Genomic DNA, 107,257 nt, shown 5'->3' with positions numbered 1-107,257 from the left:
GTTTGTATCGGTCGCGGACCGAATCACCCCCTTGCTCCTATAGTGCCGCAGGCACGACCCGACGCGCTTCGCGACCGTCTTCAGCAGCGGCTTGTCTGACGTGTTCAGGTCGCGTGTGGCCATGACGTGCATCGTCGGTTCGTCCGTCGTCATCGGGCGCCGAGCGTCACGCAACGTCTCGAAGATGATCCGGGCCACCTCACCACGGTAAGCGGACGTTCCAGTTGCGGCGCTCGGCGTGAAGGGCGAACGTCCAGTCCGCGGCGAGCTCCAGTTGGTCGCCGATCGTGGGGATGAACAGGCGCATCAAGCTGCCTCCTCGAGCTCGGGCTCGGCGTCGGGCACCTCGTCGGCCTTGTCGTCGCGGAACCGCACGAAGCGGGGGTGGCGCAGCGAGCCGTCGGGCGTCTTCTCGTGATAGTTGACCTCGACCATGCGGCCGACCAGCTCCAGCTCACCCGGGAGGTCGGCCAGCTCCGGCTCGTTCTCCATCTTGAGCTTGTCGCGGAGCCAGGCGTCCCAGAACTCGCGGCGCTGCTCGTCGGAGATCCCGCCGCCAACCCCGACCTCGACCCCGTCGACATCGACCAGCACGCCGCCCAGCATGCCCTCGTATTTGCCCTCGCCCTCGTAGGCGCCGGTGATCCTGGCGTCGACGGTCTCCTCCGCCTTGATCTTGAGCCAGTGGTAGGACTTCTTCTTCTCGTAGGGCGCGTCCAGATCCTTGACGATCAGCCCTTCCAGGCCACGGGCGCGCACCTTCCCGTAGAGCTCCTCGATCTCCTCGAGGCTGTTGACCAGGTAGCGCGGGACCAGCTTGACCCGATCGCTGCCGACGGCGGTCACGAGGCGCTCCAGCATCGGCCGGCGCTTGCAGTAGACCGGGGTCTCCGTCTTCGTCCCGTCGATGAAATAGGCCGCCGACACCAGGTCGAACGCATGGAAGACGGCGTCCTCGGCCTGCTCGTTCTTCCGGCGGACCACGCTGCTGGTCTCGTTGAACGCGCCGGACATGACCTCGCCGTCCATCACGAAGCGGCCGGGGCCACCCATCTTGATCAGTTCGGCCCGCAGCTTACCGAATTCCGGCTTCAGGGATTCGAGCGTCGTGATCTCGTTCCCGCCGCGCGTGTAGAAGACGACCTTCTCGTCCACGAACGCGATCACGCGCCAGCCGTCGAGCTTGGGCTCGGCGGCGACCGGCCACGACTTGATGCGCTTCGGCTCGAAACTGTGGGCCCGCATCATGGCGAAGACCGGGATCAGGTCCGGGATCGCCTTGTTGATCGAGTTCGCTGTGAAGCCGGCACGCACATCATGGGCGAGGATCGCGGTGAAGATCCGGCCGCTCTCCGGCGTCATGTCGAGCAGGAGCTCGAGCACCGTCTCCCTGGCCGCGTTGCCGGTGAGCTTCCGCTCGGCCAGCATGTCGAGCACGACCCACGCCTTGCTCTCGGGCGTCAACTGCATCTTGCCGGCCGACTCCACCTTCGGGGGCGTGACGCCATAGGTGATGTAGGGGTTGTAGGTCCGGACGAGGAACTGCTTGAACGCCTCGTTGTCCTTGAACCTGGAGAGGATCTCGACCTTCTCCTTCGGGCTCGAGGAGGCGGCGATATCGTCGAGGACGGCGGTGATCTGGAAGTCGCGCATCAGGCGGACACAGCTCCCTTCTTACGCTTCATTTCGAGGGCGAGCGCGAGGAGCGACTTGCCGCTCGTCGGCGTCGGGTTGGTCTTCGGCTGCGCGGGCGCGGCCGGTGTGACGGGTGCCGCGGCGGCCGCCGGCGGCTTGGGTGCGGGCTTCGGCGCGCTGGGCGCCGTCTCCTTTGCCGCCATCCGGGTGATGACGTCCGCGTAGCTCGTCGTGTCGGCCGCAGGGGCGGCGTCGGCGACCCCGCGCGCCGTCGTGCGGGGCGCAGGGGCCTTGCCCGCCCGGCGGCCCTTAGAGCGCGTCGGAGCGTCGCTGGAGGCGCCGGCGGGCACCGCGGCCTCGTTGCAGGCGTTGATGGCCGCGAGGTCGGGGTCGGGGACCGGGAAGCGCTTCAGGATGAATTCCGGGATCAGCACCGACTTGATCCGATCCCAGACGCGGGCGCTCAGCCTGGCCTGGCGCGGCTCGGCGCTGAAATAGATCGTGCGGCGCTCGATCCATTCCTCCTGCAGCATGTGCCGGACCGGGCACTTGTTCGCGGCCATGCAGGCGGCGCAGCCAGGCTCGACCTGGTCGCGCTTGCCGCACATGTTCGCTTCATGCTGCCGGGCGCAGTCGCGGAACTCGACCTCGCGCTCGAAGATCGGGCAGACGAAGGTCAGCTCGTTCGCGGGCGACAGGGAGCGCATCACCTCGTAGCCGTGCGGCGTGCTCATCACCAGGTTCCCCACAGAGGATTGGATTTCGTGGCGGCGTCGACGTTCTCGGGCACCGGGTCGGTCTCGGCCCCCGGGCTTGCGGTGGCGGCGTCGGACGCGCCGCCATAGAGCCAAGCCATCGCTTCCGGAATTTTCCGCTCATAGCCCATGAGCGACTTCCGCAGTGCCTCGTCGCCGAGGCTGGCGTATGACAGCTCCTCGACGCCTCGAGGCGGCCGCTTGTAGCCGCGAGTCTCCTTGTCACGCATGCGCTGGGAGAAGTAATCGTCGACAATGCTTCCGAGTGTGAAGCCGTCGTCGTTCTCAAAGTTCTTGGCTTCGCACTGTCCCCAGGCGCCGGCCTTGCCCCAGCGCGTGATGACGACGCCTCGACCGGCGGTCTCGTCTACAACGCTGAGAATGTGGTATTCCTTCGTGCCGCCATTATGCGGCATCGATATTTTCTTGACGGTTGTCATTACATCTTCCGCCCCTCGTCGCTGTCTTCTTGATTATAGCGACGACGCGACAGGGTCACACACTCATTGCTGACTTATCGATATGGATTCTTGAGCCGCAGCCGCGTGGCCGAGTGACGGTCGATCAGGATCGCCTTGTAGATCGCCTCGCGGCTGATCGCCGGCGCGACCTCGTTCGGGTCCTTGTCCTTGGGCAAGAGCGCCACCCGGGCCAGCAGACCGACATTGCCGATGCGGAGGGCGGCCTCGATCGCCGCCTCGAGCGCCTCGACCTCGCCGTCCCAGCAGATGATGACCTCCTCGAGGCCCCCGCGCTTGAGGGCGAGCAACTGGCCGAGCTGGTCGACGCCATCGGCGCTGCCGTAACTCAGATGCTTGCCGAAGGAGCCGATCGGCACGATGTCCCGCAGCGCCTCGTCCTCGTCGACCGCGGCCTTGAGCGCGATCACGTCGAAGGCGCCTTCGCCCATCACCGCGCGCTTGGCGCGCCGGGCGTTCTGGCCGTTGTAGAGGAAGCGGCCGGTCGCCGGCAGCTTCATCGGGAAGAGGTATTTGCGGTCGCTGGTGCCGAGGATGTCGCGGCCCTGGAAGGTCACCAGCTCGCCGTCGAGGTTGTAGACCGGGATGATCACCCGGTTGCCGAAGTTCTGGCCGCCGGGCTTGCCGTCGTCCCGGATGTAGCGCCACCAGTCATCGGCGCAGAAGCGCAGCCGGAAATAGCCCGCGAGCTCCGCGGTGATGCCGCGGCGCTCCAGGTAGACGAGGTTCTGGCCATCCTCGGTCGGCAGCGGGAAGGAGAGCGGCAGCTTGATCGTGGTCTCGTCGACCGCAACCGCGATGCGGCGCTTCGGCCGCCAGCCCTGCGCCCGCACGACCTGGCGCACGAAATCGCGCACGCCGGCCACGGTCGGGTCGCCGAGATGCGCCCGGATGAACGACCACTTGTTGAAGCCGGTGCTGCACACGAAGCAGTTGCCGCGACCCGTCTCCAGGTTCGCGTAGGTCTTCCACTTCGAGTTGCCGCAGAACGGGCACTCCTTCAGGTGCAGCTGCTGCCCGCTGGAGCCGTGGGTGATCTTGTAATCGATGCCCTCATGGTCGCACAGGAACTCCATGTCGAGGGCATCCAGTGCCTCGTCGAACTCAGCGCTCATTCGCGCACTCTCCCTTTCCCGCAAGCGCGGGATCGCTATTCCTTGGCCAGCACGCGGATCAGGAACTGCGCCTTCTCCAGATCCTGCTTGATCCGAAGCGTGAAGTTGCCCGCCTGGTTGCGCGAGGCGGCGAAGAACAGCCGGGCCTCGTTCATGGCGCGCTCGTCGTCGGTCGCGTTGATCGAGACCAGGAGATCGGCGATGCGGACCTTGTTGAAGTCCTCGGCCGCGTGCTCCATCTTCGCCGTGGCGGCCTTGGCGCCCTCGCGATTGGTTTGGGTCGCGGTGACGACGGCGATGTTTTCGGCGACGGCGATGCCGCGCAGGTCGACGTAGATGGACTTGCTGTTCTCGATCGGGTTGTCGGTCCGGAACTCCGGGGCCATGATGTCCCCGTAGTCCACGAACACGATGTCGAACATCAGTCCGCGAGCCTGGTAGAACGAGATCAGCCGGCGGAGGTCCGATGGCTTCATCGAGCCCGTCGGGAACTCGTGGATCTTGAGCGCGCCGGCCCGCTTCTGCAGGTCGAGGATCTTGCTCTCGACGTCGCGGATCTTGTCCTTCAGGCCCTTGAGCGCGACCTCGGAGAAGCTGGCGTCGAGACGCTCGCCGATGATCCGGGCCGCCACCTCGAGGGTGACGTAGAGGACGTTGTAGCCCTGCAGCGACGCCGCTTTGGCGAAGTTGACCAGCGCCATGGTCTTGCCCGACTTCGGGCCGCCCATGAACACCGTCAGCTCCTTGCGGCCGAAGCCCTCGTGCATCAGCTCGCAGTCGAGCGCCCTGACGCCGGTCGGGATGCCGCGCGGCGGGGCCTTGCCGGCGAGCTTGTCGAGACGCTCCTCGGTCCGGCTCGCGATCTCCTCGAAATAGTCGTAGGCGCCGAAATCGCCCATCGACCCGGTGTCGAGGGCGACCCGCATGGACTTCTCGATCTTGGTGAAGTCACGCTTCTCCAGCAGGTCGACCGAGTTGTAGATCGCTTCGGCGACGGCCTGGTGCTTGGCGAAGGTCGCGACCTCGTCCACGATGTAGTCGCGGTCGGAGACGTCGGTCTTGAAGAGCGCCACGACCTTGTCGCGGGCCTCCGGCGCGATCGACGCCGGGATCCGCTTGTCCGTGAGCGCGTCCTTGAACAGCTTCACGAAGACGGTGCGATCCGGCGCCTTCCGGTAGCGCTCGTAGTAGCTCAGGCCGATGTTGACCAGGCAGGCCTCTGCCTGGTTCAGGAAGAACTCCGGCTTCACCAGCCCTTCGGAGCGCTGGCAGAAGACCGTGTCCCGCACCACAAGGGCGGCAATCTTGCTCTGGAAGGTCTCGTCGAACTCGTAGACCTTGCTGACCGCAGCGGTCGACATGGTCAGTCCTCGAGGATACGGAAGCCCACAATGGCGTGCTTGAAGAAGACGGTCGGGCCGCTGATCTCGTCGGCCGGGTCCACATAGTCGATCTTGACGGTGAACTGGTCGGCAGCCAGCAGACGCCCGTCGACGATGAGATTGCCGGTCGCGAACGCACTCACCTTCTTGCCGATGGCGGCCGTCAGGTCGTCCTGGTGGCTCCAGCGCTTCTCGCGGTGCGGGCGCGGCGGCCGAGGACGACGATCGCGGAACTCAACGGTGCGCGTCGGGGCCGAGCGGTCTTGGAGATGCAGGGTGGGACGGGACATCAGAACCTCGTTCGTTGCGTCGCTGTTATAGTCAGTTCTGACTTACTACACGCGATGAATTTCGGCCGCCTTGGCGACCAGTTCGGGGCCGAACTCGGCGCGGGCGGTCTCCTCGCGCAGGGTCCGGTCGACATGGATCAGGCGGGCCAGCAGGAACTCGGGCCGGGCACGCTTGCGCAGCTGCGCCACCAGCCAGGCCTCGTGAGCGACCTGGTGCGGATTGCCCTGGAACGCCTCGAGCCCGTAGCGCGCGTCGGCGGCGGCGATCAGGCGGGAGCTCGTCTCCTCCGACCAGGCCTCGCAGACCGCCGGCACCGCCACATCGCCGTAGAGGTTCTGCGGCATCGGCACCTGCATCCACTTCGGGCGGCCGGGCCAGGAGAACCAGCCGGCCTGGTAGATCGCGCCGAGGGCCTTTCGGCACCAGAACCGATAGGGCACGCCGTAGAGGTCCGCGTGCTGCCGCGCCCGCCAGATGCCGGTGATGCCGCGCGACCCCAGCTCGAACATATCGTCCTTCTGGAGCCCTTTGCGGTCCTCAGCCGTTCCCGCGTCGACGAAGGTCCGGTAGGCGTCCCGCACCGCGCTCTTGTAGCAGTCCGCGAAGAAGTAGGTGGCCGTGGTCGGGTGCATGAAGCGGTAGTCGAACCACTTCCGGCCGAACAACTCGCGCTCCACCGACGAGAACTTCTGGGAAATGTGCCGCGCCTGGAGTTCATCGAGCGTGTCCCGGTCGAGATCATCGCCAATGAAACGGCCAAGCGCGGCTTCGGTGTGAGCGTCGTGTGCCATGGATCCCCGCGTCAGGCGACGCGGAGATACCTCTTCACGCCGTCGCTATCGTCTGCATCGTCGTTGTTATAGCGATACCGCTCGACGATGCGCTGCACGATGCCAGACCGCACGATGTCCGCGTCGCTGAATTCGACGATCGCCATGTCCTCGAGCCCGGCGAGCCGCTCGATCGCATCCAGGAGACCGCTGCAGCCCGGGATATCCTTCTGCGACAGGTCGCCGTTGATGATGACCTTGGCGTTCTGGCCGATGCGGGTCAGGAACAGCTTCATCTGCGCCGGGGTCGTGTTCTGGGCCTCGTCGAGGATCACCCAGGCGTGCTTGAAGGTGTGGCCGCGCATATGCGCCAGGGGCAGCGCCTCGATGCGGCCGGCGGCGATCATGCCCTGCACATGGCCGGCGCCGAGCGCCTCCTCGAGCACGTCGCGGAACGGCGCGAAGAACGGCTCGAACTTCTCATCCAGCTCGCCGGGCAGAAAGCCCAGGCTCTCGCCGGCTTCGACCGCCGGACGAGTGATGATCAGCTTGTCGGTGTCGCAGTTCTGAAGGGCCTTGGCAGCAAGGCGACCGCAGACATAGGTCTTGCCGGTGCCGGCCGGCCCGAGGCCGAAGGTGAGCGTCCGGCCGAGGATCTCGGCCATGTATTCGCTCTGTGCCATGGTCAGGGCCTTGAGCGGCTCCTGGGCGGCCCGGCGGATACGGGGCTGGTTCTGGTCGACGAGGGGAAGGATGTTCTTGGAACGGTCGCTGGAACGGTCGCGCCTGGCGCGGATGTCGAATTTCTTGGCCATGTGTCTCACGAAAGAGGAGGGCTGCCGGAAGGTGGAAGCAAGGGACTGGGCTACCTCCATATCTCGTGATCATCCTTCATTATAGTCAGTAATGACTGATCCATCCTATCCCATTTTTGGTTCCGCGAATTCGCTTGGAGCCTTCACGCGAATCGGACTCGCCGCGTAACCGGCCTTGCCGATACGATTGGGCGAGTCGGCGGCAAGCTGACCGGGAGGATTTTCACGACATGAGCCAATTTTATGACGGTATTCATCTCGGCGCGAAGGGCGCCTGGGTGGTGCATCACGGCAAGAAAACATCAGCGACGATTAATGGTTCGTCCGAATTTCCAGCATTGGACGCGGCTGGCAAGGCGGCCTCTCTTCTATCCCAGCTTGCGGCCTCCGACGAAGTGGCGATCGGCACAAAAAAGGTTGCCGCTTTGGCCAGAGCCGCGGGACTCAATCCGCGCACAGAATTGCCCGAACTCCTGCGAGTGCTGGAGCGCAGACGCGTCATAGACGTGTCAACGGCTGGCGACGTGAGCGTTGTGGGACTTTCGAGCGCAGCAACAGTCCAGCACGCTGCCTATATTTTTGAGGAGCAGGAACCTACCCAGGAGGAACGAGCCGCGATTGCGATTGCAGAGCTTGCTTCGGCTGCTCCTGTTCCCCATAGCCGGACTGGGGAATTTATCTCGGACGAATTCAAATTGCCTAAACAAGTGGTCAATGACTTTCTGATCAGGTCCGAGATGGTTGGATTTGTCGATGCAGAAGGAAAGAACAGCGACAAGCTGTATTTTAATGGAAACGTATTTCGCCGAGACAATATAAATAAAGTCAACCGAGTGCTTCAATCATTATCTACCGCTGACCAACTAAAGGTGACCGATCTTGATAGCCGCCTTGCCGCCGTCGGGTGTATAGGTTTCGAAGAATCGGAGAGAATTCTTGGCGTTCAGCTTTTTGAGAAGCTGCGATCGGCGGGGATGTATGACGTTAATTTGGTGGCGAATCCCTCGGGCGAGTTTGGATTCGTTACGCGGCCGGCTGCGTTCCACAAGTTCAACGATCCGATGGCGGATGACGCGTTCGATCTGGCAAAGGCCCTCGTGGCCGCGCTGTCCTATGGCATGTCACAGAGCACTGCGGGACGAGGTAGGATTCAGGATATTGGAGCGCTGCTGCGAAGGCTTACCCTGGGCGACGAAATCGGTCCAGCTACGGCGATCGGTGAGGACTACAGAGTGTTGGAGACGAAGGGTGTGATCCAGGTGACCAAGGGAGAGCGATACGGATATAGGATGAGGTTGCTGAAGCGCGACATAGGTGAGATGGCGCTCCAGGTGCTCACCAGGGGAGAGGCCGCGTCGACCAATGCGATCGATCGACCTTTGCCTGGGCGGATGACTGACTACACCGGTCCGGAAAAGACCCGGGCAGACCTGCGCCAGAAGCAGGTGCCAGCCAGCAAGCGGATGACCGAAGATGTTCTGCAAGCCCTGCGAACGACGGGGACATTCTGATGACGCCCTCACGGCCGGGAGCGAAGGGTTTGGATCTGGAAGACACCCTAAAGGCCTACTTTTGGCGGGCCGGATATTTCGTGGTGCGAGGGGTTCCGTTCCGGGTGGATGGAGACGACGTCACCGACATCGATCTCTGGCTCTACGAGCGGCCGGGCGCTTCCACGCGCCGTCGATTGATAGTCGACGTCAAGAACCGCAAATCACCAAGGGCTTCGGAGCGCCTGATCTGGACGAAGGGGCTTCAGTCCGCACTGGGCGTGGATGGCGCTATTGTCGCAACTACCGACAAGCGTATTGGCTCGCGCAGACTGGCACGGGCCTTGAATGTCATGCTTCTGGACGGTGATGGAATCGGCGAACTGATCCGGGACGAGCAGCTGAAGGCATCTAATCAGCTAAGCTCGACAGAGTTCGATGAGGCGGTGAAAGCCGTTGATGAGCAACGTAGATCGAGTGAGTGGCGGCAAGCTCTTTATGAGGCGCGAACGGCCCTTTTATCTGGAATGGGTGTGCATTCAACCAATAGATGCCTTGCGGCCAACCTCTTTTTTGCTGAGCAGGCAGTTTTATCGCAACCAGGTTCCGTTCAATCCAACATCGCGGTTAGGCTTTGCTTCTTCACCGCTGCTCTTGTGACGATAAGCCTGGATTATATGTTGGCGGAACAAATCTTTCGTCCAATTGAGGAACGGAGAGAATCTGTCACCAATAGCATCCGGTTTGGTCAAACTGATGCAGGAGGAACAATACCCACGATTCGAGGCGCGTTGGGGCTTGTCCGAAAGTATGCGGAAAATGGCTCCGCGGTTGCCAAGCAAGTTGAGTATGGTTTCTATAGCGAAGCGGAGCGGATACCAGCGGAAATCATTGCCGAATATGTTACAAGAGGCGCCGTCTCCGACGGCTTATTCGACGTTGCTCGTCAGCTAGCGGAGGCATCGTATGCGGTAGAATTACCATCGTTCGATCAGTTACTCCTTGGGGCGAAATCAATATTGGGAGTATTTCTCGACTTCAACGGAGTATCGAGAGAAAAACTTGCGTTGGCGTGGCCACAGAATGTGCGAGCCCAACCCTATGCTGCTCCAGCGCCCGCCGCCGAAGCCGGTCCGCTCTTCAGAGAACGCGGACGGTCCGCCGTTTCTCCCTCCACAGAATCCAAGAAAAGTAGGTGAGCGCTGGCAACGGCCGGTGATGCCCATGGGCCGAAGAGGCCGGCGCCGTGAATGCGACCGCGTTACTGATCGCCGCGGTAGAAGCGGATCAGATTGCTCACGCCGGCGGCCCAGCGCGCCAGCTCGGCGCGGTTCTTCATCAGGGCCTCGGCGTCGGCTGCAGTGATGCAGAGCCGCGGACCCTTGGGCGTCTGGCAGGCTTCCCAGGTCTCGTCGGTGAGCTGCACTGGCGCCGGCGGCTCAGGGTGCAGCATCTCCAGCTGGTGCGGCACCACCTGCAATGACGGTGGAGCGCTCGAGCAGGCGGTTAGAGCGGCTAGCAAGGGCATTGAGAGCATCAGCGCTCTGATCCGGATCCTCATTGAGGCCCCTTTCGAGCTGGAGGTTGGTGATGTCGCGGGTCAGTTGGGCGATCTCGGCGCCGGCGAGCTGGTTGCGGTGAACCAGGGCCGTCTGCCGGGCGATCATCTGCCGATGCTGGGCCTCGAGATCCGCGATCGTCTGCTCAGCGACGATGCGAGCGCCCTGCTCGATCTGCAGCGCATGCTGGGACGCGCTCAGAGCGTCGTCTAGCGAGTCCACGCGAAAGACGTGATACGCGACAGCCCCAGCGACGAGGAGCGCCCCAGCGCCCGCGAGAACGAGTTTCCAGTTGTCCCGGACCCAGGTGATGGTGGAGAGAAGCTCGATCACGACGCCCTCCCTTCCTCCGGGTCCGGCTTCAGCCCCGGGCAGCCGGTCTGCCACGCCACGAAGCGGCGCCAGGCGTAGGCGACCGTGGTCAGGAAGAAGGTGCCGACGGCGGCGATGATCGGCACGATGTCGAGCGGCTCGCTACCCAGCAGGTAGCCGAGGACGTAGGTCACGACCAGGCCCTCGACCGTCAGGAGCGAGAGCCACATCGAGACCTTGGTGATGCTGATGACCGGCTTGCCCGGCTCCAGCAGGTTCAGGAGGCGCAGCAGGCGCATCAGAAGGCTCCCGGCAGGATTTTCTTGAGGAGGCTGGCCATGACCGCCCCGGCGACGAAGAGCGCGGCGCCGGCGATCAGCTGCAGCCTGGTCAGGGACCGATCGCGCTCGCTGTCGGCCTTGGCGCCATCTTCCAGAAGCTTGCGGATCGCCGCCTGCTCCGAGCGGATATGCGAGAGTTCGACCTCGAAGCGGGTCTCGAGGACGAGGATGCGTTCGCGGTTGTCAGAAAGGCGCTCGACAGCCGTGGTCAGGCGGCCGAGGCAGTCCTCAACAGCCGCCATGCGGGCCGAAAACTCGGCACGCATGACGGAGAGGCGGTCATCAGAGGCCTCGGTCATGGCGTCACCACTCAGTCAGTGATGACTTATTCTAACATTCGCGCCTGGCCGGTCGCTAGCGCTCTTTGGAGCAAGCGCGCTTCACGGCCAGGAGACATTGCTGGCAGCTTCGATCTCGGCCGGCGTTCCGCCGGCCGCGACGGCATTCTTTGCCGTAAGCCGCAGCGCCTCGATCGCGGCGGCGATTCCGGCCCACATGGCGCGCATGTTCAGCACTACCTGGGCCGCCGCCCGAAGATCCGCATCCTCGTTCTCCGTCGGCGGCACCGTCGGCCCGATCTCGGCCGCCAGGACCGGGAAGTCGGTCTTGGCTGCCTCGCCGATCGGCAGCGACACGACGACCTCAGCCTCGGCCGCCTTCTGCTGGTAGACCATGGCCTGGCCCTCGCCCGGCGTGATGTAGCGCAGCCGCAGGGCCTCGGCCTCGGCGTCGATCTTGGCCCGCGCCGCGGTGCGCAGCGGCTCGAGGTCCTTAGCGAGCGACAATCTCATAGCGCGCCTCCTTGTAGGGCCAGTGCTTGATCTCGACGACGTAGGTGGCCGGCATGGGGCTCGAGAGCGCCAGCGAGCCGCCCTCAATGGCATGCGCGACCCCGTCGACGATGACGGTGCAGGGGTCCGGCAGGCCGGAGATCGTGGCGACATCGGTGTCGTCGGCCGCGATCTCGGTCTGGTCGAACTCGGGCAGGCTCGGCCGGGCCTCGACGGCGCCCTCCACGATACACATCGTCTCCGGGTCGGCCTGGTCGTCCACGATCAGGACTGCTCGATCCTCGAGATAGAGCGCCTGCTTCTCGGCGACGCCGCGCGCGGCCGCTCCATTGGCCACGATCCGTCCGTCGGACGGAGCGTAGACCAGGAACAGCACGGGCTCATTCGGATCGGACGTGCTCACTTCTTCAGCTCCGTGATGGAGGCCACGATGTTGCGGCAGACGACTTTGTCGCCGCCGTTATCGGCGATGCAGTCGACGTGATAGGACACCCACTGCCCGCCCCATCCACTCTCGATGATCTGCGGGCAAATGAAGTTGCCCTGGTCGAAGCACTGGATCTTGAACCGGCGGATCTCCGAGGCGGCGCCGTTGACGGCCCGGTAGATGACGAAGTTCGCCTGGTTGCTGTTCTCCACATTGCAGATGAAGGACATGGAGAAGAGCCAGCGGCTGCTGTTGCTGTAGGGCCCGAACGCGATGTCGGCGATCCGCCGCGCGTTCAGGTCGATCCCGCTCTGGTCACCAGGGGCTACGCTGGTGGTCGACGAGAGCGAGCCGTCCTGGACGTGGATCGACCCCACAGTAAGGTTGCCGATCTGGGCCGAGTTGGTGATCAGGTTCTCGGTCTGGACGAGCTGCGAGGCGCGAACAGAGCCCGTCCGGATCTCCGACCCGTCGATGATCGTCCGGCCCCAGTTCGTCGTCAGGTTGGTGCCGCCGACATACCGCGCCAGGATGACGTGGTTGCTGAGCTGCATCGCGTTGGCTTCGTCCGTCGCCACGATGTAGTCCGCACCCTCGGGCCAGACCATGATCAGGGCATTGGCCCCGGTGAACTGCGCCTGACCGCCGTTCACCCATTTCGAGGACGCTTGACCGCTGGCGTTCGTCCAGATGACCCAGCCGCCGGACCAGAAGACGCGGTTGGAGCCGGGGTCGGTCGAGAACTGCACCTCAGTCGTGACGCCGCGCAGGCCAACGTCGATCTTGTTGGCCTTGATGGTGTTGGCCGCGATGTTGCCGCCGTCGATCAGGGTCGCGTCCGGCCCGTAGCGCCAGTCGGCCAGCGTCTTCTGGCCGGCGGCGACCCAGATCTTGCCCGGATCGATGAGCGTGCCGGCGCCATTGATGCGAGCCGCCGGATCGGACGCCCCCAGAGCGGCCTCGCCGCTGATGGTGGTCAGAGCCTTGCCGCTGACCGTGATCGAGCCCGCGAGGGCGGTTCCGGCGGTCAGCTTGGCGGCGTCGAGCGACGCGATCTTGGCCGAGGTGATGACCGCGTCCTGGATCTGCGCCGTCGCCGTGATCACCGCGTTGGCCACGGTGAGCTGGGCCGCGGTGATCGTGCCGGTCCGGATCGAGTCGCCGTCGATCATCGTCTTGCCGAAGCTCGACACGATGTTCGACCCGCCCCGGTAGGCGCAAAGCACGACGCGATCCGACTGGAAGGCGGTGGCCGGCGTCGTGGTGAAATTGATGCTCGACGCGCCCTTGATCCAGAACACGTAGATCACCGTGCCGGCTGTCCAGGTCGCCCCCGTGGAGTTGGCGGGAATCGTCGAGGTCGCGCGCACTCCCGTGTCGTCGACATAGGCGATGAACCCGCCCGTCCAGGTCAGGGTCCAGTTCGAGCTGCTCGGCACCGGCGCGTAGTTGAACTGGATGTTCTCGACGGACACGCCGCGGACGCCGATCTCCACCTTGTTGGCCGTGATCGTGTTGGCCGCGACGGCGCCGCCATTGATCTGGGTGGTGTCGCCGCCGAAGCGCCAGTCCGACAGCTTGGTCGCACCCGAAATAGTGACCTTGCCGGGGTCGATCTGGGTGGTGCCCGCATTGATGCGGCCGACCGGGTCCTGGGCGCCGGTGGCAGCATCCGAGGAGATCGCGGTCAGAGCCTTGCCGCCGACGGTGATGGAACCGGCCAGCGCCGTCCCGGCGGTCAGCTGCGCCGCGGAGAGGGACTCGATATGCGCCGACTTGATGAAGGCGTTGCCCTCGACCGCGACGATCTTGGCGTAGAGCTGGTCGGCCGTGATCTTCGACGCCGTCACTGCGCCGTCCTCGATCAGCACGCTGGACGACTTCCGCGAGCAATAGAAGCGCGAGACATACCAAGACCCGGCCGGCGATGACTGCGCCTGCGCATAGGGCCGGATCCACATCAGGCGCGCGTTCGCGGGCACCGTGACGGACACGCGGATATACTGCCAGGTCGTCGACGGCGAGAGCTGGCTGGTGCCGGTTCCGGCGACGGCAGTGAGCTGAGTCCCGTCCTTGTCGTAGAAGATGATGTAGGAGAAGAGGCCGCCATTGGCGTCCGAAGACGCGCGCGCCATGATCTCGACGAAATACTGCTCGTTGGGCGCGACCTCGATCGAGGCAGGCCCGAGGTGCCGGTTGGTGGTGCCGGTGGCAGTGCTCGCGACCTTCGTGCTCGCCGAGTCGGTGAACGGCGAGTTGATGATCGACCAAACGCCGGCCAGGCTCCACCCCGCGCCGCCATTCAAGAAGACGGGATCCACGACCAAGTTGTCGAAGGTGCCGACCGCCAGCTCGCGCGTCGTGATGGCGCCCGCGGCGATCTTGTCCGCGCTGACGGCGCCGGCGGCGAGCTGCGAGGTGGACACCGCGCCGGCGGCGATAGTCCCCGCGGTCACGGCATTGGCCGCCAGCTTGCCGGCGGTCACGGCGTTCGCCGCGATGGTCTCGGCGGTGACGGCCCCGGTCGCGATCTTCCCGGCGATGACGCTGTTCGCGGCCAGCTTGTCGGCGAGGACCGATCCCGCCGCCAGTTCGGTCGCCGTGACGGCGCCGGCGTTGATCTTGGCGGTCGTCACCGAGTTCGCGGCGAGCTGGTCGGCCGTGATCGTCTGGGCGACGATGGAGGAGCCGATGATCGAGCCGTCCTGGATCAGCACGGCCGGCTGGTCTGCCCGCACATCGACGTTGTCGAAGGCGAGGTTCGTCGGGCCATTGATCCAGTTGTAGATCGCGAAGGTCGCCCACTTCACGTCGGCCGGCGCCGTCACCGTGGTGTCGAAGTGCTGGACGGCCGTGCTCCAGACGCCGTTCTCCGGACCAATCAGCGCGGCCACGCCGTTGCTCGTATCCGGGATGCGGCCGGTGGCCGGAAGGTCGCTCTTCCACCAAATCAGGCGGGCATAGCGGCCAGCGGTCGAGCCTGCCGAGGTGGCCGCCGCGTCGAACTGCACCCTGTATTTCGCACCCGGTTTCACCGGGAACGGGCGGCAGGCGGCGGCAACCTGCGGTCCGGCCAGGTCGAAGCGCCGAGTGCCCATGTCGGCGAGCGACGTCGCGATCGTGGTCAGGGTTCCCGCACCGGCGAAGACATACCAGCCGGCCGTGTCGGTCGGCTCGATCTCGGTGCCGCCGTTCTGTGTCAGGTTCTGGCTGACCGTCCCCACCGCCAGCTTGTCGGCGACGACGGCACCGGCTGCGATCTTGTCGGTGGTGATGGCTCCGGCGGCGAGCTGGGTTGCGCTCACCGCGCCCGCGGCGATGGCGCCAGCGGTGACGCTGTTCGCCTGCAGCTTCCCAGAGGTGATCGAGTTGGCCGCCAGCTCGTTGGTGGAGACCGCGCCAGCCGCGATCTTGCCAGCGATCACGCTGTTGGCCGACAGCTTGTCGGCGGTGACGGCGCCGACAGCCAACTCGTTGGCGGTCACCGCCCCGGCGTTGATCTTCGCGGTGGTGACCGAGTTCGTCGCCAGCTCGTTGGCGGTGATGGCACCCGCAACGACCTTGTCGGTCGTGATCGCGCCATCTTCGATCAGGGTCGAGCCGGCGATCTTCCGGGCGTAGACCCGGCCGATATACCAGGTGCCGGCACCCGAAGCGTTGGCCACGACGTAGGGAGCGGCTCGCATCCGGCGCACGTCGGCCGGGATCGTGACCGTGACGGAGAGCTTCCGCCATGCGCCCGCGGACGCCGAGGCCAGGCTGACCGTCCCGGTCCCGGTCGTGGCAGCGGCAGTGGACCCGTCACCCTTCCAGAGCTGAATGTAGCTGGTGAGCGGCGCATTGATGTCGACGGTGGAGACCGCCTCAACCTCGACCAGGTATTTCTCGCCCGGGGCGACGTCCCACGTCGGCGTCATCAGGTGCCGGTTGCTCGCCATCGGCGTGCCGCGGGCGATCTTGGAGCTGATGGGGATGACGCCCAGGTCAGCGGCAGCCGGCGTGTCAACGACAACCCAGCCGTTGAGGGTGTAGCCTGCACCGCCCTCCGCGAACACCGGGTCCGGCACCAGGTTGTCGAACGTGCCGATGGCCAGCTTCGAGGCCGTGATCGCGTTGGCGGCCAGCTTGTCGGTCGTGATCGCGTTCGCCGCGAGCTGGTCGGTCGAGACGGCAGCTGCAGCGATCTTCCCAGCGACGACGCTGTTGGCAGCCAGCTCGTTGGCCGTGACGGCGCCGGTGGCGATCTTCACCGTCGTGATCGCATTGGCGGCGATCGTGTCGGCGGTCACTGCCCCCGTGGCGAGCTTGGCCGTCGTGATCGAGCCGGCCGTGATCTTGTCGGCGGTCACCGCGTTGGTGGCGATCTTGTCGGCCGTGATGGCGCTCGCGGCGATCTTGTCCGAGATCACGGCCAGGGCGGAGATGTTGGCCGCGGTGACAGAGCCGGCGGCCAGCTCTCGCGTGGTGATGGCGTCGGCCGCGACCTTGCCGGCGGTGACCGCGTTCGCGACCAGCTTGTCCGCGGTGATCGCGCCATCCTCGATCAGGACGGTGCCGGTCAGCTTGCGGACGTAGAGCTTCGACAGACGCCACGACCCCGCCGGGCTGGCGATGCCGTAGACCAAGGGCGCGACCCGCATCGAGCGGACGTTCGCCGGCATCGTGAACACGCCCTTGCGCTTGACCCACGCGGTCTGCGGCCCGAACAGCGCGGCGTCACCGCTGTAGGTGGGGGCCAGCCCGAGGTTGGTTCCGTTCTTGTCGTAGAAGAAGGCGTAGAGCGCGAACGCGCCGTTGGCGTCCGACGTCGAAATCGCGTCCGCCTCGACGTAATACTGATCGCCCGGCGACACCTCGATCATGGCCGAGGCGATGTGCTGGTTCGCCGTGCTGCCCGCGACAGTCGCCACCTTCGAGCTGGCCGACCCCGAGTAGGGCGTGTCGATGATCGACCAGTTGCCGAGGTTCCAGTCCGCGCCGCCGAAGGTGAACTCGGGGTCGTTGACCAGGTTGTCCCAGGACCCGATCGAGAGCTTGGTCGCACTGACCGCGCCGGCCGCGATCTCGCGAGCGGAAATGGCCGCGGCGGCGATGGTGCCGGCGGTCACCGCGTCGGCGGCGATCTTGCCAGCGGTCACGGCATTGGCAGCCAGGATCCCGGCCGTGACGGCGCCGGCCGCCAGCTTCGGCGTGCTGATGGCGTTGTCGGTGATCTGGGTCGAGGTGATCTGGCCGGTGAGGTCCGTCGACGGCACGGCCGTCGTCCAGGCGGCGCCGTCCCAGCGGTAGAGCTTGCCATTGCTCTGGGAGAAGATGATCTGCGGACGCACGCCGGGCTGCGGTGCGGCGACCGGCGGGCTCGCCTGGATCAGGACGGGCTCGATGCCGGAGGCGAACTTCGCGGTCGAGACAGCCCCGTCCGCGAGCTTGGAGGCGTCCACAGCGCCCGCGGCGATCTTGCCAGCTGCGATGGCACCGTCGGCGATCTTGGCCGTGCTGACGGCGTTGGCGGCGAGGGCGGCGGTGTCGATCGCGCCGGTGGCGACCTTGACCGCGGTGATGGCGTCGTCGGCGATCTGGGTGCTGACGATCTGGCCGCTGACATCGGCAGCCGGCACGGCGGTGCTCCAGGCGCCGGCCGAGTAGCGGTAGAGCTTGCCGCCGAACAGGACGACCTTGGGCCCGGTGTAGCCGGCCGGGTTCGGCAGCGCCGCGACGATGGAGACCGGCTCGATGCCGGCGGCGAACTTGGTCGCGTCGACCGCGGCCTGGGCCAGCTTCGCCCCGGTGACGGCGCCGTCCTGCAGCTTGCTTCCGATCACGGCGCCGTCGGCGATCTTGCCCACGGTCACCGCATTGTCGGCCAGCTTCGAGGCCAGAACCGCGGCGTCGGCCAGCTGCGTCCCGGTGACCTGGCCTGTCAGGTCGACGGTCGGGACGGACGTAGTCCAGGCCGTGCCGGTCCAGCGGTAGAGCTTGCCGTCCGTCGTGTTGAAGACGACCTTCGGGCCCGTGCCGGGGTTGGCGGTCGGGGCGGTCGAGACAACGGAAATGGGCGAGATGCCGGCGGCGAACTTGGTCGCGTCGACGACACCGGCAGCAATCTTGGCTGCCGTAACCGCGGCGTCCTGGATCTTCGAGCCGATGATGGCGCCGTCGATGATCTTCGCGACCGTCACGGCGTTGTCGGCCAGCTTGGATGCCAGGATCGCGGCATCGGCGATCTGGGTGCCGGTGACCTGACCGGTCAGGTCGACAGTCGGCACTGCCGTGGTCCAGGCAGTGCCGTTCCACCGGTAGAGCTTTCCATCGGCGGTGTTGAAGATAATCTGCGGGCGGGTGCCGGGCTGCGGCGGCGCCACCGGTGCAGACCCCTGGATCAGGATCGGCTCGATGTTCGAGGCGAATGCGGCGGCGTTGACGGCGCCGGCCGCGATCTTCGCCGCGGTGATCTGGGCGTCGGCGATGTCGTCGGCGACCGCGCGCAGGGTCACGACGGGCGTCGCCAGCTGCAGAGCGGAGGACGGGTTGCCGCTGGTATCGACGGAGCGCAGCCAGAAGACGTTGGTCTCGTTGGCGCCAAGCCCGGTGATGACGATCTCCGGCTGCGCCGTGGTCGCGATGACGCGCAGCGGGTCGGACGAGCCGTAGGTCTTAGTCAGGATCTCGACGTGCGAGAAATCGGCGTCGGCCGGGTTCGTCCAGGTCAGGTAGACCGACTTGAAGAGCCCGGTCGCGGCGAAGTTGGTCGGCTGCGCCGGCGGAGTCGTGTCGCGCGGCACGGCAATCAGCGTCGCGGTGCCCCAGCCCGACTTGTTGCCGAAGAAGTCGACCGCCTTGATCTTGACGTAGTAGGACTTCGCGCGGGGGACCTCCCACTCCATGCGCGGCGACTGCCCGGCCTCGGGCTGGGCGGCCGTGCCGTAGACATAGGCGGTCGGCGTCGCGCTATCGCGGATCGCGGTCTCGTAGTGGTCGACGTCGCTCTCGGTGTTCCGATCCCAGACGGCGATGATCTTCGATTTCTCGGTGTCAACCGGCTCGACCGTGAGCACCAGGTTGGCGGGCGCGGTCGGGGCGCCTGGATCCAGGTCGGTCCCGTCGATGCCGCCGACAACGGCCTGCACCGCCGCGGTGAACGCGCTCTTGTTGCCCGAGGTGTCGACCGAGCGCAGGAAGAAGTAGCGCCGATCGCCCTGCGCCAGGCCGCCCAGCATGAAGGTCGTGCCCTGCACCAGGTCAGTCGCGACAGCGCCCGCGGCCGGGGCAACGTTCGTCGTCTGGGCGAAGACCTCGATGTGCGAGAGGTCGGTGTCGGTCGGATTGGTCCAGGACAGCCAGATTGCGCGCAGGGCCGGCGTCGCGGTCACACTGGTCGGCCGCGCCGGCGGCGTGGTGTCCTTGGCCGCCGTCGCCTTGAGGGCGACGGTCCAGTTCGACTTGTTGGCCGTCCGGTCGTAGGCGCGGATCTTCAGCCAGCTGATGGACCCGCGGTCAACCACGATCTCGAAACGCGGCTGGCCGCCGAGCTCGGGCTGCGTCGTCTGGCCGTAGACCCAGCCATTGACGTTCGCATCCGGGCGCACGGCGACGTCGTAGCCGACGACGTCGACCTCGGGATGGTTGTCCCAGGTCATGACGAGCTTCGCGCGCCCGTCGGCCGTCAGCTCGGTGGTGTAGGCGAGACCGGTCGGCACGGCCGGCGGCGTGATGTCGAAATCGCCCCCGGTGATGCTCTTGGCCCGGGCCGAGACCATGCCCGTGAAGGTGGAGAAGTCGCCGCTCGTCGTGACCGAGCGGAGCCAGAAGTAGAAGTCCACGCCCGGCGGCACCGGCGACAGGATGTAGCTGTCGGCCGAGACCAGCGCCAGGCGGGTCGCGGTAGCCTGATTGGGCTGGCTGCTGGTCCAGATCTCGACGCCGCGCAGATAGGTGACGGCGTCGTTGTTCCAGGACAGCTTGATCTGCTGGATACCGCCCTCGGCCTTCACGAGGGTCGGCGGGTCGATCGCGCCATCGCCGATGCCGCCGACCGTCCACTCGATCGCCGGGGCGAACGCCCAGTCGGCGCGCACGCCGTCGACGTCATAGGCGACGACCTTGACGCCGATCTGGTCGCCCTGGTTTGCCTCGAAGCGGAAGCCGGTGGAGGCGCCGCCGACCGTGCCCTCGAGCGCGTAGGCAGCGCCCTCGCGCGAGACCCAGACATCGGCGCCCATGTAGACGCCCAGCTGCGGCTGGCCCCAGCTGACGGCGATGTAGGGCCGGCGGACCGAGCCGGTGATGACGAAGTCTTCGGCGATCCGGAGATCCGTGACCTGGGCCGAGCCCAGCGGCAGATCCGAGTAGTTCGGCGTCGGGATCGGGTTCAAGGGGTCGGCGTAGACCGAGGCGTTGTATTCGACGGCCGCGATAGTGCGTTCGTGGCTCTCGGTGTCGCCGTCGACCGACTTGATGCGGAAGGGCTTCGCGACCTTCAGCACCTCGCCGAACATCCAGTTGGAATACTGGCCCGGGACCTGCATCAGCGGCGTCGTCAGGGTCAGCGTGGTGTTCTCGACCCCGTCATTGGCAACGCCGACCTCGTCGATGACGTCGGTATCCCACAGGTCGGCCAGGTCATTCACCTTGACGCCATGCGGGCCGATGTAGAGCTCGGAGCCGCCGCGGCGAAGCACCTCGTAGTCCTTGCCGCCGACGATGACCCGCTTGATCTCCTTCGAGGTCGAGCCGGTGAAGGTGATCGTGTTGGTGCTGACCGCGACGATCTTCACCGCGCTGCCGACCTTCACCGCGTCATGGATGGCGAAAAAGCGGTAGGTCTTCCCCGCGATGCGCGAGACGGGCCGGTCGAGCTGCACGACAGTCGTCGTGCTGCCGGCGGCCAGGCGCCCGCCGTAGCCCCACTGGGGCATGTCGTGCTGCACGATGACGACGTCGCCCACGGTGCAGGCGATGGCCTCGATGGGCGATTCCCAGGTGGCGGTCTGCAGCACATACTGGTTGAGCGCCATCTGCAGGTTGCCCTCGAGCCAGGCCTGCTTGAAGTCGGTGACGCCCTTGAGCTCGATGCTCGACGACCGGGTCGGGTCGCCGCGGTGCAGCGCCTTGTCGTTGATGACCCGAACGGTGTTGCGCTCGAAGCCCTTCTCCTTGTCGTAGAAGGAGACCTCGATCTCGTTCGCGCGGTCCTGCAGCCCCAGCCAGTTGAGCTTGAAGGTGCCCTTCTTGATGTTGCCGACGGTGAACATCATCACCGGCGGCTCGTCGCGCTCGATCGCCAGGGACAGCCGCGTGCCCATCGGCAGCAGCTGGGCGCGGCCGGTGCGCAGAATGGGCTGCAGCGCGTCCCACAGCGTCTGGATAGTGTCGAAGACGCCGTTGAACTTCAGCCCCATGGCCGTGCAGAACTCGGCCCATTCGACGAAGCGCGCGATGTCGATGCGCGAGATCGCGCGGCCGGCGCCGTAGACCGGGTTGGTGATGACGTCGAGGGTGATCCAGGCCGGGTTGTCGTCCCACCAGCGGCCGAGGAACTGGCCGTCGGCGTCGTAGTGCGGCACCTTGATGCCCTTCACCAGGGCGGTGATCGTCGGGATGCCGGACAGCTGGTCGGTCACCCGGACGCGGGTGCCGAGATAGGCCGTGTAGTTGTAGGCGACGTCCTCGGTGTCGATCTCGTTGACGTCCGAGAGCCAGACCTCGTTCAGGATGTCGTCGTTGAACTTCTCGGCTTCGGCCCGCCGGATCTGGACGTCGTAGAGCGCGTTGGCCAGGCCCGGGATCGGGATCGATTTCCGGATGGAGACGGCCCGCTTGTCCACGAACAGGACGGAGCTCGCGGGCAGCGAGGTCCAGGTGGTGTCGCCGACCTTCTGGTAGCGGACCTCGAGCTGAACCTCCCAGTTGCTCTTCTTGCCCTTCTTCATGTCGATGTTGGCGATCCCGCGAGGGAAATTCACATCGAGGCGAAGGGCGTCGACCGCGGCGGTCGTCCGGTGGGTCAGCCAGTCGGTGGTGAGGCGGATGTTCTTCGGGACCGGCCGCAGCGAGTCATTGAACCAGGACGGCAGGTCCTGGTCGGCCAGACCGAACCGCTTCGCAAATTCGATCTCGCTGTAGTTCGTCGACGGCTGGCCGTTGATCTCGATGTCGTCGATGCTCTCGATCACGCCCTCGGAGAGCACCTGCTGAATGTGCAGGAACTGGTTGTCGCCCTCGTTGGTCACGAACCGGGCGGAGACATAGCCGGGCGTCCTGAACTGTCCGTAGACCAGCGGGACGGGCACCCCTTCCCGCTCGGTCATCTTGGCGCCGTCGATGCCGTAGGTCGGGCTGTCCTGCTCGCCCATGTCCGTCGCCGGCGGCTTGGGCGCCGGCAGCAGCGAGTTGACCAGAAGGCCGCCGACGGCCGTGAGGGTGCCGCTGATGATGCCGATCGCGGTCGTGCTGCCTGCGAAGCCGAGGCCCGCTGCAAGAAACGGCGAGGCCCACTGGGCGAAGGCCGCGACCGCGACGATTGCTACGATGCGCAGGATCGTCTTGCCCATGTTGCCCCCGCCGCCGAGCAGCACGGGCACGCACACGATCCAGTCCTCGGGCTTCACATAGGTGGTGCCCCAGGCGTCCTTCTCGATCAGCTCGCCATTGAGCGTGACCGCCCACTCATTGAGGGGCGGCAGACCGTCGACATACCCCGCCAGCGTCAGGAACGGCTGGTAGACGAGCTTCGCGACCGTCCGGTCGCGCGGCTCCAGCGGGTTATAGACGACAGCGACGTTGACGGACTGTTCGGAGGCAGCCGAAGCGATCATGGCGCAATCAGTCAGTGATGACTGACTATTCTACCAAGGCCGGTTCGCTATCCACAAGGGGCGCGGCCACAAAATCGAAGAAGCCGACCACCTTCTGCTGCCGCTGCCAGTTCGCGATCCGCTCCCGCACCACGCCGCCGGATTCCTCCCAGGTGTGGGCAAACCAGAAGTTCGACGTCGTGAAGCCGACATGGCAGGCGGTGCTGTCGTGCAACCGCAGCAGGATGCCCACGCCAGGCTGGCGCTCGACCCGGCGCCAGAGGCGCATGTTGCGCGCCATCGCCCGGCCGACCCGGTGGTGGTTCGCCGACGAGACGAAGTCCGGGATCTCGATGCCGCGGTGCTCCCTGTAGCACTGCATCAGGAAGCCGTAGCAGTCGAAGATCTCCGGACCCCGGCCGCCGATCTCGAAGGGCGTCCCGATCCAGCCCGCGACGTCGAGCTCCACCATCAGGCGTTGGAGTTGATGCCGGGGAAGCCGCCGAACCGGTTGCTGTTGGCGTGCGCCGAGCAGCCATTGGGGCCATTCAGCGTGAAGTCGCAGGTGCCCAGCGGGCCGGCGTAGCGGCACTGCGCGCCCTTATACTGCCACAGGCACCGGTCGCCGAAGATGCGGCGGTAAGGGAAGCGGCGCATCAGGAAGTTGTCGGCGCCGAGCTTGAACGAGACCACATAGTCGCTGGCGTCGGCGCCGATGACCTCGAAGTTCTCCTCGATCTCCGCCGGCTGGGCCAGGTTGCCGCTGTTGACGATCGTCGCGACCACCTCGAAGCCGATGCCGCCGCCATAGGCCTGCATGCGGGCCTGGATGATCTTGGTGTAGTCCGGGATCGTGACGCCGAGCTCGGGCACCTCACCGGTCGACGACTTGGTGGTGAACTTGAAGCTGGCGGCCGTATAGGTCTCACCCTGGAAGACCAGGTCTTCGGAGTTGGCCGCGAGCCGAATAGTCTCGACGATGCTGCCCGTCTCCGGGTCCTTCACCTTGATGGTCAGCAGCGGGACGAACGCGACCGACGAGGCGATGCGGTTCTTCTCGATCACGGTGGCGACGGACAGGTGGCGCGCCATCAGACGGTCTCCAGCTTCATCTCAGTGGTGTTCCAGCGCGACGCCATGGTGCCGTTCGTCAGCTTGTGCGCGTTCGCCCACTCCAGCTCGGGGAGCGGCGCGATGAAGCGGACCGTGAACACCTTCGCGTCGTAGGGTCTCGTCCAGGTGAAGGAGTCCGACGTGCCCTTGACCAGGTCGATGAAGTCGTCGAGGGCGATCTTGTCGGCCAGCGACAGGTCGCTGTATTGAAACGAGAAGGTGCGCCGCGGCTTGCGCGTGTGGCGCGGCCGAGTGACCCGGTAGCCGCCCTCCATGTCGGAGCCCATGCCTTGGTCCTCGGCGCTCTCCTTATAGGTCTTGGCGTCGGGCTTCTTGCTCAGCGTGGGAAAGACGGGCATCAGGGCGCTCGCATTGGAAAGGGGTCGAGCGCCGCGGCGGCGACGCTATGATCGACTGGGAAAATCAACCTGGGGGTGTCATGAGAATGCTGATCTGCCTGGCCGCGCTGCTTGCGGCCGGGGCCTGCGCCCATCGAACGGAGGCGTCCCGCTTTGAGGCAATGGACGCCTCGCGGTTCAACTTCAGCGTGACCGCCGACGCGGCCTATCCGGTCGACAGCCCGAGCTCCGAAGAGATCCGGATGGGCTGGCTGAAGACCTACCTCGACAACAACGGCATGTGCGCCCGCGGCTACGTGATCGACGAGCGGCACACCACCGTGCAGACCAAGGGCCTTCTCGGCGACGTGGTCGACATTCGCTACCGCGGGCACTGCGTCTGAGGTCACTTCAGGTTCCTCAGACTGTCCCGGAACGGGCCCGGGCGGGCGGCCGCGCGCACCACGACATCGAGGATCATGGACTCGCCGTCGAAGCGGCTGCCCTGCTGCTCAGCCTCGAGCTGGGTGCCGCTCTGGTTGATGATGTTGACCTGCACATTGCCCTGGCCGGCGCCGCCAGCGTTCGCCCCGCTCAGCTGCTCGTTGGTGTAGGCCGGACGGCCGCCGTAGCCGGCCATGTCGCCGGCGCGGTAGCCGGTCCAGCCCGCGTTCTGGAGCTGGCCCGCGCCCTGCGACATCGCATCGAGGTCGACCGACGCGAGCGGCTGCAGGACGGCGGCAGAGGCCATGCCCTCATAGGCCTCGCGCAGGAACTTCATCTCCTGTGACAGGCCCGACAGCATCCCGCTGGCGTCGACGTTGATCGCAGTGCCGCCGGCCGGGCCCAGCGCCTTCATCTGCTCGGCCGTGAACACGCCCTCGCCCTTCTCGAGGATGGCGTGGACCTCGTTCGACTTCAGGATGTCGTCGAGCGAGAACATGTTCTCGGCGCCGACGATGCCGCCGGTGTGGTTCTTGGCGATCGGCGCCAGCGGCTTGACGTCGATGGTGCCGGTCGAGGCGGTCGACCCGGTCGAGCCGAACGCCCAGTTGAAGGCGCCACCCAAGGCGTCGCCGATCCCGCCGATGATGTCGTCGAGGAACCCGCCGCCGCTGCTGCTGCCGCCGCCCGCGATGTTCTCCCCCAGCGCCTTCGCGATCGAGGCCTGCAGGGCGATCCGGAGGATGTCCTTGATGATGCTGTTGGCGAAGTCCTCGAAATTCGCTTCGCCGGTCGTGACGTAGTCGGTCAGCTCGTCGACGCCGCTCTGGAGCCAATCGGCCTGGGCGTCCTTCATCTGGCTGGTCGCGTCGGACCACTTGCGCAGCAGATCGCCGACCGCGCCTTCGTCGTCGCGCTCCTTCTTCCGCCGCAGGGCGTCCAGATAGGCCGCGGTCTTCTGCTCCAGGACCACGCGCTCATCGGAGTTGAGCGTCTGCAGCTGGAGCAGCCGGTTGATCCGGTCGACCTCGCGCTGGTAGTTCTTCTCGCGGAGCTCGTCCTCGGTCAGGAGCGAGTCCTCGATCTCCCGCGTGGCCGCGTCGGCGCCGATCGCCCAATCACGGACGTAGTTGTTGATCCACTGCTTGACGTTGTTCCTGGCCTGGTCAATCTGCTCTGAGGTGCCGGCGCCGAACTCGCCGGCATCCGCCACCAGCTGGTTCATCTCGGTCCGGAACTGAGCTAGGCCCTTCGGATCGATTTCGTTGTCGAGGCCCTGCAGCAGCCGAATGCGCTGCCCCTCACCTTCCCGATTGAGCTCGCGGACGGTGTTCTTCAGCTTGTCGATCGCGCTCGTGACCTGCTTGACGTGGTCCTCGACCTCGTCGAGCTCGTTGGCCTTGTCGATCAGCCCCTGGAGCTGCTCCTCGGAGATCTTGCCCAGCAGGCCGGCATCGAACCGCGACCGCAGCCTGGCCGCGTTCTTGTCCATGCCCTGCAGGAGGTAGTTGGCCTCCGCCAGGCGCTGGTTGAGCCGCTCGGTCTCGCTCTCGAAGGGCGACTTGCTCTTGCCACCGCCGCCGCCCGGCGGGATCACCGTGACCAGCGGCTTGCCGGCCAGCGCTATCTGCCCCGCCGCCTGCTGCCGGATCTGCTGGAGCTGCTCGTTCAGGCGGCCCAGGACGACCTCGATGACCGCGGCATCCTGGCCGATCGCGGTCGCCTGCTGCGCGCTGTAGCTGGCGATCATCGCTGCGACGATCGCTTCCTGCTGCTTGTAGAAGTCCGAGATCTCCGAGATGCGCTGGTCTTGATACTGCTTCTCGACCCGGTCCTTCTCGGCCTCGTTGTCGCCCGCCTTCTGCAGATCGGCCTTGTAGGCGTCGTCGAGCGCATTCATCCGCTCGGAATAGGCGCCGCTGGTCTTGGCCAGGTCAGCGTCGAGCGACCGCAGCTGGCCCGAGGCGGCCTCCGCGATCTCGTTCTTCCGGAAGACGTCGACCGACTTCAGATAGGCGGCGTTGAGCTTGTTGAACTCGGCCTCGACCGCCTCGCGCTCCTTCTTGACCGCGGGGAGCTGCGTCTCCTTGTAGTAGGTCTGCTCCCACCGGGTCATCGGGACGCGCTTCTCCAGCGCCTCCTGCTTCGCGGCGAGATCTTCCCTCTGGGTCCACAGCTCGTTCAGGCGATCCTTCGCCTCGTTGAGCTGGACCTCGGAGATGAACAGGCTGCCCTTGTCGGCGATGTTGCGGATGCGCTCCGCCTTGGCGCCGAACAGGTCGAGCTGGTCCGACAGCGTCCACAGCAGCGCCGCCACCGCGCCGATCGGGCCGGCCAGCAGCGCGATGCCGCGGCCAAGCACGCCGGCGGCCATCGCCGCCCGCCCCATGACGGTGGTCGCGGATGCGGTCGCGGTGCCCACGGTCGTGACGGCGCCGGCAGCCGTCACCGCCTGGCCCTGCATTGCCGCCATCTGGCCGCGCATGATCTGCATGGACATGCCGAAGGCCACGAAGCCGGACCGGACACCCTCAATCGCCGTGCCGATGCTGCGGAAGACCTGGATCGACCGGCTGACCGCGAAGTAGAGGAGGAATGCCTCGCCGGCGGTGACGATCGCGCCCCGCCACTCAAGGAAGAAGTCGACGACGCCGCGGCCGGCCTGCAGCACCTGCGTCAGCCCGGAGCCGAGATCGACCATGAAGGCCTTGGCGTCCGGCGTGCGCAGCAGGTCGACGATCGCCTGCAGCTGGGTCTTGGCCTCGGTGAAGAAGCCACCTTCTTCCGTCGAGGTGAGAAGCTGGGTCCAGTTCGTCGACGCCTGGGCGACGAGACCGTTCCAGGTGCCCATCATCGCCTGGGCGCGGCCGCCATAGACGCGGTCGAACTCGCCGAACATGCGGGTCAGCGCATCCTCGGCCTCGACGGCGCCCTTGGAGACGAGCTTGACGAACGCGCCGTAGCTCATGCCCGCGCTGCGCGCCATCAGGGCGACGGCGTTGGGCACGGCCTCGCCGAGCTGCTGCCGCAGCTCTTCCATGCTGATGACGCCCTTGCCGCCCATCTGCTGGATGGCGAGCGAGGCGCGCTGGAACTGCTGATCGGAGCCGCCGAACGCCGCGACGGCGTCGAGCAGCGAGTTCATGCTGCCGTCCATCGGGTCGATGCCGACGGACTTCATCTTGACGAAGCTGTCGGTGATCGAGGCGACGGCGAAGGGCGCCTCGCGCGCCGTGTCGAAGATCCAGCCGAGCTGGTTCTTGGCTTCCAGCTCCTGAGCGGCTTCGGAGTTCTGCTCCGACATGCCCTTCAGGAGGAAGGTCATCCGCTCGATTTCGGCGTTGGCCTTGACGATCCCATACATCCAGCCGGTGGTGATGGCGTGGATGTTCTGAATCGCGTAGCCGGCCAGGCCGAGGGTCAGGGTGACGTCGCGGGCGGTCTGGCCGAAGCCCTTGAACTGGTTGTCGATGCGGTCGACACCGACGATCGTGCCCTTGAGCTGACGCTCGAACTGTTGGACGGTCGAGCCGGCGCGGACGATGCGCTGGGTGAAGCGCCCGTCATCCAGCTCCAGTTCGACCCGAATTTGTCCAGCAGTGGCCACGATGCCTCACATCAGAGAAAAGCCTTCAGGGCGTGCAGGCCCTCACGGTCGAGTTCGGACGTGTCCTCGCTGGTGCTCTCGCCGATCTGGTCGATCTCCAGAACCAGCGACTCGCTCAGAGAACTCACGCCGTCTTTGATTTGCGGGGCGACCAGAACGCGCAGACTGCGCATGTCGTCCTGCGCCTTCAGTCGGTTGATGTTGCGGGCGAGGAGCCAGAAGGCGCGGATGGGAACTTGGAGGAGTTCCCAATAGCCGAGCCCGTATTCACGCATGACTGCGGAGAAGACGAGACCGAAGTCGATCTCTGTTACGCCGCCTTCTCCGCCTCCGCGTTTCCCTCGGCGGCCCCGTCGTCGTCGCCATCGCGCACGAAGCCCAGAATGGCGTTCAGCTGCGGCATGGTGAGCTTGCGGGCGCCCTCGACGCCGAGCGACGGGAACGACGTCGCCACGGCCTCGACCAGGAACTCGAACGTGCCGGCGGCGTCCTTCTTGATCTCGCGCGTCAGCTTGGCCTGGTCGATGAACTCGCCGACGGTCAGCACCTTCATCGGATGCGACACGCCCTTGAGCTTGAGCACCTTCTCCGGCGTGGCCGTCGGCACTTCATCGAGATCAAGGAAGGTCTGGGAAGCCATTCGGTCTGCTCGCAATTGGGGCGGGGGATGAGGAGAGGGAGACGATAAGTCAGTGATGACTCATCGGCCCGGGCATGGTTAGGCCGTGGTGGCGGACTCGTCGCCGACGATGGCGACAATGCCGGTCGCGGGATCCGGATAACCGGTGAAGACGACGTTGTAGATCCGCTCCTCGTCCTTCTTGTAGGCGAAGGTGATCTGGCCGGCGGTCATCGCCTTCGGCACCGTGAAGTCGTCGGTCTTGTTGGCGGGCAGGTTCGCCGTCGGGTGCAGCACCAGCTTCTGCGCCAGGTCGAGCAGCGAGATGCCGACGCCGGTGGTGATCGAGACCTTCTTCTTGGTCGGGGTCGTCCCGCTCTGGACCAGCGTCGCACCCGGCATGGTCGCGACCAGGTTCTCCAGCGTGGTCTCGGCCAGCGGCACGGTCACGGTGACCTCGCGACCCAGGATGTATTCGTTGATGGTGGTGTTGCCGAACTGGTCGACATTCACCTTGTGGGTTTCGGTCGCGACGGCAACTTCAACGCCGCCCTTGGTGTAGCCGAGATCGGTCGCACCAAAGGTCACATTGCAGACGCCGAGCTTGACGTTCTTGGTATCCGAAGGCACGTCGGCGCTCCTATCTCGGTTTGGTAGCGGTCAAAGCAGGACAACATTATAGTCAGTGCTGACTGACAATTCCAGCACATCCGCGTCCGACCGGGGGTAGACGATCGGCTTGTGCCGGGGCCGGATGTAGTTCACCTGGTAGCCGGCGACGGGCGATCCCGCGTCGCCCTCGACGGTGAGCGCCGGCAGGATCCGGTCCATCAGAGCCTTGCCCTCCTGGTAGCGGAGGCAGCGCACGATCACCTGGAAGGTGCCGCGGAAGTAGCCGGGCAGCTCGGGGTCGATCGGCACGACATTGCCGACGCCGTTGAGCAGCAGCACGCCGTTGGTCACCGACAGCGGCATCGCGTAGACGAAAATCGACGCATCGGGCACGCCGGCGGCCACCAGCCGCGGCACGAGAGCTTCCAGTTCCATCACAGCACCTTCTGGATTTCCGCCTCGATCGCGCCGGCGATCTTGTCCTCGCGCTCATCCCGGGCGCGCTCGAGGAACTTGCGGCCGACCAACCGCTTGACGCGGCCCTGCTTCTCCATCGATTTCGGGCCGAGGCGGTAGACGGCCTCATGGATGAAATCGAGGTAACCGTTGACATCGACCCCGTTGACCTCGCCGCCGACCTCGATCGCGATCTCGACGCGCCGGCCGTCGCCGATGGTCTCGACGATCTGGTGCGACATCTCGAGGTTGCCCTCGAGCACGGGAGACTGCTCCTGGCTGATCTCGGCGATGATCTGCGCTTCCCGGCGCAGCTGCCGCAGGGCCGCCTTGTTGGTCCGCTCGCCGATCCGCTTCATCTCGAGGAGCACGCCGGCGATGCCCGTCACCTTGGTCATGCCGGGATCTCCGCCACGGCCGAGCAGTCGACCTCGTAATGGTGCAGCCGGCCGGAGACGGTCGTCCGAGGGAACACCATCTCGGCGCGCAGCTTCAGCGTCGTCGTGGTGCCGCGGATCGTGACCTCGACCAGGTCGTCCAGCTTCGGCTCGAAGGCCGGATGGAACAGCACCTTGACCTCGATCACCACCTCGCGCGCATTGGCCCGGGAGGCGCTGGAATCGGCGCGCACCGTCGTCTTCATGGAGCGCGGCTCGACCTTCACATAGGCACAGCGGACGCTCGTCGTCTTCTTGCCTGGCAGCGCCTGGCCGTAGCGGTCATAGCCGCCAGGCCGGGTCACTGAGCAGGTGGCGTTCGGGATGAAGAGCACGCGCGACCTCCTATTCGCCGGCGCCGGCCAGGCGCACGACGGCTTCGCTGTTCGGGTGGAAGGCCTCCTCGCGGATCTCGGCGTAGGACGGGAGCTTGCCGCCGGGGTAGATCGAGAAGCGGAGGCGGTCGAAGTGGTGCTTGCTGTCCGGGTGCCGGACCTCGGCCTCAGTGAAGCCGTGGTCGGCCAGCGTCAGGAGGTAGGTCTCGTTGTAGGCATGCAGCAGATGCTGGCGCCAGGCGGTCCGGACGAACTTCTGGCTCGGCCATTTGCGGGACAGCCGGTCGCTGAAGTAGAAGCGCATCTCCGGCGGCGGGTTCGCCCGCACCTGGATCAGCGCGGCCCGGTCGGAGATGCCCTGGCTGCGGGCGCGGAGATCGACGTCGAGCGCGACCGTGCGCAGGACCCGCTCGACATTCGTCACGTCGCGCTCGATCTGGGTCGAGACTTCGCGCAGCAGATGCTCGCCCGACGCGCTCAGGTGGGCGCTGACACGCGCGGGCACATCGCGCGCTGTCTCGCTCACCCCGATATCGCGGAGCCCGTCTATGAGCGCTCCCTGCGCGATGTCGTGGCCGGCGGTGTCGAGCAGCGCCCGCTCGGTCGCGAGATAGGTCCGGGCGACGCCATAGAGGCCGGCTCGGGCGCTCTCGACGGCGCGGAGCTCGAACGGGTGGTCGGACTGGACCGAGGCCTGCAGCACGCCCCGGAAGCTGGCGAGGAGCGCCAGGTAGCGCTCCCCTGCCCTGTCGGGCGCCGAGTGGATCAGCGCGGGGATCATGCGCGGCCGATCGTGACGGACCAGCGGACGAAGCCGCGCAGGTGACGCACTGCCTGCTCGGAGACCGGCAGCGACAGCGGCTTCTCCGACCGGAACATGTATTTGGCCTCGCCGATCGAATGCGAGAACAGTCCGGCCTGGCGCTGGCTGCCGATTTCGTCGCCGCCGAGGATGACGTCGGCCTCGGCGATCTGGGCCCGGGCGAGACTCTCCTTGAAGCGGCCGGACAGCCGGCTCCACTCGTCGGCGGTGAGGAGCTCGAGGCGGTCGATGTTGTAGGAGCTGCCCGGCTCCAGCGCGAGCCGGCGCTGGACGTCGATGCCGTTGATGAAGCGGTCGCGCACCCGATACTTCAGCTGGGCCAGGCGGACGAAGGCCGCGATCAGCGCGCTCTGGCGCTCGGTGTCGTTCGCTGCCTCCCAGCCGATCATGCCCGGCATGGAAAGCGACAGGAGCACGGCCTCGTCGTATGTCTGGACGCTGTTCTTCAGCGGCTCGAGGATCGCCTCCTTGGTCACCACGTAGCGCTCGACCAGCCTGGTCGTGCCCTCGGCCGTCGCCACCAGCACCGTCAGCACGCGCAGCGAGTTGAGCTTGCCGGCCAACTGGTGGGCCGGGGCCGGGATCGTGAAGATCACCCGCTCGCTGTCGACGTCGGTCAGGATCTCGAAGCCGACGCCCGGGCCGGGGTCGCCGATCGCGACCTCCGGATAGATCACGGCGCCGCTCTCGTCGGCCAGGCGGAACCGGATCGCCATCGGCACCAGCGGACCGGCCTCCCCTACCAGGGAGACCGCGACCTTGACCGACGTGTCTGCGAGGACGCGCTGCATGGCGGCTTACTTCACCCCGCGCCGGCGGTCCTGGGCGTCGATGATGGCGTCGATCAGGCCCGCCACCGACTTGCTCTTCACGCCGTAGCCGGCGGCCACCTCGCGCAGCGACTTCATGCCGTCCTTGTCGGCGAGCTCGCCGAGCTGCTCGCGGGTGTAGATCTCCGCCGGCGCCGCCGGGGCCTTGCTGGCATTGGGGTCGGCCGGCGGCTGCTCGTCCTTCTTGGTGTCGCGCGGGAGCGCCGCCACCGACTCCACGACCGCGCTCCGGTGAGCCTCGACCAGCGCCGCGCCCTGCCCGGCCTGCTTGCCGTCCTCACGCTCGATGCGCATCGCCGCGGCCAGCCGGTTGACCTCGCCCAGGTCGAGATCGTCACGCACGGACAGGCCGTCCTTGAACTCGATCAGCCCGAGCGGGCCGGTGTAGGCCTCGAAGCCGCGTTCGATGATCCGGATGCGCATGGTCACTCCTTGAGAAGGCGGTCGAGCTCGCCAGAGGCGTTCAGCCGGACCAGGTCGTCGGCCCCGCCGACCAGCTCGTCGTTGATGAAAATCTGGGGGACGGTCTTGGCGCCGAGGGTGCGCACCGTGAACTCGGCGCGGCGGAACGGCTGCTCGGTCAGGTTGAACTCGACGAAGGGGATCCCCTTCCCCTCGAGGAGCTTCTTCGCCCGGACGCAATGCGGGCAGGTAGTGGTGGAGTAGATCTCGATCGGAACGCGCTTCATGACCTGTCCTGCAAAAAGAATGGGGGCGGATTGCCCGCCCCCACCTTCATAAGTCACTGCTGACTTACCAACTCGGTTACAGGTTGGTGATGCCGCGCAGCCGGGCCATCGACTTGGTGCTCTTCAGCGCCAGGCCGCAATACCACTTCAGACGGGTCCGGGTGGCGTCGCGGGTCTGGACGGTGCCGATGTCCTCGACGATGATGCCGGCGCTGCGGCCGCCGTAGATGCCGTGCAGGCCGTCGGCCTCGTTCAGGCGCATCGCGTAGATCGAGGTGGTCTCGTTCGCGGTGCCCTGGACCTCGTTGGCCGGCAGGAAGTCATTCAGGATGACCGGCGTGCCGTTGTAGCTCGGCACCGGCTTCCCGAAGTTCTCCAGCTGCATCATGACGGCGTCGTTGCCGCCGAAGGCCCGCAGCAGGCCGCGCACGCCGCGCCAGGTGCCCTTGCGCATCATGATCGCGTCGGCGCCGTTCGGCACGGCATCCAGCAGCTCGTCCAGGGCGGACAGGGCCACGGCCCCGCCGTTGTCGCCGGCGATCAGGGTCTGGTCGGCCGCGGTCAGCACACGCACGCCGTCGAAGGCCTTGGCGTTCACGGTGCGGTCGCCGTTGACCAGGGTGCGCCGGAACGCGCGGCCCAGGCCCTTGGCCTTGGACGCGATCTGGATCGCCAGCTGGTCGTTGCTGTCGTCCATGGTCTCGTTCAGGAACTTGTCGACGTCCACGTCGCCGGCCAGACGCGCCAGGCGGGAGATCACCTCGTCGAAGGTGGCCGCGCCTTCCGGCACGTCCTCGTTGACGTCGATGAAATCGCCCTCGCTCAGGGTCTTCTCGCGGTTGTAGACGTAGGCCTTGCCCACGACATGCATGAACGGCAGAAGGGCGAACAGCTCGTCCTTCTCGATGATTTCCTCGATGACACCAGCCTCGAGCTGGTTATTCGAGAGCTTTTCAGCCTCAGCACGAAGCAGCGGCATCTCGGGATCGCTCCATATGGGATTGGTTTGCGGACATAATGATAAGTCAGTGATGACTTACTAATCAAGGCGAAAGTGACACGGACGCCACCTTCGCCTGCCCAGACCCTTACTTGCGCTTCAGGCCGCCCTTGGACAGGGCCGCGGCGATCCGCGACATGCCCGACAGCTCGTTGGTGCTCTCGACCGTCTTGGTGGTCTTGTCCTGGGTCGTGCTGGCCGCGCCAGGCTTGAGCTTCGACTTCAGGAGATGGTCGCGGTCGGGATCGGCCTCGACCAGGCGCTTGAGCGCCTCCTCGAACGGCAGCGGATTGCCGCGCGCGTCGACCATCGCCGCCCGTCCGACCTCGCCGCGCGGCCTGTCGTAGCCGACCATCTTGCCGTCGACGATGTCGAAATGCGGCCCGTAGACCACCCGCGACTTCGCCGGCGTCAGCAGGAGCTCCGCCTTGATGTATTCGCTGTCGTTGAAGGCGGTGCCGACCGTCAGGTTCTCGATCGTCGAGGTCAGGCCGGCGATCCGGTCCTCGAGATCCTTCACCCGGCCGTTCGCGACGCCGAGCTCGCGGCTGTGCTCGTCCGCCATGCGGGTCTTCAGGGTCTCGAAGTCGCCCTTGGCCGCGAGCGCGTCCTCCTCGGCCTTCTTCTGCGCCGCGATCAGGGAGCGGATCTCCTTCGGGTCGAGACCCTCGAAGTCCTTCAGCCGGGCGTTGGCCTGGTCGAGCGCGGTCTGGGCGGCGGTCGCCGCGTTCTTCAGGCGCAGCAGCTCGGCCGCGTTGGCGTCGTCGCCACCATTGCCACCGCCGGCGTCCGCCGCCGGATCGCCGCCCTCGAGCTTCTTGTCCTTGCCGGCGTCCGCCGCCGGATCGCCGCCGCCTCCGGCGCCCTCACCTTCCTTATCCAGGAGCAGGGCATAGGCCGAGACGCCATTCAGAAGCTTCAACACGTTGGTCTACCTCGCAGTTGTGGCCCGAGAAGGCCGATGGATCAGGCGGCCTTGCCGCCCTTCTTCGCGCCGGCCTTCCCAGCCGCCGCAGTTTTGTCGCCCTTGGCGTCCTTGTTGTTCTGGCCCTGCTTGCTTTCGCCGTTGTCGAGGAGCGCCGACGGGCTCGGCGTCGGCATCAGCTCGGCCGGGTCGGGCGGCCAGTCCTTCAGGGCGGTCTCGATCTTCGCCTTGAGCGCCGCCGGCATCCGAGGCCACAGCTTGAAGGCCAGGATCCGCATCTGCTCGCGCCGGATCTCGTCGGGAGCCGAGATCAGCGTCAGGCGCTGGGCGACCTCGAACTCGTCGTAGAGGCTGCGGACGTCATAGCTGTCCGGATACTTGACCAGGTCCTGCCGATCAGCCTTCTCGTCGTAGATGCCATGCCAGCGCTCGACCAGCTCGACGATCTTGTTCTCGACCGTGTCGAGAGCGTCGGCCTTGCTGACCAGGAGCGAGTTCAGCCGCTCGAAGTCGTAGGCCTTGGCGACGCCGGAGGAGTTGTCGATGCCGGCGGCGTTGTCCTGCTTGGTGCGCTCGCCGGCCATGCCGACGGAGTGGTAGATCTCGGCGATGACCTTGTTGACGGTCGAGATGATGACGCCGGCCTGCTTGGGGTCGGGCGCGATGAACTCGGGCTTGTGGCCTGGCGAGCTGGCGTCGTAGGTGAACGACCGCTTGGTGCTCATCTCCAGGATCTGCTCCTCACCGTCCCCACCGGGCAGCACCGACTGGGCTGGCAGGGCCAGCTGCGAGAAGGTCTGGTCCTGGATGATGACATCGAGGTTCGACAGGTAGTTGGCGACGGCCCGGTCGAGATAGGCGATGTCGCCGATCAGCGCCGGCGCGGTGTAGGGCGTGTCCTGCTCGATGTGCGGCACCGGGATCACCGGCACGACGCCGAGGCCGGTGACGCCTTGCCCTTCCAGCTCGACAATCTTGCGGTTGCCCTTGCGCACCAAGCGGAAGAGGAACCACTCGTCGCGGGTCCACAGACGGAAGCGGCCGCGTTCGGCGCCGGAGGCCTTGATCGGGTCCTTGTCGTCGCGGACGACCTCGTAGATCAGGATCCAGAGCAGCTCGCCCTCTTCATCGAAGCCGATGTCGAGCACGTTCTGAGGCCGGACGATGTAGCCGTAGGTCTTGACCTTGAGCCGCTTCTCGTCGGCGACACTGATGATCCCGCCCCGGTTCGTGCTGTCGACCACGACGAAGTTCATGCCGAGGGTCGAGGAGACCTTGGACGACTCGCGCATCAGGGTGTCGATCGGCTGGCCCTTGCGGGTCGCCCTCTTCCAGAAGCGCTTCACCGGCTCCGAGGCGTCCTCGGTGTTCCGGATGATCTCGCCCTTGAAGATGTGCTTGTTGACGAGGTCGACGATCTCGCGGGTGTGGTTGAACCGATAGGCCCGCTCCACCCGGTCGGCGTATTCCTTGTCGCCTTCCTTGAAGTAGCTGAAGATGTTGCCTTCGAGGAACCACTCCCGACCGCCGCGATAGGTCGAATCCAGGAAATTCCAATGGGCGAGGTTGCAGGCATACTCGGGATGCCGGCGCTCGAGGAAGGCCTTCAGCTCCTTCTGGTTGGTCAGATCGATTTCCATTGGGTCCTCGGATGAAGGCGCAAGATTATAAGTCAGCGCTGACTTACTGTCACGATCAAATGGACACGCCGAGGATCTTCACCTCGCGCACCGGGAAGCGAAGCTCGATCGGGTAGCCCAGCGCGTCGGCCGGGTGTTCGAGCCCGGCGGACTTGTCGACGACGCGGGTGCCCTTCTTGTAGATCACCTGCTCGAGGGCATCGATCAGGTGCTTGCAGCGGCGGTCGATCCGGAGCCGGACCGTGCCGTCAGCCGTGCGCAGCAGGCGGTTCACGGCGTTGATGCGGTCGGCGACGGGCGGGTGCTTCTTCCGGTAGAAGATCTTGCCGAAGCCGGCCTGGCGAAGGATGTCGAGGTCGGACTCGCCGCGCGAGGCGCTGCGGTTGGCGCCGGCGGGGTCCGGGAAGATGTGGACCTGGCCGAGCTGGCGCCAGTAGCGCTTGGACAGCTCCTCGGCCAGCTCTTCGGTGTTGGAGTTGAACATGATGATCTCGTCGACCGCCCAGACCGTGCCGTCCGGCTGCGGCTGCAGGATCACGCTCGACATCGGGTCGATGTTGAAGTCCTGCCCGACCCAGATCGGCAGCAGCGGGTTGAACGGGTGGTCGCCGAGGTGAACCTTGCGGTCGAAGGCGTGGTAGACGCGGCCCGACATGGCCTCGAAGGAGGCGAGGAACTCCTGCTTGAAGCTCTTTTCGTCCATGTCGGCCCGGGCCGCCTCGATTTCGGCCGCCGGGATGAAGGGCGAGGTGATCGTCGGATACTGCCAGCTGCGCCACTGGCCGCGGCGCTGCAGGTCCGGCTTCTGGCCCTTCATGTAGAGCTCGTAGAGCAGGTTGAAGGCCTTCGGCGTGCCGATGAACAGCGCCGAGCCGCCGGTCGACACCAGCGTCGGCCGGAGCACCTTCAGCCAGACGTCCTCGTGCATGTCCTGGAACTCGTCGAGCACCAGGTAGTCGATCGCGATGCCGCGCAGCGTGTCCGGGTTGTCGGCGCCGCAGAGCTTGATGAACGAGCCGTTCCTGAGCCAGATGACCAGGTCGGTCCGGTGGATGCTCTTCACCCACTTCCGCGGGATGCTGTCGAGCAGCTCCTGCCACATGATCTGCTTGGCCATGCGGTAGGTCGGCGCGACGTAGTAGACGCGCATCTTCCGCCGGGCGGCCGCGGCCTTGATCATCGCAGTCCGGGCCATCATCGACTTGCCCCAGCGGCGGCCGGCCACGACGACCTTCATGCGCGCGCGGTCCTTCAGAACCGCGAGCTGGCCCTTGTGCAGCAGGAGCTTGGGGCGAGCGGCGAAGGGGTCAGACATCGTCCTCGCCGGCGATGAGAGCGTCGGCCTCGGCGAGGGTCTCTTCCATGTCGAGCGCCTCGAACTCGTCGTCTTCGGCGAGCTGGCGCTGGCGCTCGTTGAGCTGGTCGATGTCGTCCTGGGACAGCTCGCGGACCTCGAGATCCGGCAGCTCGTCGCCGGCGTCGGCGTTCTGGTCGAGGCCGAGCAGCGTGTAGCGGTCCTCGCGGACCTTGGTCAGGATCTGGGAGGCGATCCGGAGCGACAGCAGATCGCCCTTGCAGGTGGCGAGCGCCCGGCCCTCCTTCTGCGCCTTGACGAGGACGCTGAGGGTCAGCTTCGACAGGGTGTCGTCGGCCTTGTAGTGGAACTCCTTGGTCTCCTCGGACCGGGTCCGGAGGAGCTCAGCCGCCCGCTCGGCGCGCTCCGCGGCCTCCTTCGCGACCGCCTCCTCGATCTCCTTGCGGATGATCTTGGACTTCGAGCCGCGTTCGACGCCGCGCTTCTTGAATCCCTTCGACAGCGCCCCCTTGCTGACGCTGAAGCGCTTGGCCAGGTCGTCGAGGGTGATGGTGCCCTGCTCGTAGAGGACCGAGGCCTCCTCCCAATCCGCCTCGGTCATGCGCTTGGTGTCAGCAGGCGCGGACTCGGCAGCCTCGGCTTCCGCCGCGGCCTCCTCGATCAGCTCCTCTGACATCGATTCTTCAGCACTCATGACATCACCGGACCAAGAAAAAGGGGCGCCCAACGCCGGCGCCCCTGTGCAACGAAGGGAGAGAAAGGACAGGAGACTGTCACGGCATGAGAACGTGCCGTGACATTATGATGAGCCATCTCTGACATCTGTGTCAACAGTCATCACTGACTTACTTCACCAGAGCCGCGGAACGGGTCCGCGGTCTCCTCTCCCGGAAGTGCTGCGACGGGGTCGGAGCCGCGGAGCTCAGCCTAAATCACATTCCCGCGAGGTGATTTTCGCAAAAATTAGTAATAAAGAGTTAAGTGTTATATAAGTATAGTATATTACTTAGTATTATATAGGTCTCTTCAGAGGCATCTTTATTATAAGAGAAAATTTTTGGGATCGCGCAGCCTATTTTGGGCTAGGGAGCAATTTCAGTGGTCCCGGCCCCGTGGTGAGCCCGCATCAGCTCGAATGCCTTCAGCGTCGGCGCGATGATGACCCGGCTCTGGCCGCGGCGCTTCACCCTTCCCTTCCGCTCCACCACCCCGTGCTTCTCCAGGATCCGGATCGAGCACTGCACCGCCTGCTTGGAACACTCGTAGGTCAGCCGGCTCAGCAGCTCGTCCATGTCGAGGAAGTCGTCGTCATCGTTGCCCTTCATCACCAGGCCAATGATCTCGATCTGCTTCTCGGTCAGTCGAACGTCTTCGCTCATCAGGGTCTCCCGGAGGATGTGTCGTCAGTCGCGCAGGGAGCGTCACCTGGGCGCATCCATGCATCGTCGAGTGCGTCGCTGAGCCCCTGGGTCGCGAACGCCCGGATGGGCAGCTGTGCGGGCAGCGCCCGGCCCGCATCCGGGTTCTTGAAGACGCCGTAGGCCGGGCTCGCCAGCACCATCTGCTGCAGGTTCTTGACGAGCTCCGCCGGCGTCATCTCGTCGACCCGGCCGCGGCCCTTGCCCCGGTTGCTCCCAGTCTTCTCCAGGGCCGAATGGCGGTAGTAGAAGGTCCGGACGTCCTCGAGCGTGCGCTCCCGGAGCCGCGGGCTCATCGCCTCGATCTCGGCGACGATCGCTTCATGGTCCGCCGGCGCCGCGGCGAAGGTCTGGCGGAAGAACCGCAGGCCCTGGTCGAACTTGTTGGAGTTGGCGACCGGGGCGAAGCGGAATCCTGCCTTCAGCGCGAAGGGGTTGAACTTCGACATCGAGGACTGGATCTCGACGAACCGCGCGCCCTCCATGCGGCTGGCCAGGTTCTGGAAGCGGTAGCTGGCGCCGGTGCCGCGGTAGAGCGTGTCGACCACCATCCGGGCGATGACCCTGAAATGGTCGTTCAGGAGCTTGAACCGGTGGACGTTTGTGATCTTGGTCTCGTCGCCGTCGGGCTTCAGCTTCGGGAACAGCACGTGCCGCTCCTTCAGCAGCGGCTTCGGGCTCGCGGTGACGATCACGCCGACGGTGTCGCCATCGAGCGCCAGGCGCCAGAAGCGCGGCGCCGCCGGCAGCCCCTCCGCCTTGTAGTGCAGGTGCTCCAGCAGCTCCCAGTCGGCCTTGGAGCCTCGCTCGACGACCATGTCGTCGACGAAGCCCAGCCGGGCCCTGGGGTGGGCCCGGCGCTCGATCTCGACGTCGCTCATGGTCTAGTAATCGCCCTCGCACACCTGGAGGCAGAGGATGCCGGCGCGCTCGCGCCACATCTGGGTGACTGATTTGCGGTCCTCGACCGCGTAGACGAACCGGTAGCCGGCGGCCGTCAGCCGCTCGAAGATCTCGAACTTGATGACGGTGTCCGGCCGGTGGTCGCCCGTCGGCCGCATGTGGAGCTCGTCGAACATGATCCCGTGCCGCTCGAGCCAGGCTTCAGTCATGGCGCGCTGGTATTCCTGGCGCCCGGTGATGAGGACGATCCGGTAGCGGGACCGGCGCGTGGCGTTCAGGAGCGCGACGACGCCCGGCTTGACGGCGTCATGCTCGGCCGCGGCGAGGAAGGCCTGCCAGTTCGGGCCCTTGACCGCCTTGTCGGTGTCACTGGCGTCCAGCAGGTGCTGGCGGTGCTCGTTGTCGGACAGGGTGCCGTCGATGTCGAAAATGGCGCTGTTGGGCGTCAACGTGGATCTCCACAGGCTGGGCAGGTGGCAGCGGTCTCGCCCCGGCGCACGTCGACGCGCTCGCGAAACAGCTTCCGGACGATCAGGGCCGGGCCCAGAGCGTCTTCGAGGTCGGTGTGGGTGGTGGCGACGATCAGGGTCTTCCCGAGCGCCCTGGCGGTCTTCTGGACATTGTAGGCGACGACCTTCGCGGTGGTGCGGTCGAGCACGGCCCCGAACTTGTCAGCGACCCAGACATCGGCGTCGCTCTCGATCAGCTTGGCCAGGCGGAAGCGGTAGCGCTGGCCGTCGGACAGCTCCTGGGGCTTGCGGATGAAGAGGTAGGCGTCGTTCACCCCAGTCTTGGACAGGGTCTCGGTCGCCTTCTGGGTGTTGGCGCCCACCTGGTCGATCAGGGGCTTGTCGGCCAGCTCGATCCGGTCGATGTCGGCGACCTTGAGTCCGCCCGCGGCCATCTGCGCCGCCAGCTCGCGCAGCAGCAGCGACTTCCCCGACCCGGACTGGCCGGTGATGTAGACGACGTCGCCCGGCTCGACCTCGAGCTTGAGGCCGTCATAGACCACGAACTGCTTGTCCGAGAGGCCGAGCCCGAAGGCCTCGGCCACCTCCAGCACGCGATCGGTGCGCTCGACCGACGACTGGAAGGCGCGGGAGATGGTGTAGACGCTCACTCCTCGTCCTCCATGTCATCGCCGCCGCTGCGGGCGTAGGCCAGGGCGTCGGTGAAGATCGCCTTCACCTCCTCGAGCGCGCCGACCGCCTCATGCGGCACGTCGAAGGCCATGTCGGTGACGAAGAAGCCCGGGCCCTCGGGGGTCCAGGTGATGGCGATCAGCCCGGTCGCGCTGCCGAGGGCGCAGTTGTCCTTCAGCAGCTCGAGGACCTTGATCGCCTGTTCGTCGATGACGGGCGGCACCTCGGGCACCTCCTCGGCGCTCGGCGGCGCGACATAGGCGCACCTGGTGCGCAGGTCGATGACCTTGATCGGCTCCGGCGCGGCCGCCGGCACTTCGGATGCGTCCGCCATCAGATCCCCGCCGTCTCGAGAAAGGCGTCGAGGGCGGCCGGCCCGGTCTTGCCGGTCTCCTCCTCGATCCGCGCGATGAAGGCCTTGATCCGCCGCGCCAGCGTCGTCGGCACCGCTTTGAAGCCGAAGGCCTTGTCTAGGCCGACGTCGGAGGCGTCGACCGCGGCCGCCTTCTCCTCGTTCTCCTCGGCCTGGGCGGCGACGCTCTCGGTCATGTCGTCGACCAGCACATCATCGTCGAGCTCGAGGACGTCGGCCGTCAGGAAGTCGAGCTCCTTCTCGGAGAAGCCGAGCGCGCCGAGGTCGAACTCGCTCGACAGCGCGGCCATCTCCTCCTGGAGCATCTTGGTGTCGTAGTCGGTCGAGGCGACGCGGTTGTCGGTCAGGCGGGCGGCGTTCGCCTCCGCCTTGGTAAGGTGAGCGGCGACGACGACGGGCACCCGCTTTAGGCCGAGCTTGATCGCGGCGAGCCGGCGGCCGTGGCCCTTGATGATGACGCCGTCCTTGTCGACGACGATCGGTTGGTCGAAGCCAAACTTCTTGATGTTCTCGGCGATGCCGGCGACCTGCTCGTCGGCGTGGCGCTTGGCGTTCTTGTCGTAGGGGATGACCTTCTCGATCGGCCAGGCCTCAACCTTCATCTCGGGCTTAATCGCGCTCATAAGCCCGCTCCCCGCGCTCCAGCAGATCGACCAGGTCGACCTCCTTCTCCTTGAAGTGCTCGCCCTCCTCGCAGCGCTTGCAGAAGATCGTGCGATGCCGGCTGCAGCCCTCGCACTCGACGAACTTGTAGGTCGGCCGCGGCATCACGCTTCCTCTTTGCGCAGCAGGAGGTGGACCAGGGCGTCGCCGGCGTTGGTCAGCTCGTCGCTCGCAGTGAGGCCGTGGCGGTTCTGGGTCTTCTCGATCAGCGCGGAGATGGCCTCGGCATCGCCGAGGGCGACCTTGAAGCGCATGATCGTGTGTGTCTTCGCGACGCGGGCCGGCGATGTCTCGGGAATTTCGTCGGCGGTGTCATCTTCCGCGCCGAGTTCCATGTCATCCAGGTCTATACTGGTTGACGAGAAGATCGCGTTCATCTCGGCGTCGCTGTAGGGCAGGAAGCTCGACAGATCGTCGGCGGTGCCCAGGTCATTCATCAGCTCGGCGAGCTCCAGCGCGTCGTCGGCGCCGTAGCGGGCGTTGTCGACCAGGCTGATTTCCTTCGCCTTCTGGTCGCCGATCCGGCCGAGGTTGATGACCGGGATCTTCTCGATGCCCACGCGCACGGCGCTCTGCGCCCGGTGCGCGCCACCGAGAATCTGGAGATCGCCCGTGTCCAGCTCACGAACGACCACCGGCTTGAACATGCCGAGCCGCGCAATCGATGCGTCGAGCTTCGCCTCGTTCTCCGGCGACATGTGGTTGGTATTCCAGGGATTGGGCTGGAGTCGCCCGGGGTCGACCATCAGCTGCATGGGGGTGTCCGTGGTGTGATTCAGTCAGTTCTGACTTATAATAACCTACCGGCACTGACATCACCCAAGGAAAATGGCTGTCATCCAGATTGCGGCTAACGCCGTCACCGCAAAGCTCGTGAACGCTGACAACGACGTGAAGACGCATGTCTCCTCGCTGCTCAGCTTCATGGTGGACGGTGCCGAACACTCCGGGCGCTTCCAGGCGGGCGACTGGGACGGCCGGTCGAGCTTCTTCGCCTACCGCGCCGCCACCTTCCCGGCCGGGTTCCTGACGCTCGTGCATCAGGACCTGGTCCGGAAGGGTCACACGGTGCAGCTAGTCAAACGCCGGCTGCCGGAGCCGCTCGGCAAGCGCGACTTCGAGAACTTCGACAGCCTGGCCGGCGACCCCCGCTACGACTACCAGCCGGAGACGGTGCGCCGGCTGCTGCGCTACGGCTCGATGATCGCCCAGGTCGCGACCGGCGGCGGCAAGAGCCGCATCGCCCGCATGTCGGTTGCGGCGATCAGGCGGACCACCCTCTTCATCACCACCCGCGCGGTGCTGATGCACCAGATGAAGGAGGGCTTCGAGAAGGACGGCCACAACGTCGGCGTGATCGGCGACGGCGAGCTCAAGGCGCGCCGCGGCGTCAACGTCGCGATGGTGCAGACCCTGATGGCTCGGCTCGAAGAGAAGACGATCGAGGGCGAGGTCGACCGCCTGTCGTCAATCGAGGCCTCGGCCGAAAAGCGCAAGATCGAGGCCAAGCGGGCTGAGCTGAAGGAGCTCAAGGTCCCGCTCCTGAAGGTGACCAAGGAGCTCGAGAAGCTCCGCGAGGAGATCGAGGCCCGGCGCCGGAAGCCGGCGGCGATGATCGCCGAGGCCGAGCAGAACGTCACCCGGCACATGGCGCTGCGCGAGAAGACGATCCGCTTCCTCGAGCAGGTCGAGTTCGTGATCGGCGAGGAGGCGCACGAGGCCGGCGGCAACAGCTATTACGAGATCCTGCGCTTCTGCAAGAACGCCGCCTACCGCCTGGCGCTGACCGCGACGCCGTTCATGCGCGCCGACGCCGAGAGCAACATGCGCCTGATGGCGTGCTTCGGCCCGATCGGCATCGTCGTCTCGGAGAAGATGCTGATCGACCGCGGCATCCTCGCGACGCCGTATTTCAAATACGTCTCGACCCCAGCGCCGGCGGTGGTGAAGCGCTCCAGCGCCTGGCAGCGGGCCTACAAGTTCGGCATCGTCGAGGCGAAGGAGCGCAACCGCGCCATCGCGTTCGAGGCCATTCGCGCCGTCCGGCACGGCCTGCCGGTCATGATCCTGGTCCAGCGCAAGGACCACGGCGCCATCCTCGAGAAGGCGCTGCGCTCGGTCGGCATCCGGGTCCGGTTCATCTACGGCGAGCACGAGAACGACGTCCGCAAGGACGCGCTCGGGCAGCTCCGGAGCGGCGAGCTGCAGGTGCTGATCGGCTCGACCATCCTCGACGTCGGCATCGACGTGCCGGCGGTCGGGATGGTGATCCTCGCCGGCGGCGGCAAGGCGGAGGTCGCGCTCCGGCAGCGCATTGGTCGCGGCCTGCGCGAGAAGAAGGGCGGCGTCGCCAACATCTGCTTCATCGTCGACTTCACCGACACTTACAACGGCTACCTGAAGGAGCACGCGATGACGCGCCGGCAGATCGTCGAGAGCACGCCGGGCTTCGTCGAGCGCATCATCGCCGCGAACGACGACCTCCCCTACCATCTCCTGGCGGTTGCGCCGGCGGCCGCGGCATGACATTATGTTTCCCCTCGAATGACATTCATGCCTCGGCCGCCATGACAGACGAAGTGAAGAAGTTCTCGATCGCCATCTCGATAGAGGCGCACCGGAAGCTGCGCGAGCACGCCGCGCGCTTCGGGCTCGGGAACAACGACATCCTGACCATCATGCTGGAGACGGTGCCGGCCTCGGCATTCGAGGCGCGGGCCCGGGCCGTGGCCGAGGAGCGGCAGGGCGGCGCCGTGCTCGATCAGATCTCCAAACAGGCGAAGGCGCTGACGCCTGCGCAGCGGGAGCAGCTCCTCAAGGTGCTGCAGGGAGAGAAGTGATGGGCCGGCCGACCGAAATCCACCTCTTCGACTTCGATGGCCGCTCCGTTCTAGAGCGGCAGCAGCTCGAGGTCGAGAACGCGAAGCTGCGTGCCGAGGTCGAGCGCCTGCACCGCGTCATCGCGATGATGAAGCGCCAGGCTGGCGAAGCAGTTCCTGTTCGCCTAAATGCCTAGATCCGCTAGCGGACCCACTCCCAGGGGAGTCTGGTCTTGATCCGGGGTGATTTCACCCCTTTCACAAGGTATGCCTGGAGGAGGTGAGTCGTGGCGTCGTCTAGCTCCCAATCCGCGAAGGACGCTTGTCTCATTTTGGCTGCTATCTGTTTTGAAAGCTCAACCCGATTCACGAAGCCATCCTTGTCGAAGGGCGTGTAGATCGGCCTCATGCTTAAAATCTCGACGGAGTCATTGTTGTGTCGAAGGAGGACCTGTAATGCCTTCACTATCTTACCTGCCCATTCCGGCACACGGCGACGGCGGTTAAACAGGTCCTGTTCGAGAGCCTGACTAGACTGCCAGACCATATCTTCCTCTGGGTCGACATAAAAATAGCGATATTCACTGCCCTCGGCGTCCATCGTCTTCCTCCCCTTCTGTGCACTCCCACTGACGGTAATTCAGAAATTCATCGGGGAGCAATAGAGCGAGCGCCTATAATAAGTCAGTAGTGACTGATGAGTTTGATAATGGCACTCTCTTCCTTGATCGCAATCTGCGGCCGCCCGATCACCGGCAAGACGAAGATCGTCGCCTCTCCTGCCGAACCCACCCAGCTCGAACTCGACCTTGACCCGAGCAACCGGCCCTCCCTGGCAAACACGTTCCCCAAGGGCGCGTCGGGTCGAGGCTCCAGGTGGGATCTCGGCCTGGTGCTCGTGCCCGTGATGGCGATCGCCGTCGTCCTCGGGGCCATTTTGGCGTGGCTGCTGCCGTGATCCCCGCCAATCTCCCGCCCGCCGTCCGGGACGAGACCCTCGACCTCTTCTTCGGTCGCTGGCTCGGCTCCGGCCAATATCGCGACGTTTACGTCTATTCGCCGGACGAGACCAAGGTCGTCAAGATCGAGCGTAATGCCCGCAGCTTCTCCAACGTCAGTGAGTGGCAGATCTGGCAGGAAGTAAAGGACACCAAATGGGCTCGATACTTCGCAGCCTGCTCGTCTATCTCGCACAGTGGCTCCGTCTTGGTGATGGAGCGGACGCGGCCACTGGAAAGGGCCCCGACCCAGCTGCCGAACTTCATGGCGGACCTGAAGACCGAGAACTTCGGCCGGGTGGGGAGTCGGATCGTCTGCCACGACTACGGCATCTCGAACCTGATGTGGCGGGGCCTGACGGCCGCGCGCATGACGAAGGTCAACCCGAAGGACTTCCCGCTGTGACCGACCGCACCTTCCCCCGCTACGGCTCCGAATACGACCTCGACATCGCCACCCGCACTCTCTACGGCGAGGCGCGCAGCAAGCCGGTCGACGACGACGCCGGCGTCGTCTGGGTCCTGGTGAACCGCGCCCGCGAGGCCCAGGCCTACATCAACCGGACCGGCAAGTGCCGGCACCCGCTGTTCGGCGACGGCACGGTCGCCAGCGCGGCGCTGATGCCCTGGCAGTTCTCCTGCTGGAACTCGAACGACCCCAACCTGCCGAAGATGAAGGCGCTGAGCCCGGCCGACGCCGGCTACCAGGCCTGTCGCCAGGTGGTCGAGGCGGTGGTCGCCGGCCGGGTGCGCGACCCGACGCGCGGCTCCAAGCACTATCTGACCACGGCGCTGCTGCGGCAGATCAACGCCTCGTCCAAGCCCCACTGGGCAAAAGGGCAGGGGCCTGCGGTCGTTCTCGGGCCGCACGCATTCTTCAACAACATCGCGTAAGCTGCAAAGCGCGCTTTCAAGTATCACGATTAGCGCTTTACCTATTCCCCTCCCTCCGCTACCTTCGGGTCTCGGGCGGAGGGTTTTTCATGGTCGACACCAATGCGCGGCAGCGCGTTCTGGGGACGGTTGAGGCCGTCTACACGGGCGACGCGGCCGTGGAGATCATTGAAGAGGCGCGGCAGCGCGGCCTCACGGTCGACGGCCACCTGGTCTCAGCGCCGGTGAAGCCCGGCCAGGTTGCGTTCTCCATCGAGTTTGACGATGCGGGCCTCAATTGGCAGCTCACCTGGTCGCAGATCGACCACATGCTCGAGCTCGCGGATCGCTATCTCCGCCCGGAGGCGCCGGCGGCCCGCCGCGGCCTCGCCCGGCAGCTGGTGCTGACCGCCATCCGGGAGAATCGCCATCTCGATCTGAAGGTCGCGAACCTCGTCGGCCTCATGGCCACCTGGCTCATGTTCCGGGGTGACAGCGGCGACAAGCTCCGTCTGCTCCGCGTCCGGCACGCCGGCTACATCATCACGAAGAAGGGGCCGGAGGATTACAACTTCCGCCTCATCGCGGGAAGAACCTGACATGCACGTCATCGGCGTGGTGAGCCAGAAGGGCGGCGTCGGCAAATCGACGATCACCCGGATGCTGGCCCGCGAGTTCGTGGTCAATGATTGGACGACCCTGATCGGAGACACCGACAACGGGCAGACCACCTCGACCAACTGGGTGGCGACCCGGAACAAGCACAACGTCACCCCGGAGCTGATTGCCCAGCCCGTCGCGAAGCTGTCGAGGGTGATGCTGCAGAATTTCGACTTGGTGATCTTCGACGGGAAGCCCCACTCAAGCACCGAGACGCTCGAGATCGCCAAGCTCTCCCAAATGCTGGTGATCCCGACCGGCGTCTCGATGGACGACCTGCGCCCGGCGGTTATCCTCGGACACGAGCTGAAGGCCAAGGGTATCCCGCGCGAGCGGATGATCTTCGTCCTGACCCGCACCGGCGACAGCGAGACGGAGGTCAGCGACGCTCGGAACTACATGGCCCTCGGCGGCTACGACACGGCCGAGGCCGATCTTCCGGAGCGCACAGGCTATCGAATGGCTCAGAACATCGGTCGGACGGTGGCGGAGACGGTCTTCCCGTCGCTCAACGAGCGCGCTGACAAGCTGGCTCAAGAGCTCATGGATCGGTTCGCCAAGTTGACAGGCATCGCGTAAGCGCGCTACGTCGGTAGCGCATATTCGCGGGAGAGCCACATGGCGAAACTACCCAAGCGCATCGAGGCTCCGCCGGCACCACAGGGGCGCGGCAATCTGGATGATCCGCAGGAGGAATTGGTCGACCTGAATTTCCGCGTCACCAAGAGCTTCCGCAAAGCCTACAAGCAGGCCGCCCTCGACCACGACATGACGATGCGCCAGATCCTGCGCGAGGCGTTCGAGCTGTGGAAGCAGGCTAAGGGCGAGCAGCGGTAATCGGCGGCTAATAGAGTTTTGCCTCCTTGCAGTAGACATCGCTGCCGCCGTGAAGGACATCAGGCGCGAGACAGGCTTGAAGGGCACCGGTATTGGTCTCAATTTGCCAGAACACAGCGTCAACTGGGGGCAGGGTGAACGCTGGCGAAGCAGGAGCAGTCACAACCTCACCTTCATTCTGAATGTAAGAAAATCCCTTAGCCATGGTGCAGGCTACCACCATAGATGCCGGAGTTGGGCGACTGTATGTCGCGTGACACAAGAATAACTTCTCCTCCTGCGTGTCAATAACTAGCGCTTTTACCTGACCGCCATTACCCGCCGGGAAACTGGCATAGGGCACAATTAGAAATTTTGCCTCTGCTGCACAGGGTAAAGTGAATATAGCTGCCGCAACCCACATTATTCGCGCTTTCATATCGCCCTCTCCTGAGTGGGACCGTCGCGCGACTATGGAGCTTACAGTTAAATGCCGACCTCGTGACCACACCTAGACGGCGATTATCTCGTCAGCCAATTCTGGCGCTGGTGCTTGGCGGCTGAGGGCGTAATCTTAAGCCGCTGCCCGATCTCGGTGTCGCTCAGCCCATCCCGGAACATCTGCCGGATCGCCTTCAGCCCGGCCTCGTTCAGCCGGCCGCCCGGCGTCTTCCACCAGGCACCCTCGTCCACGCCCGCGGCCTGGTGCTGCTCCCGCAGGGTCAGCAGCGCCTCGGTCAGCTCCTTCGTCTGCCGCAGCGCGGCGTCGATCGCCGCGAGCGTCGTGCGCGTGGACGCCTTGGCCATCCCTAGTGCGTCGCCTGGCTGCCGTTGGCAGCTTGGCTGTGCGCGACCTTCATGAAGGCCCAGATCGGCAGCTGGCGGACGTGCGACGGCGCCAGGTCGAGGATCTCGTGCAGATCCGTCGCCTCGCGCTCGTCGAGCGGTAGCCTGGTCAGCACGGCTGACCAGAAGGCGTCGACTTCGTCCGGATCGTTGGCGGTCAGGTGTCCGAGGAGCCTAGAAAGCTCGCTGGGCGGCACCAGCATAGGCGATTGACGAAACAGGACGCGCAGCGACGGCGCTGAGCAAAGGCGCGACATCCAAACTCTCCCACCGAATGGGTAGAGCCTAGATGTCGCGCTCGCGCGGTCAAGCGTTATCGCTTCGGCGGCTGACGGGCCGGTTCGCATCCGGCCCGTCGCTAATCAGCGATCCTTGTGCCAACACCCCAGACGAGACGGGTCGAGACGGCAGGGGAGGGGAGGGGAATCGACCACAACAGCTTGCTAGCCGCCAACCCTAGGCCCCGTAGAGCTCCTTCGGGTCGCGCAGAACCGGGAGGTCCGTCTCCCAGACGCCTTCCTGCGCGACGCGGAAGAAGCAGCTGCGGCGGCCCGTGTGGCAGGCGACCCCGATCTGGTCGACCTTCACAAGGATCGCATCCCCGTCGCAGTCGAGCCGAAGCTCGATCAGGTCCTGCACCTGGCCGGAGGTATCGCCCTTCCGCCACAGCGCGCGGCGCGACCGCGACCAGTAGGTGACTCGGCCGGTCGCCAGCGTCTCAAGGATCGCCTCGCGGTTCATCCAGGCGAGCATCAGGATCTCGCCGGTGTCGTGCTGCTGGGCGATGACCGGCACCAGGCCGGCCTCGTCGAAGCGCACCTCCTCGAGTAGACGCTCCGCGCTCATGCCGCGGCCCGCAGCCGGTCAAAGCCGGCCTCCAGATCGGCGATCAGGTCGGCAGGGTCCTCGAGCCCCACATGGAGGCGCACGCCCGGCCCTGCAGCCTTCCAGTGCGTCGCCGTGCGGATCTTCTCTGGATGGGTCGGCAGGATCAGGCTCTCATAGCCGCCCCAGCTGGCGCCCATCTGGAACAGCTCCATCCCATCGAGCATCGCCGCCACCTGGCCGGCCGACGCCGGTTGCAGCACGATCGAGAACAGGCCCGACGCGCCGGTGAAGTGATGGGCCCACATCTCGTGGCCCGGGCTACCTGGCAGAGCGGGATAGAGCACCTGGGCGACCTCCGGCCGGGCCTGAAGCCATCGGGCCACCTTGAGCGCGTTCTCCTGATGTCGCTGCAGCCGCACACCCATCGTCCGCAGGCCGCGCTGGGCGAGGTAGAGATCGTCCGGGCCTGCGCAGTGGCCGGCCTGGACGGCGTGCGTCTTCAGCTTCAGCCAGGTCCGCTTCTCACGAGCGCCGACGACGCCCATCATCGCGTCCGAGTGCCCGACCATGTATTTCGTGGCGGCATGGACCGTGACGTCGACGCCATGGCCAAAGGCGTCGAAGAAGAGCGGCGTCGCCCAGGTGTTGTCGAGCACCGAGAGGATGCCCCGCGTCCGGGCCGCGGCCGTGATGGCGGGCACGTCCTGCACCTCGAAAGTCAGCGAGCCAGGAGACTCGAGGTAGACGAGTTGGGTGTTCGCCCGGAAGAGCTCCTGGATCCCCTCCCCTGCCAGCGGATCGTAATATTCGACCTCGACGCCATAACGCGCCAGCACAGAGTCGGCGTAGCGGCGGGTCGGGCCATAGGCGGTGTCGGTGATCAACACATGGTCGCCGGCCTTCAGGAGAGCCGTCAGCGCCAGGTTGACAGCAGCCAGACCAGACGACACCGAGATCGCGCCGTGCCCGCCCTCGAGCGCCGCTACCGCCTCCTCGAAGGCCTCGCTGGTCGGCGACCCCACGCGGCCATAGCTGTAGACGCCGCTCTCCAGGCTTGCGTGCGCCTGGTCCATCGCGGCCACGGTCGGCCAGAGGACGGTCGAGGAGTGGTAGACGGGCGGGTTCACCATCCCATGGTTTGCCCGCGGGTGGCGGCCAGCGTGAGCGAGGACGGTGTCGGGGCGGCGGGATCTGGTCATGTCAGTCGGCGGCAGTTCGATCGTGGGGCGCAATCATTCGACCAGCCGAGCGCCGCGGTCAACCGACGGGCGGCAGCTGATCGATCGATTCCGTTTCTCGGATGGCTCTAGACGATCGCCTTCTTCGATCACTTGAGAGTCGGTTGAAAAGACGCATTGCTTGGGTGGCCGACGCCAAGCACAATGCACATGCTTGATCGATGGCCAAGACGGCCAGCAGACTTGGCCCAGGCCCAGATAAAATTCAAAGCAGTAGTATTAACGGTCAGTTTCGGCGGTATATTGATAACCAGAGTGAGAAGTGGAGAAAGGGTAGTGTCCGATATGGCGCTTCACTCGAGTCTCCTCCCATCAGCTCTGGCTTCGCCGAGACGGGGAGGGCTGCCACCCTCCCCGTCTCATCACACAACTGCCTAGATCGCAGGAGAGCCCGCATGGTCTGGTCGACCATCGTGACCAGAAGAGTCGAACGCCGTCGATGGGGATGGCGATCCGACAGCCCCTCGGTCGTTGAGGGCCGGGTGCCAGCGTGAGCCGGCACCCGTGTTATATCGCGGACGAGAGAGTTAGGCCACCATCGGTCATAGCCGATCGACAACGAGCACCGGGTTCCAAGGATAGGGATGGCGGAAGGCCGGGGCGGTTTGTGCGGGAGAGCGGGTGTGGAGCCGCACTGCACGGCGCACTGCAGGACTAGGGACGAGCTGGCGATCAGGGCCCGAATCGTTACCGAGGGCTCGGACCATATCGGAATCTACGCCGCCGAGCACATCGCGGTGGCGCTGTTGCTGAACCGCGCCTATCTCCTCTCGTCCGGCTATAATCATGACGTCGAGGCCAGGATTGTCTCGGGAAGGGCTGGCAGCAGCTGATGATCGATCACCACAATGAGGGTTGGGCGGAATGATCGGCGCGATCCGGAGATTCTTGTCGCGGTTCGAGCACCCTGCCTTGGCTGAATTCGACCGGCGGGCCGCTCATGTCATGAAGCTGTTCCGCGAGAGCGAGATCGAGACGGGGCAGGTCGTGACGGCCAAACTGGCGACCAGCAAACAGGTCGAGACCGTCAGACTGGCCACGGTCAAGCTGGAGACTCTGCAATTGCAGATCGGATCGGTGACCAGCCGTCCGCGATGAAGGCTGGGCGATCGGACCTCCAAGGATAGGCAGACTGCGGGCCAGGTGGTCTCCAAGGGGCTGAATTCCGGCGACAGGTTTTTGCCGGCATCCCCCTCGATACGTCCGAAACCGCCCTAAGACTTCCATCGTGGCGGAAGAGCCACGCACCCGAGAAATCGAATGCGTGGCGGCCCCGTCACATATACAGTCGATGAGCGTAATTCGACTTCAGCATTCGCGCGATGCTGTGCATTTCACTCGCAGTGCGCGCGTAGTGCAGCGCGACGTTGTTGAAGTCGCGCGCTTGCAGCGTCATCGTGCGCGCTCTGTAGCGTATCGCAGCGCGCGCTGCGTGCAGTCTAGCTTTCGTCGTCATGTCGTCGTCTCTCTCTCTCTCTCTCTCGTCTCTGTAGCGATGCTAGAGCGCGCTTTCGCGCGCTCTAGTCAGTGCTGACTTACGATGCAGTGTAAAGCGCGCGCACGCTGCGGGCGACGTCACTGTCCGCGAAGCGATAGCAGGTTTCACGCGCGTCATTCGTGTATTCCTCGACAATGTGCAGCGTCACAAGCGCATTCATCGTCGAGGATGCTTGCGTCGACGCGGTCGAGGCAGAGACGTTGTGACGGGTCAGACGCTTGCGCGCTTGCGCGTTGTCGACAGTGATCTTGTCGCTTGCAGAGGCGAGCGCCAGCTTGTGCGAAAAGTCAATCTTCGCCTCTTCGAGAGTGATCATGCTGCGGATGCATGCATTGCTGATAGCATTTATCGTCCGCGCGTTGACTAGCACGTCAACGATATTCGACAGCTTGTCGATGGCATACACGTTGTATCGAGCGTTGTTGCGTTCCGCGCGGTTCACGAACGTCTCCGAGACGTTCGCAGCGATCAACACTTTGGCAGCGGAGACGCTCGACAGACGGGCGGCAGCGCTCTTAAGCTTCGCCTGGATCGTATCGTTGTCGCTGTTCTTGGCGCGCTCATACTCGGCGCGGGCGTCGAATTGCTTCGACAGATCGAGGGCGTAAGTCTTTGCAGTGTCATCAGCGATCTGCGCGATCATGTCAGTGAAAGCGGTCATTTGTCTGTCTCTCTCGTCTGCGTAGCGTTATCATCAGCGCGTCGTCGCGTCTGACATACATGAGACTAAGCGCATGACAGCGGGCAGTCACTACTGACTGACTGCATAGCGCGCATGTCGGCCCGACATGTCGAAAGCCCTCCTGAGTGTCATCCCCGCCATGTGGCGGAGCCGCCACGTGGTCGGACCGCCACTGTGGCCCCGAAGCCACCTCCGCGGAGACCCTGCGGACCATCCTCATCCGCGCCCGCCCGCGGAGAGCCCCTATGGCGACCCAATTCCGGAGCTGCCCATACCTCGGGGAAATCCGCGGGAGGCCCAGTTCGGCCCGCAGCCGTTCCCCAGGGCCCGCGGAGCTCCGCGGCGAGACTCAATCCGGAATCGACCCGTTCCCTAGGAAGCCCGAGAGTGCCCTAGGGCGCGTTCGCGGCATCGTGCATACGCGCTTCAGGGGAAGCCCTAGGGCGGTGCTGGGTGACTGGGGTATGGGGAGGAGACCCCGAAGTTCCTCCCATGCCCTCCCTGACGCTCCCTGCGCGCTGTGCGGGCTATTCGATGCGATCCCACCCGCGCAGTGTGAGCTCCGGCTCGTAGACGCACTCCGGCAGCAGGTCGAGGTCATCGAGCTCGTCGGCGCTCACTTGGTCGAGGAGCTGGCGCTTGGCGTGGCGGTATTCGCGCCGGCTGCGACGGGCGGCCCGGTCGAGCTTCATCTGTTGGGCGGCGGCGAATTGATCGGCGTGATCGCTGTCGGTGTAGAAGGTCATCGTCTTGCGTCCCTGGTGTGTCGCGTCGCGCGTTCAGCGCTGACATGATCAGCATCGCAAGATGACGATGGGCATTCGGCTGGCATCCCGGTCGGGATCTGTCACCTGTGTGACAGCTTCCGTGGCCTCGGATCCAAAGACCCGGGTGGCCTAGGTCCGGAAGACTCCTGGCCGGGCCGCGGAGGACCGTGGGTGGCCGAAGCTGCGAGGACCCGTATAAGCACGGGCAGCGCACACAGACCTTAATGTGACAGAATGCCCAGCCTCCGATAGGCTCTGCACCGGCAGCTCGCTTCGGTTGATGTTGTGAGCGGGTCTGCCAAACCGACCTACTCAGGCGAGGGTGAGATGGCTGATCGCGAGTTGGGCTACTATTGGATCCAGGTGGAGACGATGGGTGGATCTGGGCCGCTGATATGGACGCCAGCACGCTGGACAGGAGAGCCCGTTTGGCAGCTCGTGGATTGTTCCCACGGTCAATCCGAAATTTTCGAAGGAGATATAAGGGCAATCGGACCTTTCATGCAGCCCCCGACTGAAGTTTCCGAAGATAAGACTGTTCGCTGGCTTTATAATATCCTCACAAGTTCCTGGCAGGTTGGAATTCTAGCCGACGGTAACTGGTGGGTTACTAACGATACCCCCCGCCTCGATGGTGGAAAACTCAACTCCGGCTATGTTAATTTGGGCCCAGCAGTCGACCAATATAATGGGTCCTGAGATCGGGCTGTTGGGGCTGGCGCCCTAGGGCGATACCGGTTAAGCGGGAAAGCGCACTATGGCGCTTTCCCCTCCCTTACTCCACCCGCTGCAGTTTGAAGGCGTCCCGCACCGCCTGTGCCTCACGCATGGCGAGAAGCGACCCATCGTCGTCGTCGCCGTCGAAGAAGCCCTCGACCAGGTCGAGAAGCCGTAGGAGCGCATCCCGCTGCTTGACGGTGAGGGTGTCGGTGGTCGGGGTGATGGTCTTCTGGGTCATGTTGTTCTCCTCAGAGTCCGAAGCCGTGCCCGAGCACGAGCAGGGCGTAGGCGGTGGCGAAAATGCCGGTGATGGCGAGGAAGTCGCGGACGAAGCCCATGGCGCCGGCCCTCAGTGCGTGGCTTGGAACTTGACGATGACGGCGATCAGCACCGCGGCTTTCACGCTCACGTCGATCGCAATGAGGGTCATCAAGGTGCGGCTCATGTGCGCTCTCGCTCTTGCGCTATTGTCGATAAGCGCAGTGTCGCGAAAGCGCGAAGGCGTTCCGGTTGGGAAGTGCGATGGGACCTCGATCGCCAACCCCGCGGATGTCCATGGCGCGCCTCGGGTCTCCACGGATGTCCGCGGAAAGGCGCTAGCGAAATGCCGCTGGGTGCCATTGCGGCACCCAACCGTTCCTGAACCTGGCGATTATGCCTGTCCCCTCTCGATGCGCCTCATTGTGGCGAGGCTGTTGAGCCGGGCCCTCGGGTCGGACGGGCTTCCGGATAGGATGGTGACACCGTTGTCGTGGACCGCCTTGATGTGGCCGCTCTGGGTCGCCTCGAAGCGCCAGCCCACACGGCACGCCACCTCCGGCCCGTAATGGCGCCGGAGTCGTTGCTTCACGGATTGCATGGTGCCTCGCGTCGTCGCTGATGACGTGATGATAGTCAGCGCTGACTGGAGGCGCGGCAGGCAAATGCGAGGCCTGGCCAGGTGCCTGGGCCGAAAGACCCCTTGCCTGGCGATGGAGGACCTCTAAGCAACAAATGCGAATGCTCGCCGCGGGTGAGATGATGAAATGTTGCCGCCTCCCCCTACCCCGCCGTCTTCATCACCACCACCTCCCAGCTGCCGAGCGTGTGGCCGTCGTCGGTCTTGAGGTTGTTGAGCTCGACCCGGATCACCTCGGTGTCGCCGTTCACAGCCATGGCGATCAGCTCGAACAGAGCTAGCTGTTGGGCCTCGGTGAGCTCCGCCGCCGCCACGAAATGGCCCGGCCAGGGTCTGAGGGTAGCTGGGGGCTTCCTAAACGGCATATGGCCCGCCAATCGCGCAGGGATCGTCACACACGGTCGTAGTTGGGTCGGACCCAGTCTCTCATAGGCCAAGACCGAAGGCCAACTGATGGTCTTCCTAGCGCGTTGACGCGACAGCGCGGTTTCCCGATGCTGCCTTGTAGCGCTAGCGTGAAAGCTAGGTTTTCTGCGGGGCGGGGATGCAAGAGTGAATTTCCGAGCCGACTTTGTGAGTGTCGCGGCTCACATTTCCCCGCCTATCGCATATACGGGCCGAGCACCGTTCTCTGGCAATGGACCACTGCAGCGTTCCTCCACTCCGGCGTCGATACATCACCCACTTTCAACCGATCCTCGTAGCAGGCTCTCAGTTCCTGCCAAAGCCGCTCGCTGCAGCGAGATCGCTGGACTACAATTCCGATAGCGCCATAGGCGCCTTCGACGATCTTGTCCTGGTGAGGGATTGCAGACCCTTGCTTTCGTTCGACCCGATCGTAGATCGCATAGTCCAGGTAAGCACCCGCGGCCGCTGACAGAACCGTCAGACATGTTTGCTTCGGTGGCTGATCCTGCGCCTCTGCGCCATGGCCCGATAGAGCGATGGCGCACGAGAGCGCGAGCGCGCTTCCGACCTTGCGCATATTCCCCTCCCTTGCCCTATTGCCCATAGACGTCGGAGATCTTGCGATAGCAATCCTGAGCGATCATCCGATATCCGCTGTCCGAGGCAATATCGGTCACCTTCATCGCAGCCTCGACGCACTTCTTGTAATCGCCCCAAACGCCCATGCTGCAGCCCGACATGGCCACCACCAGGTCGATGCCGAACCTCACATTTCGAAAGTGCTCCGCTTCCAACTCGGTCAGGCCTTCTGCGCTCCGCACTTCAACCGTCATCCGCGCTGCCTGGGTGATATAGGCCCGGTTCGATGCCCACAAGACCGACAGACACACCTCCTTCGGTGGAGGCTCTGTCTCAGCTATAGCGCTCTGTCGCCATAGCGCGGTAGCGCAGAAAAGCGAGACCGCGATTGCGGCTGCCTTGACCATCGTCATGCCCTCCCAAGCGGTCTTGCTCAGTTGTTGAGCTGGTTACATGTGGCCGTGAGCACGGCGACCCGCTGCTCAGCCGCCTCCTTCTGCTTTAGCACCCGCGAGATGTTCACGGCCGTCAGATACTCATTGGGATTCATTTTCGCCCGGGCCTCGGCTGAGGTCATCTTCCCGTCGGCGATCGCCTTGATCAGCTTGTAGATGTGCGGATTGTTGTAGTAGGCCGCGTCCATCGTGGCTTGGTAGAGCACGATGTTGTCATCGGTGAAATTGCAGTTTACCGGTGTGCGGGCCTCACTCACCGGTGCTTTGGGAGCGCATCCGACCAGGGCGACCATAAGCGCGCTACCTACCAAAGCCGCTTTCGCCAATCCGCGCATAATAGCCCCCGCTGTAATACGGCCAGTCGACGGCGTGGCCCTGCAATACGAGCTCCGCAGCGATGTCGCGGCCGTCGCTGAAGCACTGTGCCACCGTGCGCTGATGGCGGTCGAGATACTTCCGCTCGCAGCTCACCGGGGCGACGAGGATGCGCTTGAGCGCCGCCGTGGCCGCTGGACCGCCGGGATCGCGGCTCTCCGGCGCCTGAACACCCCAGATCCTGATGCGCTCACCGTCCAGGTCGAACGTGTCGCCATCGACCACGTGCAGGCGCTGACCCGTGAAGACGTCATAGCCCACAAGCGCGCTACCGCCTAAGAGCGCCAGTGCGATTGCGCCGGAGAAGAGCCGAGAGCGCATCCATGACCGCTGCCCTCCGCGGCGTCGAGGTCCCGTCGGATAGAAGGAGACGACATTGCCTCGACGCCGGCCCGGGCGTTCAACGGACAATCGTCCTGGCGTGAAAGCGCTCTTTCGCACAATCGTCCTATCGGCCTAATGCGTCTTGACGTCAAACAGCCCGTGCTGGAGCTGATTGTGCAGGTTCCGGGTCAGGATGTCATCCAGCCCCGGCTCATTGGCAGCGGCGTAGAGCTTCATGGCCGTAGTCACGCGCTCCAGCGTCGCCGGGTCGTTCACCTTCTCGATGTCGTCGACCGTGACCAGGTGCATCTCGCCGGTGCTGCGGATGATGATCGCGATGTCGCCCTGTGCGAAGGGCCGGTCGGTGACGAAGCTGGGGGTCCGGGTCTGCAATCTGTGCTCCTGCGCTCTGCTGTTCTCGATGCTCTGTGATAGTCAGCGCGTGATGGAGAAGCAGTTGCGAAGAGCTCCGGATTCGATCTTGCCATTGGAGGTGAGCGGGTAGGGCAGGGGAGGGCCTCGGGCTTGGCCTGGCGCTGCCCAATCACCCGTCTCGGGCGTCGCGCTCTGAAGCGCGCTAGAGCGTCATCGTCTCTTTGCGCTGTCGCTCTAGCGTCAATGACGTCCCGTCGCTGTAGCGCGCTCTCTGCGCGATCTGCGACGTCTCCCGCATGCGTCGCTCGAAATGCAATATCGCGCTCAAAAGGTTGACTTAAGTTGACTTAGGTTTCCACAGCTCCGGACTGTGATTGTCTCTCCCAGGGGATAGAAGGGATGCCCGTGCCGGAATAGTTGCGCCGAATGATGCGGTTGCAGTCCAACAGCGCCAGCTTCCGCTTGGGGTGCGAGAGGCAGACCGCATAGAATGCGATCCAGGCCACGTCGATGTGGCCGACCGCGGCATGGATCTCCATCTTCCCTTCCTGCTCGCTCATCTCGACGACCTGGAAAGGGAGGAGGTGGGCATGTAGGCCGACCGCCAGGGACTCTCCGGTGTGTTCCTGTTCTGTTCCTGCAAGTCGGAGCGAACAGACCGGAGAGTCGAGTCCGATCAGGACCTATGGCGGGACGGCAGCGCTTCCCTGGCCGCCAAGTGCTCGTCCACATCGTCCCTGAGCTTGACGATGCGGCGCGCCAGCTCCCTCGCCTCATCTTCGGACATGGCCGTGAGCGTGGCGTGGCGCGTCCCACGCCCGGCATTAGGCTTGTTCGACGAGATGCTTTGGATGTCCTCGTAGACGGTGCCGAAAGGCGTGCCCTCGAAGTCCTTCGCCTGCACGGCCGACAGCGATAGAAAGCCGCTCTGCAGGCGCTCGGCGATCCGGCCTGGCCCCAGGGTCAAACAGTCCACGAAGTCGCCGAGCTTCTGCGCGGCGTATTTCAAATTGTCGCCCATCATCCCCTCCCAGTTCGATGAGACACGATACCTCAGCGCCTATTCGTCCTCCATCTCCAGCTCGAGGTAGTCGCCATCCTCGTCCGTGCCCTCGACCGTGACGGTGCGGTCGCGCCGCGTCACGCGGTCGACATCGATGGTCTGGTAGGTGCCGGAGCCATAGTCGTAGATCTCGACGGCCTCGCCGCTCCTGACCCGCTCGCCGGCCTCGATCTCGACGTTGGCGCCCTGTTCGTCCGTGCCGCTCCAGGCGAGGACGGGGGAGGGGAGGGCCAGCAGCAGGACCAGCGGCTGCAGCCTCATGCGCATTCTCCAGTCAGAGGGCCGAGCCCGCGTCCAGCACCAGGCTCGCCCGATATTCGACGCCGAGGGCAACATAGCGCGCCGCCAGGTTTACATGCTCGGCACGCTCTGCGTCGCTCAGGGAGCGCACAGGCCGGGCGGGGCTGCCCGCCCATAGCTCACCGGCCGGAACCCGCTTGCCGGGCGTCAGGAGCGCTCCGGCGGCGACCATGGCCTCTTCCTCGACTTCAGCCCGGTCCATTACGCAGGCCTTCATGCCGACGAAGCTGCGATCTGCCAGCGTGCAGGCGTGGATCAGCGCCATGTGCCCGATCGTGACGCCATTGCCGATGTAGGTCGGCACACCGCCGGCGACATGGACGACCGTGCCGTCCTGGATGTTGGTGTTGGAGCCGATCCGAATGGGCGCGATATCGCCGCGGATGACGCAGCCGAACCAGATGCTGGAGCCGCGGCCAATCTCGACGTCACCGATGATGACGGCGCCGGGTGCGATGAAGGCCTCCGGCGAGATTAGCGGCTCCTTGCCGTGGTAGGAGAGGATGACCGCGCCGGTCGCCATGATCTACGCCTCGAGGCGGACGGGCTGGCGCAGACCAAGCGCCAGGTCGAGGTTCTGCACCGCTGCGCCGGACGCGCCCTTGCCGAGATTGTCGAGCTGGGCGACCAGCAGCGCCTGCTGCTCCTTGGGATTCTCGAACACGTAGAGCCGGAGGTTGTTGGTGCCGTTCAGCCCCTCCGGCTCCAGCTCCTGGAGCTTGTTCGTCTCGCCTTCCGACGCCACGCTGACGTAGTCCTGGCCGGCATAGTGCTCAGTCAGGGCCGCGCGCAGCGCCGCAGCTGTCGGCCGCCTGGGAAGCGCCCATAGCTGAAGCGGCACCGAGACCAGCATGCCCTGCGCGAAAGCGCCCACCGAGGGCACGAAGATCGGCGCGCGCGTGAGGCCGGCCCAGGTTTGCAGCTCCGGGACGTGCTTGTGGCTCAGGCCGAGGCCGTAGAGGTAGAACGGCGTCGCCGGGCCTGATCCCTCATAACGCGCGATCAGGCTCTTGCCGCCGCCGCTGTAGCCGCTCACCGCGTTGACGGTGATCGGGTGATCCGATGGCACCAGGCCGCGGTCCACCAGCGGCCGCAGCAGCGCGATGCCGCCGGTCGGATAGCAGCCCGGGTTGGAGATGCGCTTCGACACGGCGATCGTCTTGGCCTGGCTGGGCGCGAGCTCGGGAAAGCCATAGGTCCAGCCGTCGGCGACCCGGTGCGCGGTCGAGGCGTCGATGATGACGGTCTTGGGGTTCTCCACCATGCCGACGGCCTCGCGGGCGGCGTCATCAGGCAGGCAGAGGATGACGGCGTCGGCCTCGTTCAGCACCCGGCGGCGAGCAGCCGGATCCTTGCGCTCGCTGGGCGGCAGGCTCATGAGCGTGATGTCGCCGCGGCGCTCGAGGCGTTCCCGGATCTGCAGCCCCGTCGTCCCTGCCTCACCGTCGATAAACACCTTCGCCGACATGGAAAATCTCCCGTGTGCGCTGGACGGGTTCTATCACGATCGGATTGGAGACGGGAGGAGTGTGTTCTAGGTCCTGGAGGCCCGCACCTACCGAAGATCCATGAGGCGATCGCCAAACGTAAACCACAGCGTCGTTCCGTCTATCTCGACTTCACTCGCCTCGAACACGGCGATGTAGCGCCCTCTCACGAATCCCCCACTCCCGTCCGGCACGATCGGGGGATCGTCAGCCAGGATGACACGACCCTTCGTTCGGATGCCCTCAATGAAACGGTCCCACGTCGGGTTTCCAGGCATGGCATGAGGATCTCGATATCGCATCCGCTGTTGCGCGTCCTCTTTCGTGGGGCGGACCCAGAACTTGTGAACGCACGGCAGATCCTCTTGGTCCCCATCAACACGCGCAAACCAGTCGCCTCGCTTGCCCTTCGCCCGCCGCAAATCCATCGCCGATCTCCCTCGCGCACAATACTAACACGACCGGAGCCGCAGGATCAGCTTGAGGTGCGAACGGTCCTGCAGGTCAACGCCGAAATCGCGGCGCACGTTCTCGCGGAGGTAGGGCAGGGTGAAATGGTCCATGTAGGCGACCTCGTAGTGCCGCGGCACGCCTGCCAGGAACGCCTCTGCCGTCGTCGGCAGGTAGTTCTCCGTCACTTCCCGCGCCCAGTTTGCGGCGTAGCGGTATTTCAGGAGGTAGTGGAGGAGGGCGCGGTTGCCGTCGATGGCGCCCCAGGCCTCCTCGAACTGCGCCAAGCGCTCGGGATGGGCCATCTGCCGCACTCGGGCGACCGACACGGGATTGGCCGGCCGATCGACGTCGCGGCCGGGCATCATATCCCTGATCGCGATCCACTCGGCGCCGGAGTTCCAGATCGCCTCGAAGAACGCCGCCCGCCGCTCGGCGCCGAGGTAGCTGTAGACCTCATGGATCACCGACGACAGCACCACCAAGCGCGGCCTGGCTGTGGCGGCCGCCAGCGCTGCGGCCAGATCGGCGACGATCTCGGCCCGGGGCACGGTAATGTTCGCCCGCGCCCGCATCTCCGGGCAGATGTCGACGCCGATCAGCTGTAGCCCCGGCTCGACATGCTCGATCGCCGCCAGCATGGTGCCGTCGGCACAACCGACGTCGATGATCGAGCCGAGCTCCACCTTGTCGAGGAAGAACAGCTTGTCGAGCAGCGGGAGGCGCATGCTCGACAGATAGACGCCATGATCGGCCACCGGCGCAGCGCCGAGCCTCATTTCTCGCGCCGTGTCCAGGGCGCGCCAGGCCGCCACAGCGGGGCAGGGGAGGGGAGGGACGCCAGCTCGTCCACGATGATGTGGGTGATTCTGGTGCCGGTGGCGCCCTTGCGCACTTCCCGCTCAGCAAGAATGCGCGCCTCCGCTTTAGCGCGCTCGCGAGCAAGCGCACTTTGCCTAGACCTAAACATGGATGGGTCCTTCTGGTGCGCCCGCTAGAGGGCCACGTAGACGTGGACGGGGCCGCCGTTGGCCGTGCCGAGGAGGGCGGTCCGGTTCCAGCCGTTGATCAGCTCGAGGAAGGCCGTGCGCCCGACCTGCGCCGTCTTGACGTAGAGGTGGTGGGCGCCGAGCTCACACTCCCTCCGGAGGATCTCTCGGCCGTCGCGGTAGGTGACGCAGAGGTAGCGGTGGCTCACCGCCGGCGCTCCCGAAAGATTGGGTCGAGTCCGAACAACCTGGCGATCCGGATGTGCAGCGGCGCCTTCTGCGTGCCGAAGCGCTCGATGTCCGACCAGCGGGCGGGCCGGGCGACCTCATATTCGTGGGAGAGGCTGATCTCATTGGTGAAGGCGTCCCGGTAGTAGTAGCCGATGTAGCCTTCCATCACGAACCAGCCGGGCCGCCAGAACTCCTCGTCCAGCATCTGGGCGATGCAATATTCAAGCATGCCCTCGGTGCCATCGATCTCGGCGCTACCGCCCTCCCACTGCATCTCGCCGAAATCGAGGCCGTGGCGCACAAAGCGCTGGCTGGCGTTGTCCCATGACTCGAACAGGTGGCTGTCGCCCTCGACAATCTGAAAGAGGATGTCGCTCTTGCCAGGGAGCGGGTGTTCAGTCGCCTCGATCTCCAGATCAAGTTCGGTCGGCTCGGCCACGGTGATCTGCCCCATCACGCAGTCCCCTTGGTGTCGAGCTCCTCGATCGCGTCCAGGGTCTTCTGGACGATGGCGCGCCGGGCGAGCCTGTAGTTCACGTAGTCGACCATTGCGACGCCCAGCCGGTAGGGCGAGTGCGCGACCATGAACTCGACCGCTTTCGTGTGCAGCGGCGAGCCCTGCTTGTGCCGCTCAAGGACGAAGGCCCTGGCGCTGGCGTCGTCGGCGAACATCATCGCCTCGTCGAGGCGCTGGAGGTCCCAGGTGCCCTCGGCATCGAAGATGAACCAGCCTTCGCCGTCCATCTGCCGGACCTCGGCTTCGGTGAAGTGCTGGTGGTAGAGGACACGCGGTCCCGTCGGCGCATCGATCCGAGCGCTGCACATGTCTTCTGTCCCTCGTCGCAGTTGCGCACTAGCGCGATATCGCAGTATCGCGCTAATGCTTCGGGCAGTCGGCTGGATACCCGGCTGGGTCAGGCCGCGGCGCGGGGTGCGGCACCGTCGCTGGTCGACACACGGACGGTGATCTTCCGCGGCGGGCCGGCGACGATCACCTTCGGGTTCAGGATCGGCTCGATCTTCGGCAGCGGCCGGCTATGGATCGCGAGCCCGCCGAGGAAGCTGATCGCCTGGTCGAAGGCGATCCGGACCCTGCCGGTCCGAAGATGGCCGAGCCTGAGCGCCACCATCTCCTCGGCGTGGCGATCCGCCGTCAGGGTGAGCATCACGTCGTCGAGGCGGTGACCGGCGCCGGGGAACACGGTGTCGTAGCGGACGTCGGTGATCTTCTCCCTCGGCTCGGCGACCTGGACGCGGCCCGGCAGCTCCACCAGCAGGTCATTCAACTGGTCGGCGGTCAGGATCACCTCCTGAGCCCCCGTGATCAGCGCCCTGGCCGGGCCGAGGCCGATGTTGAGTGCGGAGCGCACCGCCTTGAGGTCGGCAACCGGGTCGCGGCCCGGCAGAATCAGGACACGGATGTGCATGTGCAAAAGCCTTCTCGGTGGTGCGGAGGGGTGTCAGGGCCGGGCGGTCAGTGCCGCAGCTATGGATCAGGCGGCGACGCCTGCGTGGATCTGCGAGACGTGAACGAGCCGGCCGGTGTTGGCGTAGTGCTCGATCACGGCGGCGACGTCGAGCGGGTCGACGGGGGTCTGCGTCTCGTCGGCGTCGTAGTCGAGATACAGGGCGCAGGCGGGGCCAAACAGCGTGTCGGCGTCCTCCCACGCGATGTCGAAGAACTTCTCGGCCGCCGCTTCTCCGTAGAGATGTTCCTGACCCCCGACGATGAACTTGCCCCGGACCTTGTCCCAGACCAGGCCCTCGGCCTGAAACTTCGGGTCGAGCCCGGCCAGCCCCATGGCGCAGCAGATCGTGCCGCATGCCGGGGTATCCTCCCGGAACGCCGTGGCCGTCATCTTTTCGAACTCGTCCGGATCCTCGGTCTCGCCATCCAGGTCGACCTGTTCGACCTCGGCGACATAGTAGAGCATGTTGAAGCCGACAACGTCGGGCGGCAGCGGCGCCCGGAGAATGCTCGCCATGTGGCGGAGACGGTCTGCGTTCACGTCAATCTCCTCGTTGCACTGTCATCACTGACTGACTTCTTGTCGCACAACGCGAGCGGGAAGTCGGGTGGGTTTGCGCTACAGCAGCAGCGCGCTTTCGCCCTAGGCCGCAGCCTTGCCGGTGCGAGACCGGATTGCCTGGATCATCTCGCTCACGCGCGCGGTCGCCTGCTCGAACGCCGCGGCGCGCACGGCGTCGACCTCCAGACCCTCGGCGACGGCGAGCACCTGGCCGTCGAACTTGACCCGGACCTGCCAGCCGAACGTGCCGAGATCCTGCTCAATGGTCAGCTTGTCGGACGCGTTCGCCATGGCTCAGGCCGCCTCTGCGATACGGTTCGTGATCTCGATCACACCGAACTCCGGAGCCTCGAACCGGCCCGCGGTCGCCAGGTCGGCGCCCATCCGAATCCAGCTGAGTGCCGGCAGCTGAATGAGCGGCTGCGCCGCAAACTCGCCAACGGTGAGGGTGTCGGTGTTGCCATGGAGACTCCAGGCGATGACGGTTTCGGGAGCAACATCGAAAGGCAAGGAACAATCTCCTCGATACAGAACGTATCGTGAACATAGCGGGAGTCGCGATAACGCGGAAGAGGCACGTTTTGTGTAAAATGCCCGCTTAGTCAGCGATGACTGAATTATAGCGGGCGCTGCCCAGAGTCACACTCCTTTTGACGTATGCTCTACGAATTTGGATCGAGCTCTCTGCACTGCGTCGCGCGAGTGCTTGTCGTTCGATCAGAGATAGCGCTAGAGCGTGCTTGCTGCATTGCGCTATGTCGCGTCGCGTCACTGCGCGCGATGCGCTCTAGCGCGATCTGTGCGCGTTGCGCGAACGTCGTCCACAGCTGCCGGCAGGACGGTCCCGCGGGCACCCGCTGGCGCCCGGAAAAGAGAGGGGAGGTCTGAGACCTCCCCGCGCGGCATCCCCCTTAAGCCGCCGCCGGCGTCGGCGACATGATCTCCTTCAGCCGGATCGCGAGCAGGCTGTCCTCGTTCAGCCGCAGCTTGGCGCCGTCCTTGATGGCGATCTTCAGCGTCGGGAAGAGCGCCATCATCTGCTGGGACTGGCTGCGCGCCGTGCCCAGGCCGTAGGTGGTGCCGTCGCCCTTCGCCGAGCCGGTGATCTTGGCGACGAAGTCGGCGCTGGTGACCGTGCCCTTCTCCACCAGCGCCTGGAAGCACAGCATGGTGTAGACCGACGGGGCCTTGCCCTGCGCCACCGCGATCAGGAGGTTCTCGAACTTCTCGGCGATCTTCACCGCCTTCGGCTTGGTGGCGAGCACCTCCGCCTTGAGCTCGTTGGCGTCGCGCTCGGCGTCGTCCACGACCAGGGCGAAGTTGTCGGCGTCGAGGGTCTCGAGGCTGACGCGGGGCTTGGACTCCTTCGGCGCCTTCGGGGTCTTCGCCGACGTCGCCTTGGCGGGCTCGCTCGCCGCCGGCGCTTCGGTCGTCATGTCGCCCGCCGCTTCCTGTCCGGCGTAGGCGGCTTCCTTCGCCTCGATCGCGCCGACGGTCGCCTCGAGCTCCTCGGCACCCATCTCCGCCGGCGCTTCGGTCTCGACCATTGGCTCCTCGACCACCGGGGTCTCCTCGATCCCGGCGAGGACGTCCTCGACGATCTCCTCCGCCTGCTCCTCGACGATCTCTTCCTCGATCTCGCCGACCACGCCGCTGAGCTCGGCGTCGAGATCAGCCATCAGCGCGTCCACGTCCATCTCGGTGCCGGTGCCGATCGCGGGGTTCGTGCTCACCATTGCTCTCCTGCATTCTTGCTGCGATGTCGTCGCGTCGCTGCGACAAGATCACTTGTAGCGAGAGCCTGATGGGTGTTCGGTTGGCATCGCGTTGATAAGGACGGAAATTGCAACGGCCAATTCGGCCATTCAACCTACTGCCAGTTGGACAGAATACTTCCCACAGCATGACCAACACGCCTAGTTTCGGATATGGATGATCAAACAGGCCTAAGGTGTCTACGCAAGTCCATGAGATAGGTCGATACGAGTCGCGGGAGAGCGTCATTACGCCAATGCGCCTCAGAGCGCGCAAAAATTGTCAGCACGCTGCTTCGGGCGGTCATCTTCGCCCCCGACATACGTGCCACACCGCCAGGCCGAAGACTCGGCCGCACCGACCAGCCGCCACAAAGGCCCAAAATTGCGATCGCCTGAAGCGAGGCGTCAGACTTGCCGCAACGGCAAGCGTTCCAAGCGGCCGAATCGCACCGGAAAGCACGGTCAGGCTAAATTGAGCGGCTCACTTGCAAGTGGCCAATTTACTATTGCAGCGACGAAAGTCGTTCCAACTGCTATTGTCATAGCGGATGGGGGGGATACCACGGCGATGGGATTGACCCGACGCGATGTGATTAAGGCCGGACTGGCTGCCCCGTTCGCCGCGCTCGCCGGGACGGAACCGGCCTACGCAAACCCAGCCCTTATTGCTGCCATCGCTGCCGTAGGGATGTTCGTAAAATTACTCCAATCTCAGCAAGGTGATGGTGGCACTGGTGCAATACTGAGCGCTATCAATGGCAAGTTGGATATTATCATATCGCAGCTCGCCGTCGTCCAGACCGCGCTTGCTCAGATCACTTCCCAAATTGAACAGGTGAAGGACGAAGTATTAAGGGCAATATCCCAACAGTATGCTATCCAACTCTTTAACGCAGCTAAGACCGGCCTTGTGGCGATCAGGGATGTTCAGCGAGAAGCCGACTATAAGGGCATTTCTCTCAAAAGGGGCGCCGACCGCCAAGGGCTGGAAGAGCGGCTTGAACGCGCCTGGAATGAATTCGATGTGGCGCGTCGTCGCCTACGCGAATACGACCAGGGCCGTGGACTCATCGCAGCGCCGCTGCTCGACGCCATGGTGCTGGCAGATCATAGTGCATTTGCAGCGGGGATTATCGACGAAACGCAGTTTGCGATAGTCCTAGGTCGCCATCTTGATTGGATCAATTCCATGATTGATCCTAGACTAGAATTCTCGGTGACCAGTTTTGAAATCAAGGCAAAAGAAAACGAGGCATCGATGCGCGCGGCAATCGCCTCCAGCGCCAGGAACCCTGCCGATGCGGTCAGCATTATAGCAACCAACTTACTCAAGGGCCGTGAGGTTCGGATTTGCGCAATTACTACATTGGACGTTGAGTATTACAGCGAGTTTCAGTTCCGATCATGGAGATGGCTTCGTAACAATGAATACCTGATGGCCCCCACGTATACGGTAAAATACACGAACCACAATGGCGCCCATACATATGAAGACGTTACTTATGATCAAAATTATGAGTATAGGTTGACACTTGGAAATTCCCACATTTTGTATCAAAGTGAAGGCGTGTCATACGTAGATTTAAGCCAATGCACGCGTTTTAGCAATGGCGAAATCCACCTCCCCTACGAAGTCAGCGTTCAAGGAAACTTTTTACACGAAGTCATCGGGTCGCCAGCGTTCGACCGAGGTATTGGAAGCTACGTATTCGGCAATTTTATTGATAAAAGCACATTTGCCAGAACGATCTCGACAAACGGCAAAGAGACGGCAGTCGCAGTGCAACTACTGATCGACAAAGTAAATTTGGAAATATTGAACCAGCGGCTGGCGCAGTTGGCGACAGAGACGATCTCTGGAAATCGCCGTTTTGCCGAAAGCCTCGCGGCAGCGTTGCCGATAGTTCCACAGGACCGGCCATGAGACGTGCTCTCTATTTGGCAGTAGTGATACTACTTTGGTCGATCTCGTCGCCTTTCGCGCAGAATAAGGAGGGCGTGGAGAGGATTGACCGACACAAAAGCTTCGCCGAGTTGATGTCAGTTTTCGAGAACTGGGGGCTCGACCGGAACGTCCAAAACCAAATCAAGCAATTCAGTCCTCGCATAGCTTCCGACTTGGAATATGCGGGATCTGGAGGCGTGCTGATAGTTGTGCGGCTGGAGAAGTTTCAGACCGAGTCGGGGACCTTCAGACGCTTGATTGGAGGCAATGTTGATTACGTCGGAATCGGAGTAACCGACTACGACGCGGAAATTGCCAACATCGCGAAATCGAAACTAGAGGCTGGGGTCACGCCCGGAAGCATGTTTGATGCGGAGGCTAGCACTGCATACTGGTTCTCCAAATCAGGGAGCGACTTCACAGTCAGCGAGAAGCCATTGTCGTGGCTACGTGGGGAAGTCCTAAACGAGATCGTGGACCGCAAGCGGCGGTCCTATGATTGGAGAGTCGCCCGCACGGCGGAACTAACACGCCTTGCCGAGGTTGTAAGGAACCGGATTGACGACGGGCAAGAGAGTTCCACGATTTCAGCCCTTTTGCGGTCGCGGACTGAAGCATTGGCTAAACAGGCCGAGATTAACACGGCGCTCCGCGAAGCACTAGAGGGCGCTCTGGCCGCCGAACGACAGCAAGAGGCGCTCAAGGCAATTAGTTTCCTTGTGGACTACGCCTCCTTTGTGACCCAGTTCGCGAGCTCTCCCGAACAAAGCAATGCGTCTCCAATGACGAGAGAGGCGGCGCAGGCGCGGCTCGAACAGATTGAGAACGAAGCAAATGCAAAGGCCAAGCAGTTGGCGGAAGAGATGCAGCAGGCAGACGACACGACGTTTAATTTCAACCTGCGTTTGGAGTTGGAATTGCGCCAGCGAAAGGCGCCAACGGACAATCTTCCGCCTCTACAGGCCCCGGTCGTCAACCCGCCGCCTGATTGAATACTGATCAGCTCCGCCATGCCGAAGCGCGGGGTCGAATTCGACTTCCGCTGCACGGAATGCGAAGAGGAGGCTCGGTTCCAGCATCAGTCGGGCTGCACTCGCCGCCATACACTATCAAGCGGGACCCGGCCGGGGCGATAGCTGGTTACAGCCGCAGATCGGACAGGGGTGACGCGCCATCCCAATGGCCACTGCTCACTGATTGTGAACCATCCAAGCGCCTACCAGAAAGCGCGTCGGGTCTAGCGGCGTTCTAAGCTGCAATCGCCAGCGGTGCCGGCGAGACGGCTGGGATTTCGATCGCGGGCTTGAAGAAGCCGAAATCCACGCCGCGCCAGAAGCACTCAGCCATCACGTCAACGTCATACTCCGCGGCGTGGGCCGCCTCCGGGTCGTAGGGCACGTCGCAGGCATAGGCGAGCTCTCCAAGGGTCGGCACCTTGCCGGTCGCCGTCGCCCAGCGGCCCTCGACCATGGTGTCAAAGCTCTGGATGTCCGGCGGCGTGATGCCGATCCGCATCAGCTCCATGCCGATGAAGGGGAAGTCGAAGCTGTTGCCGTTATGGGCGACGAGCAGCGCGGTCCGGCCGAGGATCTTGGCGACGTCCGGCGCGACCACGTCCCAGGTCGGGCAGCCCGCCAGGTCGGCGAGCGAGATCTTGTGGACCGCCTGGGCCTTGGCGTCGATCGACCGCATCGGGTTGATCCGCTTGGTCCAGGTGAAGACCTTCTTGCGGGTCGCAGCGATATAGGTCGAGCAGCAGATCTCGATTATCCGGTGGCCCTTGGCTTGCTCGAGGCCCGTCGTCTCGATGTCGGTGAAGTTGATGACGGTCATCAGATTTCCTCGAAGCCTTTTGCCTTCAGGTGATCGAGAAGGCCGTCGAAGCGCCGCTTGGCGGCGAGCTCCGGATCAGCCTTCTCGGCGGTGTCGAATTTCTTGACCGGGCCGATCTTCAGGGAGATCGCCGTCACCTTCGTGCCCCCGGCGCGGCGGCTGACGATGGCAGCCTGGCCGCGGCCGTCGTGGAGTAGGCGCAGATCGCGCACAGAACGCTCAGGACGGGTGGGGAGCTTCTCGAAGACCTCGCGGACGTCCGGGGTGAGAAAGCCGCTCACGGCGTCCCAGATCGCCGTGAGACCGACCGTGAGCTGCCCCTCGAGGATCCGACCCTGCTCGTAGGAGCGGACCAGGTTCTCGGCCGCCTCAAGCGCCTTCCGGTTCAACTCCTGGTGGACTGTCGGGAAGTCCTCCATCGTCGTGGATCGTCCTCATCTGCCGGAGGAGCTGGCGCACCGTGTGACGGGTGCGCCGAGCCAGGAAGCCCTTGTCGAGGGAGGCGTCTGCGCCGTAGTGCCAGCGGCGGCCACGGCGCGGGAGCGAAGCGTCGTCCGCTGACGCCGGGTCGCTCATGCTGCCTTCTTGCGCGGCGGGAGCTTCGCGTTGATGCCGGCGATCAGCCCGACGGGGACCGGCAGGGGCACGCTGTCCGCCAGCGCCGCTTCCGGCACGTAGGACCGGACCTCTGGCCACATCTCGATCAGCTTCTTGATCGAGTGGGTGCGCTGCAGGACCACCTGCGTGTCGACCGTGAATTTCCTGATCTCGTCGGCGAGGGTGTCCCGGTCGTTCCGGAGAGCCGCGTAGAGCTCCGCCAGCTCGGTGCCGCCATCGACCTGGGCGATGGTCAGGCCGTGGTCCCAACCCTTGGGCACCTTCACATGCTTGATGACCTCCAGCCGAACCGTGCCGCCGCCGATCCTGACGATGATGTGCTTGGTGTGGTTCAGCCAGGAGACGGGCACGGCCTCGTAGGTGTTCCAGTTTTCCTCGCCGATCCCCAGGCGAATGAAGCGGCGCGCGATCTCGTCCTCGCGCTGCGCGACGGCGGCCTGGCGCTCGCCGAAGACCGCCTTGGTCATCTTGTCGAGGATCTCCTCGCGGACCGTATTGGTCAGCTTCTGTGCCATGTTCTGTCCCCTCGTCGCTTCGTTGTCAGTCAGTGCTGATTATAGCGACTGCGCAACGGGTGCGCAGTCACTTCTGACTGAATAGTCAATGGCAAGTGACGTGCTTGAGGTTCTTCTGCGCCGTGGTCGACAGGTCGCTCCAGATGTCGAGCACGATCTGCGTCCGCTCCTCGAGCGCCAGCGCCCTCCGCGCAATCTCGTAGCACTCCGGCAGCACCCGCAGGTCGTTGACCAGGCCCTGCACCAGCATGCCGTGGTGCTCCTGATAGGCGACCGACGGCGGCGGCTTGTCCGCCTCGACGACATAGGGGATGCCGGGCTTCACCAGGATCAGGCAGGTGAAGTTCTTGTTGGTCACGTCGATGCAGCGCTCGACGTAGGCGACGGCCGCCCGCTGCTCCTCCGCCGTGCCGCTGTTCTTGAGGCAGTCGGCCAGGATGTAGGCCGCCATGTCGAGCGGCGTGCGGTCGGAGATGAAGGAGCCGGCGTGCCGCTTGTAGTCGTCGATCGCGGCGTCGAGGATCATCTCCTGGACGCCGATGCGCTCATGCAGCGACAGGTCCGCAGCCATGTCGATGCCGAGCTCGCGGCAAACCTCGCCGGCCCGGCTCTCGATCACCGGCAGATGGAGCGTGGGCGCCACGGCCCGGGCCAGGGTTGTCTTGCCAACCCGGTGACTTCCGCACATGCCAATCACGATGTCCGCCTCGTCCAGTAGAAGACGAGCCCGAGGCCGGCGGCGATCACCATCGACACCGTGACGGTGCCGAGGGCCACGGCCGCATCCTTCGAGCCACTGACCAGGTATCCGGCGAAGCCGGACGCCAGGCCGACCAGCGTGAGGGTGACGACCATGCCGATCAGCACAGCCATCGCCCACACGCCTTCCCGCAGCTCCCGCACTAGCGCACGCCGGTGGAGCCGAAGCCGCCCTCGCCGCGCTTGGTCGCGACGGCGAAATCCTTGACCACCTCGAAGGCGGCGCGGATGACGGGCGTCAGGACCAGCTGCGCCAGGCGGTCGCCCCGGCGGATGTCGAGGGTGGTATGGCGGGTGCGGTTGGTCAGCATGATGACCAGCTCGCCCTGGTAGTCGGCGTCGATGATCCCGGTGCCGTTGGCCAGGGCGAAGCCCATCTTGCCGGCCGAGCTCCGGACATAGACCTTGCCGACATAGTTCGGGTCGCCGATGAAGAAGGCGAGGCCGGTCGGGATCGGGATGGTTTCGCCGGGCAGCAGCTCGATCCAGTCGCCGACGCAGGCGTGCAGATCGAAGCCCGCGGCCCAGTCGGACTGGTATTCGGGCAGGATCGCACTCTCGCGGACCCGCTTCACCTGCACGGGCAGCCCGCGGCGCGGGGCCATATCGGGCGCGAACGCGCCAATCATGACGGTCATTTCTGTTCCTCGAGCTCGATGGGGGTGGTGTCGACGGACTTGATCTGGAACTTGCCGCCGGCCTCCTTCAGGCCCTCACGCACGACGGCGAGCCCCGTCTGGCGCGCCTCGTCGGCGGTTGGGAAGGGGCCGTAGATGGGCACGGTCTCGTCCTGCGAGGTCTCGTCGCCGAAATAGGCGTAGAAGCCAGACTCGAGGCCCTCCGGCGTGTCCTTGGTCAGGTCGAGGACGTCGAAGGCCAGGGTGAAGCGCGCCATCAGACGCATTCCCCCGGCAGCATTTTGCGATACTGGCGGAAGCCGACAAAGTTGCCGTGCTGCTCGGGATGCCGCCAATGGACGTATCCCCAGCTCTCGTCCTTGACGGCGCCGGGGAACGGGCGCTCGTCCAAGTAGTAGTCGTCCGCCTGGGCGACGTGCTCCGCCGGCGAGGCGTGCATCGGCCGCGACCCGACCAGCTTGTCGTGAAGGGCGATGGCGCGATCAAACGTCATGTCGAAGCCGTCAACCGTCTTGTAGCTGGTCGAGGCATTGCGGGCGACGGACCGCTTGATGTGGTCCCGGATGTCAGGCCCGTTGACATAGCCAGGCTCGCCGAAGGGCAGGTGCCATTCGTTCGGCTGCAGGGTCTGGACGGTGCTCTCGTCCTCAAGGCACTTCGCGACCGCCTCGGCGAGCATGCGGATGTGAGGCTCGGCGTCCGGGTGGTTCCGCACCGCCAGGAAGTTGGTCCACTCGGTCGCGCTGACGACCACGGTCTTGTGGGTGTAGGGGCTCAGCACGCGGTTGACGATCTGCTTGTGGGCGCCGACGGCCGCGAGCTGCTTGGCGTAGTGGATGGCGTTCGCCATCGCCTCCAGCCACAGCGCCTTGGCCTCCGCCAGCTCGACGCCGGTCAGCTCCTGCCACGCCTGCATGCCAGGCTCGTTCTTGCCCCAGAACAGCGGGATCGCCGGATCGTCGATCACGTCCTGGATCAGCTTCTTGGTCGGGATGGCCCGGAGGCTGTTGGCGTTGCGCGACAGGTTCGGATCGGCCATCACCGAAGGCGTCGGCCACTCGAATTCAAGGCCCTCGTCGAGCGGGATCAGCCGGTGGGTGCGCTGCTCGGCGTGGATCCAATCGGGATAGCGCAGCAGCAGGGTCGACAGCACCTTGTCCGGCCGCGCAGCGTTGCGCGACCGGAGGATGGTCGTGGACGAGATCGTGGTCATCAGGCGGCGACAGCGGCGGTCGGTGCCGGCAGCACGGTCAGGTGCTGGACATTGCTCGACGCGGTGACGAGCCCGCTGTCGGTGCCGACGATCGAGACGCGGTCGCCGGAGAGGAGCGTGTTGTTCTTGATCTCGGCGAGCACAGCCTGGCCGGCGTCGGCGTCGAGCGGGATGGTGATGACGTCGCCAGTGTTCAGCTTGGCGGTGACGATGTAGTCAGACATGAGACCCTTTCCAATGCGCGTCGCGCTCGATCATTCACTGATGACTGATGATAGAAAGCGCGAGCAGGGCTCGCGCTTGGTATATTTCGACGGTCTACTTCTTCCGCTTCGGGCGCCGGACCGGTTCGGGCACAACAGGCTCGAGAGGAACCGGCTCAGCCTCGACCTCGATCGGATCGGGCACGACGTCGGTCACGAACGGGTCCGGCGCCACGAAGATCAGCATGCCGTGGTCCATGCACAGCGTCAGGCGGCCCTCCTGGTAGGGGATGCCGATGATCTGGAGTTCCTTCTCGGTCGCGGTCGCGGAATAGACCTGCTTCGCGACCTCCTGAGTGACCCTGAGATGGATCGCCTCGCCGCCGGTCGACCGATGGATGATGACGGAATGGGTATACACGAGGGACGAACTCCGAGTCAGTGCTGAATGAATGTTGGAGGCGCACGTCGCCTCCCGCGCAGGGAACGGTCAGGCCGCTTCCTTGTCGAAATCGACAGGGCAGGCACCCGTGCCGCAGTCGACATGGGCGAAGTCGACATCCTCCTTGGCATCGTCGGCGATGATGGCCGCGGCGATCATCTCGAACTCATGCTTGGAGACCGGCTGCTCCGGCTGATACTCGTAGGCCGTGGTGTCGACCGCCGGCATCACCGAGGCGCAGCGGACCTTGCTCTGCTGGCTCAGCATCGCATGACGGAACTCGGCGAGACTGACGACCTTCGGATCGTATTTGAGGGTGTAGGAGACCTGGTTGCCGGTCTCCTCCATCAGCCACAGATCCTCATCAACGCCGCGGATCCAGAACGTCTCCAGCAGGCGCAGATAGCGATACTGCTCCTCCGGGGTCGCCTCGGGCGCGGTCACCAGCTTGTCGCCCATCCCCAGCTGCGTGATCACCGGCGCCGTCGGGAAGCCGACGATCGTCGTGCCGCTGTAGGTCTGCAGGCGCTTCACCGGATAGCCCTTGGCCTCATACTCGGCCACCAGCGGGTCGTCGTTGCGGAACTGCACCCAGCGGAGATACTCGCGCATCGCCGGCAGGTGGGCGCCCTCGGTCAGGCCGAACAGCTTGGAGGTGGTGCCGGCCGGCTTGATCGTCCGATCGGTGTGCGGCACCACCACGCCAAGCACCTCGGAGTAGGCGCGAGCCTCGTCGCTCACGGCCCGGGCGAAGCGGGCGAGGGTGAGCCACATCCGCATCGCGTCCGGGTGCGGCTTGACCATGTATTCGCCGTTGGCGTCGAGCATGAGCTCGCCGTCCGGATCCTCGGCGACGATGTCCCGGAAGCCGAGCCCGAAGCGGGCGAAGATCCACTCGTGCAGCCCGGTGATGCCGACGCCGATGCGGTTGGTCCGCTCGGTCTCGCGCTTGTAGAGGGCGTCCATCAGGTTGGTGCGGATCAGCGCCCGCGTCGCCACCCGGAAGGCGTCCTCGGCGTCGTCATCGTTCTGCGCGTGGAAGGGCACGACGTCGGCGATGACGCAGTAGCCGCCCAGCAGCAGGAGACTGATCTCGCCGCAGGGGTTGGTGATCTGGGTATGCTTGAGCTTGGCGACGATCGCGGCCAGCCGCTTCATCAGCGGCACGGTCTCCTCGTCGATCTGGAACTTCTTCGAGCCGGCGAAGCGGCCGTCCAGATAACGGTCGAAGCCGTCGTTCTTCTGGGTCAGGAGATGCTGGTTAATGAAGCCCGGCTCGCCGGTGCCGTCGCCGTAGGCAGCCTCGGTCACCGCCAGGAACACCTGCCAGGCATGGAGCGCCAAGCGCCCGAAGCGACGCAGCCCGACGAAGTTGCGTGCCGCGGCCGGGGCCCTGCCGGGGTGGTCATCAAGCCAGGCCGCGATCTTCTGGACGTAGGTCCAGAAGTCCTCGTCGACCGTGATGCTGTTGTTGGCGGACCAGAGGAAGCCGCCGCGCTTGACGTTGATGAACTTGAGGACCGACGGGTCGCGCCAGCTCTTGGTCGCCATGCGGGCCGCGCGGCGGGCGCCGCCGACGAGCACGCACTCGGCCAGGTAATGATCGGCGTAGAGCGCCTGGCGCCACGGCTCCATGCCGGCGTCACGGATGCGCGCCACATTCGCGAGCGCCGCCATCAGCGGGCCCGGGCCGGACGCCGGGCGGTTCTGCATGCCCCGGATCGGCGAGCCGTTCGGCCGGACCTTGCTGAAATCGAGGATCAGAACCTTCTCGCGGTGGACACCCTCGAAGGCGAGCCGCTCCATCAGCTCGACGGCCTTGGCCCAGCCCTCGCGGCTGTCCTCGACCTCATGGACGATGATCTCGCGGTCGCTGTAGAGGTGCTCGACGTCGCGGCGGGTCATGTAGCCGGTGATCCGGCCCGACTGAACGTCGGCATGCGACCAGTCGATGACGCACAGCGCGGTCGGCAACTGCGCCAGATCCACGATCATCAGGGGATCGTCATAGGAGCGGCCGACGCCGGCGCCGTTGAGCAGCAGGGTGAACAGGAGCGCCGACGTCGCCGCCGTGGCACAGTTCGTGAAGACCTCGATGTTGCGGGTCGGCTGGGTGTGATCGCCGTGCTGCAGGTGCCGGCCCGACATGAGCAGCGATGCCTGGCGCAGATGGTGGTGCATGCCGGCGAACTGGTCGACAATGCGGTCATTCTCCGGATCGAGCAGGGCATTGCCGAGCGCGACGCGCTCCGCGACATCCGCCCAGGTCTCAGTGCGGACCTCGCCGGTCTCCGGATTGGTGATCTTGCGGTTCACGGTGCGATCGGCGACAGCCTGGCCGATGCCGGCGAAGTAGGACCTCGCCGGAGGAAGCGTATCGTGGGAGGGCATGGTGCCTCGGAGTTTCAGAAGGGAAGGGCGTCTATTGTATCTAAGTCAGTGATGACTGACTAGACAGGGTGTTAAGCAGCCCGCGCGATGGCAGCGTGATACATCGAGGCGACCTGGAGGAACTGGTCGGTCTCGAGTCCGGCCTTGATGATGGCGCAGCCGTCGGCCATGTGCTCGTTCTCCCCCAGGAGCTCCCACTTGCCCCTGAACTTGCGCCGTCTCCACGGGGCGTTCGGGAAGCGCGCGGTCGCCCAATCGATCATCTCGTCCTTGGTCGCAGTGGCGCGGCCCACGGTCTTCTTCTTCGCCTCGATCGGCTGCACCTGGACGATCGGCACCGGGGACGAGGCGAGCACGCCGATCGACATGCCGGCGCTGATGTTGGCCCGGGCGGACTGCGAGCCCGACGGGATCTCGGCGAAGATCAAGGCGCAGCCCTTCGCCATGCCGTGGAAGCCCTTGTGCATCTCCATGGCGCGGCGAAGGTCGTCGGAGCTCTTCCGGACGGTCTTGCCGGACTCGTTCGCGGTCTTGATGACGTCCATGTCCTCGACGTCCCAGACCAGCTCCGGGGTCTCGAGGCTGGCGAGATCGATCCTCGCCCGCACCAGGCCGAAATTGCGCAACGCCGGGTCGACGCCCAGCACCCTCAGAAAGGCCATCAGAAAATCCCCCAAAGCGGGTTGTCGGCGTAGGTGTCGGCCTCTTTCTTGGCCTTGGCGTGCTCCTTGATCGTGGCGGCGCTCGTGATCGCCTTGGACCACTCCAGGTCGATCAGCTTCTCGATCCGCACCTTGAACTTCTCCAGGTGCCGGAACGCCTCGACGGAGTTCATCTCCATCCGGCTGTAGTCGCGGGCGTCGACCGGCTCCAGCGAGAAGATCATGTCCCCGCGCTTGCCGCCGCGGCACTCGGGCCGAAGCGTGAACTCGTCGCCGGCGACCACGGGCTTCTTCTTGTAGCCGCCGTCGGGGAACAGGAGCGTCGCCGTAAAGGTCGAGCCCAGAGTGAAGATCAAGTCACCCTTCTCGTTGGTGATCTTGTCGTTGAGGATGCTGGCCAATGCATCGAGGTTGGCCGAATTCGGTGATGCCATGCTGTCTTCCGCTTCAGGGTTCTCCAGATCGTCGAGGAGAACCGCCATAGTAGCGGTCTCCTCATCGTCTACGGGCAGTCCGGCGACCATTTAGGCCGCGACGATATCGCTGACCATCGACCGATCGCCTGACTTGGTGATCGTGATGGACTGCCGGATCCAATCTTTCAGATCGCTGTGACTTATTATAAGAACGGTCCCGCGATCCCGCGCTTTTTCTTCGAGCACCGCGATCAGTCTTTCGAGGCCCGCGGCGTCGAGCGCGTCATCGATCTCGTCGCCGATGAACAGGCCGAACGGCTTGGTGGCGCGGCTCGAGACCAGGTCCTGCAGCGCCAACGCGCAGGCGGCCCGCACCTTGCGCTTCTCGCCGCCGGAGATCGCCGCGAACTGGTCGCCACCCTTGGCGTGGTTGACCTCGATCGCGAACTTCTCCTTCAGCTCGCCCTTCGCCGAGCGGGTGAGCGTCGACCAGGTGGCGGAGATGTTGCCGTCGGAGAGCGTGCCGAGGTAGTGCGCCGTCCGGTCGTTGAGGAACGGCGTCACGGTGTCGAGGATGTGCGCCCGCACGCCGGCGGGGCCGAAGACCTTCATGGCCTCGGTGACGAGCGCCACCTCCTCCTCGGCGGCCGCATGCCCCGCCTTCGCCGTCTCGAGCCCCTTTTCGAGCTCGGCATGGGCCAGCTTGGCGCGCTCGATGCGCGCGAGGTGCGGGTTCACCGTCTCCCGGCGCTCCTTGATGCGGGCGACAAGATCGGTCAGCTTCGACCGCTGCCGGGCAAGCTCGGCCTTCGCCCGGCCCAGCTCGTCGTATTTCGCGCGCAGATCGCGCAAGAGCGCGCTTGTCGCTGACACGTCAGTCATCGACGCTCGATGAGCGGACAGCGTCTCACGCGCGCTCTGAGCGCGTTTCTGAGCATCTCCGAACGATGCGATTGCAGCGCGACATTCAGCGACGATGCGCGCGAGCTTGTCAGTCGCCAGCTTCTTGGCGGCAGCCAGGTCGTGCTCGCAATAGGCCTTGCCGCACTCGCCGCAGGGGTCGCCCACCCGGCTGCCGACGCGGTCGAGATCCTTCCTGGCGCGCTCGATGTCCGCCTTGAAGCGGGTGACGGCGGTCTGATGCGCCACCACCTCCCGGTCCTCGACCCCGACCGCGTTGGCGAGCGTCTGCTCCTGCCGGCGCTCACCTTCAACCGCCGCCAGCGCGGCCTCGGCCGCCTTGATCTTGTCGAGGAGACCCGCCTCGCCGTAGCCGGCGACCAGCGCCTCCTGCGCCGGGAGGGCGTCCTTCACCAGCTTCGCCTCGCCCGCCAGGGTCCGGAGCGTCGCCACGGTGTCGGCGTCCCAGGTGAGCTTGTCGCGCCCGGCCTCGGCGATCTGGTCGGCAGCCGTCGTCAACCGATCCCGGAGCCGGTCGACCGCGGCGGTCTCCCGCGCCAGCTGTTCACCCGCGGTCGCGGCGCGCTTGCGCGCCACCTCGTAAGCGCCTTCGAGCACCGTGATGCCGGCGGCCTCCTCAACCAGGAGCTTGAGCGGCTTGTCCGTCATGCCGGGCAGGTTCGGCATCGACTCCTGACCCGCATAGACGGCGGAGCGGAACACCTCGTAGCTGCAGCCGAGCACCTTCTCGAGGGCGACCTGCGTCAGCTTGTCGGTGCCCTTGGTGTGATCGGTCTCGGTGCCGTCGTCCTCGACCTTGAACAGGTGGAGCGCGTTCCTGCCCGTCTTGTGCTTGCGGTGGCGCCGGACGATCCAGCGATCGTCGCCGTCGAGCAGCGTGAGCTCCACGACGCAGCCCTTGCCCTCCGAGCGGAGGACGACGCTGTCGCCCGAGACCTCGCGCGCCGTGACGCCATAGAGGCACCAGCACACCGCGTCCGCGATCGAGGACTTGCCGGCGCCGTTCGACTTGGCGCTGGTGTCGTCCAGGTTGACGCCCTGCAGCAGCACCAGGCCGCGGTCGTCGAGGCGCAGCTCGGCCTCGCCGATGGTCAGGAAGTTCTGGGCCCGGAGGCGTTCGATCTTCATCCTTCGTTCCTCACCTGGCGGCGGATGACGAGCATGCGAATGCCCAGGCGGGCGAAGCGGACCACGAAGGTGGCCACCCCCTGCATGACGGCCGCGACCGCGACGCCGATGAGCATGTCCAGCAGCTGGAAGGTCGGGTGCCAACTCACGATCAGGGTCACCCAACCGGCGATGATGATGAGACGGAGACCTTGCGTGAAGGTCTCATCCGCCTCCTCCTTCGCGTGCTCCCACGCGAAGGTGTTCAGGAAACGCCAGGGCCTCACTTCGACAGCTTCCCCATCTCGCGGTTGACCATGTCCGCCGCGTCGTAGTTGCGGACCGCTGGGGCCGGCGCCGATGTCTTGGCGGCGCGCTTGGCCTTGGCTTTGCCGCCCGAGCGCACAGTGGTGTTCCAGGCGACCGGCTTGGTGCCCATGCCGGTGGCGGGCGGCACCCGGCGCGAGGCGAAGCGCTCGGGCTGGCGCTCGGTCTCGGCGATCGAGATCACCTGCTCGCCGAACTTCTCGCGGTAGCGCTGGGCGGTGACCCAGGGAAGGTCGTGATAGACCTCCTCGACCAGGCGCTCCTCGACCACGCCGCCGGCGTGATGAACCTGGACCTTCCGATTCATCCGGACCGTGTAGAGCTGAGCCATCACAAATCCCTCCTGTTCGGGGCGATCACGCCTCGAGCCCCTTCGCTTCGTTGAGGATGTCGTCGCAGAGCGCCAGCAGCCGCGGCTCGCGCGGCGACCCCAGCATCTTCACGAAATCGGCGGTGGACGTGTTGAGCGAGGCGCCGGCGGCGATCGTGCCGCTCGGCCTGGCGCTCTCTGTCTTGCGGGCCGCGTTGATGATAACGCCCAAGGCGCCGAGATCGCGCAGCGTCTCGCGGAGGGTCCGCTCCTCGACCGCAGTGACCGACGGCAGCCGGACGCGGACGTAGTTGCCGTCGACAATGAGCGGCAACTCCTCCTCCGGCGTGGTCTCGTCGATCTCGATGAACTTCGGCGCCTGGCTGGCCCGGAAGTCGACGCGGCCCTCGTTGACCAGCAGGAAGCCCGCCTTGGTGCCGATGTCGGACCAGGTCTGATGGGTCGTCGCGCCGATCGAGTAGACGCCGCGGCCGAGATCCTTGTGGTTGTGGTAGTGCCCGGAGAAGACGCGCCGGAAGCCGAAGTCGGCGAGCTCGGCGGCGTCGAAGCCGTGATCCGGGATCCCGATCAGCACGCCGTTGACTGGCGCGTGGATGATCAGGTCGCATGCCGCGCGGGCCGGCGCCGAGAAGGCGCCGATCGCGTCGCGCAGCGCGGCAACCGAACTCATCCAAGGCGCGAGGATCATGTCGTCGACCATCGTCGGACCCTGGATGACGCGAAAGCCGGCGATCTCCTCGAGCGTCGTGATGGCGCTGCCGAGCCGCTCGGACTCCTTGCTCTCGAGGTCGTGGTTGCCGGGGATGGCGATGATCTCGACGCCCATCCGGGTGATCTCGGAGACCGTGTCATGCGTCGGGTTGAACACCGACGGGGCGATGCTGCCCCGGGTATGGAAGAGGTCGCCGGCGAAGATCATCTGGCGGCCGCCGGCGGCGAGCAGCTCCTGGGCGGCGCGGCGCATTTCGTCCAGGATCAGCTGCAGGCGCGAGTTGACGCCGCTGGTCGCCTTCGACGCGAACGCGCTCCATTCATGGCAGTGTTGGTCCGACAGGATCGCGCGGGGTGTGCTCGTCATCTCGCCCTCGTTTCAGTGCTGACTTACTATAGCGAGCGTGAATGAGGGGTGCGCTCGGTATTTGACGAAGACCGCAGGCTAAATTGCACCCACCCGCTGGAGTCGCTGGTGTTTGAAACGGCGATCGGCCACCATCGATTGCATACTCCAGTGATATTGATGGAGCCTCGCTGTGATCGAAGACGATGAGACCGGATTCCGTGTTAACTGTGTCGATAACCATGGAAAGCCATACACACTTTATTGTTCGCAAGCTTCGGTGGATGAGCTCGAGGCGGAGTTTGATAGTTTATGCAGAAGATATGATCTCGCGTTCGCCACTATGATAATGATCCGTCGGGGCGAAGTAGAAACATTTGTTCCCACACCACCGTCCATGGGCCCTGCGCGGGTGTTTCCAAGAACCCTTACGGACGAGGTTGATCTGTGCTTTAGCCGAGCGCTTGGCGAATACGGAAAACTTAATTTACGGCGATCACAGCACGATGTAGCCATGCCCACCTTATATTTTCTAAATGAAACATTGAAAGGACAATACGGAGAATCAATTACCAACTATTACGCCGCATCATTGTTTCGTCGCTGGAGATATTCTGATAATGCGGCTACTCCTGCCAAAGTTTACCGTGTTGCCTCCGGCCGGCACCCGTCAACTGGAAACCTCTCAACTAAGCACGGAATCGATCATATACATGTCTACGACGACCGCAATCAAGTCACAGTTGTAATAGCAGAAACCAAGACGACCGGCAAAGAACCGTATGAAATCATCCGTCTTAGCAAGACTGCTATAGATAATATTCTAACAAAAGACCGACAACATCAGATGACCTACTCGTGGCTGATACGCAGAATCTGGATATTGCATGATGCGCTGTCCGACGATGATTCGGAGGATGCCATGAAAGAGAGAGCCTGGCTGGACTATGTGGCAAGCTCCTTGTCAGACGCCGGCTCACCCGTAAACGCCAGTTGGAGCCTAGGAAGGCTGTTTCTCCGAATGAGAAATCAGCTTTTCATGACGACTAAATTAAGATCCTATTCGCCCATCGTCCATATCAAATACCAACTGTGGATTCATTGTATCCATAATCGAATTACCGTTATCAAAGAAATAAGCTATCGAGCTGACGGATCGATCCAACGCTATGATCACCATCATCTCTTCTCTCATCGACGATTTTCCGAGAAAAGAAAAAAGGCGCTCATTCAGAAAGGATTCATCGTGAGCCGTTAGGTGCTAACGGTTGTTCCCCGCTGAACATCTGGCTAAAGCGCTACTTTGCCACCTTTCCGCATAAACCATTGCAGCGGCAGATAGCGCTGCAACGACCCTCCGCGGCGCTGATAATCGAGCACCTTGGCCTTCGAGAAGTCCTGGAAGTGCTCCATCTTGGTCAGGTAGACGTCGCCGGTATCGCGGACGAGGACGCCGACCAGGTTAATGCCGAGGGCGCGCATCTGCGTCAGAGTGTCGACGTCGAGGGCCCAGCAGGCGGTGCCCGCATCGATCGCGGCGCTGATGGTCTTCTCACCGGAGCGGTAGATCTCCGACAGGTTGCGGAACGCCAGATAGCACTGGCGCCCGTCGACCAGCTTGATGATGCCGCCATAGGTCCGGCGGCCCTTCTTGACCAGCCGGACCTCATACTTCTTAGGCTTTGACCGGAGGGTTTTCACTCGGCGGCTCCCAATGCCAGAACCCCTGCATCCCACGCGCCGGGACGGGCTCGATCTTGATCACGTCCTCGAGGAACCAGGCGAACCGACCCTCGGCATACCAGCCCATCGCGAATTCCGCTGGCGACAGCGCGTCGACGAGCTCCTGGGTGATCGGCTCGCTGCGCGCCGCGATGGCGGTCGCCACGACACAGCCGCGGGGCAGGGTGTCGAGCGGCGGCACAGCCAGGCGCAGAAGCTCGTCCTGCAGGAAGGGATCCTCGATCGCGCGCCGCTGTGCGGACCGGATGTTCTTGGTGGCCGCAATCGCGATGCGCTGGCCGAGGATCGCCGGCGGGAGCGGGTAGGGGCGGGTCTCGATCTTCTTGGCGCCGATCGCGATCAGATGCGCGAAGGGCTGCCAGGTGCTGATGGCTCTCACCGGAGTGTCCTGCGACGTTGCGGGGTGTTTCGCTGTTATAGTCGCGGGACAGCGGGATCACTGCGCGAGGGCCCGCTCGACCCAGGCCGTCAGCCAGTTGTCATAGAGCGCATGGTTGACCAAGCCGCCGAACACGACCGCCCCCGGGTGCTCGACGGAGAACTCGCGGATGCGATCCTGATTCCACTGCACGAAGCCGATCAGCGGGCCGCCCGGCAGATCCTTCCTGTCCTGCTCGAACTGGACCTCCGGATCGCGCCCATGCGCCCGGGCGTAGTTGGCATAGCGAGGGTTCATGCTCAGCATGCCGGCCCTCCGTGGTCGGCCAGCAGCTCAGCGATGCGGTCGGCGAGAGCGTCGGCCTTGGCTGGCGTCATCTCCCTATCGAGATAGCGGCCGTGCCCATCCGTCATGCTGATGCGGATAACCGGCTTGCCCTTGTGACAGATCCTCCGACCGTCGCCGACCGTGTAGTCGTGCTTCTCAGCGGTCGCTGCCTTCTCGGCGATGCCTTCAGCCGGCCAGGTCATTCTGCTCTCCTGCTTTCTTGAGGGCCTTGATGGTCGAGCGGTCGTTCAGGGAGAGGAGCGTCTGCATCGCGCTCCGGAACATCTTGCCCTCGGCCGTGCCGGCGAAGACGCCGGCGCCGACAGCGGCAAGGGCGGCCGCGTTCGTGATGGCCTCGCCGATCGCCTGGGCCGTCGCAGCGACGGCTTGCTGCCGAGTGGACTCAGACATCGGTCAAGAGATCGCCAAAGCGGAGGCGCGGGTTCAACGGCAGCACTTGGCCGATCAGGATCAGGTTCTTCAGGGTGCGGTCGATCTGGTGGAGGATGTGCTGCGCGAACGCTGAGCGCGCCTCCTCGCGCAGGGCCGCCTCGTTGTCCTTGACGAAGGCGCTCAGCTGCGCCTTGGCAGCCGCATTCGCGTTGAGCTTGTTCCGGGCGGACTCGGTGAGCCAGGACCCGGCGCCATCCGCGCGGCGGCCGCTCCACCAGACCGCCCAATCGCCGGCCTGGCGCTGGACATTGGCCTGGATGAAATACTCGACGCCATTCAGGACGGTGCCGCCACCCTGGTGGTAGCCCGGGCCGGCGGCCAGGAAGGTGTTGTGGGTGTCGATGGCGCTGCAGCCGGCATTGACCCGGTCGAGGTAGAGCCTGCCGCCATATTCGGTGGTGATCTGCCGGTCGAAGTTGATGTGCTCCATCCAGTTGAGGCGCACCTCGAACTCGCCCAGGCCGTCGAGTGCCACGCGCATGTCTCTCTCCCTTGCGTCAGTCATCGATGACTGAACGATAGCGACGCGCTGATGGGATCGCGGTAGGAATCAGCGCGTCGCTATCGGGTATCAGGCGGCCGCGGCCTCGACCTCTGCCGGAGCCGGGGCGCGAGCCGGCAGCAACGCCAGCAGCTCCGCGTGCAGACCTTCCTTCTCGATCTTCTCGATCAGCGGCCCGCGGTGATACTTCTTGCCGTCTGGCCAGACGAGATAGGCGCCGGCCTGCTTGATGACCTCGATGCCGACCAGGTAGTCGACCGTCGAGCCGACCACGTCGAAATAGCCGGTGCCGTCATCGCGGAACATGAAGCGCCAGTTGGCGGTCAGGAACGGCCGGCTGACCTTGTTCTTGACGACGCGGCAGCCGATCTCCTGGCCCAGCATCTTCTTGTCCTCGCCCTTGCCGGTGGTGATGCGCGTGGCGCCCAGCTGCACCCGCACCGACGACCAATACTTCGGCGCGTCTCCGCCCGGCGTCGTCGTCGGATCGCCGTAGACCACGCCCGGCTTGATCTTCAGCTGGTTGAGGAAGATGCAGCAGATGCCGAACTCCTCGACGAACTGCGCGAGAGCAGGGAAGGCCGCACTGGTCGCCTTGGCGAGCGCCATGTTGTCGTGCATGCCGTAGTCCTCGATGGCCTTGTCCATCTTCGACTTCGGCACCATGCCGGCGAGGCTGTCGAAGACCCAGGCGATCGGGGCCTCGACCGGGATCAGCTTCTTGCCCCGGATCAGCTCCGCGGCCTTGATCGCGATGGTGATCGACTCCTCGAAGGTCTTCGGGGTCTTGTAGACGAACCGACCCGGCCGATCGTCGAGACCGAGATCCTTGCCCAGCGGGATGGCGAAGGACCGCTCATGATCGTTGAAGCCGGCGATTCCGCCCGCCTTCTGAGCGGCGATCATCGCCTTGGTAGAGATGGCGGTCTTGCCGCAGGACGGCGGCCCGAAGATCTCGACGATCCGGCCGACGGGCAGGCCGCCGTCGTAGCGCCCCGACAGGGCGAGGTTGAGCGGCGCGAAGCCGGTGTCCAGGAAGCTCGTGACGGTCGCCGCCTCGTCGTTGGCGCCAATCACGGCCTCGAGGGCATCGGCGAGTTCGTCGGTGCTGCTCATGCAGCGATCCTTTCATGCTCGAACGGCCCGACCCACTTCGGCAGGTCGGCCAGGATGGAATGGAAGGCGAGCTCGGCGCAGAGCGTCGCGAAGCGCGCCCGGTCGACCGCGCCCTTGGTGATGGTCAGCCGCTCGGGCTTCGGCAGATCCTGCCGCCGGAGATCCATGAGGCGCATGTTGCGCTGGAAGATGTCCCGGCCGCCGGTGGCGTTGTCGACAAAGTCGAGCCACTTTTTCTTGCAGCTCCGATCGCCACCCTCGACCGCGGCGATGAAGTCCTCGACCGTGCCGAAGGCGGCGAGGATCTGCTTGGCGCCAACGTCACCGATGCCGCCGACGCCACCGATGTTGTCGCCCACGTCGCCGCGCAGGGCCTTGCCCTGGACGAACGCATCGGCGTTCCGGTAGCCCGTCACCTGCTCGAAGTTGCCGAGGCTGACGGTCAGATCCTTGTAGGTGTCGTAGGAGACGACGCCGCTGCCGACGAACTGAAGCCAGTCGCCGTCGCGGGTGATCATCTTGATCGGCCGCCGCTCGGCGCGGAACTTGCGCCAGAGGATGCCGGCCAGGTCGTCGGCCTCCATGTTGCTCGCCATCATCTGGGTGACGGCGAGGGAGGTCAGGGCCTTGGCGATGAACGGGCGCTGTGCCTTGTAGGCGCTGCGGATGGCGAGCTTCTTGGGGTCGTCGTCGCGGGTGCCCTTGTAGGTTCCGAGCTCGTCCTTGCGCCACGAGCGGCCATCCCAGAGGCAGATGACCTTGTGGTCGCGATGCGAGACGATCAGGTTGCGGATGGTGCGGAGAGTGCCGAAAATCGCCTGCGTCTCTTGTCCGCCGGCGGTCAGCTTCCTCCCTTCGTGAGCCGCGAAGCCCACGCTGTTGGTGTCGATGATGAGGATGCCGGACATGACCCTGTGCTCGCCAGAGAAAGGAAGGGCCGGAGCGAACTCCGGCCCTTGACCGAGGCGACCCGGATCAGAGATCCAGATCGGCGAGCATCTTCTCGATGTCCTCGTCGGCGCCGATCGCGGTCGCCGCGGCCGCCGGGGTCACGACGATCTCGGGCTCCGACGCCTTCGTCTCGTAGATCCGCTCGGGGATGTCGTCGTCGATCTCCACCGCCGTCGAGCGGGCGGTCTCGGCGGCGGTGCTCGCCGGGCGCTCGGCCGGGGTGATCTCCGGCTCCGGGCGCGTGGTCGTCGGCGGGGTCAGGAGGCCCGGGCCCGCGAACGAGCCGGAGGCCGCCAGCATGCGGGAGCTGCCGAAGATGGCGCCCAGCTGCTGCTTGGCCTTCTGCTCCTTCGAGGTCATCTCCGCCTTGACGAAGTCGTCCAGGTTGTGGAGACGGCCCAGCGCCGCCGCCGGCACCGGCTGCGACTTGGCGGCCGCCATCACCTTGTATTCGGTGTTGAGGCCCTTGCCGCTCTTCTCGATGACGAGGTCGGTGCCCTCCTTCGGGTCGGTGATGTCGCCATACTCGTCCATGACGGCGAGCACCTGGTCGAAGGTGGTCGGGGTCAGCTGGTAGATGGACGGCGCCTCCTTCTCGCTGGCGTCGCCGTCGAGAATGAGCACGTTGACGATGATGGTGCCCTTGGCCTTCGCCTCGCCCAGCGCCTTCAGCAGGTCGTCGTCGGCGATCTCGCGGCTCTTCTCAGCCAGGAAGTCGCACATCTCGCAGGCGTGGCCGTAGGACTTCTCCTTGCAGCCCACGACGGCCTTCACGGCGCCGGAGGTGTCCTTGATCCAATGCTGGCCGAAATCGTGCCAGAAGGGCTCGACCTGGCCCGTGCCGGTGCGCCAGGCGGGCAGCACCCGGATGCGGTTCTTGCCGTCGCGCGGCTTCTTGATATCACCGCCGCGGCCGGTCTGGGCCGCAATCTGCGAACGCTTCGCTTTGATGATGTCCATCATGGACGACATGGGGAACTTCTCCGAGATTTTGGTGGTGCCGAACTGCCGGGAGACCCAGCGAACTGGCGTGCTGCCCGAGCGAAGCGCACTAGCGCGCTTGTGCTGTCGAGCGATGAATAATTATAGCGCTTTCGCTACGCCATCGCTCTTGGTTTCTGCGATCAGTCGCGGGGTTTCGTCATTTCCAGGGCGCGATCCCGCCGGGCCGCGGCGGCGCGCTCATTCGCCTCGACCGCCAGGATCCGCTGCTCGCCCTTGAGGTTCTCGCGGTCGCTGGCGCCCAGCTGCACGAGCATGTCGCGCCGCTGCTTGAAGCTCTCGACCACGGTCTTGCCGAGCTCGACCTGGTGCCGGGCCTTGTTGATGGTCAGGCGCAGCGCCACGACCTCCGGGTGCCGGCTGATCTCCTTCTCGACCGCCGCCTCGGTCAGCTTGGTGCCGTCGGCCGCGGCCCGGTCGCGGATCAGCCGGTCGACCTTCGCGCAGCGGATCGACTCGATGTCCTTCCACTTGTCGAGTTCGTAGGTCGCAAGCGCCAGCTGCTCGCCATAGTGGGTGAACAGCGACGCCTGGTCGGCCATGGCGCCGGACAGGTCGGACGGATTGATCCGCACGTCCTTCTTGTATTCCGCGGGGTCGAAGAAGATTTTGACGCGGGGAATGGGCGGTTTCCGCGCCTCGGCGTCGGGCACAGTCTCGTCGGCCATGCTGTCGTCTCGCTAGTCAGTGATGACTGATTATAGCGAACCCGAAACGGGTTTGCGCTCGTGAACTGCTAACTCTGGTATGATCTTCGCTGGGACTGATCTTTTGATGGAGAAGTGCCATGGTCGGACTAGACGAATTTATCGCTGGAGTATTGACGGCAATTGTTCGGGGAATTAAGCAAGGGCAAGCCTCAGATGTGGGTGACCACGTCGCTCCGTTGATATCGGGTCACCAGAGAAACGATTACGGCAACTTTCATCTAAAAGGTGATGGATCCAATCAAGCAACCATCGTGCAATTTGACGTTCAGGTTGCGACAGAATCTGCATCGGAGGGGACAGGCACCGGCAAAGGGAGTTTTAGGCTGTATGTGGTAGATATTGAAATCGGTGCCGGAGGCAAGGCGGCTACTAAATCCTCCGCTGTGCATCGCCTTCAATTTGCTATCCCACTCAAAATTCCCGTGACACGCTCGTCAGATCGTTTGGCCGGAGCACAGGCGAACTCAGACGTTCCCTAAAGGTCGGAGACCATGGTCGTGATTTTCACGAACAGCTCCTCGAGCACGGACATCTTGTCCGGGTCGTAGGCGATCTGGGCCGGGTTGAATCCGATCACGATGTTGGCGTCGAGCGTCTTGTCGAAGACGACGTTGCCGGCGAGCTCGATGGTGTTGCCCCTGACGTCGGGGACGAAGTGCTTCACCGATGCCGAGCCCAGGCAGACGATCACCGGCGGCTTGAGGATCTCGATCTCGCGGTCGAGGAAGGGCGCCTGGCCGGCGATCTCGAAGGGCTCGATCATCTTGCCCTTCTTCGGCCGCTTGAGCAGCCCGGTCCAGTAGGCGTCCTGCTTGGTGAGCCCGACCAGCGCCAGCGCCTCGGAGACGAACTCGAAACTGGCGCCGGCGGTGAACTGGCCCTTCTGCTCCTCGCTCCAGGTCGGGCAGTCGCTGACCACCATGAACCTGGGCTTCGAGCCGAGCAGCGGCTTGCAGTAGACCGCGTCCGCCGGCGCCATGTAGTCGAGGACGACGCGCTTGATCTCCTTCACCGACAGCGCGTCGCAGGACATCTCGCGGCGGATCGGCACGTGATCCGAGACCAGGCCCGGCAGCAGCTCCACCTGGTCGCGCAGCCGGTCGGGATGGGTTGCCGCCAGCTGGCCCGCTTCGATGCGGGCGAAGGCGCCGACCTTGTCGAGGCTGGCCATGTGCCGGATGTTGCAACGCTTGCGCTCCACCCGCGCGGTCAGATCGGCCATGCTGGTGAACTGCCCGCCCACCCGGGCCGCCAGGATCGCGTTCGAGGTGTTGTCGGAGATGCCCTTGATCCGGTTGAACGGGATCACGAGGGTCGTGTCGTTGAGGATCTCGAACTCGGTGGACGAGATGTTGATGTCCGGCGGCAGCACCTTGATGCCGAGCTCCGCGGCGTCGTGCAGGAGCCCGGCGAGCTTGTCCTCCTTCAGCACGGTCAGCGCGGCTGCGAAGAACTCGACCGGGTAGTAGGTCTTCACCCACATGCTCTGGAACGAGATCAGCGTGTAGGCGACGGCGTGCGACTTGTTGAAGCCGTAGCCGGCGAATTTCTCGATCTTGTCGAAGATCTCGCCGGCGAAGGCCGCGGTGACGCCGGAGGTGGCGACGGCGCCGGCGACGAACTTGTCGCGCATCTTCGCCATCTCCTCCGGCAACTTCTTGCCCATCGCCTTACGGAGCTTGTCGGCTTCGGGCATGGTGAACCCGGCGAAGTCACGCGACACCTGCATGACCTGTTCCTGGTAGACCATCACGCCGAAGGTGTCCTTCAGCGCGTTCTCCATCGACGGGTGGTCGAAGGTGATCGACGCCATGCCTCCCTTGACTGCGACATACTGGTCCATCAGCCCGGCATCCATCGGGCCCGGGCGGTAGAGCGCAGTCGCCGCGGCGACGTCGTCGAAGGTGATGCCCTCGCGCCCGAGATCCTTCAGGAGCTTGCGCATGCCGCCGGACTCGAACTGGAACACGCCGACGGTCTTGGCCGCGGCGAAGTTGGCGAGGGTCTTCTCGTCGTCGAGCGGCAGCTCGAGGAGGTCGACCTTCTTGGCGTGGCGCTTCCAGATGTAGCGCTTCGCCCGATCGAGGAGGTCGAGCGTGGTGAGGCCGAGGACGTCGAGCTTCACCAGCCCCATGTCTTCGGCGACCCGCTTGTCCCAGTTGATGGTCGGCTCACCCTCCCGGCGCTCGACCACGGCGCGCTCCTCGAGCGGCACCCCGCCCACGACGACGCCGGCGGCATGGCGCCCCAGCGAGCGCATGCAGCCTTCCAGCTTCGTGGCGTGGCTCCAGATGCCCCTGTAGGCGTCGCGGAACTTGGCGATGTCGGGCACCAGCTCGGCCGCCTTGGCGAGGCTCACGGGCTGCCCGTGCTCCTTCGGCACCAGCTTGGTGCAGGAATACTCCGACGGGTCGAGGTCGGAGACCCGGGCGACGTCCCGCACCGCCGACGCCGCGGCCATGGTCGTGTAGTTGGAGATGCCGGCGACCCGGTCTTTGCCGAAGGTCTCGGTCAGGTAGTCGATCACCTCATGCCGGCGCTCCGACATGAAGTCGAGATCGGCGTCGGGGAGATCGAGGCGCTCGGGGTTGATGAAGCGCTCGAACAGGAGGTCGAAGCGGATCGGGTCGACGTCGGTGATGCCGATCAGGTAGCCGACGAGCGAGCCTCCCACGGAGCCGCGGCCGGGGCCGACGGCGATGCCGTTCGATTTCGCCCACTGCACGATCTGGCGGACGAGCAGGAAGTAGCCGGCGAACTTCAGCCGCTTGAGGATGTCCAGCTCGTAGAGCAGGCGCGGCTTGTAGGCGGCGGCGAGGGCGGCGGCGTCGGGCTGGTGATCGAAGACCTTCCTGGTGAAGCGGTCGCGCCAGCCTTCGACGCAGAAGCGCCGGAGCACCGCGTCCTCGTCCTCGGCCATGGCGGGCAGCGCCACGGGCATCTTCTCCCAGACGTAGCCGATGCTCTCGACCAGCGTCTCGACATTGGCGAGCGCCTGGCTCCAGTGCCGGCCCAACGGCAGGGCAGGGAAGCGGCCACGGGCCCGGTGCGCAGCATCGACGGCGCGCTCATAGAACGCCTTGTCGCCGAGCATGTGCAGGTCGCGCACATAGGGCTTCAGCGCCCAGGTGTCGCCGAGCTTGGCGCCCTTGCCGTCGCAGATCACCTGCAGCACGTCGCGCGCGTCGGCGTCGCCCTCGGCGTAGAAGGCGGGCAGGGAGACGACGAGCGGGATGCTCAGCTCCTCATGCAGCTGGATCGCGTCGCGGTTCTGTCGATCGAACAGCGGCGTTGCGATGGGGCACAGCTCTAGAAACACATTAGAGCGTCGCTGAGCGTCGAAAATGTTGCGCGCTATCTCTCTCGCGCGTCTATGCGCAAGCGCGCTCTGCGCGTCTCCCAGAGTGACGACAAGCGCGTCCGTGTCGAGCTCTGCGAGCAGCTGGGCCCATGCGAGCCGGGGAACCCTGTAGAAGTTCGGCTCGGCGTTGGCGAGGGTCAGCAGCCGGAAGATCCGCTTCAGCCCGTCATCGCTGCGGGCATAGAGCTTCACGAAATGCTCCGCCTGCTTGAACTTCTCGCCCTTGCCCGGGCGGTAGACGATGTCGTCGACCATCCGGAGGCGGACGCCGATGATCGGCTTGATCTCCGCCTTCTTGGCCCGGACCGCGAAGTCGATCATGCCGCTGACCGTCATGGTGTCGGTCAGGGCGACGCTTTTGAGCCCGAGGGTCTTTGCCGTCTCGACGATGGTGTCGACCGACATGGTCGACTCGCCGAGAGAGAAGTGGCTGCGGACCGACAGGGCGTGGTTCAACGATGCCAAGCCTGGCTCCTTGTGCTGGTGCGCCTCAGCGCGCGATCTGGAAGCGGCCGTCGACCTCGGTCGCGGCCCCGAGATGGGTGATGAGGGCGACGACCTGGCCGACATGCGAGGCCGCGGTCTGCTCCGCCCAGTCGAGTTCGCGGACATAGGCCTGGCGCAGCTCGCTCCGGGTGAAGCCGCCTTGCAGCAGCGCCGCGCAGGCGAGGCGCAGGAAGGCCGATCTCTCGGCGCAGGGGTTCACCCCCGCCCGGAGCCCGTCCGCCAGCTTGATGCCGGCCCTGCCGAGCCCCTGGACCAGCGCTATCACCTTCGTCGGCAAAGGGCCTGCCGCGGGCTCTGCCGGGTCGGAGGCGACCGGAGGAGCCGGGGCGGGCGTCGCCGGCTCTGTGCGCTCCGGACGAACGGCGGCGCGCCGGCGGCTGGGTGCCGATCGTGCAACGCTGCCGGCGCCGAGGAGCTCGATCAGCTTGGCCCGGCGAACTGTCGCCTGAACCTCACAGTCATTTGTGAATGCACAGGTCTTGCACTCGATGGCGTCAACGCAGTAGGCGAGGGCGCTGCCGAAGCAACCGGGCTGGAAGTTGATCTGCAGATCGCTCACGCCGCCACCTTTGAGGCGAGACCGTCGAGCTCCTTGCGGATCCGGGTGCGCTCGACGCTGGAGTAACCGAGGAAGTGCATCACGACGCCGAGGTTGAGATCGCGCGGCACCGCGGCGGCGATGCCACGGGCCCGCCCGTAGCGCATCCGCTCCCGCAGCTGCTCGAACTCGGCCATCAGCTCCTTCGGAGGATCGCGCACGATTTGCACGGCCATCCGGGCTTTGGGCGAGAGCCGGCGCATCACCTCGCGCTGGCGCTGCTTGCGCTCGATCAGGACATCGGCGTCCTCCTCGTCGGCGGCGACCTGGATGGTCATGTCGCCATCCTCGCCGCGCGTGGCGTCGAGCGACACGTTGGTCGCCTGGCACTCACCAGCCTCGCCCTGGATCGTCCTGGTGATGTTGCGCCAGGCCGCGGTGTAGAAGTAGGTCGAGAACTGCAGGCCGAGTTCGGGGTTGAAGCGCTCGCACGCCATCACCCACGTCATGCTGATTTCCTGGACCACGTCCTCGAACTCGACGCCCCGCACCCCGGCGGCGAGGAGCCACCGATGCGCCTTGTGTGCGATCTTGTGAATGAGCCGCTGGTCCTGGGCGATGCTGCGCTGGATCCCCATGATTACCCCCAGATCCTCTGGGCGACCTGGTCGCAGACTTCCTTGTCGACGCGCGACATCCGGTTGGTGACCGCGAGCGCGATGCCGCCGCGCCAGTCGGACCCGCGCATCAGGCCGAGCTTGGTCGCATTGATCATCGCGCGCGGCGACACGGTCGAGCCGATCTTGCCGGCGCTGTAGGTGGTCCGGATCTCGTTGGCGAACTTGACGAGCTTGGTGGAGTCGCCCTTGCCGATGCCGGTCTTGGCGGTGAGGACCATCTCCTCCTGCTCCGGCGGCATGTATTCGACCCGCTCGACGATGCCGAAGCGCTCGTAATTGGCGGCGTTCTGGATGTTGGTGCCCTGGTAGAGCCCGGTCTCGTCGCCGACGCCGTTGGTGTTGCCGGTCGCGACGAAGCGGAAGTTCGGGTGCGGGCGCACCACCCGCATCTCCTGCGGCGCATCCTTGATGATCAGCGCCTTGCCCTCGAGCACCGGCTGGTAGACGGACAGCACGCTCGGCATGGCGAAGTCGTATTCGTCGCCGCAGTAGACCAGGCCATACTTCATCGCCACGGCGAGAGGCCCGAGCTCGTAATGGGTCGAGCCGTCGCGCACGGTCCACTGGCCGACGATGTGCGCCTCTTCGGTGTTCACCGTGTGCTGGACGCGCAGGAAGGGCCGCCCGGTGTAGGCGCAGACCTGCTCAAGCTGGGTGGTCTTGCCGGTGCCGGCGTGGCCCCAGAGATAGGTCGGGATGTTGACCTCGAGCCCGATCAGGACCGTCCGCAGGAGGTTGATGTTGAAGATGTAGCTGGCGTCCTTCTCCGGCACCAGATCGTCGAAGGCGCCGCCGCGCGAGAAGACATTGATGCCGATCGGGTCGCCCTTGGCGTTCATCGCCGCCGGCACCGCGCCCAGCTCGAAGACCTCATGCAGGGCCTTCTTCATCATCGTGGTCGCAGCGACGCCGGCCGCAGCGACCTTGGCGACGACCCCGCTATCCGCTGCCTGGGCGGCACGACGCTTCTCCGCCTGCTTCTCGGAGATGATCCGCTTGGCGGTCTCGCTCAGTATCGGCGCGTCCGGATAGCGCTCCTGATACTCGGCCAGCGTAATGTCCGGATGCGCCTCTTTGATATGCGTCTGGATCGCATGGACCTTTTCACCGCAAACTTGGCAGGTGATCTTTTCCGACACTGCATGTCTCCTGTCGTCGCGTCGTCGTCTGCTTAATGAATACTATGTGCGCGATGGGTGCGCAACGAAAATAGTCAGTCCTGACTGACTACCCAAGTCAGAGCAAAATGTGCTTCAGCTGGTCCATGACCTCGCCCGGCAGCTGGTCGAGCTCCTTGAGCACCACGTGCTTGGGATAGAAGTGCTGGACGGCGTCATCCATGATGCCGATGCCGATGGTCTCGATGCCGCGGCTCTCCAGCCCGGCGACCACCCGGCGGAGATTGGCGTGCTGGTCTGCGGACACGCCGGCGCACGCGGGGGCGCCGTCAGAGAGGACCATCAGGATCTTTCTGGTTTCTCTGCGCTGGAGCAGCCGCAGGCCGGCGATCTCGACGCATTCGCCATCGATGTTGTTGCAGAGGCTGACCTGGTCGGCGGAGGCGAAGCGCAGCTTGGCCTGGGTCGTCAGGCGTTCCCCGAACTCCTTCAGGATCGGCATGTAGATCGGCTCATACCGGGAGAAGCGGCGCCCGAGCTTGCTCTCCTCGTAGTCCATCATCTCCCTCGAGACGCCGCCGCGGCCATTGAACCCCTTCGTGGTGAACCCGAGAACCTCATGGGAAATGTTGATCCGGTCCAGTGTCTGGGACAGGGCGAAGCAGGCGTCGATCATCGTTTGGAACTTAATGCCGCGCATGGAGCCGGACCAGTCGCCCAGGATCGACACGGCGACGTCCTTTGTCCGATGCTCCTCGCGCCGGCGGAACACGCGCTCGTCGCCGGTCACGAGCCGATGCAGAGAGCCGCCGTGCATCCGGCCGCTGCGATGACCAGGCACCATCACCGAGCGCGAGCGGGCGGCGATCAGGCGCTCCAGATTCTTCTGCATGACGCCGACCAGGTGCCGCACCCGATCGTCGAGCTTGGCGGGCGTGTCGCGCGGGTCGAACGCCGGATCTTCGGAGCGCGAGTGCGGCTCGAGGAGCTCGATGGTGTCGAAGTCCTTGGTGTAGATCATGTATTCGGCGTCGCGGCCGGCCTCGCACACCTGGTCCGAGATGACGTCGGTGATGGACTTGTCGAAGTCGCCGCCCTCGACGTCGGAATAGTCCATGTGCTCGGGGATGACGACGGTGCCGCTGTCGGCCTCGCCATCGTCCGGATCCTCGCCCGCCTCGTCGGGGTCTTCCGGCTCGCCGGACGCGCTGCCGCTGGAGCCCTCGTCCTCGCCGTCGTCTTCGTCGGGCTCTGCACCGCCGCCGGCGCTCTCAGCCTCGTCGTCGGGCTCACCGCCGGCGGCGGCGAGCTCATCCTCGTCCTCACCCTCCTCGTCGGCCTCCGGCTCGACCTCGCCATCGTCGTCTTCATCCTCCGACGACGCGGACGGGGCGTCCTCGCCCTCGTCGTCCTCCGGGGCGCCGGAGCCGGGCGCCTCATCCTCGGCGCTGTCGTCGTCTTCGGCGCCGGCCTCGTCTTCGGGCTCCTCGGCACCCGGCCCGCTCTCGGCGGGGTCCTCGCCTTCGTCCTCAGCGTCCGCAGCCGCCTCCTCGCTCTCGTCCTTCGGCTCGGGGGTCTCTTCGCTCTCGTCCGGCTCCTTGCTCGCCGCCGGGGCGTCCTCGCCCTCTTCGTCCTCCGGCTCGGATTTCGGCGCCTTGGCGGGCGCGGTCTCCTCGCTCTCCGCCTTCGGGGTCGATTTCGACGGCGGCGGCAGCGTCACCGGCGGCTTGGTCGCGGCGATGATCTTCAGCGCCAGGTCGAGGGAATCCTGCGAGCTGCGGACCTTCGACACCTCGTCCTTCAGGGCGCCGATGCGGGCGACCGGCTCCTCGATCAGGTGCCACTTGTCCTCCATGTAATCGATGAAGTGCTGCTGCCCCGACCAGGCGCGCACCGCCGGCACGATCAGCGCCGAATACAGGCGCCTTTCGTCGCCGGCGGCCTCCACGAGCAGCTTGTCGGTGATCTCGCGGGTGAAGAAATTGTGCAGGCGCTGCAGGTTCCAGCTGGCGCCCGGGAAGCGCTTCTGCATCTGTCGCTCGACGAAGGTGTCCTCGACGATGTTCCACATCGAGTGAACCACGGCGCCCTGCTTGCCGGCGGCGGCGGACACCTTGAAGTCGGTGTCGAGGACGTGGCCGATTTCATGATCGATGAAGCCCTGGATCGCGACCAGGAGCTCCTGAGAGGCGTTGTCCGGCAGGTAGGGGATGTTGACGCGCTTGGGCTTGCCCGTCTTCGGATCGGGCTCGACGAACGCCTGAGTCCCGCGCTGCGTCACCGTGATCTTCCGGCCGGCGAGCAGGCCCGTCACCTTCGTGACAACCTCTCGAAGGATGGCGATCTCAAGGTTCATCGTTGCGTCCTGTCAGTCAGTGTTGACTGTATGATTGATACATAAAGAGAGAAGGGTGTGCAAGACACCCTGCTCGTTCCGCGATTGGGTTCTCAGCAACAGGAGAACAGGATGCAGTCGCCCGCCAGGGGCATGATGACGACCATATGGCCGCCGTTCTTGTTCGCCCCGCGGAAAACCGCGGTGGTCGAATCGGGCCCAGGCTCCGGCTCGCACTGGGCGACGAGAATTGACGCCTGCGCGAGGCTGAGGCGAGTCACTTGGCATGCTGAGCGGCTACATCCGCCGCTACCACAGGTAGTTGTTTCCATGTCCGCAGGTGCTTTTGGTTGTGTTTTGTTAGGCGGACATTCTTACCAAATGTTCATGAAAGGCCCCACATGGCCTTTGTCTCAAAATAAGCGGACCGCGTTCCTTTGTTACCCATTTTGGGAGGGCGGCGCGATCTCGCAGGTAATCTGCAGCACCTCCCTGCCGTCTCGCATCCCGGGCTCGATGGTGGCCACGATCGGCCGCATCCGGCCGCTGGCGTCGCGATGCCGCCAGGGCAGCCGAAGCCACCCCAGATTGCGGGCCAATGTCCAGATTTGATGTCGATCGACGGTGAGCGCGGGCTGGTCAGAGCCCTCGTGAGGGTGGTTGCCGCAGTTTAGGATGTCCTGATCTTCGGCGATCAACCATTGCGGCGAGTAGCCGAGGAACAGCTCTGTGTTTTCGGCATCGACGATTCTCCCGTTGAGCTCGCGAATGATGCGGTAGGTGCTGGACGAATGCTCGCTCAGCACCTCCTCGGCGGCCATCGATTCGAGGCGCACCGAGAACAGGCCTTCGATCAGGGCGATCAGTTTCGGAGTTGGGTGGACGTGGTAGGACCGCCCGGCGCCGAGGAGCTCATAGAAGCCGTCGTTGGCCCAGTCCCCGATATACCGCGTCGCGGTGGCCCTGGAGACGAACTCCGGCGCCACCTCCTGGACCAAGCGGTTGGGTGTCAGGTGGCGCCCCTCGAGGTGCTCGAGGTAGACGCGAAGGGACATTGCAAACGCGGGCCAGACGCTGATCTGGCGCGCCGCGGCCGCTCGACGAACCGCCTTGACGACGGCCAAGTCCGACCGGACGAGTCCGGCAAAGCGCCTGGGCATTTCCACTCGCAAGGCCTGAATGACACATTGGTGTCAGATGACACATGGGTGTCATAGGGCGTGGCGGAGCTATGGACCATACGCTTTCGGATCAGCACGGAAAGGTCGACAATAACCCTAGTTTCCTGCGGCTTCCGCAGCCTTCTCGTCATCAAGCGGATCGGTGGTGGAGACTGCCACGGCCGCCTTGCCTGCGGCCTTCTTACTGCCGCGGCTTGGCTTCTTGGACGCGCGATATTCGCGGAGCATCGGCAGTTCATCCTCGGTGACGATGATCTCCCGGATCACGTCGACGATCCCAGCGCCGCGGTAGTAGTCCTCAAACCACAGCCGGATCAGCTGGCCGAGGTCGAGATCGAGCGTCTTTGCCATGCCAGGCAGAATGTCGAGCGACACTGGGCCGCGACCGACCTTCATCATGGACAGCCAGTTCGGGGCGACGTTGAGGTCGCGGGCGATCTCGCTCTGCGAGCGGAACTTGCCCTGGGCGATGATGGCGTCGATCTGCCTGCCAAGCAGGTCGCGCAGCTTACCCTCTGCGGCGTTCACAGTCCTGCTGGTGTCACGATGGCGGCTGGCCCCCAGCGGCATGGTGCTCTCCTTCGTCTCGTTGCTGCGAGGTCACGCCGGTTTGGCCAGGCCCCTCTTGCTTTCATTATAGAGGGGCGGAATAGGGAACCGGGCGGACTGCGCAGACTTTATCAGTCAGCAATGAATTGATATACGATTTCCGTAAGCAAGTTGTCCAGGCCTTCGCTGGTGGGCGCTGTGCTCTTGGGCCACATCGTTCAGATTGACCTTGGACCGGTGCAGATCCGCCAGGCGGCTCATGCGCGCGGCCTGATCGCCGCCTCGATCGCCTCCTGCGCCGCTATTTCGAGCGGGCCGGCGTCTCGTGGCTCCGGCCCGTCCTGCCAGATGATCTGCACAATGCCGCCGCGGCGCACCCTAAAGCGGCCGCGGTAGTCGCCGGCAGAGATAGTGCCCTCGTCGCCAGTGTGCCTGACGGTCCAGTCGGAAGCATTGTGCCCCTTGCCCATGCCGGAACAACGCCCGTCGTGCAGCTTCGGTTCGGTCAGATGAAGATGTGGAGATGGATGTCGAGGGGCTCAGCGTCCGGGCCGTCCTCGAATAGGTCGAGTTGGCGCTCCAACTCCTCGTTGAGGCGCGAGAGGGCGTTGTTGACCTCCCGCTCGTCCTCCGGCCGGATCTCGCCTCGCTCCTGCAGGTGATGGTCGGCGCGCGTCCGATCCTCCGTCGTCATCTCCCTGACGCAGCGGCACGCGTCCAGATAGCGCCGCATGGCCCTGATCTTCGCCTCCCGGCTGCCGTCGGCTTCGGCCTCGAGGGCTTGGATGATCGCGCTCTCATATTCCTCGGCATGGACCAGGATCGGGTCCAGCTTCGCCTGCTGCGCCGCAGCCTCCTTCCGTCGACGTTCGCCCATCGAAGCGGTCTCCAGTCTACGACGCCCCGGCGCTCACAACAGCGAGCCTTGCCGCGGCGACTGGGGCGCAAGCCCCCGCGGTTTCCGCATCTCGTTCGGACGGCGCTGCGTTCCAGGGGGCGGGCGCTTCTGCTTCGCCGGCCAGCAGGTCAGAAGCTCCGATGGGAACGTCCGCAGCAGGCCGCGTAGTTCCAATTCGGTCGCCGGGTCTTGTCCCAGCCAGATCCGCCACGCCTCCTGCGGCAGGATGGCCGGCATTCGATCGTGCATCTCGCCGACCAGATCGTTCGCGTCGACGGTGATCTCGGCAAAGGTCCGCAGCCAATCGCCGGACTCTGGATTGCGCCAGGCATCCCAGATGCCCGCAACCACCATGCTCCGCCCCGTCGCCAGGCCGAATGCGACCTCCTGGCCCTTAGGCTGGCCGATGGTCCGGAACTCGATAAAGCGATCCGAGAAGATCAGGCAGCGGCGATGTGCGAAGGACTCCCCGAATGTGGGCAACTCGTGAACGGTCTCCGCCCGGGCGTGCAAGTGCGGGCTGGCCCGGTCCTTCGCCCAACGTGGGACGAAACCCCATTGCAGCAGATCCCAGCCACATTCCCCGGTCTCAGGATTGCGGCGCAGGACGATGCACCATTCGCCCTCACCGACGGTGCCAGAGCGGTCGCCGAGCGCATGATTGCGTTCGTCGCGCAGCCTGGTCAGACGCTGCAGCCGCTCTGGGCTCATGCCTTCCCCAACCATAATCAGGCCGCCAGTGGTTCCCCGATCGGCACGATCAGATCGGGGCGGTTGTTGCGCGAGTTGTTGACGTCAGTCGTCACCGGCCATGCCGTCATCTCCTCGGCTGGGTAGGGGCGCAGGAGCGCCAAGCGCTGTTCCCGCGTCGTCTCGACCTCACCCAGCCAAGCTGGCCAGTCCTCCGGCGCCAGGATCACTGGCATCCGGTTGTGAAGCTGCGCCATCAGGGCGTTGGGGCTGGTCGTGGCGATCGTATACGTGTGGACCCAGTCTTCCGGCGTCGGCTCCTTGATCACCGCGTCGTGCCAGCTCTCCCAAAGGCCGGCGAATGTCATGGGAGTTCCGTCGCGCAGCCCAATCGCATAAGGCCGCTTCGGCAGCTCCGGGTCGGCCTGTGCCTGCCATTCGTAGAAGAGATTCGCCGGCACCAGGCAACGGCGGGATTTGAAAGCAGCCCTGAAGGCCGGCCGCTCGGCGATGGTTACGCCCTTCTCGTCGATGTCTCGCGCATTGATGCACGACATCCCGAATTTCAGATTTTTCGCCCAGATCGGCACCAGGCCCCAGCGCAGCATGGCGATGTCGCGCTCACCGTCTTTGTCGAGCCGGCAGACCGGATTGATCGTCGTAGGAGCGACATTCCAGCTGTCGTGATAGCTATTTGGCTGGTCCCGCTTCGGCGGCTTGCCGAAGGTGTAGAGCGACCAGATTTCCTCCCATGTCATGTCGTGGGTTGTGCGTCCGCACATCTCCCCCTCCCTTATGGTTCGACGCTGATCGACCTAAGCTGGTGCTCGGCCTGGTCGAGATCCAGCCGCAGCAGGGCGGCGATCTCGTCTTCACGCATGCCGAGTTCGAGGGCGCGCCAGCGCAACTCGTGCCGGCGCACGGCCTCATCGATCTCGACGTCTAGGATCTTCGCTGCCAGATCGCGCGGCATGGCTACTTCCATCGACGCTTGTGTTGGCTGCGCTTCACCGACTCCGGGGGAGGTCCCAGTTCGCCCCACCCGCCCGGCCCGCAATCGACCGGAGGCGGCGCGGGTTCCGGATGGCTGTCCCTCATCACATGGACGCCCTGCCGCAGGGTGTAACGCTTCTCCGGGTAGCGCGCGACCAACGCCTCGTAGGCTCCGTGCGCGGCGTAGAGATTGCTGCTGGTGGCGCACGCTTCCAGAATGCTGCCCGTCGCGTCGCGCAGATCGATCGTGAAATCAGACATCGTCGGTCCTGTCCAGCTGTCGTCGCAGCCTGTCGATGTGCATGATCGGCTCGAGTGCGGACACGACGAGGCACATGCCGCGGTGGTCCATGGCGTAGATGCGGGGTTCCAGCTCCGGATCGATGTCGACCGTCGGGAGGCAGTGCATGTCTGGGCCACGCTGGGTCTCGGCGAAGAGCCTGTCGAGCAGCGCGCTCAGCGCCTCGACTGTCTCGGTGCGCGGGTTCCATCGGCCGATGATACGGCCTGACACCTGCTCGAATATCTCGGCGTGGTCGGTCGGATAGGGCGGCGGCTCGTCCGTCAGAGAGGTCGGATCGTCGGGATGGAGCCAGAGGTGGCTTGCGTCCATGGCAGGCTCCTCGCTCGGGAATGTTCTCTAAATGTTCTAACCTCGAGAAGGGCCAAGAGTCGAGTCGATTCGTAAGATTCTATGGATTGTGTAAGAGAGCAGGCCAGACCGCTAAATGCGGTCTATCGCTCGCTGGAGCCTCGCAGTTGGCATCCCCGGCCCACACGCCGCTTCCCTGTGATGGTCCATCACGTGCCCTTCTTTGGCGATGGACAGACCTGATGGTTCGGATCCCACCACAGCACCATCATTATATGCCCGTTTGGCCTGCACCAAATTCTCGGCTTTGCCCCGACCCGAAACGACATAAGGTAGTCAACGTCGTCTATTCGCAACTCTTCAAGTCTTCTCTGAGCCGCTGTGCAGAGATTGGCAACGTCGACCGTATGGCTGCCACCATTCACAATCGCATGTTCGTTCATTGTTTCAAATTGATGCAATTTCTCAAGAACATCCTTGTATTCGCCGGCGTCATTTAGATTGGACCAGCTAAACGGTCCGGAGGCTTTATCGGCCGACGAAAACCGCCACCCAAGATGGCCACCTTTGAATTTAGGAAAGCCGGGTGTCAGATTGAATGACTCAGATTTCGGCTTCTTTTCTGTATCCGGTTGGACGCGGAATACCGGTTGCTTCTTTGGTTTATTTTTACTCATGCAATATTCTCTGGACGAATGAGATCGGAAATATTTCAAAGGCTGCTGTAGTATTCCGCCAATGCAGCATGCGTGATCGGAGTGGATCCACGATCGCCATCCGCCAAACCGTGACGCGCCTCCTTCCAAGGACGCTCCTTGTGCGTGAGCTGACTAAGCCAATGAGCGCTCTTGTTGCCGTAGAAGTCGACGACCGCCCTAATAGTGTCCATCGCCTCGGAGTCCAGGCGCGACGGATCGCCAACGATATCGGAAGATCCGAGCTGAAACCGCCCGCGATGCCGCTCATATAGATCTGGGCAGACAGGGCCATTCGCCCACGCTTCGATCCTCTCCGCAAACAAGGGCCGTTCGTCCCATACCAGAGACCAGGCCTGGGCGTAGTAGACCAGCTTCTGAAGCTTCATGGCGGTCATAGGGCCGGCCAGGTCCAGAATGTGCCTGGCAACGTCAGCTACCCCTACCGTCGCAGCCTTGGACATTGGTTCTCCTGGGCTTCGAAATTGAGCGAGATATGTGCCCCGATTCGGGCGAAAAAAGGGGCAAAGGGAAACTGAATGTCAATCCGGTTAACGAGTGCAGCATATCACACGACGAGTCGCGCGGGAATCGCCTGCAGCTGCGCCGGAACAAGCAGTGAAAGGCCGCGTGTCAAAAACGTGCCAATCGGCTGACACGTTCCTGCGTTGTTCTGCGCAGGGCCCCATATCCCCTTGGAGGGGATATGCAACTAATCCTTTGATTTTCCTGAGGTCCGGTGGTGGGCGCGACTGGGATTGAACCAGTGACCCCTACGATGTCAACGTAGTGCTCTCCCGCTGAGCTACGCGCCCGGCACCGGGAAGGACGACCGAAGCCGGTCGTCCGCGGGGAGCGCCCATGTAGCATCATCAACCGGGGGGTGCAAGCATCAAACCGCCCCTGCCCCACAGGTACCGTCGACAGCCCCCGGGGCGCTGGGATATGACGGTGATATGGATGGTCAAATCGCCTCGCAGTCGCCGGCGTCCGACGCGGTGGCGATCGCCCTGCCGCAGGATCGGCGCCTCCCGGTCGTGGTCGCCTCGCCGCATAGCGGCCGTGACTACCCGCCATCGTTCCTGGCCGCGGCGAAGCTCGACCCTCACACGCTGCGCCGCTCCGAGGACGGCTTCGTCGACGAGATCTTCGGCCGGGTGCCGGAGCGCGGGGCGCCGCTGCTGCGGGCCCTGTTCCCGCGCGCCTTCCTCGACGCCAACCGCGAGGCCTATGAACTCGACCCCGAGATGTTCGACGACGCGCTGCCGGGCTGGGTCAACACCCGCTCGCCGCGGGTCGTCGCCGGACTCGGCACCATCGCCCGCATCGTCGCCCAGGGGAAGGACATCTACCGCAGCAAGCTGCGCTTCGCCGAGGCGGTGGAGCGGGTCGAGCGCTGCTACACCCCCTATCACGCGGCGCTGCGGCAGCTGGTCGACGAGACCCGAACGCGGTTCGGCCACGCCATCCTGATCGACGCCCATTCGATGCCGTCGCAGGGCGCCTCGCGCACCCCCGGCGGCCGCGCCGTCGACGTCGTGCTGGGCGACTGCTACGGCAGCTCCTGCGCCGCGGCGGTGACCGAGTCGGCGGAGCAGTGGCTGGCCGGCCGCGGCTATGTCGTCACCCGCAACACCCCCTATGCCGGCGGCTTCACCACCCGGCATTACGGCCGGCCGCGCGCCGGCATCCATGCCCTGCAGATCGAGCTGAACCGGGCGCTCTATATGGACGAGGCGACGCTGTCGCCGACCAAGGGCCTGGCCCGGCTGACCGGCGACATGACCGATTTCGCCGCCGCCCTCGGCGCGCTCGAGCCGGGGGCACTGTCGGGATAGGACGGTCGTCGGGCGGGGAAGGGGGATCGCCATGAGCCTGCTGGTCAATATCGACGTGCCGGATCTCGAGGCCGGGGTGGCCTTCTACACCGCGGCCTTCGGCCTCGCGGTCGGGCGCCGCTTCGGCGGCGAGGTGGTCGAGCTGATCGGCTGGCCCGCGCCGCTTTATCTGCTGCGCAAGGCGGCCGGCACGGTCGGCGCCGGCGACAGCCGCCGCGGCTATGCCCGGCACTGGACGCCGGTGCATCTCGACGTGGTGGTGGACGACGTCGCGGCGGCGCTGGCCCGGGCGGTCGCGGCCGGCGCCATGGCCGAGGGCGAGATCCGCACCGCGGTCTGGGGCCGGCTGGTGCAGCTGGCCGACCCCTTCGGCCACGGTCTGTGCCTGATCGAGTTCCTCAACCGCGGCTATGACGAGATCGCCGATCCGCCGGCCTGAACCGGTACGGCGCCACGAGAGGTCCTGCGGCCATGGCCACGATGGCGTGACCGGCGCCCGGCGCCGGGGTGCCCGGCCCCTGCGGCGAACTTAGCGGTTCTGCACCACTTTACTTTCCTGTAAGGATGACCGCGCCGGCCCGAAGCCGGCCGACGGCGGCGCCGTCCGCTGTCCGGAACGCAGGGCAGGGGCCTTCATCCGTCCACGCCGAGGGAGAGCGGTACGCGGGATGAGTCTCGAATTCATCAACGTCATTTCCACCAAGCGATCCGGCCACCACGCCTTCGTCCGCTGGCTGCGCCAGCACCGGGAGACGCCGGCCGCCTTCATCAACAACGCCGTGATCGGCGAGCCGATCCGGTCGCATCTGCGCGACGTCACCGGCCCGGCGGCGCGGGGCAAGGGCGCGAACGGCACCACGATCTTCAACTTCGAGGGTGTGACCCTGCTGGGGCTCGAGGCCGCCTGGCGGATGCAGCGCGCGGCCGGCGGCCGGACGGTCGATCTCGTGTTCCTGCGCGACCCGCTGAACCTGTGCGCCAGCCTGATGCACCGCAAGCGGCTGGTGCGGCTGGACCTGGTGATGATCCTGCGCCAGCTCTTCGCCCAGCGCGACTGGCTCGAGGCCTATGCCGAGGGCACCATGCCCGGGCTGTCGCTGATCGGCTACAACGCCTGGGTCCTGGATTCGGGCTACCGGCAGCGGGTGGCGGACCGGCTCGGGCTGCGGTCGAGCGAGCGCGTCGCCGCCGTCACCCGGCATGGCGGCGGCAGCTCGTTCAAGGACCTCGCCAGCGTCGGCGACGACGAGGCCCGGCGGCTGACCACGCGCTGGCACCGCTACCGCGACGATGCGCTGTTCGGGGTGCTGCTGACCCATCCCCGGCTGCTGCCGTGGTTCGAGGCCGCGCTGGCTGGCGAGATCCGGGATAGCTTCGATGCCGACCTGGCCGATCCGGACGGCCTGGCCCATCTGCGGGCGGTGGCCCGCGCCCGACCCCGGCAGCCCTATGTCGACCGCATGATCGACGCGCTGTCGGACCGGCAGGACCTGTTCCACCGCATCGAATGCGGCACGTCCTTCGAGAAGAAGCTGGGGATCGCCCGGGCCCATCTGGCGATGCTGGCCGGGGCCGCAGGCCGGCGGACGGGCGCGCGGGTGGGGGCGCCGCTCTAGCC

General features: G+C 64.9%; 135 protein-coding genes and 1 tRNA gene. 21 read left to right on the top strand and 115 right to left on the bottom strand.

The features are described from left to right. Positions 1-306: 306 nt before the first annotated feature. From AAHM41_RS01235 to AAHM41_RS01200, 8 genes are all read right to left on the bottom strand, one after another. Positions 307-1,653 carry an ATP-dependent DNA ligase gene (locus AAHM41_RS01235; protein ID WP_342234675.1) on the bottom strand — a complete coding sequence of 449 codons (1,347 nt, stop codon included), beginning with the start codon at positions 1,651-1,653 and terminating at the stop codon, positions 307-309. Next, a complete protein-coding gene (locus AAHM41_RS01230; protein WP_342234674.1) occupies positions 1,653-2,369 on the bottom strand; it encodes a hypothetical protein in 717 nt (238 codons plus the stop codon). The genes AAHM41_RS01235 and AAHM41_RS01230 overlap by 1 nt, the downstream gene beginning before the upstream one ends. Beyond that, a complete protein-coding gene (locus AAHM41_RS01225) occupies positions 2,369-2,830 on the bottom strand; it encodes a WGR domain-containing protein (RefSeq protein WP_342234673.1) in 462 nt (153 codons plus the stop codon). Before AAHM41_RS01225 ends, AAHM41_RS01230 begins: the two co-directional genes overlap by 1 nt. A gap of 74 nt (positions 2,831-2,904) precedes the next feature. Next, positions 2,905-3,984: a toprim domain-containing protein gene (locus tag AAHM41_RS01220; RefSeq protein WP_342234672.1), complete on the bottom strand. Its 1,080-nt coding sequence runs from the start codon at positions 3,982-3,984 to the stop codon at positions 2,905-2,907. 35 nt (positions 3,985-4,019) lie between these two features. Then, positions 4,020-5,345, bottom strand: coding sequence for a DnaB-like helicase C-terminal domain-containing protein (locus tag AAHM41_RS01215; protein WP_342234671.1), 1,326 nt, complete (start codon positions 5,343-5,345; stop codon positions 4,020-4,022). A 2-nt stretch (positions 5,346-5,347) separates the two neighbouring features. Further along, positions 5,348-5,656 carry a hypothetical protein gene (locus tag AAHM41_RS01210; protein WP_342234670.1) on the bottom strand — a complete coding sequence of 103 codons (309 nt, stop codon included), beginning with the start codon at positions 5,654-5,656 and terminating at the stop codon, positions 5,348-5,350. A gap of 45 nt (positions 5,657-5,701) precedes the next feature. Further along, positions 5,702-6,448 (bottom strand): hypothetical protein, encoded by a 747-nt coding sequence (locus AAHM41_RS01205; RefSeq protein WP_342234669.1) that lies wholly within the window; start codon positions 6,446-6,448, stop codon positions 5,702-5,704. A gap of 11 nt (positions 6,449-6,459) precedes the next feature. Further along, entirely contained in the window at positions 6,460-7,242 is a 783-nt protein-coding gene (locus tag AAHM41_RS01200) for a PhoH family protein (protein WP_342234668.1), read from the bottom strand. Positions 7,243-7,472: 230 nt separating this feature from the next. Between AAHM41_RS01200 and AAHM41_RS01195 the strand changes: the two genes are divergently transcribed. Both AAHM41_RS01195 and AAHM41_RS01190 read left to right on the top strand, forming a co-directional pair. Continuing rightward, a complete protein-coding gene (locus AAHM41_RS01195) occupies positions 7,473-8,753 on the top strand; it encodes a hypothetical protein (protein WP_342234667.1) in 1,281 nt (426 codons plus the stop codon). 29 nt (positions 8,754-8,782) lie between these two features. After that, entirely contained in the window at positions 8,783-9,931 is a 1,149-nt protein-coding gene (locus AAHM41_RS01190) for a hypothetical protein (RefSeq protein ID WP_342234666.1), read from the top strand. Positions 9,932-9,993: 62 nt separating this feature from the next. On the opposite strand, the gene AAHM41_RS01185 is transcribed toward AAHM41_RS01190, so the two are convergent. From AAHM41_RS01185 to AAHM41_RS01140, 10 genes are all read right to left on the bottom strand, one after another. Next, positions 9,994-10,158, bottom strand: coding sequence for a hypothetical protein (locus AAHM41_RS01185; RefSeq protein WP_342234665.1), 165 nt, complete (start codon positions 10,156-10,158; stop codon positions 9,994-9,996). Between the two features lie 13 nt (positions 10,159-10,171). Further along, a complete protein-coding gene (locus AAHM41_RS01180) occupies positions 10,172-10,624 on the bottom strand; it encodes a hypothetical protein (protein WP_342234664.1) in 453 nt (150 codons plus the stop codon). Next, positions 10,621-10,902, bottom strand: a complete 282-nt coding sequence (locus tag AAHM41_RS01175; protein WP_342234663.1) for a hypothetical protein — start codon at positions 10,900-10,902, stop codon at positions 10,621-10,623. Before AAHM41_RS01175 ends, AAHM41_RS01180 begins: the two co-directional genes overlap by 4 nt. Then, positions 10,902-11,243, bottom strand: coding sequence for a hypothetical protein (locus AAHM41_RS01170; RefSeq protein WP_342234662.1), 342 nt, complete (start codon positions 11,241-11,243; stop codon positions 10,902-10,904). The genes AAHM41_RS01175 and AAHM41_RS01170 overlap by 1 nt, the downstream gene beginning before the upstream one ends. Positions 11,244-11,324: 81 nt before the next feature. Then, positions 11,325-11,735: a hypothetical protein gene (locus AAHM41_RS01165; protein ID WP_342234661.1), complete on the bottom strand. Its 411-nt coding sequence runs from the start codon at positions 11,733-11,735 to the stop codon at positions 11,325-11,327. Then, positions 11,716-12,138, bottom strand: coding sequence for a hypothetical protein (locus tag AAHM41_RS01160; RefSeq protein ID WP_342234660.1), 423 nt, complete (start codon positions 12,136-12,138; stop codon positions 11,716-11,718). Before AAHM41_RS01160 ends, AAHM41_RS01165 begins: the two co-directional genes overlap by 20 nt. After that, the gene (locus AAHM41_RS01155; protein WP_342234659.1) at positions 12,135-22,976 is read right to left on the bottom strand and encodes a host specificity factor TipJ family phage tail protein; all 10,842 of its coding nucleotides are present in this window, start codon (positions 22,974-22,976) and stop codon (positions 12,135-12,137) included. Before AAHM41_RS01155 ends, AAHM41_RS01160 begins: the two co-directional genes overlap by 4 nt. Before the next feature lie 25 nt (positions 22,977-23,001). After that, the gene (locus AAHM41_RS01150) at positions 23,002-23,427 is read right to left on the bottom strand and encodes an NlpC/P60 family protein (protein ID WP_342234658.1); all 426 of its coding nucleotides are present in this window, start codon (positions 23,425-23,427) and stop codon (positions 23,002-23,004) included. Next, positions 23,427-24,047 carry a hypothetical protein gene (locus AAHM41_RS01145; protein WP_342234657.1) on the bottom strand — a complete coding sequence of 207 codons (621 nt, stop codon included), beginning with the start codon at positions 24,045-24,047 and terminating at the stop codon, positions 23,427-23,429. Before AAHM41_RS01145 ends, AAHM41_RS01150 begins: the two co-directional genes overlap by 1 nt. Then, the gene (locus AAHM41_RS01140; RefSeq protein ID WP_342234656.1) at positions 24,047-24,427 is read right to left on the bottom strand and encodes a hypothetical protein; all 381 of its coding nucleotides are present in this window, start codon (positions 24,425-24,427) and stop codon (positions 24,047-24,049) included. Before AAHM41_RS01140 ends, AAHM41_RS01145 begins: the two co-directional genes overlap by 1 nt. Before the next feature lie 80 nt (positions 24,428-24,507). On the opposite strand from AAHM41_RS01140, the gene AAHM41_RS01135 reads away from it, so the two are divergent. Then, a complete protein-coding gene (locus AAHM41_RS01135; RefSeq protein WP_342234655.1) occupies positions 24,508-24,810 on the top strand; it encodes a hypothetical protein in 303 nt (100 codons plus the stop codon). Between the two features lie 2 nt (positions 24,811-24,812). On the opposite strand, the gene AAHM41_RS01130 is transcribed toward AAHM41_RS01135, so the two are convergent. From AAHM41_RS01130 to AAHM41_RS01015, 24 genes are all read right to left on the bottom strand, one after another. Beyond that, positions 24,813-28,457 (bottom strand): tape measure protein, encoded by a 3,645-nt coding sequence (locus tag AAHM41_RS01130; RefSeq protein WP_342234654.1) that lies wholly within the window; start codon positions 28,455-28,457, stop codon positions 24,813-24,815. An 11-nt stretch (positions 28,458-28,468) separates the two neighbouring features. After that, a complete protein-coding gene (locus AAHM41_RS01125; protein WP_342234653.1) occupies positions 28,469-28,732 on the bottom strand; it encodes a hypothetical protein in 264 nt (87 codons plus the stop codon). A 35-nt stretch (positions 28,733-28,767) separates the two neighbouring features. After that, positions 28,768-29,097 (bottom strand): hypothetical protein, encoded by a 330-nt coding sequence (locus AAHM41_RS01120; RefSeq protein ID WP_342234652.1) that lies wholly within the window; start codon positions 29,095-29,097, stop codon positions 28,768-28,770. A gap of 78 nt (positions 29,098-29,175) precedes the next feature. After that, on the bottom strand, positions 29,176-29,706 hold the full coding sequence (locus AAHM41_RS01115) for a hypothetical protein (RefSeq protein ID WP_342234651.1): 531 nt from the start codon (positions 29,704-29,706) through the stop codon (positions 29,176-29,178). 30 nt (positions 29,707-29,736) lie between these two features. After that, entirely contained in the window at positions 29,737-30,123 is a 387-nt protein-coding gene (locus tag AAHM41_RS01110; RefSeq protein ID WP_342234650.1) for a hypothetical protein, read from the bottom strand. Beyond that, entirely contained in the window at positions 30,123-30,542 is a 420-nt protein-coding gene (locus AAHM41_RS01105) for a hypothetical protein (RefSeq protein WP_342234649.1), read from the bottom strand. The genes AAHM41_RS01110 and AAHM41_RS01105 overlap by 1 nt, the downstream gene beginning before the upstream one ends. Next, a complete protein-coding gene (locus AAHM41_RS01100; RefSeq protein WP_342234648.1) occupies positions 30,539-30,916 on the bottom strand; it encodes a hypothetical protein in 378 nt (125 codons plus the stop codon). Before AAHM41_RS01100 ends, AAHM41_RS01105 begins: the two co-directional genes overlap by 4 nt. Positions 30,917-30,926: 10 nt before the next feature. Next, positions 30,927-31,697, bottom strand: a complete 771-nt coding sequence (locus tag AAHM41_RS01095; RefSeq protein ID WP_342234647.1) for a hypothetical protein — start codon at positions 31,695-31,697, stop codon at positions 30,927-30,929. After that, entirely contained in the window at positions 31,694-32,530 is an 837-nt protein-coding gene (locus AAHM41_RS01090; protein ID WP_342234646.1) for a hypothetical protein, read from the bottom strand. The genes AAHM41_RS01095 and AAHM41_RS01090 overlap by 4 nt, the downstream gene beginning before the upstream one ends. Positions 32,531-32,536: 6 nt before the next feature. After that, complete coding sequence (locus AAHM41_RS01085; RefSeq protein WP_342234645.1) at positions 32,537-32,992, bottom strand: hypothetical protein; 456 nt, start codon at positions 32,990-32,992, stop codon at positions 32,537-32,539. A 2-nt stretch (positions 32,993-32,994) separates the two neighbouring features. Then, positions 32,995-33,258, bottom strand: a complete 264-nt coding sequence (gene grxC / locus AAHM41_RS01080; RefSeq protein ID WP_342234644.1) for a glutaredoxin 3 — start codon at positions 33,256-33,258, stop codon at positions 32,995-32,997. Positions 33,259-33,334: 76 nt separating this feature from the next. Continuing rightward, positions 33,335-34,237: a major capsid protein gene (locus AAHM41_RS01075; RefSeq protein WP_342234643.1), complete on the bottom strand. Its 903-nt coding sequence runs from the start codon at positions 34,235-34,237 to the stop codon at positions 33,335-33,337. Positions 34,238-34,346: 109 nt separating this feature from the next. Next, on the bottom strand, positions 34,347-35,183 hold the full coding sequence (locus AAHM41_RS01070; RefSeq protein WP_342234642.1) for a DUF6651 domain-containing protein: 837 nt from the start codon (positions 35,181-35,183) through the stop codon (positions 34,347-34,349). A gap of 41 nt (positions 35,184-35,224) precedes the next feature. Further along, positions 35,225-36,823: a hypothetical protein gene (locus tag AAHM41_RS01065; protein WP_342234641.1), complete on the bottom strand. Its 1,599-nt coding sequence runs from the start codon at positions 36,821-36,823 to the stop codon at positions 35,225-35,227. Between the two features lie 55 nt (positions 36,824-36,878). Continuing rightward, the gene (locus AAHM41_RS01060; RefSeq protein WP_342234640.1) at positions 36,879-38,138 is read right to left on the bottom strand and encodes a terminase large subunit domain-containing protein; all 1,260 of its coding nucleotides are present in this window, start codon (positions 38,136-38,138) and stop codon (positions 36,879-36,881) included. Further along, positions 38,131-38,814: a hypothetical protein gene (locus tag AAHM41_RS01055; protein ID WP_342234639.1), complete on the bottom strand. Its 684-nt coding sequence runs from the start codon at positions 38,812-38,814 to the stop codon at positions 38,131-38,133. The genes AAHM41_RS01060 and AAHM41_RS01055 overlap by 8 nt, the downstream gene beginning before the upstream one ends. A 406-nt stretch (positions 38,815-39,220) precedes the next feature. Continuing rightward, positions 39,221-39,517 (bottom strand): hypothetical protein, encoded by a 297-nt coding sequence (locus AAHM41_RS01050; protein WP_342234638.1) that lies wholly within the window; start codon positions 39,515-39,517, stop codon positions 39,221-39,223. Beyond that, positions 39,517-40,437 (bottom strand): hypothetical protein, encoded by a 921-nt coding sequence (locus AAHM41_RS01045; protein WP_342234637.1) that lies wholly within the window; start codon positions 40,435-40,437, stop codon positions 39,517-39,519. Before AAHM41_RS01045 ends, AAHM41_RS01050 begins: the two co-directional genes overlap by 1 nt. A gap of 3 nt (positions 40,438-40,440) precedes the next feature. Then, positions 40,441-40,908, bottom strand: a complete 468-nt coding sequence (locus AAHM41_RS01040) for a phosphatase domain-containing protein (RefSeq protein WP_342234636.1) — start codon at positions 40,906-40,908, stop codon at positions 40,441-40,443. Then, on the bottom strand, positions 40,905-41,579 hold the full coding sequence (locus AAHM41_RS01035; protein WP_342234635.1) for an ATP-binding cassette domain-containing protein: 675 nt from the start codon (positions 41,577-41,579) through the stop codon (positions 40,905-40,907). Before AAHM41_RS01035 ends, AAHM41_RS01040 begins: the two co-directional genes overlap by 4 nt. After that, positions 41,576-41,935: a hypothetical protein gene (locus AAHM41_RS01030; RefSeq protein ID WP_342234634.1), complete on the bottom strand. Its 360-nt coding sequence runs from the start codon at positions 41,933-41,935 to the stop codon at positions 41,576-41,578. The genes AAHM41_RS01035 and AAHM41_RS01030 overlap by 4 nt, the downstream gene beginning before the upstream one ends. Next, positions 41,935-42,597, bottom strand: a complete 663-nt coding sequence (locus AAHM41_RS01025) for a ParB/Srx family N-terminal domain-containing protein (protein WP_342234633.1) — start codon at positions 42,595-42,597, stop codon at positions 41,935-41,937. The genes AAHM41_RS01030 and AAHM41_RS01025 overlap by 1 nt, the downstream gene beginning before the upstream one ends. Further along, positions 42,584-42,742: a hypothetical protein gene (locus AAHM41_RS01020; RefSeq protein ID WP_342234632.1), complete on the bottom strand. Its 159-nt coding sequence runs from the start codon at positions 42,740-42,742 to the stop codon at positions 42,584-42,586. Before AAHM41_RS01020 ends, AAHM41_RS01025 begins: the two co-directional genes overlap by 14 nt. Next, positions 42,742-43,392 carry a ParB/RepB/Spo0J family partition protein gene (locus AAHM41_RS01015; protein WP_342234631.1) on the bottom strand — a complete coding sequence of 217 codons (651 nt, stop codon included), beginning with the start codon at positions 43,390-43,392 and terminating at the stop codon, positions 42,742-42,744. The genes AAHM41_RS01020 and AAHM41_RS01015 overlap by 1 nt, the downstream gene beginning before the upstream one ends. A gap of 118 nt (positions 43,393-43,510) precedes the next feature. Between AAHM41_RS01015 and AAHM41_RS01010 the strand changes: the two genes are divergently transcribed. The 3 genes from AAHM41_RS01010 to AAHM41_RS01000 are packed head-to-tail and all read left to right on the top strand — an operon-like array spanning position 43,511 to position 45,653. Then, positions 43,511-45,163, top strand: coding sequence for a helicase-related protein (locus tag AAHM41_RS01010; RefSeq protein WP_342234630.1), 1,653 nt, complete (start codon positions 43,511-43,513; stop codon positions 45,161-45,163). A 53-nt stretch (positions 45,164-45,216) separates the two neighbouring features. Continuing rightward, positions 45,217-45,477 carry a hypothetical protein gene (locus AAHM41_RS01005; RefSeq protein WP_342234629.1) on the top strand — a complete coding sequence of 87 codons (261 nt, stop codon included), beginning with the start codon at positions 45,217-45,219 and terminating at the stop codon, positions 45,475-45,477. Then, positions 45,477-45,653, top strand: coding sequence for a hypothetical protein (locus tag AAHM41_RS01000; RefSeq protein WP_342234628.1), 177 nt, complete (start codon positions 45,477-45,479; stop codon positions 45,651-45,653). Before AAHM41_RS01005 ends, AAHM41_RS01000 begins: the two co-directional genes overlap by 1 nt. 5 nt (positions 45,654-45,658) lie before the next feature. On the opposite strand, the gene AAHM41_RS00995 is transcribed toward AAHM41_RS01000, so the two are convergent. Beyond that, the gene (locus AAHM41_RS00995; RefSeq protein ID WP_342234627.1) at positions 45,659-46,057 is read right to left on the bottom strand and encodes a hypothetical protein; all 399 of its coding nucleotides are present in this window, start codon (positions 46,055-46,057) and stop codon (positions 45,659-45,661) included. A gap of 108 nt (positions 46,058-46,165) precedes the next feature. Between AAHM41_RS00995 and AAHM41_RS00990 the strand changes: the two genes are divergently transcribed. The 6 genes from AAHM41_RS00990 (at position 46,166) to AAHM41_RS00965 (ending at position 48,824) form a co-directional block, all read left to right on the top strand. Then, positions 46,166-46,414 (top strand): hypothetical protein, encoded by a 249-nt coding sequence (locus AAHM41_RS00990; RefSeq protein WP_342234626.1) that lies wholly within the window; start codon positions 46,166-46,168, stop codon positions 46,412-46,414. Next, entirely contained in the window at positions 46,399-46,860 is a 462-nt protein-coding gene (locus AAHM41_RS00985) for a hypothetical protein (RefSeq protein ID WP_342234625.1), read from the top strand. The genes AAHM41_RS00990 and AAHM41_RS00985 overlap by 16 nt, the downstream gene beginning before the upstream one ends. Beyond that, a complete protein-coding gene (locus tag AAHM41_RS00980) occupies positions 46,857-47,348 on the top strand; it encodes a DUF7742 family protein (protein WP_342234624.1) in 492 nt (163 codons plus the stop codon). The genes AAHM41_RS00985 and AAHM41_RS00980 overlap by 4 nt, the downstream gene beginning before the upstream one ends. An 89-nt stretch (positions 47,349-47,437) precedes the next feature. Next, on the top strand, positions 47,438-47,926 hold the full coding sequence (locus AAHM41_RS00975) for a hypothetical protein (protein WP_342234623.1): 489 nt from the start codon (positions 47,438-47,440) through the stop codon (positions 47,924-47,926). Position 47,927: 1 nt separating this feature from the next. Beyond that, the gene (locus AAHM41_RS00970) at positions 47,928-48,566 is read left to right on the top strand and encodes a ParA family protein (protein WP_342234622.1); all 639 of its coding nucleotides are present in this window, start codon (positions 47,928-47,930) and stop codon (positions 48,564-48,566) included. Between the two features lie 39 nt (positions 48,567-48,605). Next, the gene (locus AAHM41_RS00965; RefSeq protein ID WP_342234621.1) at positions 48,606-48,824 is read left to right on the top strand and encodes a hypothetical protein; all 219 of its coding nucleotides are present in this window, start codon (positions 48,606-48,608) and stop codon (positions 48,822-48,824) included. A 7-nt stretch (positions 48,825-48,831) separates the two neighbouring features. On the opposite strand, the gene AAHM41_RS00960 is transcribed toward AAHM41_RS00965, so the two are convergent. The 5 genes from AAHM41_RS00960 to metC form a co-directional block, all read right to left on the bottom strand. Then, the gene (locus AAHM41_RS00960) at positions 48,832-49,242 is read right to left on the bottom strand and encodes a hypothetical protein (protein ID WP_342234620.1); all 411 of its coding nucleotides are present in this window, start codon (positions 49,240-49,242) and stop codon (positions 48,832-48,834) included. Positions 49,243-49,325: 83 nt separating this feature from the next. Then, positions 49,326-49,610, bottom strand: coding sequence for a hypothetical protein (locus AAHM41_RS00955; protein ID WP_342234619.1), 285 nt, complete (start codon positions 49,608-49,610; stop codon positions 49,326-49,328). Between the two features lie 2 nt (positions 49,611-49,612). Further along, positions 49,613-49,906 carry a hypothetical protein gene (locus AAHM41_RS00950; protein WP_342234618.1) on the bottom strand — a complete coding sequence of 98 codons (294 nt, stop codon included), beginning with the start codon at positions 49,904-49,906 and terminating at the stop codon, positions 49,613-49,615. A gap of 199 nt (positions 49,907-50,105) precedes the next feature. Continuing rightward, positions 50,106-50,495: a phosphoribosyl-AMP cyclohydrolase gene (hisI, locus tag AAHM41_RS00945; protein ID WP_342234617.1), complete on the bottom strand. Its 390-nt coding sequence runs from the start codon at positions 50,493-50,495 to the stop codon at positions 50,106-50,108. Continuing rightward, the gene (gene metC, locus AAHM41_RS00940; protein ID WP_342234616.1) at positions 50,492-51,676 is read right to left on the bottom strand and encodes a cystathionine beta-lyase; all 1,185 of its coding nucleotides are present in this window, start codon (positions 51,674-51,676) and stop codon (positions 50,492-50,494) included. Before metC ends, hisI begins: the two co-directional genes overlap by 4 nt. 662 nt (positions 51,677-52,338) lie before the next feature. On the opposite strand from metC, the gene AAHM41_RS00935 reads away from it, so the two are divergent. Both AAHM41_RS00935 and AAHM41_RS00930 read left to right on the top strand, forming a co-directional pair. Next, positions 52,339-52,548, top strand: coding sequence for a hypothetical protein (locus AAHM41_RS00935; protein ID WP_342234615.1), 210 nt, complete (start codon positions 52,339-52,341; stop codon positions 52,546-52,548). Between the two features lie 31 nt (positions 52,549-52,579). Further along, positions 52,580-52,813, top strand: coding sequence for a hypothetical protein (locus AAHM41_RS00930; protein WP_342234614.1), 234 nt, complete (start codon positions 52,580-52,582; stop codon positions 52,811-52,813). Between the two features lie 437 nt (positions 52,814-53,250). On the opposite strand, the gene AAHM41_RS00925 is transcribed toward AAHM41_RS00930, so the two are convergent. The 24 genes from AAHM41_RS00925 to AAHM41_RS00810 form a co-directional block, all read right to left on the bottom strand. Then, on the bottom strand, positions 53,251-53,874 hold the full coding sequence (locus tag AAHM41_RS00925) for a hypothetical protein (protein ID WP_342234613.1): 624 nt from the start codon (positions 53,872-53,874) through the stop codon (positions 53,251-53,253). A 548-nt stretch (positions 53,875-54,422) separates the two neighbouring features. Beyond that, a complete protein-coding gene (locus tag AAHM41_RS00920) occupies positions 54,423-54,641 on the bottom strand; it encodes a hypothetical protein (protein WP_342234612.1) in 219 nt (72 codons plus the stop codon). 796 nt (positions 54,642-55,437) lie between these two features. Then, positions 55,438-55,620, bottom strand: coding sequence for a hypothetical protein (locus AAHM41_RS00915; protein ID WP_342234611.1), 183 nt, complete (start codon positions 55,618-55,620; stop codon positions 55,438-55,440). An 803-nt stretch (positions 55,621-56,423) separates the two neighbouring features. After that, positions 56,424-56,645 carry a hypothetical protein gene (locus AAHM41_RS00910; protein ID WP_342234610.1) on the bottom strand — a complete coding sequence of 74 codons (222 nt, stop codon included), beginning with the start codon at positions 56,643-56,645 and terminating at the stop codon, positions 56,424-56,426. 236 nt (positions 56,646-56,881) lie between these two features. Next, entirely contained in the window at positions 56,882-57,265 is a 384-nt protein-coding gene (locus AAHM41_RS00905) for a hypothetical protein (protein WP_342234609.1), read from the bottom strand. Between the two features lie 16 nt (positions 57,266-57,281). Then, on the bottom strand, positions 57,282-57,680 hold the full coding sequence (locus tag AAHM41_RS00900; RefSeq protein WP_342234608.1) for a hypothetical protein: 399 nt from the start codon (positions 57,678-57,680) through the stop codon (positions 57,282-57,284). A gap of 20 nt (positions 57,681-57,700) precedes the next feature. Continuing rightward, positions 57,701-58,015, bottom strand: a complete 315-nt coding sequence (locus tag AAHM41_RS00895; protein WP_342234607.1) for a hypothetical protein — start codon at positions 58,013-58,015, stop codon at positions 57,701-57,703. A 7-nt stretch (positions 58,016-58,022) separates the two neighbouring features. Continuing rightward, on the bottom strand, positions 58,023-58,358 hold the full coding sequence (locus AAHM41_RS00890; RefSeq protein ID WP_342234606.1) for a thermonuclease family protein: 336 nt from the start codon (positions 58,356-58,358) through the stop codon (positions 58,023-58,025). Between the two features lie 195 nt (positions 58,359-58,553). After that, positions 58,554-58,814, bottom strand: a complete 261-nt coding sequence (locus AAHM41_RS00885; protein WP_342234605.1) for a hypothetical protein — start codon at positions 58,812-58,814, stop codon at positions 58,554-58,556. A gap of 329 nt (positions 58,815-59,143) precedes the next feature. After that, the gene (locus AAHM41_RS00880; RefSeq protein WP_342234604.1) at positions 59,144-59,356 is read right to left on the bottom strand and encodes a hypothetical protein; all 213 of its coding nucleotides are present in this window, start codon (positions 59,354-59,356) and stop codon (positions 59,144-59,146) included. Positions 59,357-59,472: 116 nt separating this feature from the next. Then, a complete protein-coding gene (locus tag AAHM41_RS00875; protein WP_342234603.1) occupies positions 59,473-59,817 on the bottom strand; it encodes a hypothetical protein in 345 nt (114 codons plus the stop codon). Positions 59,818-59,856: 39 nt separating this feature from the next. Then, on the bottom strand, positions 59,857-60,120 hold the full coding sequence (locus tag AAHM41_RS00870) for a DUF5334 family protein (protein WP_342234602.1): 264 nt from the start codon (positions 60,118-60,120) through the stop codon (positions 59,857-59,859). Positions 60,121-60,133: 13 nt separating this feature from the next. Continuing rightward, positions 60,134-60,682, bottom strand: coding sequence for a gamma carbonic anhydrase family protein (locus tag AAHM41_RS00865; RefSeq protein ID WP_342234601.1), 549 nt, complete (start codon positions 60,680-60,682; stop codon positions 60,134-60,136). A gap of 3 nt (positions 60,683-60,685) precedes the next feature. Next, positions 60,686-61,627 carry an N-acetyl-gamma-glutamyl-phosphate reductase gene (gene argC / locus AAHM41_RS00860; protein WP_342234600.1) on the bottom strand — a complete coding sequence of 314 codons (942 nt, stop codon included), beginning with the start codon at positions 61,625-61,627 and terminating at the stop codon, positions 60,686-60,688. An 87-nt stretch (positions 61,628-61,714) separates the two neighbouring features. Next, the gene (locus tag AAHM41_RS00855; protein ID WP_342234599.1) at positions 61,715-62,074 is read right to left on the bottom strand and encodes a hypothetical protein; all 360 of its coding nucleotides are present in this window, start codon (positions 62,072-62,074) and stop codon (positions 61,715-61,717) included. Positions 62,075-62,098: 24 nt separating this feature from the next. Next, complete coding sequence (locus AAHM41_RS00850; protein WP_342234598.1) at positions 62,099-62,875, bottom strand: methyltransferase domain-containing protein; 777 nt, start codon at positions 62,873-62,875, stop codon at positions 62,099-62,101. 215 nt (positions 62,876-63,090) lie between these two features. After that, positions 63,091-63,294, bottom strand: a complete 204-nt coding sequence (locus AAHM41_RS00845; RefSeq protein ID WP_342234597.1) for a hypothetical protein — start codon at positions 63,292-63,294, stop codon at positions 63,091-63,093. Continuing rightward, positions 63,291-63,770, bottom strand: coding sequence for a hypothetical protein (locus AAHM41_RS00840; RefSeq protein ID WP_342234596.1), 480 nt, complete (start codon positions 63,768-63,770; stop codon positions 63,291-63,293). The genes AAHM41_RS00845 and AAHM41_RS00840 overlap by 4 nt, the downstream gene beginning before the upstream one ends. Beyond that, positions 63,770-64,141: a hypothetical protein gene (locus tag AAHM41_RS00835; protein WP_342234595.1), complete on the bottom strand. Its 372-nt coding sequence runs from the start codon at positions 64,139-64,141 to the stop codon at positions 63,770-63,772. Before AAHM41_RS00835 ends, AAHM41_RS00840 begins: the two co-directional genes overlap by 1 nt. A gap of 89 nt (positions 64,142-64,230) precedes the next feature. After that, entirely contained in the window at positions 64,231-64,743 is a 513-nt protein-coding gene (locus AAHM41_RS00830; RefSeq protein ID WP_342234594.1) for a hypothetical protein, read from the bottom strand. Between the two features lie 66 nt (positions 64,744-64,809). Further along, entirely contained in the window at positions 64,810-65,325 is a 516-nt protein-coding gene (locus AAHM41_RS00825; protein ID WP_342234593.1) for a hypothetical protein, read from the bottom strand. A 102-nt stretch (positions 65,326-65,427) separates the two neighbouring features. Then, positions 65,428-65,637, bottom strand: coding sequence for a hypothetical protein (locus tag AAHM41_RS00820; RefSeq protein ID WP_342234592.1), 210 nt, complete (start codon positions 65,635-65,637; stop codon positions 65,428-65,430). 3 nt (positions 65,638-65,640) lie between these two features. Further along, the gene (locus AAHM41_RS00815; protein ID WP_342234591.1) at positions 65,641-65,856 is read right to left on the bottom strand and encodes a hypothetical protein; all 216 of its coding nucleotides are present in this window, start codon (positions 65,854-65,856) and stop codon (positions 65,641-65,643) included. A gap of 401 nt (positions 65,857-66,257) precedes the next feature. Next, positions 66,258-67,079 (bottom strand): hypothetical protein, encoded by an 822-nt coding sequence (locus AAHM41_RS00810; RefSeq protein ID WP_342234590.1) that lies wholly within the window; start codon positions 67,077-67,079, stop codon positions 66,258-66,260. A 346-nt stretch (positions 67,080-67,425) separates the two neighbouring features. On the opposite strand from AAHM41_RS00810, the gene AAHM41_RS00805 reads away from it, so the two are divergent. Together AAHM41_RS00805 and AAHM41_RS00800 are read left to right on the top strand one after the other, a co-directional pair. Further along, entirely contained in the window at positions 67,426-69,027 is a 1,602-nt protein-coding gene (locus AAHM41_RS00805; RefSeq protein ID WP_342234589.1) for a hypothetical protein, read from the top strand. Continuing rightward, positions 69,024-70,040, top strand: a complete 1,017-nt coding sequence (locus AAHM41_RS00800) for a hypothetical protein (RefSeq protein WP_342234588.1) — start codon at positions 69,024-69,026, stop codon at positions 70,038-70,040. Before AAHM41_RS00805 ends, AAHM41_RS00800 begins: the two co-directional genes overlap by 4 nt. Positions 70,041-70,296: 256 nt before the next feature. Here AAHM41_RS00800 and AAHM41_RS00795 read toward each other — a convergent pair whose 3' ends face one another. From AAHM41_RS00795 to AAHM41_RS00715, 17 genes are all read right to left on the bottom strand, one after another. Then, positions 70,297-70,881, bottom strand: coding sequence for a 3'-5' exonuclease (locus AAHM41_RS00795; RefSeq protein ID WP_342234587.1), 585 nt, complete (start codon positions 70,879-70,881; stop codon positions 70,297-70,299). Next, on the bottom strand, positions 70,881-71,300 hold the full coding sequence (locus AAHM41_RS00790) for a hypothetical protein (protein ID WP_342234586.1): 420 nt from the start codon (positions 71,298-71,300) through the stop codon (positions 70,881-70,883). The genes AAHM41_RS00795 and AAHM41_RS00790 overlap by 1 nt, the downstream gene beginning before the upstream one ends. Before the next feature lie 153 nt (positions 71,301-71,453). After that, on the bottom strand, positions 71,454-72,014 hold the full coding sequence (locus AAHM41_RS00785) for an Nmad5 family putative nucleotide modification protein (protein ID WP_342234585.1): 561 nt from the start codon (positions 72,012-72,014) through the stop codon (positions 71,454-71,456). Between the two features lie 85 nt (positions 72,015-72,099). Further along, entirely contained in the window at positions 72,100-72,702 is a 603-nt protein-coding gene (locus AAHM41_RS00780; protein ID WP_342234584.1) for an AAA family ATPase, read from the bottom strand. 5 nt (positions 72,703-72,707) lie between these two features. Next, complete coding sequence (locus tag AAHM41_RS00775; protein ID WP_342234583.1) at positions 72,708-72,887, bottom strand: hypothetical protein; 180 nt, start codon at positions 72,885-72,887, stop codon at positions 72,708-72,710. Positions 72,888-72,916: 29 nt separating this feature from the next. After that, positions 72,917-73,411 (bottom strand): dUTP diphosphatase, encoded by a 495-nt coding sequence (gene dut, locus AAHM41_RS00770; RefSeq protein ID WP_342234582.1) that lies wholly within the window; start codon positions 73,409-73,411, stop codon positions 72,917-72,919. After that, positions 73,408-73,668 (bottom strand): hypothetical protein, encoded by a 261-nt coding sequence (locus tag AAHM41_RS00765; protein ID WP_342234581.1) that lies wholly within the window; start codon positions 73,666-73,668, stop codon positions 73,408-73,410. The genes dut and AAHM41_RS00765 overlap by 4 nt, the downstream gene beginning before the upstream one ends. Further along, a complete protein-coding gene (locus AAHM41_RS00760) occupies positions 73,668-74,624 on the bottom strand; it encodes an FAD-dependent thymidylate synthase (protein WP_342234580.1) in 957 nt (318 codons plus the stop codon). The genes AAHM41_RS00765 and AAHM41_RS00760 overlap by 1 nt, the downstream gene beginning before the upstream one ends. After that, the gene (locus tag AAHM41_RS00755) at positions 74,624-74,848 is read right to left on the bottom strand and encodes a hypothetical protein (RefSeq protein WP_342234579.1); all 225 of its coding nucleotides are present in this window, start codon (positions 74,846-74,848) and stop codon (positions 74,624-74,626) included. The genes AAHM41_RS00760 and AAHM41_RS00755 overlap by 1 nt, the downstream gene beginning before the upstream one ends. 94 nt (positions 74,849-74,942) lie before the next feature. Further along, a complete protein-coding gene (locus AAHM41_RS00750; RefSeq protein ID WP_342234578.1) occupies positions 74,943-75,248 on the bottom strand; it encodes a hypothetical protein in 306 nt (101 codons plus the stop codon). 69 nt (positions 75,249-75,317) lie between these two features. Next, on the bottom strand, positions 75,318-77,660 hold the full coding sequence (locus AAHM41_RS00745) for a ribonucleoside-diphosphate reductase (protein WP_342234577.1): 2,343 nt from the start codon (positions 77,658-77,660) through the stop codon (positions 75,318-75,320). A 71-nt stretch (positions 77,661-77,731) separates the two neighbouring features. Further along, a complete protein-coding gene (locus AAHM41_RS00740; protein ID WP_342234576.1) occupies positions 77,732-78,322 on the bottom strand; it encodes a hypothetical protein in 591 nt (196 codons plus the stop codon). Beyond that, entirely contained in the window at positions 78,322-78,804 is a 483-nt protein-coding gene (locus AAHM41_RS00735) for a hypothetical protein (RefSeq protein WP_342234575.1), read from the bottom strand. Before AAHM41_RS00735 ends, AAHM41_RS00740 begins: the two co-directional genes overlap by 1 nt. A 42-nt stretch (positions 78,805-78,846) precedes the next feature. Beyond that, the gene (locus AAHM41_RS00730) at positions 78,847-80,787 is read right to left on the bottom strand and encodes an AAA family ATPase (protein ID WP_342234574.1); all 1,941 of its coding nucleotides are present in this window, start codon (positions 80,785-80,787) and stop codon (positions 78,847-78,849) included. Then, positions 80,784-81,053: a hypothetical protein gene (locus AAHM41_RS00725; protein WP_342234573.1), complete on the bottom strand. Its 270-nt coding sequence runs from the start codon at positions 81,051-81,053 to the stop codon at positions 80,784-80,786. The genes AAHM41_RS00730 and AAHM41_RS00725 overlap by 4 nt, the downstream gene beginning before the upstream one ends. Next, positions 81,050-81,424, bottom strand: coding sequence for a hypothetical protein (locus tag AAHM41_RS00720; protein ID WP_342234572.1), 375 nt, complete (start codon positions 81,422-81,424; stop codon positions 81,050-81,052). Before AAHM41_RS00720 ends, AAHM41_RS00725 begins: the two co-directional genes overlap by 4 nt. A gap of 25 nt (positions 81,425-81,449) precedes the next feature. Then, entirely contained in the window at positions 81,450-82,502 is a 1,053-nt protein-coding gene (locus AAHM41_RS00715) for a metallophosphoesterase (RefSeq protein ID WP_342234571.1), read from the bottom strand. 172 nt (positions 82,503-82,674) lie between these two features. Here AAHM41_RS00715 and AAHM41_RS00710 point away from each other — a divergent pair, with 172 nt between their 5' ends. Next, on the top strand, positions 82,675-83,739 hold the full coding sequence (locus AAHM41_RS00710; protein WP_342234570.1) for a hypothetical protein: 1,065 nt from the start codon (positions 82,675-82,677) through the stop codon (positions 83,737-83,739). A 32-nt stretch (positions 83,740-83,771) separates the two neighbouring features. Here AAHM41_RS00710 and AAHM41_RS00705 read toward each other — a convergent pair whose 3' ends face one another. The 10 genes from AAHM41_RS00705 to AAHM41_RS00660 form a co-directional block, all read right to left on the bottom strand. Continuing rightward, on the bottom strand, positions 83,772-84,182 hold the full coding sequence (locus tag AAHM41_RS00705; RefSeq protein WP_342234569.1) for a hypothetical protein: 411 nt from the start codon (positions 84,180-84,182) through the stop codon (positions 83,772-83,774). Next, entirely contained in the window at positions 84,157-84,603 is a 447-nt protein-coding gene (locus AAHM41_RS00700; RefSeq protein ID WP_342234568.1) for a hypothetical protein, read from the bottom strand. The genes AAHM41_RS00705 and AAHM41_RS00700 overlap by 26 nt, the downstream gene beginning before the upstream one ends. A 57-nt stretch (positions 84,604-84,660) precedes the next feature. Next, positions 84,661-84,909, bottom strand: coding sequence for a hypothetical protein (locus AAHM41_RS00695; RefSeq protein ID WP_342234567.1), 249 nt, complete (start codon positions 84,907-84,909; stop codon positions 84,661-84,663). Next, positions 84,903-85,133 (bottom strand): hypothetical protein, encoded by a 231-nt coding sequence (locus AAHM41_RS00690; RefSeq protein ID WP_342234566.1) that lies wholly within the window; start codon positions 85,131-85,133, stop codon positions 84,903-84,905. The genes AAHM41_RS00695 and AAHM41_RS00690 overlap by 7 nt, the downstream gene beginning before the upstream one ends. Continuing rightward, positions 85,117-85,341 (bottom strand): hypothetical protein, encoded by a 225-nt coding sequence (locus AAHM41_RS00685; RefSeq protein ID WP_342234565.1) that lies wholly within the window; start codon positions 85,339-85,341, stop codon positions 85,117-85,119. The genes AAHM41_RS00690 and AAHM41_RS00685 overlap by 17 nt, the downstream gene beginning before the upstream one ends. Further along, positions 85,334-85,864 (bottom strand): hypothetical protein, encoded by a 531-nt coding sequence (locus AAHM41_RS00680; protein WP_342234564.1) that lies wholly within the window; start codon positions 85,862-85,864, stop codon positions 85,334-85,336. Before AAHM41_RS00680 ends, AAHM41_RS00685 begins: the two co-directional genes overlap by 8 nt. Positions 85,865-85,954: 90 nt before the next feature. Further along, positions 85,955-87,001, bottom strand: a complete 1,047-nt coding sequence (locus tag AAHM41_RS00675; RefSeq protein ID WP_342234563.1) for a hypothetical protein — start codon at positions 86,999-87,001, stop codon at positions 85,955-85,957. Further along, positions 86,998-87,909 (bottom strand): hypothetical protein, encoded by a 912-nt coding sequence (locus AAHM41_RS00670; protein ID WP_342234562.1) that lies wholly within the window; start codon positions 87,907-87,909, stop codon positions 86,998-87,000. Before AAHM41_RS00670 ends, AAHM41_RS00675 begins: the two co-directional genes overlap by 4 nt. Positions 87,910-87,976: 67 nt before the next feature. Then, positions 87,977-88,924: a hypothetical protein gene (locus AAHM41_RS00665; protein WP_342234561.1), complete on the bottom strand. Its 948-nt coding sequence runs from the start codon at positions 88,922-88,924 to the stop codon at positions 87,977-87,979. A 152-nt stretch (positions 88,925-89,076) separates the two neighbouring features. Then, positions 89,077-89,622: a hypothetical protein gene (locus tag AAHM41_RS00660; RefSeq protein WP_342234560.1), complete on the bottom strand. Its 546-nt coding sequence runs from the start codon at positions 89,620-89,622 to the stop codon at positions 89,077-89,079. A gap of 119 nt (positions 89,623-89,741) precedes the next feature. On the opposite strand from AAHM41_RS00660, the gene AAHM41_RS00655 reads away from it, so the two are divergent. Continuing rightward, a complete protein-coding gene (locus AAHM41_RS00655; protein ID WP_342234559.1) occupies positions 89,742-90,143 on the top strand; it encodes a hypothetical protein in 402 nt (133 codons plus the stop codon). On the opposite strand, the gene dnaE is transcribed toward AAHM41_RS00655, so the two are convergent. The 16 genes from dnaE to AAHM41_RS00575 form a co-directional block, all read right to left on the bottom strand. After that, entirely contained in the window at positions 90,140-93,490 is a 3,351-nt protein-coding gene (gene dnaE / locus AAHM41_RS00650; protein WP_342234558.1) for a DNA polymerase III subunit alpha, read from the bottom strand. The two genes, AAHM41_RS00655 and dnaE, sit on opposite strands and share 4 nt — an antisense overlap. 25 nt (positions 93,491-93,515) lie before the next feature. After that, positions 93,516-93,809, bottom strand: a complete 294-nt coding sequence (locus tag AAHM41_RS00645) for a hypothetical protein (RefSeq protein WP_342234557.1) — start codon at positions 93,807-93,809, stop codon at positions 93,516-93,518. Between the two features lie 278 nt (positions 93,810-94,087). Further along, positions 94,088-94,708, bottom strand: a complete 621-nt coding sequence (locus AAHM41_RS00640) for a sigma factor (protein ID WP_342234556.1) — start codon at positions 94,706-94,708, stop codon at positions 94,088-94,090. Positions 94,709-94,710: 2 nt separating this feature from the next. Then, entirely contained in the window at positions 94,711-95,889 is a 1,179-nt protein-coding gene (locus AAHM41_RS00635; RefSeq protein ID WP_342234555.1) for a MoxR family ATPase, read from the bottom strand. Between the two features lie 97 nt (positions 95,890-95,986). Further along, entirely contained in the window at positions 95,987-98,224 is a 2,238-nt protein-coding gene (locus tag AAHM41_RS00630) for a cobaltochelatase CobT-related protein (protein WP_342234554.1), read from the bottom strand. Between the two features lie 419 nt (positions 98,225-98,643). Further along, a complete protein-coding gene (locus tag AAHM41_RS00625) occupies positions 98,644-99,327 on the bottom strand; it encodes a hypothetical protein (protein WP_342234553.1) in 684 nt (227 codons plus the stop codon). 153 nt (positions 99,328-99,480) lie between these two features. Continuing rightward, a complete protein-coding gene (locus AAHM41_RS00620; protein ID WP_342234552.1) occupies positions 99,481-99,954 on the bottom strand; it encodes a helix-turn-helix domain-containing protein in 474 nt (157 codons plus the stop codon). Positions 99,955-100,438: 484 nt separating this feature from the next. Further along, positions 100,439-100,810, bottom strand: a complete 372-nt coding sequence (locus tag AAHM41_RS00615; protein WP_342234551.1) for a hypothetical protein — start codon at positions 100,808-100,810, stop codon at positions 100,439-100,441. A gap of 33 nt (positions 100,811-100,843) precedes the next feature. Beyond that, positions 100,844-101,542 (bottom strand): SOS response-associated peptidase, encoded by a 699-nt coding sequence (locus tag AAHM41_RS00610; protein ID WP_342234550.1) that lies wholly within the window; start codon positions 101,540-101,542, stop codon positions 100,844-100,846. 17 nt (positions 101,543-101,559) lie between these two features. Next, the gene (locus AAHM41_RS00605; protein ID WP_342234549.1) at positions 101,560-102,303 is read right to left on the bottom strand and encodes an SOS response-associated peptidase; all 744 of its coding nucleotides are present in this window, start codon (positions 102,301-102,303) and stop codon (positions 101,560-101,562) included. A gap of 11 nt (positions 102,304-102,314) precedes the next feature. Continuing rightward, entirely contained in the window at positions 102,315-102,494 is a 180-nt protein-coding gene (locus AAHM41_RS00600) for a hypothetical protein (RefSeq protein WP_342234548.1), read from the bottom strand. Positions 102,495-102,496: 2 nt separating this feature from the next. Beyond that, the gene (locus tag AAHM41_RS00595) at positions 102,497-102,775 is read right to left on the bottom strand and encodes a hypothetical protein (RefSeq protein WP_342234547.1); all 279 of its coding nucleotides are present in this window, start codon (positions 102,773-102,775) and stop codon (positions 102,497-102,499) included. Next, a complete protein-coding gene (locus tag AAHM41_RS00590; RefSeq protein ID WP_342234546.1) occupies positions 102,768-103,127 on the bottom strand; it encodes a hypothetical protein in 360 nt (119 codons plus the stop codon). Before AAHM41_RS00590 ends, AAHM41_RS00595 begins: the two co-directional genes overlap by 8 nt. Before the next feature lie 188 nt (positions 103,128-103,315). Continuing rightward, positions 103,316-103,783 (bottom strand): hypothetical protein, encoded by a 468-nt coding sequence (locus tag AAHM41_RS00585; RefSeq protein WP_342234545.1) that lies wholly within the window; start codon positions 103,781-103,783, stop codon positions 103,316-103,318. A gap of 35 nt (positions 103,784-103,818) precedes the next feature. Further along, the gene (locus AAHM41_RS00580) at positions 103,819-104,265 is read right to left on the bottom strand and encodes a Panacea domain-containing protein (RefSeq protein ID WP_342234544.1); all 447 of its coding nucleotides are present in this window, start codon (positions 104,263-104,265) and stop codon (positions 103,819-103,821) included. Positions 104,266-104,541: 276 nt separating this feature from the next. Further along, a tRNA-Val gene (locus AAHM41_RS00575) sits at positions 104,542-104,616 on the bottom strand. Between the two features lie 141 nt (positions 104,617-104,757). Between AAHM41_RS00575 and AAHM41_RS00570 the strand changes: the two genes are divergently transcribed. The 3 genes from AAHM41_RS00570 to AAHM41_RS00560 all read left to right on the top strand — a co-directional run bounded on the left by AAHM41_RS00570 (position 104,758) and on the right by AAHM41_RS00560 (position 107,255). Then, the gene (locus tag AAHM41_RS00570; RefSeq protein ID WP_342234543.1) at positions 104,758-105,639 is read left to right on the top strand and encodes an N-formylglutamate amidohydrolase; all 882 of its coding nucleotides are present in this window, start codon (positions 104,758-104,760) and stop codon (positions 105,637-105,639) included. Positions 105,640-105,670: 31 nt separating this feature from the next. Further along, complete coding sequence (locus AAHM41_RS00565; protein ID WP_342234542.1) at positions 105,671-106,078, top strand: VOC family protein; 408 nt, start codon at positions 105,671-105,673, stop codon at positions 106,076-106,078. A gap of 229 nt (positions 106,079-106,307) precedes the next feature. Beyond that, positions 106,308-107,255, top strand: a complete 948-nt coding sequence (locus AAHM41_RS00560) for a hypothetical protein (protein ID WP_342234541.1) — start codon at positions 106,308-106,310, stop codon at positions 107,253-107,255. The last annotated feature ends 2 nt before the right edge of the window (positions 107,256-107,257 follow it).

The organism is Inquilinus sp. OTU3971, from assembly GCF_038440215.1.
This window is presented reverse-complemented; position numbering and strand designations above follow the sequence as displayed.

Bases quoted from the DNA above. Each gene is read 5' to 3' on its own strand.
- AAHM41_RS01235 (WP_342234675.1), bottom strand. From the start codon at position 1,653: ATGCGCGACTTCCAGATCACCGCCGTCCTCGACGATATCGCCGCCTCC.
- AAHM41_RS01230 (WP_342234674.1), bottom strand. From the start codon at position 2,369: ATGAGCACGCCGCACGGCTACGAGGTGATGCGCTCCCTGTCGCCCGCG.
- AAHM41_RS01225 (WP_342234673.1), bottom strand. From the start codon at position 2,830: ATGACAACCGTCAAGAAAATATCGATGCCGCATAATGGCGGCACGAAG.
- AAHM41_RS01220 (WP_342234672.1), bottom strand. From the start codon at position 3,984: ATGAGCGCTGAGTTCGACGAGGCACTGGATGCCCTCGACATGGAGTTC.
- AAHM41_RS01215 (WP_342234671.1), bottom strand. From the start codon at position 5,345: ATGTCGACCGCTGCGGTCAGCAAGGTCTACGAGTTCGACGAGACCTTC.
- AAHM41_RS01210 (WP_342234670.1), bottom strand. From the start codon at position 5,656: ATGTCCCGTCCCACCCTGCATCTCCAAGACCGCTCGGCCCCGACGCGC.
- AAHM41_RS01205 (WP_342234669.1), bottom strand. From the start codon at position 6,448: ATGGCACACGACGCTCACACCGAAGCCGCGCTTGGCCGTTTCATTGGC.
- AAHM41_RS01200 (WP_342234668.1), bottom strand. From the start codon at position 7,242: ATGGCCAAGAAATTCGACATCCGCGCCAGGCGCGACCGTTCCAGCGAC.
- AAHM41_RS01195 (WP_342234667.1), top strand. From the start codon at position 7,473: ATGAGCCAATTTTATGACGGTATTCATCTCGGCGCGAAGGGCGCCTGG.
- AAHM41_RS01175 (WP_342234663.1), bottom strand. From the start codon at position 10,902: ATGCGCCTGCTGCGCCTCCTGAACCTGCTGGAGCCGGGCAAGCCGGTC.
- AAHM41_RS01170 (WP_342234662.1), bottom strand. From the start codon at position 11,243: ATGACCGAGGCCTCTGATGACCGCCTCTCCGTCATGCGTGCCGAGTTT.
- AAHM41_RS01165 (WP_342234661.1), bottom strand. From the start codon at position 11,735: ATGAGATTGTCGCTCGCTAAGGACCTCGAGCCGCTGCGCACCGCGGCG.
- AAHM41_RS01155 (WP_342234659.1), bottom strand. From the start codon at position 22,976: ATGATCGCTTCGGCTGCCTCCGAACAGTCCGTCAACGTCGCTGTCGTC.
- AAHM41_RS01150 (WP_342234658.1), bottom strand. From the start codon at position 23,427: ATGGTGGAGCTCGACGTCGCGGGCTGGATCGGGACGCCCTTCGAGATC.
- AAHM41_RS01145 (WP_342234657.1), bottom strand. From the start codon at position 24,047: ATGGCGCGCCACCTGTCCGTCGCCACCGTGATCGAGAAGAACCGCATC.
- AAHM41_RS01140 (WP_342234656.1), bottom strand. From the start codon at position 24,427: ATGCCCGTCTTTCCCACGCTGAGCAAGAAGCCCGACGCCAAGACCTAT.
- AAHM41_RS01135 (WP_342234655.1), top strand. From the start codon at position 24,508: ATGAGAATGCTGATCTGCCTGGCCGCGCTGCTTGCGGCCGGGGCCTGC.
- AAHM41_RS01125 (WP_342234653.1), bottom strand. From the start codon at position 28,732: ATGCGTGAATACGGGCTCGGCTATTGGGAACTCCTCCAAGTTCCCATC.
- AAHM41_RS01120 (WP_342234652.1), bottom strand. From the start codon at position 29,097: ATGGCTTCCCAGACCTTCCTTGATCTCGATGAAGTGCCGACGGCCACG.
- AAHM41_RS01110 (WP_342234650.1), bottom strand. From the start codon at position 30,123: ATGGAACTGGAAGCTCTCGTGCCGCGGCTGGTGGCCGCCGGCGTGCCC.
- AAHM41_RS01105 (WP_342234649.1), bottom strand. From the start codon at position 30,542: ATGACCAAGGTGACGGGCATCGCCGGCGTGCTCCTCGAGATGAAGCGG.
- AAHM41_RS01095 (WP_342234647.1), bottom strand. From the start codon at position 31,697: ATGATCCCCGCGCTGATCCACTCGGCGCCCGACAGGGCAGGGGAGCGC.
- AAHM41_RS01090 (WP_342234646.1), bottom strand. From the start codon at position 32,530: ATGCAGCGCGTCCTCGCAGACACGTCGGTCAAGGTCGCGGTCTCCCTG.
- AAHM41_RS01085 (WP_342234645.1), bottom strand. From the start codon at position 32,992: ATGCGCATCCGGATCATCGAACGCGGCTTCGAGGCCTACACCGGCCCG.
- grxC (WP_342234644.1), bottom strand. From the start codon at position 33,258: ATGAAGCGCGTTCCGATCGAGATCTACTCCACCACTACCTGCCCGCAT.
- AAHM41_RS01075 (WP_342234643.1), bottom strand. From the start codon at position 34,237: ATGCCGCTGCTTCGTGCTGAGGCTGAAAAGCTCTCGAATAACCAGCTC.
- AAHM41_RS01065 (WP_342234641.1), bottom strand. From the start codon at position 36,823: ATGGAAATCGATCTGACCAACCAGAAGGAGCTGAAGGCCTTCCTCGAG.
- AAHM41_RS01060 (WP_342234640.1), bottom strand. From the start codon at position 38,138: ATGTCTGACCCCTTCGCCGCTCGCCCCAAGCTCCTGCTGCACAAGGGC.
- AAHM41_RS01055 (WP_342234639.1), bottom strand. From the start codon at position 38,814: ATGTCAGAGGAGCTGATCGAGGAGGCCGCGGCGGAAGCCGAGGCTGCC.
- AAHM41_RS01050 (WP_342234638.1), bottom strand. From the start codon at position 39,517: ATGAGCGAAGACGTTCGACTGACCGAGAAGCAGATCGAGATCATTGGC.
- AAHM41_RS01045 (WP_342234637.1), bottom strand. From the start codon at position 40,437: ATGAGCGACGTCGAGATCGAGCGCCGGGCCCACCCCAGGGCCCGGCTG.
- AAHM41_RS01030 (WP_342234634.1), bottom strand. From the start codon at position 41,935: ATGGCGGACGCATCCGAAGTGCCGGCGGCCGCGCCGGAGCCGATCAAG.
- AAHM41_RS01025 (WP_342234633.1), bottom strand. From the start codon at position 42,597: ATGAGCGCGATTAAGCCCGAGATGAAGGTTGAGGCCTGGCCGATCGAG.
- AAHM41_RS01020 (WP_342234632.1), bottom strand. From the start codon at position 42,742: ATGCCGCGGCCGACCTACAAGTTCGTCGAGTGCGAGGGCTGCAGCCGG.
- AAHM41_RS01015 (WP_342234631.1), bottom strand. From the start codon at position 43,392: ATGCAGCTGATGGTCGACCCCGGGCGACTCCAGCCCAATCCCTGGAAT.
- AAHM41_RS01000 (WP_342234628.1), top strand. From the start codon at position 45,477: ATGGGCCGGCCGACCGAAATCCACCTCTTCGACTTCGATGGCCGCTCC.
- AAHM41_RS00995 (WP_342234627.1), bottom strand. From the start codon at position 46,057: ATGGACGCCGAGGGCAGTGAATATCGCTATTTTTATGTCGACCCAGAG.
- AAHM41_RS00990 (WP_342234626.1), top strand. From the start codon at position 46,166: ATGGCACTCTCTTCCTTGATCGCAATCTGCGGCCGCCCGATCACCGGC.
- AAHM41_RS00975 (WP_342234623.1), top strand. From the start codon at position 47,438: ATGGTCGACACCAATGCGCGGCAGCGCGTTCTGGGGACGGTTGAGGCC.
- AAHM41_RS00970 (WP_342234622.1), top strand. From the start codon at position 47,928: ATGCACGTCATCGGCGTGGTGAGCCAGAAGGGCGGCGTCGGCAAATCG.
- AAHM41_RS00965 (WP_342234621.1), top strand. From the start codon at position 48,606: ATGGCGAAACTACCCAAGCGCATCGAGGCTCCGCCGGCACCACAGGGG.
- AAHM41_RS00960 (WP_342234620.1), bottom strand. From the start codon at position 49,242: ATGAAAGCGCGAATAATGTGGGTTGCGGCAGCTATATTCACTTTACCC.
- AAHM41_RS00955 (WP_342234619.1), bottom strand. From the start codon at position 49,610: ATGGCCAAGGCGTCCACGCGCACGACGCTCGCGGCGATCGACGCCGCG.
- AAHM41_RS00950 (WP_342234618.1), bottom strand. From the start codon at position 49,906: ATGTCGCGCCTTTGCTCAGCGCCGTCGCTGCGCGTCCTGTTTCGTCAA.
- hisI (WP_342234617.1), bottom strand. From the start codon at position 50,495: ATGAGCGCGGAGCGTCTACTCGAGGAGGTGCGCTTCGACGAGGCCGGC.
- metC (WP_342234616.1), bottom strand. From the start codon at position 51,676: ATGACCAGATCCCGCCGCCCCGACACCGTCCTCGCTCACGCTGGCCGC.
- AAHM41_RS00930 (WP_342234614.1), top strand. From the start codon at position 52,580: ATGATCGGCGCGATCCGGAGATTCTTGTCGCGGTTCGAGCACCCTGCC.
- AAHM41_RS00925 (WP_342234613.1), bottom strand. From the start codon at position 53,874: ATGACCGCTTTCACTGACATGATCGCGCAGATCGCTGATGACACTGCA.
- AAHM41_RS00920 (WP_342234612.1), bottom strand. From the start codon at position 54,641: ATGACCTTCTACACCGACAGCGATCACGCCGATCAATTCGCCGCCGCC.
- AAHM41_RS00915 (WP_342234611.1), bottom strand. From the start codon at position 55,620: ATGACCCAGAAGACCATCACCCCGACCACCGACACCCTCACCGTCAAG.
- AAHM41_RS00910 (WP_342234610.1), bottom strand. From the start codon at position 56,645: ATGCCGTTTAGGAAGCCCCCAGCTACCCTCAGACCCTGGCCGGGCCAT.
- AAHM41_RS00905 (WP_342234609.1), bottom strand. From the start codon at position 57,265: ATGCGCAAGGTCGGAAGCGCGCTCGCGCTCTCGTGCGCCATCGCTCTA.
- AAHM41_RS00900 (WP_342234608.1), bottom strand. From the start codon at position 57,680: ATGACGATGGTCAAGGCAGCCGCAATCGCGGTCTCGCTTTTCTGCGCT.
- AAHM41_RS00895 (WP_342234607.1), bottom strand. From the start codon at position 58,015: ATGGTCGCCCTGGTCGGATGCGCTCCCAAAGCACCGGTGAGTGAGGCC.
- AAHM41_RS00880 (WP_342234604.1), bottom strand. From the start codon at position 59,356: ATGAGCGAGCAGGAAGGGAAGATGGAGATCCATGCCGCGGTCGGCCAC.
- AAHM41_RS00875 (WP_342234603.1), bottom strand. From the start codon at position 59,817: ATGGGCGACAATTTGAAATACGCCGCGCAGAAGCTCGGCGACTTCGTG.
- AAHM41_RS00870 (WP_342234602.1), bottom strand. From the start codon at position 60,120: ATGAGGCTGCAGCCGCTGGTCCTGCTGCTGGCCCTCCCCTCCCCCGTC.
- AAHM41_RS00865 (WP_342234601.1), bottom strand. From the start codon at position 60,682: ATGGCGACCGGCGCGGTCATCCTCTCCTACCACGGCAAGGAGCCGCTA.
- argC (WP_342234600.1), bottom strand. From the start codon at position 61,627: ATGTCGGCGAAGGTGTTTATCGACGGTGAGGCAGGGACGACGGGGCTG.
- AAHM41_RS00855 (WP_342234599.1), bottom strand. From the start codon at position 62,074: ATGGATTTGCGGCGGGCGAAGGGCAAGCGAGGCGACTGGTTTGCGCGT.
- AAHM41_RS00850 (WP_342234598.1), bottom strand. From the start codon at position 62,875: ATGAGGCTCGGCGCTGCGCCGGTGGCCGATCATGGCGTCTATCTGTCG.
- AAHM41_RS00840 (WP_342234596.1), bottom strand. From the start codon at position 63,770: ATGGGGCAGATCACCGTGGCCGAGCCGACCGAACTTGATCTGGAGATC.
- AAHM41_RS00835 (WP_342234595.1), bottom strand. From the start codon at position 64,141: ATGTGCAGCGCTCGGATCGATGCGCCGACGGGACCGCGTGTCCTCTAC.
- AAHM41_RS00830 (WP_342234594.1), bottom strand. From the start codon at position 64,743: ATGCACATCCGTGTCCTGATTCTGCCGGGCCGCGACCCGGTTGCCGAC.
- AAHM41_RS00820 (WP_342234592.1), bottom strand. From the start codon at position 65,637: ATGGCGAACGCGTCCGACAAGCTGACCATTGAGCAGGATCTCGGCACG.
- AAHM41_RS00800 (WP_342234588.1), top strand. From the start codon at position 69,024: ATGAGACGTGCTCTCTATTTGGCAGTAGTGATACTACTTTGGTCGATC.
- AAHM41_RS00795 (WP_342234587.1), bottom strand. From the start codon at position 70,881: ATGACCGTCATCAACTTCACCGACATCGAGACGACGGGCCTCGAGCAA.
- AAHM41_RS00790 (WP_342234586.1), bottom strand. From the start codon at position 71,300: ATGGAGGACTTCCCGACAGTCCACCAGGAGTTGAACCGGAAGGCGCTT.
- AAHM41_RS00785 (WP_342234585.1), bottom strand. From the start codon at position 72,014: ATGGCACAGAAGCTGACCAATACGGTCCGCGAGGAGATCCTCGACAAG.
- AAHM41_RS00780 (WP_342234584.1), bottom strand. From the start codon at position 72,702: ATGTGCGGAAGTCACCGGGTTGGCAAGACAACCCTGGCCCGGGCCGTG.
- AAHM41_RS00775 (WP_342234583.1), bottom strand. From the start codon at position 72,887: ATGGCTGTGCTGATCGGCATGGTCGTCACCCTCACGCTGGTCGGCCTG.
- dut (WP_342234582.1), bottom strand. From the start codon at position 73,411: ATGACCGTCATGATTGGCGCGTTCGCGCCCGATATGGCCCCGCGCCGC.
- AAHM41_RS00765 (WP_342234581.1), bottom strand. From the start codon at position 73,668: ATGGCGCGCTTCACCCTGGCCTTCGACGTCCTCGACCTGACCAAGGAC.
- AAHM41_RS00760 (WP_342234580.1), bottom strand. From the start codon at position 74,624: ATGACCACGATCTCGTCCACGACCATCCTCCGGTCGCGCAACGCTGCG.
- AAHM41_RS00755 (WP_342234579.1), bottom strand. From the start codon at position 74,848: ATGTCTGACTACATCGTCACCGCCAAGCTGAACACTGGCGACGTCATC.
- AAHM41_RS00745 (WP_342234577.1), bottom strand. From the start codon at position 77,660: ATGCCCTCCCACGATACGCTTCCTCCGGCGAGGTCCTACTTCGCCGGC.
- AAHM41_RS00740 (WP_342234576.1), bottom strand. From the start codon at position 78,322: ATGGCCTTTCTGAGGGTGCTGGGCGTCGACCCGGCGTTGCGCAATTTC.
- AAHM41_RS00735 (WP_342234575.1), bottom strand. From the start codon at position 78,804: ATGGCGGTTCTCCTCGACGATCTGGAGAACCCTGAAGCGGAAGACAGC.
- AAHM41_RS00730 (WP_342234574.1), bottom strand. From the start codon at position 80,787: ATGAAGATCGAACGCCTCCGGGCCCAGAACTTCCTGACCATCGGCGAG.
- AAHM41_RS00720 (WP_342234572.1), bottom strand. From the start codon at position 81,424: ATGGCTCAGCTCTACACGGTCCGGATGAATCGGAAGGTCCAGGTTCAT.
- AAHM41_RS00715 (WP_342234571.1), bottom strand. From the start codon at position 82,502: ATGACGAGCACACCCCGCGCGATCCTGTCGGACCAACACTGCCATGAA.
- AAHM41_RS00695 (WP_342234567.1), bottom strand. From the start codon at position 84,909: ATGCTGAGCATGAACCCTCGCTATGCCAACTACGCCCGGGCGCATGGG.
- AAHM41_RS00690 (WP_342234566.1), bottom strand. From the start codon at position 85,133: ATGACCTGGCCGGCTGAAGGCATCGCCGAGAAGGCAGCGACCGCTGAG.
- AAHM41_RS00685 (WP_342234565.1), bottom strand. From the start codon at position 85,341: ATGTCTGAGTCCACTCGGCAGCAAGCCGTCGCTGCGACGGCCCAGGCG.
- AAHM41_RS00680 (WP_342234564.1), bottom strand. From the start codon at position 85,864: ATGCGCGTGGCACTCGACGGCCTGGGCGAGTTCGAGGTGCGCCTCAAC.
- AAHM41_RS00675 (WP_342234563.1), bottom strand. From the start codon at position 87,001: ATGAGCAGCACCGACGAACTCGCCGATGCCCTCGAGGCCGTGATTGGC.
- AAHM41_RS00670 (WP_342234562.1), bottom strand. From the start codon at position 87,909: ATGTCCGGCATCCTCATCATCGACACCAACAGCGTGGGCTTCGCGGCT.
- AAHM41_RS00665 (WP_342234561.1), bottom strand. From the start codon at position 88,924: ATGTCGTCCATGATGGACATCATCAAAGCGAAGCGTTCGCAGATTGCG.
- AAHM41_RS00660 (WP_342234560.1), bottom strand. From the start codon at position 89,622: ATGGCCGACGAGACTGTGCCCGACGCCGAGGCGCGGAAACCGCCCATT.
- AAHM41_RS00655 (WP_342234559.1), top strand. From the start codon at position 89,742: ATGGTCGGACTAGACGAATTTATCGCTGGAGTATTGACGGCAATTGTT.
- AAHM41_RS00640 (WP_342234556.1), bottom strand. From the start codon at position 94,708: ATGGGGATCCAGCGCAGCATCGCCCAGGACCAGCGGCTCATTCACAAG.
- AAHM41_RS00630 (WP_342234554.1), bottom strand. From the start codon at position 98,224: ATGAACCTTGAGATCGCCATCCTTCGAGAGGTTGTCACGAAGGTGACG.
- AAHM41_RS00620 (WP_342234552.1), bottom strand. From the start codon at position 99,954: ATGCCGCTGGGGGCCAGCCGCCATCGTGACACCAGCAGGACTGTGAAC.
- AAHM41_RS00615 (WP_342234551.1), bottom strand. From the start codon at position 100,810: ATGGGCGAACGTCGACGGAAGGAGGCTGCGGCGCAGCAGGCGAAGCTG.
- AAHM41_RS00610 (WP_342234550.1), bottom strand. From the start codon at position 101,542: ATGAGCCCAGAGCGGCTGCAGCGTCTGACCAGGCTGCGCGACGAACGC.
- AAHM41_RS00605 (WP_342234549.1), bottom strand. From the start codon at position 102,303: ATGTGCGGACGCACAACCCACGACATGACATGGGAGGAAATCTGGTCG.
- AAHM41_RS00600 (WP_342234548.1), bottom strand. From the start codon at position 102,494: ATGCCGCGCGATCTGGCAGCGAAGATCCTAGACGTCGAGATCGATGAG.
- AAHM41_RS00595 (WP_342234547.1), bottom strand. From the start codon at position 102,775: ATGTCTGATTTCACGATCGATCTGCGCGACGCGACGGGCAGCATTCTG.
- AAHM41_RS00590 (WP_342234546.1), bottom strand. From the start codon at position 103,127: ATGGACGCAAGCCACCTCTGGCTCCATCCCGACGATCCGACCTCTCTG.
- AAHM41_RS00585 (WP_342234545.1), bottom strand. From the start codon at position 103,783: ATGAGTAAAAATAAACCAAAGAAGCAACCGGTATTCCGCGTCCAACCG.
- AAHM41_RS00580 (WP_342234544.1), bottom strand. From the start codon at position 104,265: ATGTCCAAGGCTGCGACGGTAGGGGTAGCTGACGTTGCCAGGCACATT.
- AAHM41_RS00570 (WP_342234543.1), top strand. From the start codon at position 104,758: ATGGATGGTCAAATCGCCTCGCAGTCGCCGGCGTCCGACGCGGTGGCG.
- AAHM41_RS00565 (WP_342234542.1), top strand. From the start codon at position 105,671: ATGAGCCTGCTGGTCAATATCGACGTGCCGGATCTCGAGGCCGGGGTG.
- AAHM41_RS00560 (WP_342234541.1), top strand. From the start codon at position 106,308: ATGAGTCTCGAATTCATCAACGTCATTTCCACCAAGCGATCCGGCCAC.